Source organism: Dietzia cercidiphylli (assembly GCF_039531545.1).
Lineage (GTDB): Bacteria > Actinomycetota > Actinomycetes > Mycobacteriales > Mycobacteriaceae > Dietzia > Dietzia natronolimnaea.
On the sequence record NZ_BAAAQG010000015.1, the window covers coordinates 121058 to 236400 of the forward strand.

Annotated in this window: 103 protein-coding genes, 1 tRNA gene and 1 pseudogene (2 of these 105 running past the window's edge); 59 read left to right on the top strand and 46 right to left on the bottom strand. The window is 71.1% G+C overall.

Annotation, left to right across the window (positions count from 1 at the left end; translation table 11 throughout):
* Positions 1 to 444, bottom strand: the 5' portion of a protein-coding gene (locus tag ABD250_RS14615; RefSeq protein ID WP_182659072.1) for a malonic semialdehyde reductase. The gene continues 171 nt to the left of window position 1, outside the view; the window shows 444 of its 615 coding nt (coding positions 1–444); the start codon lies at positions 442 to 444; the stop codon falls past the left edge of the window.
* Positions 445 to 568: 124 nt separating this feature from the next.
* On the opposite strand from ABD250_RS14615, the gene ABD250_RS14620 reads away from it, so the two are divergent.
* Both ABD250_RS14620 and ABD250_RS14625 read left to right on the top strand, forming a co-directional pair.
* Entirely contained in the window at positions 569 to 868 is a 300-nt protein-coding gene (locus tag ABD250_RS14620) for a hypothetical protein (protein ID WP_182659070.1), read from the top strand.
* Between the two features lie 92 nt (positions 869 to 960).
* Positions 961 to 1752 carry an ROK family protein gene (locus tag ABD250_RS14625; protein WP_182609706.1) on the top strand — a complete coding sequence of 264 codons (792 nt, stop codon included), beginning with the start codon at positions 961 to 963 and terminating at the stop codon, positions 1750 to 1752.
* Between the two features lie 12 nt (positions 1753 to 1764).
* Here ABD250_RS14625 and ABD250_RS14630 read toward each other — a convergent pair whose 3' ends face one another.
* On the bottom strand, positions 1765 to 5142 hold the full coding sequence (locus ABD250_RS14630) for a DEAD/DEAH box helicase (protein WP_344392974.1): 3378 nt from the start codon (positions 5140 to 5142) through the stop codon (positions 1765 to 1767).
* Positions 5143 to 5234: 92 nt separating this feature from the next.
* Here ABD250_RS14630 and ABD250_RS14635 point away from each other — a divergent pair, with 92 nt between their 5' ends.
* The 3 genes from ABD250_RS14635 to ABD250_RS14645 are packed head-to-tail and all read left to right on the top strand — an operon-like array spanning position 5235 to position 7257.
* Positions 5235 to 5582: an ArsR/SmtB family transcription factor gene (locus ABD250_RS14635; RefSeq protein WP_179523520.1), complete on the top strand. Its 348-nt coding sequence runs from the start codon at positions 5235 to 5237 to the stop codon at positions 5580 to 5582.
* 46 nt (positions 5583 to 5628) lie between these two features.
* Complete coding sequence (locus ABD250_RS14640) at positions 5629 to 6612, top strand: SRPBCC family protein (protein WP_179523521.1); 984 nt, start codon at positions 5629 to 5631, stop codon at positions 6610 to 6612.
* A gap of 57 nt (positions 6613 to 6669) precedes the next feature.
* Positions 6670 to 7257 carry a dihydrofolate reductase family protein gene (locus tag ABD250_RS14645; RefSeq protein ID WP_182657678.1) on the top strand — a complete coding sequence of 196 codons (588 nt, stop codon included), beginning with the start codon at positions 6670 to 6672 and terminating at the stop codon, positions 7255 to 7257.
* Positions 7258 to 7276: 19 nt separating this feature from the next.
* Here ABD250_RS14645 and ABD250_RS14650 read toward each other — a convergent pair whose 3' ends face one another.
* Positions 7277 to 8263 (bottom strand): DUF368 domain-containing protein, encoded by a 987-nt coding sequence (locus ABD250_RS14650; protein WP_338404111.1) that lies wholly within the window; start codon positions 8261 to 8263, stop codon positions 7277 to 7279.
* Between the two features lie 305 nt (positions 8264 to 8568).
* On the opposite strand from ABD250_RS14650, the gene ABD250_RS14655 reads away from it, so the two are divergent.
* The 3 genes from ABD250_RS14655 to ABD250_RS14665 all read left to right on the top strand — a co-directional run bounded on the left by ABD250_RS14655 (position 8569) and on the right by ABD250_RS14665 (position 11107).
* Positions 8569 to 9270 carry a hypothetical protein gene (locus ABD250_RS14655; protein WP_344392978.1) on the top strand — a complete coding sequence of 234 codons (702 nt, stop codon included), beginning with the start codon at positions 8569 to 8571 and terminating at the stop codon, positions 9268 to 9270.
* On the top strand, positions 9267 to 9731 hold the full coding sequence (locus tag ABD250_RS14660; RefSeq protein ID WP_182659459.1) for a YncE family protein: 465 nt from the start codon (positions 9267 to 9269) through the stop codon (positions 9729 to 9731). The genes ABD250_RS14655 and ABD250_RS14660 overlap by 4 nt, the downstream gene beginning before the upstream one ends.
* A gap of 77 nt (positions 9732 to 9808) precedes the next feature.
* Complete coding sequence (locus ABD250_RS14665; protein WP_344392980.1) at positions 9809 to 11107, top strand: FAD-binding oxidoreductase; 1299 nt, start codon at positions 9809 to 9811, stop codon at positions 11105 to 11107.
* Positions 11108 to 11130: 23 nt separating this feature from the next.
* Here the strand turns inward: ABD250_RS14665 and ABD250_RS14670 are convergent, their stop codons facing one another.
* The 9 genes from ABD250_RS14670 to gdhA form a co-directional block, all read right to left on the bottom strand.
* Positions 11131 to 12204, bottom strand: a complete 1074-nt coding sequence (locus ABD250_RS14670; RefSeq protein WP_344392982.1) for a hypothetical protein — start codon at positions 12202 to 12204, stop codon at positions 11131 to 11133.
* Positions 12201 to 13073: a carbon-nitrogen hydrolase family protein gene (locus ABD250_RS14675; protein WP_344392985.1), complete on the bottom strand. Its 873-nt coding sequence runs from the start codon at positions 13071 to 13073 to the stop codon at positions 12201 to 12203. The genes ABD250_RS14670 and ABD250_RS14675 overlap by 4 nt, the downstream gene beginning before the upstream one ends.
* Positions 13074 to 13165: 92 nt before the next feature.
* The gene (locus tag ABD250_RS14680) at positions 13166 to 15793 is read right to left on the bottom strand and encodes an AMP-binding protein (RefSeq protein WP_344392987.1); all 2628 of its coding nucleotides are present in this window, start codon (positions 15791 to 15793) and stop codon (positions 13166 to 13168) included.
* 64 nt (positions 15794 to 15857) lie between these two features.
* The gene (locus tag ABD250_RS14685; protein ID WP_304815726.1) at positions 15858 to 16280 is read right to left on the bottom strand and encodes a heat shock protein transcriptional repressor HspR; all 423 of its coding nucleotides are present in this window, start codon (positions 16278 to 16280) and stop codon (positions 15858 to 15860) included.
* Positions 16277 to 17473, bottom strand: a complete 1197-nt coding sequence (dnaJ, locus tag ABD250_RS14690) for a molecular chaperone DnaJ (RefSeq protein ID WP_304815728.1) — start codon at positions 17471 to 17473, stop codon at positions 16277 to 16279. Before dnaJ ends, ABD250_RS14685 begins: the two co-directional genes overlap by 4 nt.
* A 120-nt stretch (positions 17474 to 17593) precedes the next feature.
* On the bottom strand, positions 17594 to 18211 hold the full coding sequence (gene grpE, locus ABD250_RS14695) for a nucleotide exchange factor GrpE (RefSeq protein ID WP_179523531.1): 618 nt from the start codon (positions 18209 to 18211) through the stop codon (positions 17594 to 17596).
* Positions 18208 to 18405, bottom strand: coding sequence for a hypothetical protein (locus tag ABD250_RS14700; protein ID WP_182659266.1), 198 nt, complete (start codon positions 18403 to 18405; stop codon positions 18208 to 18210). The genes grpE and ABD250_RS14700 overlap by 4 nt, the downstream gene beginning before the upstream one ends.
* Positions 18402 to 20255 carry a molecular chaperone DnaK gene (gene dnaK / locus ABD250_RS14705; RefSeq protein ID WP_182659267.1) on the bottom strand — a complete coding sequence of 618 codons (1854 nt, stop codon included), beginning with the start codon at positions 20253 to 20255 and terminating at the stop codon, positions 18402 to 18404. The genes ABD250_RS14700 and dnaK overlap by 4 nt, the downstream gene beginning before the upstream one ends.
* 377 nt (positions 20256 to 20632) lie before the next feature.
* The gene (gene gdhA / locus ABD250_RS14710; RefSeq protein WP_179523534.1) at positions 20633 to 21979 is read right to left on the bottom strand and encodes an NADP-specific glutamate dehydrogenase; all 1347 of its coding nucleotides are present in this window, start codon (positions 21977 to 21979) and stop codon (positions 20633 to 20635) included.
* Between the two features lie 319 nt (positions 21980 to 22298).
* Between gdhA and ABD250_RS14715 the strand changes: the two genes are divergently transcribed.
* The 3 genes from ABD250_RS14715 to ABD250_RS14725 all read left to right on the top strand — a co-directional run bounded on the left by ABD250_RS14715 (position 22299) and on the right by ABD250_RS14725 (position 28759).
* Complete coding sequence (locus ABD250_RS14715; RefSeq protein ID WP_182659268.1) at positions 22299 to 23663, top strand: S1 family peptidase; 1365 nt, start codon at positions 22299 to 22301, stop codon at positions 23661 to 23663.
* A 114-nt stretch (positions 23664 to 23777) separates the two neighbouring features.
* Positions 23778 to 25373 carry a S1 family peptidase gene (locus tag ABD250_RS14720; protein ID WP_182659269.1) on the top strand — a complete coding sequence of 532 codons (1596 nt, stop codon included), beginning with the start codon at positions 23778 to 23780 and terminating at the stop codon, positions 25371 to 25373.
* Positions 25374 to 25546: 173 nt separating this feature from the next.
* Positions 25547 to 28759, top strand: a complete 3213-nt coding sequence (locus ABD250_RS14725; RefSeq protein ID WP_344392995.1) for a (Fe-S)-binding protein — start codon at positions 25547 to 25549, stop codon at positions 28757 to 28759.
* 77 nt (positions 28760 to 28836) lie between these two features.
* Here the strand turns inward: ABD250_RS14725 and ABD250_RS14730 are convergent, their stop codons facing one another.
* A complete protein-coding gene (locus tag ABD250_RS14730; protein ID WP_182658747.1) occupies positions 28837 to 30675 on the bottom strand; it encodes an NAD(P)/FAD-dependent oxidoreductase in 1839 nt (612 codons plus the stop codon).
* Between the two features lie 68 nt (positions 30676 to 30743).
* Between ABD250_RS14730 and ABD250_RS14735 the strand changes: the two genes are divergently transcribed.
* Entirely contained in the window at positions 30744 to 31835 is a 1092-nt protein-coding gene (locus ABD250_RS14735; RefSeq protein WP_182658748.1) for a helix-turn-helix domain-containing protein, read from the top strand.
* A gap of 72 nt (positions 31836 to 31907) precedes the next feature.
* Positions 31908 to 33161, top strand: coding sequence for a pyridoxal phosphate-dependent aminotransferase (locus ABD250_RS14740; protein WP_179523539.1), 1254 nt, complete (start codon positions 31908 to 31910; stop codon positions 33159 to 33161).
* Positions 33162 to 33170: 9 nt separating this feature from the next.
* Here the strand turns inward: ABD250_RS14740 and ABD250_RS14745 are convergent, their stop codons facing one another.
* The 5 genes from ABD250_RS14745 to ABD250_RS14765 form a co-directional block, all read right to left on the bottom strand.
* Complete coding sequence (locus tag ABD250_RS14745) at positions 33171 to 34460, bottom strand: YibE/F family protein (protein ID WP_179523540.1); 1290 nt, start codon at positions 34458 to 34460, stop codon at positions 33171 to 33173.
* A gap of 103 nt (positions 34461 to 34563) precedes the next feature.
* Positions 34564 to 35898 (bottom strand): UDP-glucose dehydrogenase family protein, encoded by a 1335-nt coding sequence (locus ABD250_RS14750; protein ID WP_344392999.1) that lies wholly within the window; start codon positions 35896 to 35898, stop codon positions 34564 to 34566.
* Positions 35899 to 36029: 131 nt separating this feature from the next.
* The gene (dcd, locus tag ABD250_RS14755; protein ID WP_017838407.1) at positions 36030 to 36593 is read right to left on the bottom strand and encodes a dCTP deaminase; all 564 of its coding nucleotides are present in this window, start codon (positions 36591 to 36593) and stop codon (positions 36030 to 36032) included.
* Entirely contained in the window at positions 36574 to 37353 is a 780-nt protein-coding gene (locus tag ABD250_RS14760; protein WP_017838406.1) for a hypothetical protein, read from the bottom strand. The genes dcd and ABD250_RS14760 overlap by 20 nt, the downstream gene beginning before the upstream one ends.
* 176 nt (positions 37354 to 37529) lie before the next feature.
* On the bottom strand, positions 37530 to 38363 hold the full coding sequence (locus tag ABD250_RS14765; RefSeq protein ID WP_259847889.1) for a DUF2470 domain-containing protein: 834 nt from the start codon (positions 38361 to 38363) through the stop codon (positions 37530 to 37532).
* 209 nt (positions 38364 to 38572) lie between these two features.
* On the opposite strand from ABD250_RS14765, the gene ABD250_RS14770 reads away from it, so the two are divergent.
* Both ABD250_RS14770 and ABD250_RS14775 read left to right on the top strand, forming a co-directional pair.
* Positions 38573 to 38842 carry a hypothetical protein gene (locus tag ABD250_RS14770; protein WP_017838404.1) on the top strand — a complete coding sequence of 90 codons (270 nt, stop codon included), beginning with the start codon at positions 38573 to 38575 and terminating at the stop codon, positions 38840 to 38842.
* A 46-nt stretch (positions 38843 to 38888) separates the two neighbouring features.
* A tRNA-Gly gene (locus ABD250_RS14775) sits at positions 38889 to 38959 on the top strand.
* A gap of 63 nt (positions 38960 to 39022) precedes the next feature.
* On the opposite strand, the gene ABD250_RS14780 is transcribed toward ABD250_RS14775, so the two are convergent.
* On the bottom strand, positions 39023 to 40114 hold the full coding sequence (locus ABD250_RS14780) for a methyl-accepting chemotaxis protein (protein ID WP_344393004.1): 1092 nt from the start codon (positions 40112 to 40114) through the stop codon (positions 39023 to 39025).
* Positions 40115 to 40218: 104 nt separating this feature from the next.
* Here ABD250_RS14780 and ppsA point away from each other — a divergent pair, with 104 nt between their 5' ends.
* Together ppsA and ABD250_RS14790 are read left to right on the top strand one after the other, a co-directional pair.
* Positions 40219 to 42546 carry a phosphoenolpyruvate synthase gene (ppsA, locus tag ABD250_RS14785; protein WP_344393006.1) on the top strand — a complete coding sequence of 776 codons (2328 nt, stop codon included), beginning with the start codon at positions 40219 to 40221 and terminating at the stop codon, positions 42544 to 42546.
* A 153-nt stretch (positions 42547 to 42699) separates the two neighbouring features.
* Positions 42700 to 44535, top strand: coding sequence for an acyl-CoA dehydrogenase (locus ABD250_RS14790; RefSeq protein ID WP_182617337.1), 1836 nt, complete (start codon positions 42700 to 42702; stop codon positions 44533 to 44535).
* A gap of 140 nt (positions 44536 to 44675) precedes the next feature.
* Here the strand turns inward: ABD250_RS14790 and ABD250_RS14795 are convergent, their stop codons facing one another.
* Both ABD250_RS14795 and ABD250_RS14800 read right to left on the bottom strand, forming a co-directional pair.
* Positions 44676 to 46613: a VanW family protein gene (locus ABD250_RS14795; RefSeq protein WP_344393009.1), complete on the bottom strand. Its 1938-nt coding sequence runs from the start codon at positions 46611 to 46613 to the stop codon at positions 44676 to 44678.
* A 194-nt stretch (positions 46614 to 46807) separates the two neighbouring features.
* A complete protein-coding gene (locus ABD250_RS14800) occupies positions 46808 to 48121 on the bottom strand; it encodes an acetyl-CoA C-acetyltransferase (RefSeq protein ID WP_344393011.1) in 1314 nt (437 codons plus the stop codon).
* A gap of 122 nt (positions 48122 to 48243) precedes the next feature.
* On the opposite strand from ABD250_RS14800, the gene ABD250_RS14805 reads away from it, so the two are divergent.
* The 3 genes and pseudogenes from ABD250_RS14805 to ABD250_RS14815 all read left to right on the top strand — a co-directional run bounded on the left by ABD250_RS14805 (position 48244) and on the right by ABD250_RS14815 (position 51953).
* On the top strand, positions 48244 to 49593 hold the full coding sequence (locus ABD250_RS14805; protein ID WP_187701339.1) for a 3-oxoacyl-ACP reductase: 1350 nt from the start codon (positions 48244 to 48246) through the stop codon (positions 49591 to 49593).
* A gap of 47 nt (positions 49594 to 49640) precedes the next feature.
* The gene (locus ABD250_RS14810) at positions 49641 to 50591 is read left to right on the top strand and encodes a MaoC family dehydratase (protein ID WP_425551923.1); all 951 of its coding nucleotides are present in this window, start codon (positions 49641 to 49643) and stop codon (positions 50589 to 50591) included.
* 324 nt (positions 50592 to 50915) lie between these two features.
* Positions 50916 to 51953, top strand: a pseudogene (locus tag ABD250_RS14815) (PQQ-dependent sugar dehydrogenase).
* 7 nt (positions 51954 to 51960) lie between these two features.
* On the opposite strand, the gene ABD250_RS14820 reads toward ABD250_RS14815, so the two are convergent.
* Entirely contained in the window at positions 51961 to 52770 is an 810-nt protein-coding gene (locus ABD250_RS14820) for a fructosamine kinase family protein (RefSeq protein ID WP_344393017.1), read from the bottom strand.
* Positions 52767 to 54050, bottom strand: coding sequence for an MFS transporter (locus ABD250_RS14825; protein WP_344393019.1), 1284 nt, complete (start codon positions 54048 to 54050; stop codon positions 52767 to 52769). The genes ABD250_RS14820 and ABD250_RS14825 overlap by 4 nt, the downstream gene beginning before the upstream one ends.
* A 78-nt stretch (positions 54051 to 54128) precedes the next feature.
* Between ABD250_RS14825 and ABD250_RS14830 the strand changes: the two genes are divergently transcribed.
* From ABD250_RS14830 to ABD250_RS14845, 4 genes are all read left to right on the top strand, one after another.
* Positions 54129 to 55088 (top strand): SRPBCC family protein, encoded by a 960-nt coding sequence (locus tag ABD250_RS14830; protein WP_182658248.1) that lies wholly within the window; start codon positions 54129 to 54131, stop codon positions 55086 to 55088.
* 146 nt (positions 55089 to 55234) lie between these two features.
* Complete coding sequence (locus ABD250_RS14835) at positions 55235 to 56302, top strand: beta-ketoacyl-ACP synthase III (protein ID WP_182611095.1); 1068 nt, start codon at positions 55235 to 55237, stop codon at positions 56300 to 56302.
* A gap of 102 nt (positions 56303 to 56404) precedes the next feature.
* The gene (locus ABD250_RS14840; RefSeq protein WP_182658249.1) at positions 56405 to 57493 is read left to right on the top strand and encodes an SGNH/GDSL hydrolase family protein; all 1089 of its coding nucleotides are present in this window, start codon (positions 56405 to 56407) and stop codon (positions 57491 to 57493) included.
* Positions 57494 to 57577: 84 nt separating this feature from the next.
* Positions 57578 to 58564: an SGNH/GDSL hydrolase family protein gene (locus tag ABD250_RS14845; protein ID WP_182658250.1), complete on the top strand. Its 987-nt coding sequence runs from the start codon at positions 57578 to 57580 to the stop codon at positions 58562 to 58564.
* A 106-nt stretch (positions 58565 to 58670) separates the two neighbouring features.
* Here ABD250_RS14845 and ABD250_RS14850 read toward each other — a convergent pair whose 3' ends face one another.
* From ABD250_RS14850 to ABD250_RS14870, 5 genes are all read right to left on the bottom strand, one after another.
* Positions 58671 to 59969, bottom strand: coding sequence for a Dyp-type peroxidase (locus tag ABD250_RS14850; RefSeq protein WP_344393024.1), 1299 nt, complete (start codon positions 59967 to 59969; stop codon positions 58671 to 58673).
* Positions 59962 to 60603 (bottom strand): copper chaperone PCu(A)C, encoded by a 642-nt coding sequence (locus tag ABD250_RS14855; protein WP_344393027.1) that lies wholly within the window; start codon positions 60601 to 60603, stop codon positions 59962 to 59964. Before ABD250_RS14855 ends, ABD250_RS14850 begins: the two co-directional genes overlap by 8 nt.
* A 73-nt stretch (positions 60604 to 60676) precedes the next feature.
* Positions 60677 to 61318 (bottom strand): hypothetical protein, encoded by a 642-nt coding sequence (locus ABD250_RS14860; RefSeq protein WP_344393029.1) that lies wholly within the window; start codon positions 61316 to 61318, stop codon positions 60677 to 60679.
* Positions 61319 to 61350: 32 nt separating this feature from the next.
* A complete protein-coding gene (locus ABD250_RS14865) occupies positions 61351 to 61863 on the bottom strand; it encodes an NUDIX hydrolase (RefSeq protein WP_182658221.1) in 513 nt (170 codons plus the stop codon).
* Between the two features lie 118 nt (positions 61864 to 61981).
* A complete protein-coding gene (locus ABD250_RS14870; protein ID WP_344393032.1) occupies positions 61982 to 63031 on the bottom strand; it encodes a hypothetical protein in 1050 nt (349 codons plus the stop codon).
* 429 nt (positions 63032 to 63460) lie between these two features.
* Here ABD250_RS14870 and ABD250_RS14875 point away from each other — a divergent pair, with 429 nt between their 5' ends.
* The 5 genes from ABD250_RS14875 to ABD250_RS14895 all read left to right on the top strand — a co-directional run bounded on the left by ABD250_RS14875 (position 63461) and on the right by ABD250_RS14895 (position 69636).
* Positions 63461 to 64912 (top strand): hypothetical protein, encoded by a 1452-nt coding sequence (locus ABD250_RS14875; protein ID WP_182659527.1) that lies wholly within the window; start codon positions 63461 to 63463, stop codon positions 64910 to 64912.
* 65 nt (positions 64913 to 64977) lie between these two features.
* Positions 64978 to 65910 carry a PspA/IM30 family protein gene (locus tag ABD250_RS14880; RefSeq protein ID WP_344393035.1) on the top strand — a complete coding sequence of 311 codons (933 nt, stop codon included), beginning with the start codon at positions 64978 to 64980 and terminating at the stop codon, positions 65908 to 65910.
* 99 nt (positions 65911 to 66009) lie between these two features.
* A complete protein-coding gene (locus ABD250_RS14885) occupies positions 66010 to 67287 on the top strand; it encodes an alpha/beta hydrolase (RefSeq protein WP_344393038.1) in 1278 nt (425 codons plus the stop codon).
* Positions 67288 to 67325: 38 nt separating this feature from the next.
* On the top strand, positions 67326 to 67820 hold the full coding sequence (locus ABD250_RS14890; RefSeq protein ID WP_182658494.1) for an SRPBCC domain-containing protein: 495 nt from the start codon (positions 67326 to 67328) through the stop codon (positions 67818 to 67820).
* Positions 67821 to 68058: 238 nt separating this feature from the next.
* Complete coding sequence (locus ABD250_RS14895) at positions 68059 to 69636, top strand: HNH endonuclease (protein WP_344393040.1); 1578 nt, start codon at positions 68059 to 68061, stop codon at positions 69634 to 69636.
* Between the two features lie 18 nt (positions 69637 to 69654).
* Here the strand turns inward: ABD250_RS14895 and ABD250_RS14900 are convergent, their stop codons facing one another.
* Positions 69655 to 71070 (bottom strand): NYN domain-containing protein, encoded by a 1416-nt coding sequence (locus ABD250_RS14900; RefSeq protein WP_182658079.1) that lies wholly within the window; start codon positions 71068 to 71070, stop codon positions 69655 to 69657.
* A gap of 100 nt (positions 71071 to 71170) precedes the next feature.
* On the opposite strand from ABD250_RS14900, the gene ABD250_RS14905 reads away from it, so the two are divergent.
* Positions 71171 to 72031 (top strand): mycofactocin-coupled SDR family oxidoreductase, encoded by an 861-nt coding sequence (locus ABD250_RS14905; protein WP_182658071.1) that lies wholly within the window; start codon positions 71171 to 71173, stop codon positions 72029 to 72031.
* A gap of 129 nt (positions 72032 to 72160) precedes the next feature.
* Here the strand turns inward: ABD250_RS14905 and ABD250_RS14910 are convergent, their stop codons facing one another.
* Positions 72161 to 72292, bottom strand: a complete 132-nt coding sequence (locus tag ABD250_RS14910) for a hypothetical protein (RefSeq protein WP_259846053.1) — start codon at positions 72290 to 72292, stop codon at positions 72161 to 72163.
* A 332-nt stretch (positions 72293 to 72624) separates the two neighbouring features.
* Between ABD250_RS14910 and ABD250_RS14915 the strand changes: the two genes are divergently transcribed.
* The 11 genes from ABD250_RS14915 (at position 72625) to ABD250_RS14965 (ending at position 82778) form a co-directional block, all read left to right on the top strand.
* Positions 72625 to 73866, top strand: coding sequence for a fatty acid desaturase family protein (locus tag ABD250_RS14915; protein ID WP_182640486.1), 1242 nt, complete (start codon positions 72625 to 72627; stop codon positions 73864 to 73866).
* 183 nt (positions 73867 to 74049) lie between these two features.
* Positions 74050 to 74631, top strand: coding sequence for a TetR/AcrR family transcriptional regulator (locus ABD250_RS14920; protein WP_344393046.1), 582 nt, complete (start codon positions 74050 to 74052; stop codon positions 74629 to 74631).
* A gap of 501 nt (positions 74632 to 75132) precedes the next feature.
* On the top strand, positions 75133 to 75345 hold the full coding sequence (locus tag ABD250_RS14925; RefSeq protein ID WP_182658073.1) for a Flp family type IVb pilin: 213 nt from the start codon (positions 75133 to 75135) through the stop codon (positions 75343 to 75345).
* A gap of 95 nt (positions 75346 to 75440) precedes the next feature.
* A complete protein-coding gene (locus tag ABD250_RS14930; RefSeq protein ID WP_182658074.1) occupies positions 75441 to 75827 on the top strand; it encodes a TadE family protein in 387 nt (128 codons plus the stop codon).
* A 32-nt stretch (positions 75828 to 75859) separates the two neighbouring features.
* On the top strand, positions 75860 to 76759 hold the full coding sequence (locus ABD250_RS14935; RefSeq protein ID WP_338404140.1) for a pilus assembly protein TadG-related protein: 900 nt from the start codon (positions 75860 to 75862) through the stop codon (positions 76757 to 76759).
* 25 nt (positions 76760 to 76784) lie between these two features.
* Complete coding sequence (cpaB, locus tag ABD250_RS14940; protein ID WP_182658076.1) at positions 76785 to 77495, top strand: Flp pilus assembly protein CpaB; 711 nt, start codon at positions 76785 to 76787, stop codon at positions 77493 to 77495.
* Positions 77492 to 78733, top strand: coding sequence for a CpaE/TadZ family protein (locus ABD250_RS14945; protein WP_182658077.1), 1242 nt, complete (start codon positions 77492 to 77494; stop codon positions 78731 to 78733). Before cpaB ends, ABD250_RS14945 begins: the two co-directional genes overlap by 4 nt.
* Positions 78730 to 80247 carry an ATPase, T2SS/T4P/T4SS family gene (locus ABD250_RS14950; RefSeq protein ID WP_182658078.1) on the top strand — a complete coding sequence of 506 codons (1518 nt, stop codon included), beginning with the start codon at positions 78730 to 78732 and terminating at the stop codon, positions 80245 to 80247. Before ABD250_RS14945 ends, ABD250_RS14950 begins: the two co-directional genes overlap by 4 nt.
* Positions 80244 to 81200 (top strand): type II secretion system F family protein, encoded by a 957-nt coding sequence (locus tag ABD250_RS14955; protein WP_241730513.1) that lies wholly within the window; start codon positions 80244 to 80246, stop codon positions 81198 to 81200. The genes ABD250_RS14950 and ABD250_RS14955 overlap by 4 nt, the downstream gene beginning before the upstream one ends.
* 40 nt (positions 81201 to 81240) lie before the next feature.
* The gene (locus ABD250_RS14960) at positions 81241 to 82131 is read left to right on the top strand and encodes a type II secretion system F family protein (RefSeq protein WP_182658080.1); all 891 of its coding nucleotides are present in this window, start codon (positions 81241 to 81243) and stop codon (positions 82129 to 82131) included.
* 20 nt (positions 82132 to 82151) lie between these two features.
* Complete coding sequence (locus tag ABD250_RS14965; RefSeq protein WP_344393053.1) at positions 82152 to 82778, top strand: prepilin peptidase; 627 nt, start codon at positions 82152 to 82154, stop codon at positions 82776 to 82778.
* Here the strand turns inward: ABD250_RS14965 and ABD250_RS14970 are convergent.
* Genes ABD250_RS14970 through ABD250_RS14980 form a run of 3 tightly spaced genes read right to left on the bottom strand, consistent with a single transcriptional unit; the run spans position 82775 to position 87150 of the window.
* Positions 82775 to 85345 (bottom strand): ABC transporter permease, encoded by a 2571-nt coding sequence (locus ABD250_RS14970; protein ID WP_344393055.1) that lies wholly within the window; start codon positions 85343 to 85345, stop codon positions 82775 to 82777. The genes ABD250_RS14965 and ABD250_RS14970 overlap by 4 nt on opposite strands.
* Positions 85345 to 86112, bottom strand: a complete 768-nt coding sequence (locus tag ABD250_RS14975; RefSeq protein WP_179523574.1) for an ABC transporter ATP-binding protein — start codon at positions 86110 to 86112, stop codon at positions 85345 to 85347. Before ABD250_RS14975 ends, ABD250_RS14970 begins: the two co-directional genes overlap by 1 nt.
* 27 nt (positions 86113 to 86139) lie before the next feature.
* Positions 86140 to 87150, bottom strand: a complete 1011-nt coding sequence (locus ABD250_RS14980; protein ID WP_182658121.1) for a pseudouridine synthase — start codon at positions 87148 to 87150, stop codon at positions 86140 to 86142.
* A gap of 257 nt (positions 87151 to 87407) precedes the next feature.
* Between ABD250_RS14980 and ABD250_RS14985 the strand changes: the two genes are divergently transcribed.
* From ABD250_RS14985 to ABD250_RS15015, 7 genes are all read left to right on the top strand, one after another.
* Positions 87408 to 88304, top strand: coding sequence for a universal stress protein (locus ABD250_RS14985; protein WP_182658120.1), 897 nt, complete (start codon positions 87408 to 87410; stop codon positions 88302 to 88304).
* A 20-nt stretch (positions 88305 to 88324) separates the two neighbouring features.
* Positions 88325 to 88588: a GNAT family N-acetyltransferase gene (locus tag ABD250_RS14990; protein WP_344393058.1), complete on the top strand. Its 264-nt coding sequence runs from the start codon at positions 88325 to 88327 to the stop codon at positions 88586 to 88588.
* Between the two features lie 161 nt (positions 88589 to 88749).
* On the top strand, positions 88750 to 89031 hold the full coding sequence (locus ABD250_RS14995; RefSeq protein WP_182658118.1) for a GlsB/YeaQ/YmgE family stress response membrane protein: 282 nt from the start codon (positions 88750 to 88752) through the stop codon (positions 89029 to 89031).
* A gap of 103 nt (positions 89032 to 89134) precedes the next feature.
* Positions 89135 to 89368, top strand: coding sequence for a hypothetical protein (locus ABD250_RS15000; RefSeq protein ID WP_182658117.1), 234 nt, complete (start codon positions 89135 to 89137; stop codon positions 89366 to 89368).
* Positions 89369 to 89448: 80 nt separating this feature from the next.
* Positions 89449 to 90051 carry a TetR/AcrR family transcriptional regulator gene (locus ABD250_RS15005; RefSeq protein ID WP_182610642.1) on the top strand — a complete coding sequence of 201 codons (603 nt, stop codon included), beginning with the start codon at positions 89449 to 89451 and terminating at the stop codon, positions 90049 to 90051.
* Positions 90048 to 90848, top strand: a complete 801-nt coding sequence (locus ABD250_RS15010; RefSeq protein ID WP_338404141.1) for a class E sortase — start codon at positions 90048 to 90050, stop codon at positions 90846 to 90848. Before ABD250_RS15005 ends, ABD250_RS15010 begins: the two co-directional genes overlap by 4 nt.
* Positions 90848 to 91030, top strand: a complete 183-nt coding sequence (locus ABD250_RS15015; protein WP_182658122.1) for a hypothetical protein — start codon at positions 90848 to 90850, stop codon at positions 91028 to 91030. Before ABD250_RS15010 ends, ABD250_RS15015 begins: the two co-directional genes overlap by 1 nt.
* An 18-nt stretch (positions 91031 to 91048) precedes the next feature.
* Here ABD250_RS15015 and ABD250_RS15020 read toward each other — a convergent pair whose 3' ends face one another.
* Positions 91049 to 91597 (bottom strand): DUF2020 domain-containing protein, encoded by a 549-nt coding sequence (locus tag ABD250_RS15020; RefSeq protein ID WP_182617062.1) that lies wholly within the window; start codon positions 91595 to 91597, stop codon positions 91049 to 91051.
* 93 nt (positions 91598 to 91690) lie between these two features.
* Between ABD250_RS15020 and ABD250_RS15025 the strand changes: the two genes are divergently transcribed.
* The 4 genes from ABD250_RS15025 to ABD250_RS15040 all read left to right on the top strand — a co-directional run bounded on the left by ABD250_RS15025 (position 91691) and on the right by ABD250_RS15040 (position 95840).
* Positions 91691 to 92314 (top strand): TetR family transcriptional regulator, encoded by a 624-nt coding sequence (locus ABD250_RS15025; protein ID WP_179523581.1) that lies wholly within the window; start codon positions 91691 to 91693, stop codon positions 92312 to 92314.
* Positions 92315 to 92383: 69 nt separating this feature from the next.
* Positions 92384 to 93340 carry a hypothetical protein gene (locus ABD250_RS15030; protein ID WP_182658116.1) on the top strand — a complete coding sequence of 319 codons (957 nt, stop codon included), beginning with the start codon at positions 92384 to 92386 and terminating at the stop codon, positions 93338 to 93340.
* Positions 93341 to 93902: 562 nt separating this feature from the next.
* Positions 93903 to 94790 (top strand): L,D-transpeptidase, encoded by an 888-nt coding sequence (locus tag ABD250_RS15035; protein WP_182658115.1) that lies wholly within the window; start codon positions 93903 to 93905, stop codon positions 94788 to 94790.
* Between the two features lie 126 nt (positions 94791 to 94916).
* Positions 94917 to 95840: a L,D-transpeptidase gene (locus ABD250_RS15040; RefSeq protein WP_182658114.1), complete on the top strand. Its 924-nt coding sequence runs from the start codon at positions 94917 to 94919 to the stop codon at positions 95838 to 95840.
* Positions 95841 to 95855: 15 nt separating this feature from the next.
* On the opposite strand, the gene ABD250_RS15045 is transcribed toward ABD250_RS15040, so the two are convergent.
* From ABD250_RS15045 to ABD250_RS15070, 6 genes are read right to left on the bottom strand one after another with little or no spacing between them, the layout of a single operon-like run.
* Complete coding sequence (locus ABD250_RS15045; RefSeq protein WP_344393066.1) at positions 95856 to 96836, bottom strand: alpha/beta fold hydrolase; 981 nt, start codon at positions 96834 to 96836, stop codon at positions 95856 to 95858.
* Complete coding sequence (locus ABD250_RS15050) at positions 96833 to 97840, bottom strand: esterase/lipase family protein (protein ID WP_344393068.1); 1008 nt, start codon at positions 97838 to 97840, stop codon at positions 96833 to 96835. Before ABD250_RS15050 ends, ABD250_RS15045 begins: the two co-directional genes overlap by 4 nt.
* Positions 97837 to 98928, bottom strand: coding sequence for an NAD(P)H-dependent amine dehydrogenase family protein (locus ABD250_RS15055; RefSeq protein ID WP_182658279.1), 1092 nt, complete (start codon positions 98926 to 98928; stop codon positions 97837 to 97839). Before ABD250_RS15055 ends, ABD250_RS15050 begins: the two co-directional genes overlap by 4 nt.
* A gap of 41 nt (positions 98929 to 98969) precedes the next feature.
* Positions 98970 to 100991 (bottom strand): M13 family metallopeptidase, encoded by a 2022-nt coding sequence (locus tag ABD250_RS15060; RefSeq protein WP_182658280.1) that lies wholly within the window; start codon positions 100989 to 100991, stop codon positions 98970 to 98972.
* 35 nt (positions 100992 to 101026) lie between these two features.
* Positions 101027 to 101626 (bottom strand): hypothetical protein, encoded by a 600-nt coding sequence (locus tag ABD250_RS15065; RefSeq protein ID WP_206685733.1) that lies wholly within the window; start codon positions 101624 to 101626, stop codon positions 101027 to 101029.
* A 48-nt stretch (positions 101627 to 101674) separates the two neighbouring features.
* Complete coding sequence (locus tag ABD250_RS15070; protein ID WP_179523589.1) at positions 101675 to 102187, bottom strand: DUF4395 domain-containing protein; 513 nt, start codon at positions 102185 to 102187, stop codon at positions 101675 to 101677.
* A 123-nt stretch (positions 102188 to 102310) separates the two neighbouring features.
* Here ABD250_RS15070 and ABD250_RS15075 point away from each other — a divergent pair, with 123 nt between their 5' ends.
* Both ABD250_RS15075 and ABD250_RS15080 read left to right on the top strand, forming a co-directional pair.
* Positions 102311 to 102736: a hypothetical protein gene (locus ABD250_RS15075; protein WP_344393072.1), complete on the top strand. Its 426-nt coding sequence runs from the start codon at positions 102311 to 102313 to the stop codon at positions 102734 to 102736.
* 26 nt (positions 102737 to 102762) lie between these two features.
* Positions 102763 to 103452, top strand: a complete 690-nt coding sequence (locus ABD250_RS15080) for a pentapeptide repeat-containing protein (protein ID WP_182659337.1) — start codon at positions 102763 to 102765, stop codon at positions 103450 to 103452.
* A gap of 18 nt (positions 103453 to 103470) precedes the next feature.
* Here the strand turns inward: ABD250_RS15080 and ABD250_RS15085 are convergent, their stop codons facing one another.
* Positions 103471 to 103743: a hypothetical protein gene (locus ABD250_RS15085; protein WP_179523592.1), complete on the bottom strand. Its 273-nt coding sequence runs from the start codon at positions 103741 to 103743 to the stop codon at positions 103471 to 103473.
* Between the two features lie 204 nt (positions 103744 to 103947).
* Here ABD250_RS15085 and ABD250_RS15090 point away from each other — a divergent pair, with 204 nt between their 5' ends.
* On the top strand, positions 103948 to 105006 hold the full coding sequence (locus ABD250_RS15090) for a glycoside hydrolase family 25 protein (protein ID WP_344393075.1): 1059 nt from the start codon (positions 103948 to 103950) through the stop codon (positions 105004 to 105006).
* A 13-nt stretch (positions 105007 to 105019) separates the two neighbouring features.
* On the opposite strand, the gene ABD250_RS15095 is transcribed toward ABD250_RS15090, so the two are convergent.
* The 5 genes from ABD250_RS15095 to trmB form a co-directional block, all read right to left on the bottom strand.
* The gene (locus ABD250_RS15095; protein WP_375544356.1) at positions 105020 to 105391 is read right to left on the bottom strand and encodes a DUF3054 domain-containing protein; all 372 of its coding nucleotides are present in this window, start codon (positions 105389 to 105391) and stop codon (positions 105020 to 105022) included.
* Positions 105388 to 106698: a lysylphosphatidylglycerol synthase transmembrane domain-containing protein gene (locus tag ABD250_RS15100; RefSeq protein ID WP_182658948.1), complete on the bottom strand. Its 1311-nt coding sequence runs from the start codon at positions 106696 to 106698 to the stop codon at positions 105388 to 105390. The genes ABD250_RS15095 and ABD250_RS15100 overlap by 4 nt, the downstream gene beginning before the upstream one ends.
* A gap of 64 nt (positions 106699 to 106762) precedes the next feature.
* Positions 106763 to 109354 (bottom strand): MMPL family transporter, encoded by a 2592-nt coding sequence (locus ABD250_RS15105; protein ID WP_344393077.1) that lies wholly within the window; start codon positions 109352 to 109354, stop codon positions 106763 to 106765.
* Positions 109355 to 109366: 12 nt separating this feature from the next.
* Entirely contained in the window at positions 109367 to 110041 is a 675-nt protein-coding gene (locus tag ABD250_RS15110; RefSeq protein WP_179523595.1) for an NYN domain-containing protein, read from the bottom strand.
* A 37-nt stretch (positions 110042 to 110078) separates the two neighbouring features.
* Entirely contained in the window at positions 110079 to 110864 is a 786-nt protein-coding gene (trmB, locus tag ABD250_RS15115; protein ID WP_182658952.1) for a tRNA (guanosine(46)-N7)-methyltransferase TrmB, read from the bottom strand.
* Positions 110865 to 111010: 146 nt separating this feature from the next.
* On the opposite strand from trmB, the gene ABD250_RS15120 reads away from it, so the two are divergent.
* The 4 genes from ABD250_RS15120 to ABD250_RS15135 form a co-directional block, all read left to right on the top strand.
* A complete protein-coding gene (locus ABD250_RS15120) occupies positions 111011 to 111661 on the top strand; it encodes a hypothetical protein (protein ID WP_179523597.1) in 651 nt (216 codons plus the stop codon).
* Positions 111658 to 113001, top strand: coding sequence for a hypothetical protein (locus tag ABD250_RS15125; RefSeq protein WP_344393081.1), 1344 nt, complete (start codon positions 111658 to 111660; stop codon positions 112999 to 113001). Before ABD250_RS15120 ends, ABD250_RS15125 begins: the two co-directional genes overlap by 4 nt.
* Positions 112998 to 113411 carry a DUF6802 family protein gene (locus ABD250_RS15130; RefSeq protein ID WP_182609868.1) on the top strand — a complete coding sequence of 138 codons (414 nt, stop codon included), beginning with the start codon at positions 112998 to 113000 and terminating at the stop codon, positions 113409 to 113411. Before ABD250_RS15125 ends, ABD250_RS15130 begins: the two co-directional genes overlap by 4 nt.
* Before the next feature lie 113 nt (positions 113412 to 113524).
* Positions 113525 to 115343, top strand: partial view of a phosphoenolpyruvate carboxykinase (GTP) gene (locus ABD250_RS15135; protein ID WP_179523600.1) — the 5' portion only. The gene runs 8 nt beyond the window's last position; the window shows 1819 of its 1827 coding nt (coding positions 1–1819); it begins with the start codon at positions 113525 to 113527; its stop codon lies beyond the right edge, outside the window.

A 115343-nucleotide genomic window follows, 5' to 3' on the forward strand; every position in this document is an offset into this window, starting at 1 on the left:
ACCCGCGGCGCGGATGCCCAGGATGGTGTAGCCGACCTGCAGGCTCGCGTTGAGCTCGGCCGCGCCGACCCGCGCGGCCTCGTCCGCGAACAGATCACGGGCGCCGGGGAAGTGGGGGAAGAGCCGGGGCAGTTCGTCGTGGAAGTCCACGTCGGCGGCGAGCAACGCGACGGCCGGCGCGGCGGCGGTCTTGGCCCGGTTGCCCTCGGCCAGGTGCGGCAACAGTCGGGCCTTGGCCTCCCCGGACCGCACCACGACGATCCTCAGCGGCTGGTTGTTCATCGACGTCGGGGCCCACTTGACCAGGTCATAGATCGCGCGGAGTTGGCCGTCGGTCACCGGCTCGTCCGTGAATGCGTTGGCGGAGCGGGCCTCCCGGAAGAGCAGGTTCTGCGCAGCGGAGTCCAGTTGCAGGGCGGTCGAGGCCTCAAAAGATGTTGTTATATCTACTATAACCGCGACGGTGCTCCGCTGAATCCCGGCCGAATAGTGATGTCCGTCACCTCGCGCGCCTACGCTCACCTCATCGACCGCTCACCTCGTCGTCGTCATCCCCCGGAGGTCTCCCATGCCCACCCGCACCCGACCCGCCAAGCTGGTCGCTCCGGTCGCCACCGCCGCCCTCGTCCTGGCGTCACTGACCGGCTGCAACGCGATGGACCCCAACCAGGGCGGTGACACCACCTGCGGCGACTACATGGAGATGCCGCCCGAGGACCAGCGCGAGGTGATCACCACCTTCCTCGACGAGAAGGGGCAGTCCGATCCCGCCGGCATGGAGGTGACCTTGACCCAGGAGTCGGCCAAGCTCTACTGCGGAACCGTGGGCCAGGCGAGCGACCCGATCCGCAACATCGATACGGGGTAGCACCGATACCGGGTAGCACCCCACCACACCCAATGGCCCGCCCGCTACGAACTATTGGTGACAATGGTCGGTGTGGAACGGGAGGCGATCTGATGAGGAACGGCGTCGTCGTCGACATCGGCGGCAGCGGAACGCGGATCGGTGCCGTGGTCGACGGCCGCGTGGTGGGAGTCCACGGGGCCGAGGTGGCCACCGCCGAGGATCTGGCCGCGGTGATCCGGGCCGTCGATCCCCTCCCCAGCGGCGTCGGCGTGTCTGTCAGCGGGCACGTCGACGCCGACCGTGGGGTCATCGAGGCCTCCCGCGCCGCCGCCTGGGCCGAGGGGCCGATGCGCTCCCAGTTGGTAGCCCTCCTGGACGCCCCGGTGTCCGTGATCGGTCACGGCGACGCCCACGCCCTGGCCCTGACCCAGCTGCCGGACGTCGAGTTCGGCGGCATCGCCATCTCCCTGGGCACCACCCTGTCGTTCGGGGCGCTCAACCGCCACGGTGCGCTCATCCACCCGTGCGGGCCCACCGGGTGGGACCTCGGGCACTGGCGGCTGGTCGTGGACGGCGGCACCACCGAGGCGTGGTGGGGTCTGGGCGGGCACGGGCTCTACGACCTCGAGCGGGAACACGGCGACGGTGCCGCCGAGATCTACGCCCACCGGGTGGGCTCCTTCGTGGTGGACGCCGTCCAGTTGTTCCGGCCGCGCACGGTCCTGCTCACCGGCGGGATCGTGGTGGGCCTGGGCGAGGCGCTGCACGGGCCGGTCGCCGAGCAGTTGCACACGCTGCCGCACACCATCCCGACGCCGCGGGTCGTGTTCTCCCCGTCCCGGGACACGGCACTCTTCGGGGCCGCGGTGGCCGCGGGGTTGGCGATGCCGGCGGTGCGGTGATCACCCGCGCCGCTACTCGATCAACCCCCGCAGGTCGTCGGCCGTGAGCGCCGCCGAGAAGTGCTCCCCGCTGTCCAGCACGGAGGCGAAGAGCTCGGCCTTGCGCCGCTGCAACTCCACCACGCGCTCCTCGATGGTGTCTCGCGCGACCATCCGGTAGACCAGCACCGGTCTGGTCTGGCCGATGCGGTGGGCCCGGTCCACGGCCTGGGCTTCGGTCGCCGGGTTCCACCAGGGGTCCAGCAGGAAGACGTAGTCGGCGCCCACTAGGTTGAGGCCCACTCCCCCGGCCTTGAGGCTCAGGCAGAACACCTGCGCGCCGCCCTCCGTGAACCTGCCGACGGCACCTGCCCGGTCGGTGGTCCTGCCGTCGAGGTGAGCGACCGTGATGCCCTCGGCGAGCAGCCTGTCGACCACCGTGTCGAGGTAGCTGGTGAACTGGCTGAACACGAGCGCTCGGTGCCCCTCGGCCACGACCTCACGCAGCGACGCGATGAGCTCATCGGTCTTGGCGGAGGGGATCGATACGTGGTCGGGGTCCACCAGCGAGGGGTCCAGGCACAGTCGGCGCAGCACGGTGAGGCCGGCGAGGATGCTGATGCGGTTGGAGTCGAAGTCGTCGAGCAGCGCCAACAGCGACGCCCGCTGACGGGCGAGCTCGCGCTCGTAGACCCGGCGGTGCGCGACCGAGAGTTCTACCTCCATCACCGCATCGGTGCGTGGCGGCAGCTCGCCGGCCACCAACTCCTTGCGGCGCCGCAGCAGGAACGGTCGCAGTCGGCGACGGAGACGGCGCAGTGCCTCGGCGTCGCCGTCCTTCTCGATCGGGGTCCGGAACAGCGCGCGGAACTCCTTGGCGTCGGGCAGCACCCCCCGACAGGACAGGGCCGCGATCGCCCACAGTTCGGTGAGGTTGTTCTCCATGGGCGTGCCGGTGACCGCGAGCAGGAAGTCGGCCCGCAACCCGGCGAGAGCGGCGAACAGCTTGGACGAGGGGTTCTTGGCCTGCTGGGCCTCGTCCAGGATCACCCCGGCCCACTCGATCCCCGCGTACGCCTCGGCGTTCAGACGCAGGACGGTCGCGGAGGTGACCACGATGTCGTGGACGGCCGCGTCCTCGGCCACGGTCGTGGGCGACTTGCTCTCCGTGGCCGAGCGTCGGGCCACGCGCAGCGAGGGCACGAACCTCCGGGCCTCGGCCTCCCAGTTGGGCACGACCGACGAGGGCGCCACCACGAGGAACGGCCCCGGCGAACCAGCGACCGCCTCGGCGCCGGAGGCGGGGGCGCCCGCCGTCTCGTGCGCGTGCGCGATCAGCGCCAGCGCCTGGACCGTCTTGCCGAGCCCCATGTCGTCGGCCAGGATCCCGCCGATCCGGTGACGCCACAGCATGGCCAACCAATCCAGCCCCTGCTGCTGATACGGCCGCAGCTCGGCCTCCAGCGCGGCGGGCACCGGGACCGGTTCGGGGGCGTCCGAGGCCAGCTCGAGCAGGGCCTGCGCCCGACCGGTCGGTGGCGCGAGATCGTCGGCCAGCTCGGCCAGGTCCGCCCACAGTCCCGCCTGGCCGAGCCCGATCCGGATGTCACCCGCCTCTCCGGTCTCGCCGGACCGGGCGGCCGAGGCCGCGAGCGCCTCCTCGAGAAGCGTGCGCAGCTCGCCGAAGCGCTCGAGGTCCACCGGGACCAGCACGCCGTCGTCGGTGACGAACTCCGACTGCCCGCTCACCACCGCCCGGAACACCGTGGCGAACGGCACCGGCCGCCCCTCGACCGTCACGCCCACCGACAGCCCCAGCCAGTCGATGCCGGACCGGTCGTCCTCGGCCGCCACACTGATCCGCGGCCCCTCCGCGGCCCGGCGGATCTCCGGGACCCCGTCGCGCACGGTCACCCGGACGCCGTCGAGAGTGCGCAACGCGGGCACCCCGTCCGCCAGCAGCACAGCCGCGTCGTGCCCGGTGACCCGCCAGGGCCCGGGCGTGACGACCCACCCCCACCCGGCCTCCTCGACTCTCACCGCGAGCTCGAGCGATTCGCGGTCGGCCAGGATCGGTCCGGCGGCACCGAGGTCCCCACCTGTCAGCGGACGACAGCGCGTCGTCTCGGTGCCGTCGCTCATCCGCAACACGTCGAGCCGGGACCACTCCGCGACGAGGTCCGGCCCGTCCGCGGAGTCGGGCCCGGCATAGCGCCGGATCACCAGTTCGAACTCGACGCGGTCTGGTTCCGGCAGCTCCAGGCGACCGGCTCGGTCGACCACCGGGAACGCGTCGACGAGACCGGGGAGGAACTCTCCGCAGAACTCGGCGACGGACTCATCCGGGATCGTCAGCTCACGCCATCGGCGCAGATCGCGGGCCACCCCGTGGTCGAGCCGCCCGACCGGGCAGAGCTCCAACACCCTGTCGCGGACCACCGCGACCAGGTCCCCGCGCTCCCCCACGAGGGCGCCGGGCAGGGGGCGGTCGGGTTCCTCGTCGTCGTCGGGCATCGCCTTGGCGCCGTCGGCGTCGGCGTCGGCGTCGGGCAGTATCTCCGCCGCGGCGGTGACCACCACCTGCAGGCCATCGGGTGACCAGGCCGTGAGCCCGACGCGCCGGCGTGGCCCGGGCCGGACGTCGTGCAGGCCGTCATCGGGAACGATCTCGACCTCGGCCTCGGCGGCGGTGGAGATGAGCGGCCACAGCGCGGGGACCTCGGCATCGCACAGGTCCAACCACACCCTGGCCTGACGACGACTACGGGCCAGCGCGTCCACCGCGCGGAACCAGCTGGTCTGCGCGGCGCTCATGTCCGCGGTCCACCCGTACCGCAGCCGGTCCCATTCCACCCCCGCCGACTTCCACCGCCCGCCCCTGCCCGGGACCACGATGCGCGCACGGAGTCGGTTGCCCAACCCGGGCCGCAACCCACCGGTCCAGCCGTCGTCCACGGTCTCGTCCGCCACCACCGACAACTGCAGTCCGTAGACCTCGGACTCCCGCGGTCGGGCCTGCTGCGCCGTGCCGTGCATCATCTCTTCGACCCGCCGCCGCCATTCAGGTACCGGTTCCCCGCCGCCTACCCCGCTGTGTGCGCCGCCGTCCGGATCCGCGCCGGCGAACAACATGAGCGCCGCGGCGTGCTTGCACCGCATCGCCACCGGGCACGTGCACGTGCTGAGCTTCGGCCGGGACCAACCGCTCGCATCGGGATGCCCGAAGGCGACCTCGGTCCGATACCGGCGCCCGCCGCTGCCCGTGACCAGTGCGGACAGCGTCCGCGAACCGGGGTTGTAGCTCACGTCGCCGATTGCGTCCGGGTTCACATAAGGGCGCGCACGTGCCAGGGCCGCCGTCCCGACGAACCGCTCGACCTCGGACTCGGGGACCCTCACGCTTGACCGCACGCACCCAGAGTAGGGGCGACCCACGACATCGCGGCGGGCGAGTTGGGCCACACCATTGACCCGGTCCCCGCCGCGACCTAACATGAAACCAAATGGTTTCATATCACACGCGCGGGGTGGATCTCAGTGACGACGACGTGGATCGGTTGTTCCGGGCGCTGGCCGACGCCACACGCCGGGACATCGTCCGTCGCACGCTCACCGACGAGTGCTCCATCTCCGACCTCGCCCACCACTACGACATGTCGTTCGCGGCGGTCCGCAAGCACGTCAACGTCCTCGAGGAGGCCGGACTCGTGACCGACGACCGCCACGGACGCGAACGCCGGATCCGGGGCAACCCCGAGGCGATCCGCAGGGCCCAGACCCTGTTGGACGGCTTCGAGCGCCTCTGGCGGGGGCGCATCGACAGGCTCGACGCCCTGCTCGCCGACGACTGACCACAAGCACAATTCACGACCACCACCGAGGGAGAAGGATCCGATCATGCCAGTGACATCCGTGGACAAGGACCTCGAGGAGCTGACGATGACCATCGTCGCCGACTTCCCCGTGACGGTCCGCCGGCTCTGGGACGCGTACGTGGACCCGCGCCAGCTCGAGAGGTTCTGGGGACCGCCGGAGTGGCCGGCGACCTTCACCCGTCACGACATCTACCCGGGCGGCCGGTCCGAGTACTACATGACCGGGCCGGACGGAGCCCGCAGCGGCGGCTACTGGGAGTACCTGTCCGTGATCGAGGGGGGCTCGTTCGAGATCCTGGACGGTTTCACCGACGAGGACGGCCGCCCCAACCCCGAGATGCCGACGATGCGCGCGGTGTTCTCCTTCGAGGAGACCGATAGCGGCGCCCGCCTGACCACCACCACGTACTTCACCAGCCTCGACCAACTCGAGCAGCTGCTCGAGATGGGCATGGAGGAGGGCACCCGCTCCGCGATGGCACAGATCGACGACGTCCTGGCAGACCTGCGCTCCTTCGCCGCCGACCGCGCGACCGCAGCGCAGCTCCTCAGCGATACGCAGGTCCGGATCAGCCGGGTCCTGCGCGGCACACCCCAACAGATCTGGGACGCCCACCACGACCCCGCACTCCTCCGACTCTGGAGCTTCGGACCGGACGGGTGGTCGATGACAGTCTGCGAGCCGGCCGCGGCACCGGGCGAGCGGCACCGCTACGAGTTCTCGCCCGCACAGGGAGTGGAGGGAGAGACCTTCGCGCTCACCGGCGAACTCCTGGAGTCCGACCCCCCGCACCGGGAGGTCTTCACCGAGACCATGGAAGGAGTCGATGGCCCTCCCACGCACAACGAGCAGACCCTCACCCCGGTCGAGGGCGGGACCCTGGTCTCCCTCGTCGTCACGTATGCCAACAAGGAGATGCGCGACATGATCCTGGGCACGGGCATGACGGACGGCATGGAAGCGGGTTACCGGCGGCTCGAATCGGAGGTCCTGTCCCGCGCCTGAGCGGGCACCGGATCTCATCCCCCCACCGCATCGACAACGCGCACCGGAAGGACCCACATGCGCACGCTCATCATCACGGCCTTCATGTCCCTCGATGGGGTCATGGAGGCACCCGGCGGCGAGGAGGGCTATCGCAACGCCGGTTGGACGTACAAGGATGTGGCCTTTGACGAGGCCGCGTACGAGATCAAGGGACGCGAGCAGGACCAGGCCACCGCCCTCCTGCTCGGTCGCCGCAGCTACGAGGCGTTCTCGCCGGTCTGGCCGGAGATGACCGAGGAGTTCGCCGGGTACAACGCACTACCGAAGTACGTGGTGTCCACCACCCTGACCGCCGACGACCTCGTGGACAACTGGGGACCGACGACCATCCTGGGCTCGGTCGAGGACGTAGCGCGGCTCAAGGAGACCGACGGCGGCCCGATCCTCGTGCGCGGCAGCGGAACCCTCGGACACTCCCTGGCCGAGGCGGGCCTGGTCGACCGGTACCACCTCCTGGTCTTCCCGCTCCTGCTCGGCGCGGGACGGCGCCTCTTCGGCGCGGCCGACGTCGACGCCACCTCGCTGGTCCTCACCGAGCACGAGGCCTACGGCAACGGCGTCCAGAAGATGATCTTCGACGTCACCCGGACCGGGAGCACCTGACGGTCGGCGCCGGCATGCGCTACACGCGGTCTTCGAGCGCCGAGACCTCCGGGTGCGGATCCGTGGTCGCGGCCTTGCGGGCGACCACCCGCTCGATCACCAGGACGACCATCACCACCAGTACACCGGCCACCGCGGCGGCCACCACCATCGGCAAGGTGTCGTCGGGCGCGAGCATCCCGCCCTGATCGTCCTGCCACGGCCACAGCGCCCGCAGCGATCCGAGCATCAGGCCCACCATGACGATCAGCGTGGGCTTGCGGAAGTCCTCGAGCAGTCGGTCCAGCACCTTGACGAACAGTGCGATCCCCACGAAGGCCCCGGCGGCGAACACCGCGATATACCCCAGGTCGCGGTTCTCCACCGCGGCGAGGGTCGGGGCGTACAGCCCCATGGCCATCAGCAGGAACGAGCCGGACATCCCCGGCAGGACCAGTGCACAGATGGCCACGGCCGCAGCCATGAACACCAGCAGGTAGGACGGTTCCGAGATGGTGCCCCCCGGCAGACCCGACAGGACATAGGCCAGCACTGCGCCCGCCAGGAACAGCAACCCGAGCACCCAGTTCCGCCCACCGGGCGTCTGACGCGCCATCCCCAGGGGTACCGCGATACTCGCGGCGACCATGCCCAGGAACAGCCCCCGCGAGATCTCGGGGCTGCCCTCGACGAAGCCCCTCATCACGCCGGCCATGGTGAACACCATCGCCAGCATGCCGACCGCGAGTGTGCCCAGCAGCCAGAGGTCGGCGTGCCGGAACGCCGCGCGGGTGCGCTCCCTGCGTTCAGGACCGAGCACCGCGGAGCGCATGCCGTCGACGATGTGGGCGCCCGTGTCCAACAACCGCGGGTAGACGCCCACCACGAGTGCGACCGTGCCCCCGGATATCCCGGGGACCAGTTCGGCCATGCCGATCAGGCTGCCACGGGCGACATTGACCACCGCCTCGATCGGGCCCGGACGGGCCGGGACCGGGGTGGCGGGGTCGAGATCGGCATCCGACACGGGGTCGTGATGGACCGATTCCGCGCTCGCGACGGGCACGGCACCGCCCGGCATGGCCGTACCCGACGTCTGTGCATCCGGGGTGGTGTTACCGGGATCAGGGTCGGACGCGGGACGTGGTGACTCGGCAGACATAACCACCACTATCACCGACAACCCGCCCCGGTGCCCAGTCACCACCCCGCCGACGGGCCATCACTGTGACCAACCCGTCACCGCCCGGCCGACTACGATGCGGGGGAAGTGGCGCACCGCGGTCAGGTCGCGCACGGTGGTCACGGCCAGGGCGAGAAAGGGAGCGCGTCATGCCGATGCACTATCCCCCTCTCGCCGACGGCACCTACCGCTACGGCGATCCGCCCCGTCCACTGCCCTCCCCCGTCCCGGGGCCCGAGGCGACCGGGCCCGAGGCGACCGGGCAGCACCTCCAGCACGAGCCGACCCCGCCGGACGGCCGCCCCGGCTACGGCGCCCCACCGGCGGACTACCCACCGAGCGAGCGCACGAGCGGCAGGACGGCGGCCGCGGTGATCGTCGCGGGGCTGGCCCTCGTCGTCGTCGTGGTCCTGGGATTCGCGCTGTCCGGCCCCGGATCCGACTCCGGCAACGGCCCCACCGACCAGGTGCGCGGCCCGTTGCCGCCCCAGGCCTGGCAGGCCCCCGAGCGCGCGCCGGGCGAGTTGTTCGACGTCGAGGGGCGGTTCACCGTGATGGCCTCCCCGGGCGAGCCGGTCTCCGGCGACGGATCCGGCTGCGACCTGCCCGTCACGCTCTCGGACATCGGCGAGGGCACGCGGATCACGTTGACCGAGGGCGTGTCGACCACCCTCGGCAGCACCATGCTCGCCTACGCCGGGGGCGATCTCTCCTCCTGCACCTTCACCTTCGATTTCGGCGCGGTCCCCTCCGGCGCGCCCTTCTACCTGATCGAGATCCCCGGGCGTGGGCAGCTCACCTATACCGAGGACGAACTGCGCGCGGGCGTGGACATCACGCTCGGCCGGTGATGACCGGATCCGCCACGCCGGGACCCGTCGGCCCGGTCCCGTCCGCGATCGTGGACCTGCCCGTCACGCCCGCCGGCGACGTCCCCCGGGAGGCCCACCTGCTGGACTCCGGCCACCACGGCATCTCCATGAACCCCCAGGGCACCAAGATCTGCGTCGCGGGCACCATGAGCGACTACGCCACCGTGGTCGACCGGGAGACCCTGCAACACGGGCCGCTGGTCTCGACCGGCCTCAAGTCCTACTGGGTGACCACCGACCTCACCGGGGAGAACTGCTTCGTGTCCTGGGCCAAGAGCAACACGGTCAGCGTGCTGTCCTTCGAGACCGGCGAGGAGGTGGCCCGGATCCCCGTCGGGTACCACCCCCAGCGCATGCGGATCGGTGTGGCGCCGCAGGACTGGGGCGGCAACCCGGTGCCGCTCCCCGCTCCGGGAAACCCCCTGCCCGTGTTCTCCTGACCGCCGGGTCCGGCGCCGGCGGCTATCCTGGGGCACCGGCGGACGCCGACGGCAGGTAGTGAGGAGGCGCGGAGGTGGTGAGGATCCCAGGGGAGGACGACGACGCCTTCTCCCGCGCCACGGACGTCGAGCGCCTCGTGTCGGACATCGACCTCTCGCCGTATCTCGGCAGGGCCGCCGACCCCACGACCACGCCGCTGGCGGACCCCGTCCCGGTCTCCACGGCCACTCCCCCGCTGTTGGCCCTCCGCGATCTCCTCGCCGACCCGCGCTTCATCGGGTTGTTCGCCCGTGCCCTGCGCGAGGCCGACCCGGATTTCCGCGAACTGTTCCCCCGCGACGCCTCCGGGGTGCTCGGCGAGTTCGTCCGCGCGATGACGTGGGCGCTCGAGACCGTCGAGGACGCCCGGGGGGACGAGGCCGAGGTCGCCCAGGTGGTGGAGTTCGCCCGCCACCTGGGCGCCGACCACCGCAAACTCGAACTCTCCGCCCGCCACCACCAGCGCTTCGGCGAGGCCCTCGCCAGCACTCTCCGCCACCTGGCCGGTGGCGGCTGGGATGACCGGTTGTCCACCACGCTGGGCACCGCGTACCGGGCACTGTCGACCGCGCTCCAGGAGGGCGCGGCCGCCGGGCAGGGGCCCGCGAGGGTCGGCGCGACCGTCGTCGAGGCCCTCCGGCCGACCCGCGACGTGGCGGTGGTCAGGCTGATCACCGACGTGATGGTGGACTACCACCCGGGCCAGTACCTCAGCGTCCTGACGCCGTACACGCCGGGCGTGTGGCGCCGGTTCAGCCCGTCGATCCCGGCCAACCCGGCCGGCCAGATCGAGTTCCACGTCCGCGACGTCCCCGGTGGCGCGCTCAGCGGATCGCTGGTCCGGGGTGTCGGGGTGGGCGACCGGTGGGTCCTGGCGAGGCCCCTCGGGCTGCTCGAGGTGGACCGCACCGAACCCGTCCGCGACGTGCTGATGGTGGCCGGCGGCACCGGCATCGCCCCGCTGCGCTGCCTGCTGCTGGACATGATGCGCCACGGTTTCAACCCCCGCGTGCACCTGTTCTACGGCGCGCGGCACCCCGGCGACCTCTACGATCTGCCGACACTCGTCGACCTGGCCGCCACCGCGCCGTGGCTCACCATCCAGCCGGTCTCCGAGGAGGACACCGACCCGTGGTGGGCCGGCGCGCGTCAGGACCTGCCCCGCACACTGCACCGGCGTCAGACGGGGACGCTGGTGGACGTGGTGACCGGCTGGGGTTCGTGGGCGGATCGCCAGGTACTGCTGTCCGGGTCACCGGAGATGCTGCGCGCCACCGTCCGCGGGATGGTCGCGGTCGGCACCCCCCGCGAGAACATCAGGTTCGACCGGCCCTGACCCGCGGCCGGGTCGGCCCGGGGTCAGGACTCCTCGACGTCCGCCCCGGCGCGGTCGCCGCCGTCCTCCGCGGCGTCCTCACCCGCGGCCGCGCCCTCCTCGACCCCTCCGGCGCCCGGGTCCCCCGGTGGCGCGGGGGGCGTGGTCACGGTCGTGGGAGCCGTGGGCGGGGTCGGGCTGGTCGGGCTCGCGGGGGTGGTCGGGCTCGGGGTGGTCGGGCTGGGGGTCGGTGCCTCGCAGGGCTGGAAGACGCGGCGGAACCGATCCGGCACGCCCAGCTGCTCGAGTTGCTCGCGGCACACCTCGGACGTCGGCTCCGCCAGGAACTCCCACGTGTCCTCTCGCCACGAGAACAGCTCGAGATCACCGTCCTCGCCGCTGACCAGCAGGAAGCGACCGTCGCACTCGCGCACGGTCGTGTCGTCCCCCAGCTCCTCGGCCACGAACTCCGGCGAACAGCGCTCGGCGACCCCGGGCGGGCCGGTCGTGGTGGGCGTGGTCGGCCTCGGGGTGGTGCGCGGCGTCGAGGTGGTCGTCTCCGTGGTGGTCGTGGGAGTGGCCACGGGGTCGCGGTCACCCCGGCCCGCACTGACCAGCCACACGATCAACCCGGCCACCAGCACCACGGCCAGCAGCAGCGCCACGATGACCCAGGGGGTCTGACCCCCACCGGGCTCCCCACCCTGACCGCCGTCGTCCCAGCCGTCACCACCGTCGACCGGGGGCGGGACGTCCCCGGGCGGAGGCACGTGGGGCTCCGGGGGCATGTCACTGATCGGAGGAGCACCGGTCGGGTGGGCGCCGAGGGGCGCCGCGGCGGGGCCGGCGGGGTACTGCGACCAGGCGGTGCCGGTCCCGTCGCCCTCCACCGGCGGGAGGTGCTCGGTCGGCGGATCGGCCGGCGGCATCTGCTGCGTGGGCGGGTCCGCGGGCGGCATCTGCTGCGTGGGCGGGTCCGCGGGCGGCATCTGCTGCGTCGGCGGATCCGCGGTCGGGTTCGGCACGGTGGGCGGGTCGACCTCGCCCCCGCCGCCGGCGCCTTCTGTGCCGCCGGCGCCGCCCGTGCCACCCTCGTCGCCGTCCCGTGGCCCGGTCACCGCACGACCTCCGGGGCCGACTCCCCGGTGGCCGACTCCTCGGTGATCCTGCCGTTCGCGAGCACGGGGATCTTCTTCCGGATGTCGGTCACCTCGTCGTCGTCGATCTCGAACAACACCAGCCCCGCCTCGGGGCCCGCCTCGTCGCGCACGGTCCCGTCCGGCCCCACGAGCACGGAGTGCCCGACGCCGGTCGGCACGCCGCGCGTGACCTCCACCCCCTCGAACCCGGGGTCGGCCTGGCCCACGGCCACCAGGAACGTGGTGGCGTCCAGCGCGCGGGCGCGGGCCAGCAGCCGCCACTGGTCGACCTTGCCGGGGCCCGACCCCCAGGACGCGGCGCAGATCGTGATGCGTGCCCCGGCCGCCGCGAGCTGCCGGTACTGGCCAGGGAAGCGGATGTCGTAGCAGACGCTCAGCCCGATCCCCACGCCGTCGACGGTCACCACGCGGGTCGCGTCCCCGGGCTCGACGGTGTCGGACTCGGCGAACCCGAACGCGTCGAACAGGTGGATCTTGTCGTAGCCCAGGTGCAGCTCGCGGTCGGGTCCGCCCGCCGCGTCGCCCCCGGCCGGTCCGGTCACCAGGAGGGTGTTGCGGACGCGGCCGCCCTGACCGGGCGTGAACATGCCGACGACGACGACGACCCCGTTCTCCCGAGCGATCTCGGCCACCTCGGTCGCCCACGGGCCGTCGAGGGGCTCCGCGACCTCGTCGAGCCGGCCCGCCCCGAAGGCACGCATGGTGGCCTCGGGCAGCGCCACGATCCGGGCCCCCCGGGCAGCGGCCTCGGTCACGGACTCGCGGACCAGCCGGAGGTTGTCGGCGGGGTCGCGTCCGGACAGGATCTGGGCGGCGGCGATGCGCACGGCGGTCCTCCTGGGGCTCTCGGGGTCGGGCGGTCTCCGGCCAGGCTGTCTCCGGCCGGGCTGTCTCTCCGGCCGGGCGGCCGTCCCCGACGCTACCCGCGCCGCAACGCCCGGGTCGCCCGTGGCGCGGACCGCCGGAGCGCCCGGGCACCCCGCTCCCACATCGCCCACACGAGCAGCCCCACGACCACCGACGCGGCGAAGGAGAGCCACACGTGGCCGGCGTCGCGGATCGGCGGGTAGACGAGGAAGTGGGTGAGGTAGATGAACAGCGAGGCAGCGGCGAGCGGGGTGATCACCCGCACCACCGGGCGCGGCAACCGGATCGACGGGACCCAGATCAGGGCGAGCAGTCCGGCCACGATGACGACCTCGCGCCCCGGGTCACCGAACCACCCCGGCACGCACAGCAGCGCGACCGCCGAACACGCGACGCGGAACCACACCGCGCGACCGGGCGAGACGGTACGACCGGGAGCGGCACAGCGTGCGATCGCCCAGCCCAGGCCGAAGAGCCACAGCACCGCCGGCGCCGAGTACCAGACCTGCGGGCCGCCACCGAGGTCGATCACACCGAACCGCACGGTGAGCCCCGCGGCGACGAACGCGGCCGGGAGCGCGAGCGGCCACCGGCGGTCGAGGCGACTCACCGCCGGAACGGCCATGAGCGCCGCCACGAGCAGGAGCCCGTAGACCACCGCCTCGATGAACCACATCTGCCACGGATTCCACCAGCGGTCCTCCCACCACGAGCGCGGCCCGAACACGTTGGTGGCCAACAGCGGCGAGTACCAGTGGTAACGGCTGGTCAACGGGGTGACGATCAGCAGCCACAGCACCGCCGGCACCGCGATCCGGCCGGCCGTGCGCAGGACCCCACGGGCGCGGTCGCGGGCGTCCGCGGCGTGGAGCCGGAACCTCGCCAACGAGTACCCGGCGAGCGCGACCAGGACGTGGGCGCCGCCGATGATCGCGATGGCCCGCGTGTGGGAACCGACGATCGCGAGGATGAACAGCGCGCGCAACACGATCGAGGTGTCCACGCGGGACCACGCCCGCCACGGCGCCCACCACCGCGCCACCGCCGGCACGGAGACGCGGGCCAGGTCGTCGAGCTCCCCGATCGGCCACAGGTGCCAGTCGCGGGGCAGGCCCGGCACCCGGTCCTCGAGCCTCGTCGACAACACGACGTAGGTCAGCGAGTCACCGCCGAGGTCCACGAACGAGGCCTCGGGGTCGAGCTCGAGGACGTCCAGCCCGAGGGCGTGCGCGATGAGCTCGCCGGGGGACCCCGCCGCCTCCGCGGGGGCGCCGCGGTCCCGGGCGGCGACGAGCTCGCGCAGCGCCATCTGATCGATCTTCCCCGCCGGGGTCCTCGGCGGCTCGTCCACGACGAGGACCTCGACCGCCGAGGCGGGCAACCCCGACGAGGCGACCGCGCCCGAGGACGCGTCCCGGACCCGATCGGCCTGCCTGGTCACCACCACCAGTCGGTCCGGCTCGCCCACACACCACGCGTCCAGGCCGCGCTCGGCCAGCGCGGCCTCGACGCGCCCGAGATCGATCCGGTGGCCGAAGATCTTGGCCTCGCGACCCATGCGGCCCACGATCTCCACCAGCCCGTCCGGGGCGATCCGCGCCAGGTCGCCGGTCCGCAGCTCGGTCAACTCGGGGCCGCGGGCCAGATCGTCCGACTCGCGGGCATACCCCATCATCACGTTGGGGCCGGTGTAGACCAGTTCACCCGGGGCCTCGGGATCGGAGTCGTGCGGCCGGTCCACGCGGAAGGCGCCGCCGGGGATCGCGACGCCGATCGCCCCCGCCCGGCTCCGCGCGAGGTGCGGCGGGAGGTAGCCCATGCGGGCGGTGGCCTCGGTCTGGCCGTACATCACCACGAGCTCGGCGCCCCTGGACTCGAGCCGCTCCGCCAGTGTGCGCACCTTCTCCGGGGCCAGCCGGCCGCCGGCCTGCGTGAGGTAGCGCAGGCGGGTGAGGTGGTCCAGCCGGTCCAGACCCACCCGCTCGAGCAGCTCCACGGTGTGGGGGACGGCGGCGAAGGTCGTCACGCCGTGGGCGCCCGCGCGCTCCCAGAACGCGGGGCTCGCCACGGAGTCCTCGTTGAGCACGACCGAGGCGCCCACGAGCAGGTGGCTGTGGATCACCGACAGGCCGTAGCAGTAGTGCGGCGGGAGGGTGGTGATGGCGCGGTCCCCGGGCTCGATGCGCAGGTACTCGGCGATCGCCGCGGCGTTGGACAGCACGGCCCGGCGCGACTGGCGGACGAGCTTGGGCGACCCGGTGGACCCCGAGGTGCTGAGCAGCAGGGCCAGGTCGGGGTGGAGCTCGTGGCGCGGCGGGGTGTGGTGCGCGGAGGCCGCGATCGGTTCGCCCGCGCCCGCCACCACGTCCGGGGTCCACGAGTCGACGAGGCTTCGTGTGGCCGCGCTCTCCGGAGGCAGGAGCAGGATCGCGTGACCCGCCTCGTGCGCGGCGAGGTAGTCCACCAGGAAGTCGCAGGTGTTGCCCGCGACCAGGCCGATCATCCGACGCCCGGACGCCACCGCCGGGTACTCGGCCGCCCGGGCGGAGACCCGGAGGGCGAGATCGGTGTAGGTGAGGGTGGTGTCGTCGCTGATCACGGCCACGGCCCGCCCGCGGGCGGCGAGGGGCCCCGCGAGTCCGCCCACCCGCTCGGTATGGTCCACCTGCTGGATCGTCACCGGACCACTGTAGAAGGTAAGGCTACCCTAGGACAATTCCTTCACCATGCGGGCGGCTCGGGGTTCAGCGGTCCTCGCGCTGGTGACGGGGCCGCCAGACCACGACCGAGGTGGAGCGCGGCACGTGGACCAGCTCCCCGCCGGCCCGGCCCCGCGCCGACCCCGCGCGGAGCTCCGCCAGCTCGTCGACCAGCTCGCGGACCCTGGACTGCAGCGCGTCGACCTGGTTGGTCAGCTCGATGATGCGCTTGATCCCGGCGAGGTTGACGCCCTCGTCCTGACTAAGCCGCTGCACCTCGCGGAGCAGGGCCACGTCGCGGAGCGAGTACCTGCGACCGCCGCCGCTGGTGCGTTCGGGGGTGACGATCCCCAGCCGGTCGTAGGTGCGCAGGGTCTGGGCGTGCAGTCCGGACAACTCCGCGGCCACGGAGATCACCAGGACGCTGTCGTCGGGGCCCAGGTCCCCCACGTCCCCCCGGGGGCTCATGCCGACCCGGCCCAGCCCGACCGTGGATCGAAGCCGGCCGCCCGCAGCGCCTCGTCGTACGCGGCGAGCTCGGCCTCGGCCATCCCGGCGGGGGGCGTGGCCACCCGGAGGGTGACCTTGAGGTCACCGGTGCCGGACTTGCGTGCGATGCCGCGCCCACGGACCCGCAGGATCTGTCCGTCACGCGACCCGGCCGGGATCTTGACGGTCACCCGGCCGGTCAGGGTGGGTACCGACACCTGCCCGCCGCGCACCAGCTCGGGGTAGGACACGGGCAGATCCACGAGGAGATCGGCGCCGTCGCGGTCGAACACGGCGTCCTTCTGCACGGTGACGGTCACGTACAGGTCGCCCGACGGTGCACCGCGGAAGCCGGCCTCGCCCTGGCCGGAGAGCCGGATGCGTTGGCCGTCCTGGACCCCGGCGGGCACCTTGACGTTGATGGTGCGGGCACGGTCGGTGACGCCGCTGCCCGCGCAGTCCGGGCACGGATCGTCGATCTTGGACCCGGTGCCGCCGCAGTCGGTGCAGGGTTCGGCGAAGCCGAACGCCCCCTGGGTGCGCTGGGTGACCCCGGCGCCGTGACAGGTGCCGCACACCTTGGGGCTGGTGCCCGGGCGGGCACCGCTCCCGTGACAGGTCAGGCACGGCGAGGCGGACGAGAGCCTGATCTGCACCGTCTCGCCCAGAGCGGCCTCGCGGAACGACAGGGTGAGAGCGGTCTCCACATCCTGGCCGCCCTGAGGACGCTGTGCCCGGCCGCGGCCCGCGCCGGCCCCGCCGCCGCGGCCGCCGCCCTGGTTGAACAGGCCGCCGAAGAGATCGGAGAAGCCCCCGGCCCCACCGGCTCCGCCCGCACCCGCGGCCCCTCCGAAGAGGTCGCCGATGTCGAAGTCACCGCCGGTGGTGGTGTATCGGCCCCCACCGGGAGGCGCGAATCCGCCGAACCCGCCGGAGGACACCTGCGCCCGGAACTCGTCGTACTCCTTGCGCTTGGCGGGGTCGCCGATGACGCTGTTGGCCTCGCCGACCCGCTTGAACTTCTCCTCGGCGGCTTTGTTCCCCGGGTTCTTGTCCGGGTGGTTGTCGCTCGCGAGCTTGCGGTACGCCTTGCGGATCTCGTCCGCCGTGGCGGACTTGGAGACGCCCAGTTCGGCGTAGTAGTCCTTCTCGACCCATTCGCGCTGACTCACCAGACGCCTCCTTTCCCTATCGGTTCCTGATCAGTTCCTACTTACCCGAAATCTCACTTTTCCACCTCGACCGCCGGTGTGCGGGTGACCGCACACCGGCGGCGGTGGAGGACGAGCGGATCAGCGGACGGTGACCATCGCCGACCGCAGGGTCCGCTCGCCGTGGCGATAGCCCTTGCGCAGGATCGTGCCCAGCACGGGCTCGGAGCCCTCCGACTCGTCCTGCACGGCCTCGTGGACGGACGGGTCGAACGCGTCGCCCTCCTCGCCGAAGGACTCGACCCCCTGGGAGGCCAGGACCGCGTGGACCCGGTCGGCGAAGGCCTTGAGCGGCCCCTCCTCCAGGTCCCCGTGCGCCCGTGCCCGCTCCAGGTCGTCGACGATCGTCAGGAGCTCGGTGAGGACCGAGCCCTTGGCGGTGTCGATGATGGCCTGTCGGTCCCGCTCGACGCGGCGGCGGTAGTTGGCGAACTCCGCCGACACGCGCTGCAGGTCCGCCGTCCGCTCGTCGAGCTGCGCCTGCAGCGCCGACGTGGCGTCGTCGTCGGACGACCGGTCGCCGGCGGCGCCGTCGGTGGTGGGGGCGGGGTCGTCCTCGACGATCTCGCCCTCCACCGCCTCCGACGGAGCGGCGCCGGTCTTGTCGTCCACCGCCTGCGCGGCGGCCACGTCCTGCGCGTCACCGCCCGCCCAGGCGGCCTTGTCCGTCTCCGGACCGTCAGCGTGTGGTGTGGTCACTGGAACTCACCCCTGGCTGTCTCGTCGTCCTCTGCGGCCGCCTCGACCTCGTCGGGCTCGACGCCGGCCGCACCTTCGGCCACGATCTCGGCCTCGGGGGCGACGGGGGCGTCCTGGACAAACTTCTCGTCCACGGCCTCCTCGTCGGTGGCCTCCGGGTCGCCGGGATCGGGGATTCCGGTCGCGTCGGTCACTTGTCGTCCCCCTTGGGCTCGTCCTCGTCCACGACCTCGGCGTCGACGACGTCGTCGTCAGCGGAACCCTCGGAGGTGGGGTCGCCGGCCTCGGCACCCTCTGCCGCGGCGGCCTCGTAAATGGCCTGGCCGACGGCCTGGGCCTCGGTGTTGACCTTCTCCACGGCGGCCTTGATCGCGTCGACGTCCGAGCCCTCGAGTGCGGTCTTGGCCTCGGCGATCGCGGCCTGGAGGGACTCCTTCTTGTCCGCGGGGACCTTGTCCTCGTTCTCCGAGACGAACTTCTCCGTCTGGTAGATCGTGGACTCGGCCTGGTTGCGGGCGTCGGCCTCCTCGCGGCGCTTGTGGTCCTCCTCCGCGTGGGCCTCGGCGTCCTTGATCATCTGGTCGATCTCCTCCTTGGACAGGCCCGAGCCGTCCTGGATGATGATCGTGTTCTCCTTGCCGGTGCCCTTGTCCTTGGCCGTCACGTGGACGATGCCGTTGGCGTCGATGTCGAAGGTGACCTCGATCTGCGGCACGCCGCGCGGCGCGGGGGCGATTCCGGCGAGCTCGAACGAGCCCAGCAGCTTGTTCTGCGCCGCCATCTCGCGCTCACCCTGGAACACCTGGATCTGCACCGACGGCTGGTTGTCGTCGGCCGTGGTGAAGGTCTCGGACCGCTTGGTGGGGATGGTCGTGTTGCGCTCGATGAGCTTGGTCATCACGCCACCCTTGGTCTCGATGCCCAGCGACAGCGGGGTCACGTCGAGCAGGAGCACGTCCTTGACCTCGCCGCGGAGCACGCCGGCCTGCAGCGCGGCGCCCACGGCGACGACCTCGTCCGGGTTGACGCCCTTGTTGGGCTCCTTGCCGCCGGTCAGCTCCTTGACCAGGTCGGACACGGCCGGCATGCGGGTCGAGCCACCGACGAGCACCACGTGGTCGATGGTGGACACGGCGATCCCGGCGTCCTTGATGACGGCCTGGAACGGCTTGCGGCACCGGTCGAGCAGGTCCTGCGTGATCTTCTGGAACTCCGAGCGCGACAGCGTCTCGTCGAGGAAGAGCGGGTTCTTGTCCGCGTCGACCGTGATGTACGGCAGGTTGATCGAGGTGGACTGACCGCTCGACAGCTCGATCTTCGCCTTCTCGGCGGCCTCACGCAGACGCTGGAGCGCCATCTTGTCCTTGGTGAGGTCGATGCCGTTCTGCGCCTTGAACTTGTCCACGAGCCAGTCGACGATCCGCTGGTCCCAGTCGTCACCACCGAGGTGGTTGTCACCGGAGGTCGCCCGGACCTCGACGACGCCGTCGCCGATGTCGAGCAGGGAGACGTCGAAGGTACCGCCACCGAGGTCGAAGACCAGGATGGTCTGCTCCTTGTCGCCCTTGTCCAGCCCGTACGCCAGTGCGGCCGCGGTGGGCTCGTTGACGATGCGCAGGACGTTCATGCCGGCGATCTGGCCGGCGTCCTTGGTGGCCTGACGCTGGGCGTCGTTGAAGTAGGCGGGGACGGTGATGACGGCGTCCGTCACCTCCTCACCGAGGTAGGACTCGGCGTCGCGCTTGAGCTTCTGGAGCGTGCGCGCGCTGATCTCCTGCGGGGTGTAGTTCTTGCCGTCGATCGAGTCCGACTTCCAGTCCGTGCCGATGTGGCGCTTGACCGAGCGGATGGTGCGGTCGACGTTGGTGACCGCCTGGTTCTTGGCCGGCTGGCCCACGAGGACCTCGCCGTTCTTGGCGAACGCGACCACCGACGGGGTCGTGCGCGACCCCTCGGCGTTGGCGATCACGTTGGCCTCGCCGCCCTCGAGGACGGCGACGCAGGAATTGGTGGTGCCGAGGTCGATACCGACTGCACGTCCCATGATGTTCTCCTTCTCTCCGCGCCGTTACCGCGCGGACGGGGGGTGGTCCGAAACTCTGTTGTTCAGCAGACCCGGCTCAAGGCTCGGATCAGTGACTCCACCCTGCCTCTCGGCGGTGGCGCCGTCAACCCAAGTTGAGTCCGGATCGCTGAGGTTTGACGCCCTGTACAACTGGGGACCGGCCCGATCCATTCCCGGGGTGATCCAGATCACGCGGAAACCTGCGCCCACCCGACTCAATCCGACGTGGCGCCCATCCACGCGCCCGCACGCCCGCACGCCCGCACGCATCCTCAACGACAAGACCGTTCCGCACACCCGCCTCCCGGGCGATGCGTGCGGAACGCTCTTCCCGACTGGGGAACGGACGACCTGAGCTAGATGACGCCCTGCGCGAGCATCGCGTCCGCGACGCGGCGGAAGCCGGCGATGTTGGCCCCGGCCGCCAGGTCGCCGGGCATCCCGTACTCCTCGGCGGTCGCGGCCGTGGTGGCATAGATGTTGGTCATGATGCGGTCGAGCTCGGAGTCGACGCGCTCGAAGTCCCACTGCAGCCGACCGGCGTTCTGGCGCATCTCCAACCCGCTGGTGGCCACACCGCCCGCGTTCGCGGCCTTGGCGGGCCCGAACAGGATGCCCTTCTCGCGGATCACCTCGACGGCCTCCTCGGTGCACGGCATGTTGGCCCCCTCGGCCACCAGGCGGCACCCGTTGCCCGCCAGGGTCCGCGCGGCGTCGCCGTCGAGCTCGTTCTGCGTCGCGCAGGGCAGTGCGATGTCGCACTTCACCTCCCACACCGAACGCCCCTCGACGAACTCGCAGTCACCCCGCTCCTCGGCGTAGACCGAGAGCCGCTCGCGTCGGACGTCCTTGACGTCGGCGAGAAGGTCCAGGTCGAGGCCCCTCTCGTCGACCACGTATCCGGAGCTGTCGGAGCAGGCCACGACGGTGGCTCCGAGTTGCGTGGCCTTCCTGGCCGCGTAGAGGGCCACGTTCCCGGACCCGGAGACGACAACGCGGGAGCCGTCGAGGCTGAAGTCGGTCTCGCGGAGCATCTCGCGGACGTAGTAGACGAGCCCGTAGCCCGTGGCCTCGGTCCTCGCCCAGGACCCGCCGTAGCCGATCCCCTTGCCGGTGATCACCCCCGCCTCGTTCCGGCCCGTGATCTTCCGATACTGGCCGTACAGGTAGCCGATCTCGCGGCCGCCCACGCCGATGTCCCCGGCGGGCACGTCCAGGTCCGCCCCGATGTGATGGGCGAGTTCGGCCATGAACGACTGGCAGAAGCGCATCACCTCGCCGTCGGTCCTACCGTGGGGGTCGAAGTCGGAGCCGCCCTTGCCACCTCCCAGCCCCAGGCCCGTGAGCGCGTTCTTGAAGACCTGCTCGAAGCCGAGGAACTTGAGGGTGTCCTCGTCGACGGACCGGTGGAACCGCAGACCACCCTTGTACGGACCCAGGTCGGAGCTGAACTGGACCCGGAAGCCGCGCTGGACCTGGATCACTCCCGAGTCGTCGACCCACGGCACGCGGAAGGACACCACTCGTTCGGGTTCGACGATCCGTTTGAGGATCCCGCCCTCGACGTACTCGGGATGCTGCGCGACCACGGGGGCGAGCGACTCGAGCACCTCGTGCACGGCCTGTCGGAATAGCTTCTGCCCGGGGTTGCGGGCCACCACGGACTCGAGCGCATCGTGCAGTGCGGCGTCGGCGTCGGACATGGGACCTCCGGTCAGGGGCTGCGGTCTTGGGGGCGATCTGAGGGCTGCGGCGTGAGGGCTGGGGACTACGTGTACGCGGACCACCCGCCTCGGGCGACACCTCGGACCGAGGTTCCGCAGGCCGGTGTCACGGCCGGAACCGCGTCGCCGCCGTGCCGCAGCCTAGCGTCTGTCCGCTTCCACCACCGATCCAGGCCGCGCCCGGACCCGCGGCGGACCACCCCGGGCGAAATTCCCCGCGGACGTGGATCCGGCCATACGATCTACGGTCACGGACCCGGCCGGTTCCCTTCCCGTCCCGATAGGAACAGTGACCCCCATGCGCCACCTCCCCCGCCGCCGCACCTGGAGTATCGGCGCCCTCGTCGCCGTGGTCGTGGTCGCGGCTCCGATCGCCGCCCAGGCCCAGCCACGCGACGGCGCCCCGGCGGTGGACGACTCCCGCGCGACACCCGCGATCGTGCACGAGTCCCTCGAGGACGCGCTCGCGGAGGTCGGCACCACCCCGGCCGGCTTCCGGACCCAGTCCGTCCTGGCCGACCGCCTGGCCGATGCCTCGGACGACTACACCGTCCGGTTCCCCGAGGCCTTCGCCGGCGTCAGGATCGTCGGAGCCGCCGGCCAGGTCGCGGTGGTCCGGGGCGCCGACCAGGCGGAGCCGTTGATCGCCGACGCCCGGTCCCGCGGGTTCACGGTGTACTCCGCACCCACGCCGGCCCGGCAACTCGACCAGACGGCTGAGCGGGCACAGGCCTGGGCGGATTCCCTGCCCCCGGCCGAGCGGGACGGGGTCACCGCGATCGACGTGGACCCCTCCACCGGCGACGTCACCGTGGTGGTGGAGGACTCGGGGGCCGCGCCGACTCCCCCCGCCGACCTCGGGGCGGGCGTGCGCCTCGCAGGCTTCCGCCCCGCCCAGGGTTCGCTCGGGTCGGGGACGGCGACGTTGCCCGACACCCAGAGCCCCACGATCCCGGACCCCGGCACCCTGCTGCCGAACTCCATGGTGGGCGGAACCCGCATGTACGTCCTGTCCCCCTCCCGCACCGTCGCCAACTGGTGCTCCCTCGGGTTCAACGGAATCCGCGACGGACGGGTCGTCAACATCACCGCAGCCCACTGCAGCTCCTTCACGGACCCCGCGACGGGACGACCCGTGTTCCGGCCCGGCACGATGTCGGAGGACAGCACCTCGCCGAGGCTCGGGACGTTCACGTCCGCAGAGGCCGACGAGGCCCTCGACGCGGCCCTGATCACCGTCGACCCCGAGGACGATCCACGTTTCCGGAACTCCCACGTCCTGGCCGACGGTCCGCAACCCCTCCCCCTGTCGGGCACGCAGTCCCCGGTCAGGGGGCAGACCCTCTGCAAGTTTGGTCAGAAGACCGGTTACACGTGCGGGAAGGTGTCCGGGATCGACTCGGCGACCCCGGGTGGGGTCAGGAACGTCACGATCGAGCTGTGCGCGATCGCCGGCGACAGTGGCGGTGTGGTGTTCTCCGAGACCCGCGCGGTGGCCGTGACGAGCCTCTCCAACGCCTTCGACCGTTATGACCAGCCCTACCCGAGCTGCGGGGTGGCCCGGACCGATCTCGCCGCGCGCGGGGCGGTCCCCCTGATGGTCGGGGTGACCGTCGGTGCGATCTCGGCCCGCTTCCCGGGACTCCAGGTCGGCGCGTCATGACACATCAATCCCACTAATCACACGTGTCACACTGGACTCAGTAATCACATCTCCGTAATCTTGGCCGCAACTGGTCGACCTGAAGTCGTCCACCGTGCATCACGGAAGGCCACCATGCGCACCACCTCGAAGTTCGCCGTCCTCACCGCCGCCGCGGCCCTGGTCGTCACCGCGACTCCCGCCGGCGCGGCCCCCGCCCCTGCTCCCGCCCCCACGGCGCCCTCGACGACGCAGGCGCTCCCCGCCCTCGACGCGGCCCTCGGATCGCAGTTGACCTCGCTGGTCGAGGCCCTGCGCCGGGATCTCGGACTGACCCCCGAGCAGTTCCTGGACCAGGCCGGGATCGGTGAGCGACTGGCCGAGTCCCGCCCACGGTGGGAGAAGGCGTTCCGCGACTCCTTCGGCGGCGTGTGGCTGGACGAGGAGGGCACGGGCCTGGTGGGCGTGGTCGCCGGGGAGGCCGGCGACCTGCTGCGTGCCGAGGCCACCGACGCCGGGTTCACCGTGCAGGACGTGGCCCTGACCACCGAGGAGCTCACCGCTCGCGAGCGACAGGTGGGCAAGATCGTCGACGACCTCCCGGAGGACCTTCGATCGCTCGTCACCGGGGTGCGGGTCGACCCCACCCGCAACACCGTGGTCGTGGCCACCCGCGGCGGGGAGGCCGCCCAGCTGGGCAACCTCACCGCCCGGCTGAAGGACCTCGCCGAGATCGACATGACCGAGGCCCCCGACCCCGCGTGGGACACCGCACCGTTCGGCAGTGAGGCGGGCGGGACCCAGTCCGACGGCGAACCGACCACCCAGGGGCTCGAACCCGCCACGACCCGCGCCGGCGCACCGGGCCCGACCGCCACCGGTGGCAACTCCGGATCGCTCGGCAGCCTGGCCCTGCTCAACCAGACCGGCGTCATCCCCGAGGGCCCGATGCGGACGATCGTCGAGCTCCTGTCCGGTCTCACTCCCGGCACCGGCTCGATCATCGACGGGATGAGCCAGACGATGGCGGACCCCGTCACCCCGGTCCCCGAGAACCAGACACGCGCCGACGGCCCCGCGCCGACCGGCCCCATCGCCGGGGGCACCGCCTACTCCGTCGCGGTCCCGGGCGGGATCCTCGAGTGCTCCACCGGGTTCAACGGCGAGCTCGACGGCACGCCCGTCGTCGTCACCGCCGCGCACTGTGCGGGCGCCGACGGCACCCGCGCCGCGTTCGCCGACGGCGAGGAGTTCGGCACCATGACGCGGACCCAGCGCGACGGCATCGACACGGCGCTCGTGGCCGTCGACCCGGAGCTCGCCGACCGCTTCCGCACCAACCTGGTCGGCGCCGGCCCCGACACCACCCAGGCGATCACCGGCACAGCCGACCCGGTCGTCGGACAGAAGGCCTGCAAGACAGGGTTCCGGACCGGTTTCTCCTGTGGCACCGTCTCCGAGGTCGGCGCGATGATCGACGTCGCCGGCTCCCGCACCATCGCCAACGCGTTCACGGTGGATCTCTGCGCCCTCCCCGGGGACAGCGGCGGCGTCGTGTTCTCGGGCGACAAGGCCCTGGGGATCTCCAGCGCCTCCAACGTCGCCGAGACCGGGACCTGCGCCAACGCCGACGCCGTGGCCAGGGAGAACGGGTACGTCCCGCGCCTGTCGGCGGTCCCGATCTCCGACGTCCTGGCCGCGCATCCCGGTCTGACGCTGCGCACCAACTGATCCAGAACGACCCGCGGGCCCCGTCCCACGAATCGAGTGCACTCCGCTAAGGGGAACCTCAACTCGTGGGACGGGGCCCGCGTGGCTTACCTTTAACGACAAGACCGTCGACGGGCACCCCTGGGGTCGTCAGGTGCTCGTGCGTCGAGAAGTGCGACGAAAGGCCGCGAACCATGTCAGGCGTGACCATCACTCTCGGGACGATCGGTGTCCTGCTCAGTTTATTTGCTTGGGCCTCATTCATCGGCGGCGTATCGCGGATGGTCCGGAGCATCCTGCTGGGCCAGAAGGACGGCTTCAACCGGTTCGGCTCCCCGTTCTTACGGATGAAGAACACGTTCGTCGAGGTGGCCGCCCACACCCGGATGGCCAGGAAGCGGTCGGTCGGCTTCTTCCACTGGTTCGTCATGATCGGCTTCATGCTCGGCTCGATCGTCTGGTTCGAGGCCTACATCCAGACGTTCAACCCGCGCGGCGGCTGGCCGTGGCTGTCGGATCAGACGTGGTACCACGGGCTCGACGAATTCCTCGGCCTGGGCACCGTCATCGGCATCACCGTGCTCATCATCATCCGCCAGGTCAACCAGCGTCGGGGCCTCAACCGCTTCAACGGTTCCGACCGCAGGGCCGCGTACTTCGTGGAGACCGTCGTCCTCCTCGAGGGCCTGGGCATGATCTTCGTCAAGGCCGGCAAGCTCTCGCTGTACCGCGCCGAAGGCCAGGACTTCCACTGGTCGACCGACTGGGTCTCCGGCCCCATCTCCACGGTCCTGCCGGCCAACGAGCTCATGGTCTCCATCTTCGCGCTGATCAAGCTGCTCACCGGCATGATCTGGCTGTACGTCGTCGGCCGCAACATCACCTGGGGCGTCGCCTGGCACCGCTTCTCCGCGTTCTTCAACATCTACTTCAAGCGCGAGGCCGACGGCCGCACCGCGCTGGGCGCCCTCAAGCCGATGACCATGGACGGCGAGGCGCTGACCATGGAGAAGATCGAGGAGCGCACCGAGGCGGACGAGGACTTCGAGCCCGTCCTGGGTGCGGGCGCGATCGAGGACTTCTCGTGGAAGGGCTGGCTGGACTTCTCCACCTGTACCGAGTGTGGCCGTTGCCAGGAGCAGTGCCCCGCCTGGAACACCGGCAAGCCGCTGAGCCCCAAGCTCATGATCATGGCCCTGCGTGACCACGCCCACGCCAAGGCTCCGTACCTGCTCGCCGGCGGTAAGACCACGATGGGCGAGGAGACGGGACTCGTCGACGCCGAGGGCAACCCGGACGAGAAGAAGCTGGCCAGGATCCCCGAGGCCGCCCGCCTCGAGGCCCAGCGCCCGCTGGTCGGCCACACCACCGCCGACGTGTCCGACGACCCGATGGCCGCCGGCATCATCGACCCGGAGGCCCTGTGGTCCTGCACCACCTGTGGCGCCTGCGTCGAGCAGTGCCCGGTGGACATCGAGCACGTCGATCACTTCATCGACATGCGTCGCTACCAGGTGCTCATCGAGTCGGAGTTCCCCACCGAGCTCGCCGGCCTGTTCAAGAACCTCGAGAACAAGGGCAACCCCTGGGGCCAAAACAACTCGGGCCGCGATGACTGGATGAAGACCCTCGACTTCGACATCCCGGTCATCGGCTCGGACATCGAGGACTTCTCGAACACCGAGTACCTCTTCTGGGTCGGCTGTGCCGGTGCCTTCGAGGACCGCGCCAAGAAGACCACCCAGGCCGTCGCCACGCTGCTTCACACGGCCGGCGTGAAGTTCGCCGTCCTGGGCCAGGGTGAGACCTGTACCGGTGACTCCGCCCGCCGCGCGGGCAACGAGTTCCTGTTCCAGATGCTCGCCGAGCAGAACATCGAGACCATGAACAACGCCTTCGACGGCGTGCCCACCGGCCAGCGCAAGGTCGTCGTGACCTGTGCCCACTGCCTCAACGCGCTGAAGAACGAGTACGGCGACTTCGGCGGCGACTACCAGGTGGTCCACCACACGCAGCTGCTCAACCGTCTCGTGCGGGAGAAGCGACTCGTGCCGGTCGCCCCGATCGACGGCGGCGTGACCTATCACGACCCGTGCTACCTCGGCCGGCACAACAAGGTCTACGAGGCCCCGCGTGAGCTCATGGACGGTTCCGGAGTGACCCTCACGGAGATGCCCCGCCACGGCCAGCGCTCCATGTGCTGTGGCGCCGGCGGCGCGCGCATGTGGATGGAGGAGACGGTCGGCAAGCGAATCAACATCGACCGCGTCGACGAGGCACTGTCGACCAAGGCGACCAAGATCGCCACCGGCTGCCCGTTCTGTCGGGTGATGCTCTCCGACGGCGCCACCGCGCAGACCGACGGCACCGAACTGGAGGGTCAGGTCGAGGTCGTGGACGTGGCCCAGCTCCTGCTGGAGTCCGTCACCCGCGACGGCGGTCTGCCGGGGCCCCGCGAGGCCGCATGGCTGGAGCAGCCGAAGCGCGAGAAGACGTCCGCGGAGAAGGAGGCCGCCGAGGCCGAGGCCGCGACGCCTGCCGAGGCCAGGACCGCGGTCGCCGAACCCGCCGGAACACCGGACAACCCGGTGATCGACGAGGGCGAGGGCGCCGAGGTGGCCGCCGCCGGCACCGCGGGCACCGTCAGCGCCGCCGAGTCCGGCCCGTCGGCCGCCGACTCGAAGGGCACGCCCAAGTCGGGCGGTCTCTCGCTCGGCGGTGGCGGAAAGGCCCCCGGCGGGCCCAAGGCGCCGGGCGGAGCCAAGGCACCGGGCGGAGCCAAGGCGACCGGTGAGTCCACGACCGAGGCGCAGTCCGCGGTCAAGGATGCCGAGCGCACGGAGGAGACCAGGGAGGCCGCCGCGGGTTCCGCACCGGCCACCACCGGCGCTCCGAAGTCCGGCGGTCTGACCCTCGGCGGCGGCGCCAAGGCCCCGGGAGCACCCAAGGCGCCCGGCGCACCCAAGGCTCCGGGCGGAGCCAAGGCGCCCGGCGCCCCGAAGGCTGCGGCGCCCACCGCAACCGAGACCGCTGCGGCGGAGCCCGCCGGTGACGCCGAGCCCGCCACGCCGGCCAAGCCCGTCGTCGGCCTCGGGCTGAAGGGTGGGGGCAAGGCGCCCGGCGCACCCAAGGCGCCCGGCGCACCCAAGGCACCGGGCGCGCCGGCGGAAGAGGCTCCGGCTCAGCCCGCCTCGGGGTCCGGGTCAGAGCCCGCCGTGGACGCGGACACCGCGTCACAGCCCGACTCCGCGTCACAGTCCGACTCCGCGTCGCCGTCGGACACCTCGGCCGAGGAATCGGAGTCCGCCGCCGCGACCACCGAGGCAGCTGCCCCGGCCGCACCCGGGAAGGGGAACTCGATCCCCCGCTCGACCAAGCCCGGCGGCTACGGCCTGTCCCTGGGCTGAGCACCCCCCAGGCACCTCTGCGGGCCGTGATCGGACACCCCGATCACGGGCCGCAGGTGCATTGACGGGTCCCGCCGTCAGCAGGGGTGGTGCGCCTGCTGGACCTGGTACACGGGGGTGGGCACGCCCTCCATCCTCGCCTTGAGCTGCAGGGCCAGGTACTTGGAGTAGTGGCGGGACTGGTGCAGGTTGCCTCCGTGGATCCAGAGCTGCTCGACGTTCGTCGGCTTCCACATGTTGCGGAGTTCCCCCTCCCAGGGCCCGGGGTCCCGCGTGGTGTCGGAACCGTATCCCCAGACCTTGCCCACCCGGTCGGCGACGTCCTGCGACACGAGATCGGTCAACCACTGGTTCATCGAGCCGTACCCGGTGGCGTAGACGATGAGGTCGGCGGGCAGGATCGTCCCGTCGTCCAGCTCCACCCCGTCGGCCCGGATCCGCGTCACCTGCCCGCGTGCCAGCGCGACCTCGCCGTCGATCACCAGTTGGCTGGCACCGACGTCGATGTAGTACCCCGAGCCGCGCCGGAGGTACTTGAGGAAGAGGCCGGACCCGTCCTCCCCGAAGTCCAGCTCGAATCCGGCCTCGCGGAGTCGGCCGTAGAACTCCGAGTCCTTCTCCGCCATCTGCTCGTAGACGGGGATCTGCACCTCGGGGAGCAGGCGGTAGGGCCAGGAGGCGAAGAGCATGTCGGCCTTCTCGGTCGTCACCCCCGCCTCCAGTGCGTCCTCGGAGTACAGGGGTCCGAGCGCCAGCGACATGAGCGACTCGCTCCGCGCGATGTGGGTGGAGGACCGCTGGACCATGGTGACGTCCGCTCCGTGGTCCCAGAGCGCGGCGCAGATGTCATGGGCCGAGTTGTTCGAGCCGATCACCACGGCCCGCTTGCCCTCCACGTCCCCCTCACCGGTGAACTCCGAGGAGTGCCACTGCTCGCCGGTGAACGAGTCCGCGCCCTCGACGTGCGGGATGTTCGGGTAGCCCGAGACCCCGAGGGCGAACACCAGCTGGGTCGGGCGGAGCTCCACCTTCTCGCCTCTCCGGTCCACCTCGACCCGCCACGTCCCGGACTCCTCGTCGAAGTCGGCGGTCAGACACTGCGTACCGGACCAGTAGTCGAGCTCCATGATCGCGGTGTAGTGCTCGAGCCAGTCCCCCACCTTGTCCTTGGACGGGAAGACCGGCCAGTCATCGGGGAAGGGGATGTACGGGAGATGGTCGTACCAGACCGGGTCGTGGAGGTGGAGTGACTTGTAGCGCTTGCGCCACGAGTCGCCGGCCCGCTCGTTCTTCTCGATCACGATGGTCGGCACGCCCAACCGCTTGAGCCGGGCGGCGAGCCCGATCCCGCCCTGGCCTCCGCCGATGATCACCGTGTACGGCTGCTCGGTGTACCCGAGGGTCTCCTGGCGCTCCTGCTTCTTCTCGAGCCACGTCGTGCGCCCCCGGCGGATGACGTGCTCGACGCCCTGGTCCCGGGTCCGGCGCCTCTTCTCCTCGTGGCCCTTGAGTTCCTGCATCGTGGTCAGGAGGGTCCAGGCCTTGCCGTCGCGCAACCGGAGGTGGGCCCATCCGCGGCCGACCGCGGTCTCGAAGGTCACCCACGCCTCGGTCACGTCACCCGACGCGCTCGCGGGGTCGTCGAGCCTCCAGGCGGAGGGCGAGACCGCGGCCAGCTGGGATTCGAGCATCTCGCGGATCTCCTCCCGCCCCTCGAGCGTCTTGAGGTTCCATGTGAAGGCGACGAAGTCGCGCCAGTAGCCCTCGGGGTCGAACAACTGCGCCGCCCGCTCCGCGTCCCCCGCCCGGAGGGCCTCGTCGAACTCCCCGAGCCACCTCTCGACCGTGGCGTCGGCGCCTGAACCGGCGCCGCCCGCCCCACCCCGGTCGGCCGGTGCATCTGTCGTCTGGGTCATGTCCGCTCCTTCGTCTCGTGTAGCTTCGGCAATGACGTAGATCACACTTTCTTCCCCAGGGGGTGGCAATGTCGTTGCACCCGGCCCTGCGGTTCTCCGACCCCCGGGCCTTCGCCGAGCGCTCCATCAGGGCCCACGGAATCGCGCTCTCCGGGGGCGCGACCTCCGACCTCGATTCGCGGGTTCTACGGGCGTGGAGGCGCAGTGGCGCGGCCGGGATCTCGCCGGATCAGGAGCTGCCGGCCCGGGTGCTCACCCGTGAACAGGTCGCGGACGCGCGCCAGCGCACACCCCTGCGTCACATCGCCGCGGACGTGGTGGCCTCGGTGTCCGACACGTCCGCCGCGGGCCGCCACCTGGTGGTCCTCACCGATTCGCGGGGGTGTCTGCTCTGGCGGTCGGGAAGTCCGCACGTACTCCGCCGCGCCGACTCGATCGCGTTCGCCGAGGGCGCGGACTGGTCCGAACGGGGGATCGGCACGAACGGCATCTCCCTCGCGTTGGAGACCGGGACGTTGACCCACGCCACCGCGGGCGAGCACTACGTCCGGGCCCATCACGGCTGGACCTGCACGGCCAGTCCCGTCCGGGACGCCCGCGGCAGGATCCTCGGGGTCCTCGACGTCTCCCATCCGGTCCGCTTCTCGAGCTCCGAGACGGCCGCGCTGGTCCGTTGCGGTACCCGGTTGGCCGAGACGCTGCTCGCGAACGGAGTGGGTGGGCCGTCCCCGGACGACCCCCGCCCGCCGGACGCGGGCTCGCGCCCCGGACCCGGCCCCGACGAGAGCACGGATCGGGGCGACAACCCGGTGACGGAGATCCGTCTGCTCGGGTGGAGGCCGTCGGTGATCCGGGCCGACGGGTCGACGGTCGACCTCACCCCGCGAAGGGCGGAACTGCTCGCGCTCCTGGCGTCCCGGGAGGCGTGGACCGCGCGCTCCCTGTCCGAGGCGCTCTACGGGGACAGGGACGCCACGGCGACCGTCAGGGGCGAGGTCCGCAGGCTCCGTCAGCTCACCGGCCTGTCGATCGACTCCCAGCCGTACGCCCTGGCCTCCCACGAGCGAGGCTGCGTGGACTTCCTCTCGGTGGAGCATCCCGACGATCTCCTGCCCCTCTCGGAGATCCCGGCCATCATCGACCTGCGGTACGGGATCTGAGGCCACGGGATCTGACACCGCGGTTCGGCGCGGCCGGAACCACGTCCGACCGAGGTGGCACAATCAGCAGTCATGACGCCGGAGAACACGGGACGCACGCTCCACCAGCCGCGCACGCTCGACCAGTCGTCCAAGCTCAAGGACGTCCTCTACGAGATCCGCGGCCCGGTGCTGGCGCGGGCGAACCAGCTCGAGGCGGAGGGTCACCGGATCCTCAAGCTGAACATCGGCAACCCCGCCCCCTTCGGGTTCGAGGCGCCGGACGTGATCATGCGCGACATGATCGCTGCACTGCCCCACGCGCAGGGCTACTCGGAGTCCAAGGGCATCCTGTCGGCCCGTCGAGCGATCTTCACGCGGTACGAGCTGGTCCCCGACTTCCCGCAGCTGGACGTGGAGGACATCTACCTCGGCAACGGCGTGTCCGAGCTGATCACCATGACGATGCAGGCGCTGCTGGACGACGGCGACGAGGTCCTCATCCCCGCCCCGGACTACCCGCTGTGGACCGCCATGACCTCACTCGCCGGGGGCAGGCCCGTCCACTACCTCGCAGACGAGCAGGACGACTGGAACCCGTCGCTCGAGGACATCGCCTCGAAGATCACGCCCAAGACCAAGGCCATCGTCGTGATCAACCCCAACAACCCCACCGGGGCGGTCTACTCCCGGGAGGTCCTGCAGGGGATCGTGGACCTGGCCCGCGAGCACAGTCTGCTCATCCTGGCGGACGAGATCTACGACCGGATCGTCTACGACGAGGCGCAGCACACCTCCATCGCCTCGCTCGCGCACGATCTGCTGGTCCTGACCTTCAACGGCCTGTCCAAGACGTACCGCGTGGCGGGCTACCGGGCGGGCTGGATGGCGATCACCGGCCCCAAGGCGCACGCGGCCGGGTTCCTCGAGGGCCTGGAGCTGTTGGCCTCGACGAGGTTGTGCCCCAACGTGCCCGCGCAGCACGCCATCCAGGTGGCACTCGGCGGGTACCAGTCGATCAACGAGCTGATCGAGCCCGGGGGCAGGCTCCACGAGCAGCGCGGCATCGCGTGGGAGAAGCTCAACTCGATCCCCGGGGTGAGCTGCGTCAAGCCGATGGGCGCCCTCTACGTGTTCCCCAGGCTCGACCCGGAGGTCCACGAGATCCACGACGACCGCCTGTTCGCGCTGGACCTGCTCGAGCGCGAACGCATCCTGGTCACCCAGGGCACGGGGTTCAACTGGCCCGACCCGGATCACTTCCGGGTGGTCACGCTGCCCGCCGGCCGCGACCTGGCCGTGGCGATCGAGCGGATCGGCAACTTCCTGGCCTCGTACCGCCAGTAGTCCGGGCGCTCAGTGCCGCGCGCCCACGGTCGCCCGGTCCAGTTCCTCCGGGGTCACGTCGCGGGAGAGCCACACCGCTGCCGCGGTGGTGAGCGGGACACACAGGGCGAGGGCGATCGCGCCGACGAGCGACCGCATCAGCTCCACGGCCACGACGTCGGAGGTGAGGATCGACAGCGGCGAGCGGGTCCCCAGCGAGAACAGCAGCAGCAGCGGCAGCGCCGACCCGGTGTACGCCAACACCAGGGTGTAGACCATCGAGGCGACGTGGTCGCGTCCGACCCCCATCGCCGACCGGAACACCTGGACGGGTCCGGCGTGCGGGTCGAGGTGGCGCATCTCGAACACGGTCGCGGACTGGCTCACGGTGACGTCGTTGAGCACGCCCAGGGCGCCGATGATGAAGCCGGCGAGCAGCAGTCCCGTCAGCGAGACGTGCTGCACGAACACCTGGACCTGGGTCGTGGAGTCGCCGCTGAGCCCGGTGATCCTGGTGGTCTCGATGACCACCCAGCTCAGCAACGCCGCCGCCAGCATCGCCGACAGGGTGCCGAGCAGCGCGGCGTGCGTCTTGAGGTTGATCCCGTGGACCACGTAGATCACCAGGTAGAGCACGGCGGAGCCGCCGACCACGGCCACCAGGATGGCCGGGTTGCCGTCGAGGATGGAGGGGAGGACGAACCCCACGACGACGACGAGGGCCACCGCGATCCCGATCAGGGCCCGCAGTCCCTTCCACCGCCCGACGGCGACCATCACCACGGCGCCCACGAGGAGCCACAACGCCATGGGCACGGTGCGGGTGAAGTCCTCGAAGGCATAGGTGTCGGTGGCCCCCTGGGGGGAGCGGCCCAGCTGGATCTGGTCGCCCTCACCGAGGTCCGGGGATCCGGGCCCGGGTGGTATCTCCAGCAGGACCTGTCGGCCGGCGTCCGGGCCGGTGTCGAGTCGCACGATCGAGCGCGGACACTCCGGGCCGGGGAACCGGGGCTCGAGCGGTGGACCGGGCAGCACCCGACCGTTGTCCGGGGAGCCGCAGGGTGCCACCTCGGTGGACACGACCTCGCCCCGCTCGGTCACCACCGAGGACCCGGACGACTGGGCGAAGTACGGGTCCAGCTCGGGGTCCTGGAAGGTCGGCCACAGCAGCGCCACCCCGATCATCGTCGCGACCGCGCCCAGGATCAGTCCGACCACCGTGATCCGGCCGGCGCCGCCGGACGGAACGAGGCGGGACCCGTGTCGGGGGCGCTCGACCCGGTGCCGGTGCCGGGGAGGGGTCGCTGGCCGGTCGCTCACGCGGGTAACCCTAACCCGCGCCGGGCCCGGTCGGAGTCGGAGGACGGTCGGAGCCGGAGGACGGTCGGAGTCGGAGGACGGCCACCCGGGCGCGGTCGACCGGTCAGCTGGCGCTCACCCCGCGGCCGAGGGCGCGGTAGGTCCAGCCGGCGGCGCGCCAGTCGTCGGCGGGCATGCAGTTGCGGCCGTCCAGCATGATCCGCCCGCGCGCCACCGCCGTCACGGCCGCCGGGTCCAACTCGAGGAACTCGGCCCACTCGGTGGCCACCAGCACCACGTCCGCACCCTCACACGCCTCGATCGCCGAGTCGGCGTACGCGAGCGTCGGGAACAGGGCCCGCGCGTTGTCCAGCGCCTGCGGGTCGTACACCACCGCCTGCGCCCCCTTGAGGGACAGCATCCCGGCCACGTTCAACGCCGGGGAGTCGCGCACGTCATCGGAGTCCGGCTTGAACGCCGCCCCCAGCACCGCGATCGTCTTGCCGATCAGCATCCCCCCACACGCCTCGGTCGCCAGATCGACCATCCGCTCCCGGCGCCGCATGTTGATCGAGTCCACCTCCCGCAGGAACGACATCGCCTGATCGGCACCCAACTCCCCGGCGCGGGCCATGAACGCCCGGATGTCCTTGGGCAGGCACCCCCCACCGAAGCCCAGACCGGCACCCAGGAAGCGCCGACCGATCCGCGGATCCATCCCGATCGCGTCCGCCAACACCGTCACATCCGCGCCCGCCGCCTCACACACCTCCGACACCGCGTTGATGAAGCTGATCTTGGTCGCCAGGAACGCGTTCGCGCTGACCTTGACCAACTCGGCGGTCGCCAGGTCCGTCACGATCACCGGACACGGGTCCGAGTCCAGGATCGGCGCGTACGCCCCGCGCACCGTCTCCTCGACCGGCCCACCCGGCTCACGCACCCCGATCACGATCCGATCCGGCGTGAGCGTGTCGGCCACCGCGAAACCCTCCCGCAGGAACTCCGGGTTCCACGCCACCTCGACGTGCACCCCGGCGGGGGCGTGCCAGTCGGCGATCTCCTGCAACCGCGCCGCCGTCCCCACCGGCACCGTCGACTTGCCCACCAGCACCGCATCCGCGGTCAACAGCGGCGCCAACCGGGCCACCACGTCCTCCACATACGAGGTGTCGGCCGCGAACTCCCCCTTGCGCTGCGGGGTACCCACCCCGATGAAGTGCAGGTCCGCGAACTCCGCGGCCTCGGCATAATCCGTGGTGAACCGCACCCGACCGGCCTCCACCTGCCGCCTCAGGATCTCCGGCAACCCCGGCTCGTAGAACGGCACCTCACCGGCCCGCAGGCGCTCGATCTTCGCCTCGTCCACATCCACACCCAGCACCTCGTGACCCAACTCGGCCATACAGGCGGCATGGGTGGTCCCCAGATACCCGGTCCCGAACACGGTCATACGCATAGCGCAGTTCTACCGTCCCCGGACGACCTCCCGGGAACACCGGGGTGAACGCGGGACGAGCGTACTGTGGCCGGGCCCGGGTCGCCGACGGGCCCGGGTCGCCGACGGGCCCGGTTCGGCAACAGTCCCGGTCAGCGGAAGTTGAGGTACGCCTTGGAGGCGGTCGGGCCGCGCTGTCCCTGGTACTTCGAGCCCGTCGCGGCGGTGCCGTACGGGACCTCGGCGGGGCTGGACAGCCGGAACAGGCACAGCTGGCCGATCTTCATCCCCGGCCACAGCGTAATGGGCAGGTTGGCCACGTTGGACAGCTCGAGGGTGATGTGCCCCTCGAACCCCGGGTCGATGAACCCGGCGGTCGAGTGCGTGAGCAGACCGAGTCGACCGAGTGAGGACTTTCCCTCGAGCCGGCCCGCCAGGTCGTCGGGAAGGGCCAGGCGCTCGAGGGTCGCCCCCAGGACGAACTCGCCCGGGTGCAGCACGAACGGGTCCCCTGACGCGGGTTCGACGAGTTCGGTGAGGTCGTCCTGCTGCTGCGCCGGGTCGATGTGGGTGTAGCGCGAGTTGTTGAACACGCGGAACAGGCTGTCCAGTCGGACGTCGATGCTCGACGGTTGGATTAGCGAGGAGTCGAGAGGGTCGATCGTGAGCCGCCCGTCGGCGAGCTCGGAGCGGAGGTCACGGTCGGAGAGCAGCACGGTCTAGAGGGTATCGCGACCCCCCGGCGAGCAGGCGGAGCTGGGTGCCCAACTCGGTGACGCTCACGCACGCCTCGGCGAAGGGCAACCGCTCCCGGTGGATGCGCCCGTCGCGCCCGACGAGCTCGATGTCCACCCCGGCGCGGTCGATGCCGACCAGCAGTGGCCGCTCGGCCGGGAGGCAGCGGCACACGCGCAGCGCCATCCGCGGCACCACCTGGCAGCGCGGGTCGTTGAGATGGTCAAGCCAGTGCCCCTCGAGGTCGGCGAAGGGGTCGGGCCCGGAGGTCGCCAGGTCCTCGGGGTCGATGTCGGTCACCCCGTCGTCGTCGGTCAGCACGATCCGCTCCGCGCGGAGCCGGACCAACGCGACACCGGTCCCCACGTCCAACAGGACGGGGTCCGGGAGGTCGCGGGCGATCTCGCCCGCGGTGCGGCGCTGGGCGCGCACGCCCGGCAGCTCCACACGACCCTCGACGACGACGATGCGGCGACAGCGCCCCTCGGCCGCTCCCCCGATGATCTCGTCCAGGACCTCGAGCCTCGCCCGCACCCCGCCCACGCCGATCGTGACCGCGTAGGCCGTCGGTAGCGCGACCCAGAGGTCGGCGGTCCCGGGCACCTGGTGCACCAGGCCCACCCCGGGAGGGGTCACGGCGCCCGGGCCGGAGGGTAGACCCAGGGTGGCCCGGGGGCACCGGCGCAGCGCCGAGCTCACTCGTTCCGCGGGCTCCGGGACAGGCCCCACCAGTGATCGCATGCCATCTCCTCGTCGACAGTTCCCGCACCGCTCCGACGCCTCCAGGGAAAGGCGCCGGAACGGTCCGGGGGCGGGGACGTGACTACCCGCAGCGACTAACTTAGGTAAGGCTTACCTCTAGCGCAAGGGTTTTGTGCACACCGGCGGGAAAATGTTGGAGAAGACCCGAGCCGGACTCACCCGGCGAGGCGGTCCAGCTCGCTCTGCACGTCCTCGGAATCGCCGCAGACCAGCGCGAACGGGATTCTCACGACCTCCCTGGGCCCGGTCGCGGAGCCGACCGAGAGATCCAGGCCGAACCTGTCGATGCCCACGATCCACGGGCGTGTGCCGGCGATCTGGCGGCCGGCGCGGAGAGCCAGTCGCGCCGCGAGTCCGCTGTCGGCTCCGAGGCGGCGCAACCACGCCTGCTCGTCGATGCCGATCGGGTCGACCGCCGCCGCTGCGAGGTCACCCCGGGGGATCGCGTACGCGCCGTCAGCACACAAATAGGAGACCCCGAGCGGCTGCAGTTCGCTCAGCCTCAACGATCCGGCCTCCCCGTTCGGGCCGGGCCCGCCGTCGGCGGCGACCAGCCTGCGTCGCCGCGGTGCCGAGGACGCCGTGACGATCCCGGAGATGGTGACCACACCCCGCGCCACGGCGCACTCGTCGTCACACGGCGTGGCCCGGACCCCCGCGGCCGGCTCCCCACCGCGCCGGTCCCGGGCCGAGGGTCGACCGTCGACCGCGAAGGACGGTCCCGCCCCGGGCCGCCGACAGCGGCCCGTGCACACCGTGTCGACGATCTCGACCGCGGCCGAGCCTCCCACCGACGCCACGCCGGCCGACTCCCCCACTTCACGGGACATACCGCCGACGTCCACCACCAGTACGATCACGCCGTCGTCGCGGACCCTGGCGGACCTCAGCGGCCGGGTCAGGAGGCCCGAACCGACGGTGCCTGCGGCGCCGCGCGCCAGGACGGTCCGCACACGCTCGGCGATCGGCCGCTCCGTCACGTCGTCCATGCTCGTCCTCCTGGCAGGGTCGCCCGCCCGGCCGGGCACCCGGCCACTGAAACGGACTCTCATCCATTTCAGCGTCGTTCACCGCCGGTTCCATACCCGTGTCCGCGCCGGATCCTCGTGAGACCGGCCACACCACCGCCCGCGTCCAGGCACCCCTGGCGGGACCGCGGATATGCGCCGCACCCCGCTCACGTGGTGGAATCGGGGGCATGGACGAGTTCAGGGAAGAGCCTTCGAAGTACATCTGGCGATGGACCGTCTGGTCCTGGGTGTGCGTGGGCATCGCCGCCCTCATCGTGATGATGGGCCTGACCGGCGGCGGTTCGCTCACCCCGTGGATCATCGGCGCGCTCGCCGTCGCGGTCGTCGGCGGCGTCGGGTTCGGGTTCGTGCCCCGGGCCTCGCTCGGCCAGACCAGGCGGCCCATGACCACCGGGGCCAAGCGGAAGGCCGCCCGAAAGGGACCCCGGAACAGCTGACGGCCGGAGGCTTCGTGCTAATCTGAACCCGCCTTCGGGCAGCATCGCCGATGTAGTTCAATGGTAGAACTTCTGCTTCCCAAGCAGACAGCGCGGGTTCGATTCCCGTCATCGGCTCAGAGATCGAGGCCCTCCCGTCACGGGAGGGCCTCGAGTCGTCTCACCGGGTGCTCAACGCGGTCAGGAGTCCGGCCCGGGCCGCCCCGGCTCGGTGCGTCCCGGCTCGGTCCGTCCCGACCCCGCCCCTGACGACCCGCCCCTGCCGTTGCCGTTGTCGCCACCGCGGCGACGCAGGAGCTGGAATCCGGGGATGCCCTGGACGGCCTCGAGACACTGCTGCGCCACCTCGAGGATCTGGTGGACCTCGGGAGCCACGGTGTCCAACGAGGCGAGCACCGGCATCACGTCGTTCTCGAGACTGTCTCCCAACGCGGGCAGATGGTCGATGAACTGCACGACCGCCTTGATCTCCTCGGAATCGACCGATTCGAGGATCTCGTCGGCGATCGGTTCCAGCAGCGCGATGGTCTTGTCCGTCCACACCAGCACCTCTGTGAGGCGGGTCGCCACCCTCCTGGCGGTCTCCGGCGAGAGTTCGGCGTCGACCAACAGTGCCTCGACGACGGGCTTGACGGGCGCCAGCGCGGACTCGGCGAAGTCGACCATCGGCACGATCCGGTCCATGAGCCCGCCCGCCGAGGTCACGAGCCCGTCCGCGGTGTCGACCGTCGAGCCGACGCGCACCACGACCGCGTCCGCCGAGTCCACCGTCGAGTCGACCCTGAGCACCACGCTGTCCGCGACGTCCACGGTCGCACCGATACGAGCCACGATCCCGTCCGCCGAGTCCACGGTCGACCCCACCCTGCCGACGATCCCGTCAGCCGAGTCCACGGTCGACCCCACCCTGCCGACGATCCCGTCAGCCGAGTCCACGGTCGACCCCACCCGGGCGACGATCGAGTCGGCGGAGGAGACCGTGCGCTCGACGTCGTCGACCACCCGGTCGGCCCGCGAGACCGTGGTCCGTACCCCGTCGACGGTCTCCGCGGCCGTCACCACGATCCCGTCGATCGACGACACGGTCCGCTCGACCTCGTCCAACAGTCGCTGGACGCGCCGCACGATGGACTCCACGTCCTCCAGGAGCGCCATCACCCGCGCGGGCAGGAGGAGGAACTCCCGCGCCATCGAGAGCTCCCACTCGACCACCCGGAACGCGCTCTGGACGAGGGACGACGGGGACGGGACCCGCACCTGCATGTCAGCCATGGATCGATTCTGCCCGAACATCCCACCCGGGACCTCCCGATCAGCGCACCATGGAGGAAGCGGCGGGCGGACAGACCGGACAGCGTTCCCGGAAGGGGCACGAGATGAACGCACAGCGGGTCACGACCTTCGATGATCTACGGCTCGACGACGCACCCGAGTACGGAGGGAAGTCGGCCAATCTCGGGGAGATGACGGGCGCCGGGCTCGCCGTGCCGCCCGGGTTCGCGATCGGCCAGTCGGCGTATCTGGAGGCGATGGACGCCGGCGGCGTCCGCGCGCGCCTCCACACCGAGCGGGTGCCGGAGGAGGGACTCACCGAGGCCGAGCTCATCGCCAGGTCACAGGACCTGACGCGGACCGTCGCGCAGGTGGAGCTGCCGGCCCGGCTGCGCGAGTCGATCCTCGAGCACTACCGCGCGCTGGGCACCGACGTCCCGGTCGCGGTCCGTAGCTCCGCCCCCGCCGAGGACGCCGGCGACACGTCATTCGCCGGGATCCACGAGTCCTACACCGACGTCGTCGGCGGGGACGCCCTGCTCGACGCGGTCCGCAGGTGCTGGTGCTCGCTGTGGTCCCCGCGGGCGATGACCTACCGGGCGGTGTCGGGGTACGACGAGGAGCCCTCCATCGCCGTGGTCGTCCAACGGATGGTCCGCTCCGACACCTCCGGGGTGGCCTTCACCGCGGACCCCCGCACCTCCCAGACCGACCGGGTGGTGATTGAGGCGGCCTTCGGACTCGGGGAGGTCGTCGTGGGCGGGAAGGTCGAACCCGACACCTACGTCGTCGCCAAGTCCGACCTGCGCATCCTCACCGCCCACGTGGGCCGGAAGGTCGCGCGGATCGTCGCCGGCCGCACCGGGGACGGGCTGGTGCCCGTCCCCGAGGAGATGCAGACCGCCCGCGTCCTCGACGACGAGCAGGTCCGTGCCGTCGCCCGGCTGGCGATGGCGTCCGAGGCGCACTACGGCACACCGCAGGACACCGAGTTCGCGATCGAGGACGGCGAGCTCTACCTCGTCCAGGCCCGGCCGATCACCACCCTCGCGGGTCGGGCGACGGCCGGGGATCCGGCGGGCGGGGCGGGCGACGCCGGGACCGCGACCGACACCGACGTCGACCCGATCGTCGAGGGACTGGGCGCGGGCCCGGGCACGGCCACGGGACGGGCGCGGGTCCTGCGCGAGCTCGCGGACGGGGCCGACCTCGCGCCCGGCGAGATCCTCGTCGCCACGATGACCGACCCGGACTGGCTGCCGATCCTCAAGCGGGCCGCGGCGATCGTCACCGACGAGGGCGGGGTCACCTGTCACGCGGCGATCGTCGGCCGTGAGCTGGGCCGCCCCGTCATCGTCGGCACCCGGTCGGCGACCACGGACATCCGCGACGGCCAGACGATCACCGTCGACGGCACCGCCGGTGCGGTCTACCCGGGCACCGTGCGTCCGGCCGCCGCCGAACACGCCCCCGCCGACGCAGGTCGGGCGCCCGAGGTGAGGACCCGCGAGGTCACCGCGACCGCGGTGTACGTCAACCTCGCGACCCCCGACGCCGCGGCCAGGGTCGCCGCGATGGACGTGGACGGGGTGGGCCTGCTGCGCGCGGAGTTCCTCATCACCAGCGCGCTGGACGGCGTCCACCCGCGCACGCTCATCGCCGAGGGGAGGCAGGAGGAGTACGTCGACCGGATGGTCTCGGGGATCAGCACGATCGCCGCGGCCTTCGAGCCCCGGCCGGTGGTCTACCGCGCCACCGACCTGCGTTCCAACGAGTTCCGCGGACTGCTCGGCGGGGAGGTCGAGGCCGAGGAGCGCAATCCGATGATCGGCTACCGCGGGTGCTTCCGCTACACGCAGGAACCGGACCTGTTCCGACTGGAGCTGGACGCGTTGGCCCGGGTTCGGCAGAAGCACGGCAACCTGCACCTGATGATCCCGTTCGTCCGCACCGGGTGGGAGCTCCGCGCCTGTCTGGACATCATCGACGCCCACCCCCTCGGGCGCGACCCGGGCCTCAAGCGGTGGATCATGGCCGAGGTCCCGTCGGTCGTCCACTGGATCCCCGAGTACGCCGCGATGGGCATCGACGGGGTCTCGATCGGGTCCAACGACCTCACCCAGTTGACGCTCGGGGTGGACCGCGACTCCGAGGTGTGCGCGGAGCTCTTCGACTCGATGGACCCGGCGGTCCTGGCGTTCATCGACCAGATCATCGACCGCTGCCACGAATCGGGACTCACGGTCTCGCTGTGCGGGCAGGCCGCCTCGACCGACCCGTCGATGGCCGAGCATCTCGTCCGCAGGGGCGTGACGTCGGTGTCGGTGACCCCGGACTACGCCGAGATCACCCGGCGGACCGTGGCGCGGGCCGAGAAATCGATCCTGCTCGATGCGGCCCGATCGGCCGCGCGCCGCCCACCAGGCAAATAAGAGTCTTTCCTCACCTTGGACGGATCGCTGACGACGCACTAACATCTGTCTTGTTACCGACGGGTAGGTTCCGGTGCGCCCATGGACACCAGTGCCGACCCGCGCGGCCACCTCCATTGCCACGACACCGCACTCCGATCGGAGAAGACCGTAATGGGTCACTACAAGAGCAACGTCCGCGATCTCGAGTTCAACATGTTCGAGGTCCTGCGCATGAACGAGGCACTCGACGCCGGCGAGTTCGGCGACATGGACACCGACACCGCCCGGGGCATCCTCTCCGAGGTCGCGACCCTCACCGAGGGCCCGGTCGCCGAGTCCTTCTCCTCGGCCGACCGCAACCCGCCGGTCTTCGACCCCGAGACCCACTCGGTCTCCCTGCCGGAGGACTTCAAGAAGTCGTTCCGCGCCTGGTACGACGCCGGCTACTGGTCGATGGGTCTGCCGGAGGACCTCGGCGGCATGCCCGCCCCCCGCGCGATGGTGTGGGCCACCGGCGAGATGATGCTCGGCGCCAACCCCCCCGCGTTCATGTACGGAGCCGGCCCCGCCTTCGCGGCCGTGCTGTACGAGAACGGCACCGAGGAGCAGAAGAAGTGGGCCGCCACCTGCGTCGAGCGCGGGTGGGGCGCGACCATGGTGCTCACCGAGCCCGACGCCGGATCCGACGTCGGGGCCGGCCGCACCAAGGCCGTCAAGCAGGACGACGGCAGCTGGCACATCGAGGGCGTCAAGCGGTTCATCACCTCGGCCGACTCGGACGACATGTTCGAGAACATCTTCCACCTGGTCCTGGCCCGCCCCGAGGGCGCGGGCCCGGGCACCAAGGGACTGTCGCTGTTCTTCGTCCCCAAGATCCACTTCGACTTCGAGACCGGCGAGCTGGGCGAGCGCAACGGCGTGTTCGTCACCGGCGTCGAGCACAAGATGGGCATCAAGGTCTCCACCACGTGCGAGCTGACCTTCGGCGGCCACGGGGTCCCGGCCAAGGGCTGGATCGTCGGTGACGGCGAGCTCAACCTGGGCATCCGGCAGATGTTCGACGTGATCGAGCACGCCCGGATGATGGTCGGCACCAAGGCCATCTCCACCCTGTCGACCGGTTACCTCAACGCCCTGGAGTTCGCCAAGGAGCGCGTCCAGGGTGGCGACATGGCCGAGATGGCGGACAAGAACGCCCCCCGCGTGACCATCACCCACCACCCGGACGTGCGCCGGGCGCTCATCCGCCAGAAGGCGTTCGCCGAGGGCCTGCGCGCGGTGTACATGTACACCGCCGCCCATCAGGACGTCGAGATCGCCCAGCGCGTCTCCGGTGCCGACGGCGAGCTCGCCCACCGCGTCAACGACCTGCTCCTGCCGATCGTCAAGGGCGTCGGGTCCGAGCGGGCGTACGAGCTGCTCACCGAGTCGCTGCAGACCTTCGGCGGATCGGGCTTCCTGCAGGACTACCCGATCGAGCAGTACATCCGCGACGCCAAGATCGACTCCCTCTACGAGGGCACCACCGCGATCCAGGCACAGGACTTCTTCTTCCGCAAGATCGCCCGCGACCGCGGCACCGCCATCGGTCACGTCTCGGCGCAGATCAAGAAGTTCCTCGAGGCCGACGGTCCGGCGGAGCTGACCGCCGAGCGCGAGGTCCTGGCCACCGCGCTCGCCGACGTCGAGGCGATGGTCGGCACCTGCTTCGACCACCTCCTCGCCTCGCAGGAGGATCCCAAGCACCTCTACACCATCGGTCTGGCCTCGGTCCGTCTGCTCATGGCGTTCGGCGACCTCATGATGGGCTGGCGACTGCTCGTCGGCGCAGAGGTCGCCCTCGGGGCACTGGACGGCGCGTCGGACGCCGACAAGGGCTTCTACAACGGCAAGATCGCCGCCGCCAAGTGGTTCGCGAACAACGAGCTCCCGCTGATCACCGCCACCCGCGGGATCGTCGCCGGCCTCGGCAGCGAGCTCATGGAGCTGGACGAGGCCGCGTTCTGATCCACCGCTGACCACGCCCCGCGTTCCCCGGGGGTTGTGCATCGTGTTCGGTCCCGACACGCCGCACGACCCCCGGGGATCCGTGCATTTCGGGTGCATCACCGGATCCGCGGCGGTGCTGTGCGGTGCGGCGGGACTGGTCAGTTGCCGGGCAGGACCGGTATCCGGAACTCCGGCAGACCCGGGATCCGTATCGCGTCGTCCGGCACCGGCGGCGGCGCGACCGGGCCGGGCGGCTCGTCCGCGGGTGCCGGACTCTCCACCCTGCACTCGATCCGGACCCGGGGCGCATAGGTGGACGACACGGTGTCGGTGCTGACCGTCTCCTCGCCCCGCTGGACCACGCGGGTGACCCGGGCCGTGTACCCGTCGGCACCCGGGTCCGGGGTGCACCCGCCGCTGGTGACGACGCGGGTCTCGGCGCGCCGGAGGTCGGCCCGGGGCGCGGTCGAGACCCGGACCGTGTACTCGCGGGTCCCCCACAGTCTGACGGTGACCGAACCGCCACCACCGGAGGCGTCGATCACGAGACCGGTCCCCTGATCGTTGCGGAAGCCCACGTCCGCGGACGCGGTGGCGTCGCGGCCGGCGGGGAACTGCGCCCCGTCGACGCCTCGACCCGTCCGGACCAGCCCCTGCGCCCCGGACTCGAACGCCGCGTTGAACAGGGCGGTGGCCACCGCGTCGGCGGAGACGTCCCCGGAGACGGTGCCGGCGACATCGGCCATCGAGAAGGACTCGCCGGGGGGGACGAACTGCCCGGCGAGCGAGGCGATCATCGACTGCGCCCGGCCGCTGGCGCCCACCGCGACGGTGAACTCCCCGACCGGCTCGCGGATCCCGGCCCGCTCTGCCTCCTCGGTGGTGAGCTCAGGATCCCGGCCCACGTAGCCGACGGGGAGCACGCGCGGACCCTGGACGTCGGTGAGCTGTCCCGGGAGTGCGCCGAGCAGCGGACCCCACGAGACCGTGCGACCCTGGACCGCGGGCACCACGGAGGCGGACGACCCGCTGAAGGAGAACGAGGCGTCCCGGCCCTCCTGCTCGGTCTCCTCCATCAGCGGCTCCAGGATCCCCTTGGCCGCGTCTGCGTCGAACCGGGGTTGCAGCTCGGACCCCTCGCGCACGAAGGTCAGATACTCGCCGATCCGGTCCCGGGGGAACAGCACGGGCACGGCATCGGGGCCGTCGGCGTCGACCATCTCCAGCTCGCGCTCGGCGGGGACCGCCCGCTCCCTGCCCGGGGGAGGAGGCGGGGCCGGCAACCTGGTCGTGACGGTGGTGACGGGCGGCTCCGTGCCGTCCTCACGCATCCGCGAGGCCAGCAACGTCACGTCGCGCCCGGCGGCGGGTTCGGCCACGTCGCGGATGAGCGCGCGGACCTGGTCGGCCTGCGTCTCGGTGGGGGTGTAGTCGACCACGAGGTCGACGCCGTCGTCGTCGAGCCAGTGGGCGAGCACCGCGTCGCGCGAGCTCTCGATCCGCAGACGCTGGCCGTCCAACGGGATGGCGGAGCGGACCTCGTCACGGTCGAACCAGATGGCGCCCTCACGCGGGTCGAAGTCCGCCTGCAGGGCGAGTTTCTCCAGGAACTCGGTCAGCCGCGCGTCGGGGATCACGCTGGCGATGCCCACCTCGGTGGACCACACCAGGCTGATCAGCCGGGTGAACGGGTTGAGCGGCTGCTCCCCCGCCCGGTCGAGGGTGCCCTGCCAGTCCACGGACAGCCCGACCGATCGGGGATCGAGGGTGGTGGACACGACGCCGGCCCGCAGGTCGACCTCCTCGTCGACCCGTGGCCCCAGCTCGCGGATCAGGAGCTGCTCGGCGTCGGCCGTGCGCATCCCACCGACCTGGATCCCGGCCACCTCGGCCCCGCGGGGGACCCGTCCGATGCTGTGGACCAGATCGAAGCCGTAGAGCACCGCCAGCCCCATGAACACGCCGACACCCGTGTGGATCCACCGCGACCGCACGCGGTAGCGCCGCCGGTCGGCGGCCGCGGGATGGGGGCCCTCGCCCTCGACCACGACGGGCCGGGCGGGTCCGGCGTCGCCGGTGGTGGTGGAATCGTCCACGGGTTCTCACGCCTCCTCACGAGCGGGGGACTCTCGACCCGGCGGGGCGTCGACCGGGGTTATCCCACCCGAACCACTGTGGCGTCCACTATGACGGACCGGTACCGATGAGTGCAGCCCCCGCGCCGTACGCGGGGGCTGCACTCATGAAACGACCACCCGGCGGGGACGCCGGCGGGGTCAGCGCGTCGGGCTCACCGTTCGACGATGGCCGTGACGCCCTGACCACCGGCGGCGCAGATGGAGATGAGCGCGCGGCCCGAGCCCTTCTCCTCCAGCAGCTTGGCGGTCGCGGCCAGGATGCGGGCCCCGGTGGCGGCGAACGGGTGCCCGGCCGCCAGCGAGGAACCGTGGACGTTGAGCTTGCTGCGGTCGATCGATCCGAGCGCGGAGTCCAGACCGAGTCGCTCGGTGCAGTACTCCTCGGACTCCCAGGCCGCGAGCGTGGCCAGGACCTGCGAGGCGAACGCCTCGTGGATCTCGTAGTAGTCGAAGTCCTGCAGTGTCAGGCCGTTGCGCTCCAGAAGCCGCGGGACCGCGTAGGTGGGCGCCATGAGGAGCCCGTCCGGGGTGCGGCCGTCGTGGCCGTGGATGAAGTCCACCGCCGCGGTCTCGGAGTCCACCAGGTAGGCGCGGACGGGGAGCTTGTTCTCCTCCGCCCAGGCCTCGCTCGCCAGCAGGACCGCGGAGGCGCCGTCGGTGAGCGGGGTGGAGTTCCCGGCCGTCATGGTGGCCTCGGTGCCGTGGGCCTCGGCGTCGCGCTTGCCGAAGACCGGCTTGAGCTTGCCGAGCTTCTCCTCGGACGAGTCGGGACGCATGTTGTCGTCCCGCGGCACGCCGAGGAACGGGGTGACCAGGTCGTCCTGGAAGCCGGACTCGTAGGAGGCGGCGAGGTTGTGGTGGCTGGCCGCGGCGAGCGCGTCCTGGGCCTCGCGGGTCACGCCGAGCTCGCGGGCGGTGATGGCGGCGTGCTCACCCATGGACAGTCCGGTGCGGGGCTCCGCGTTCTGCGGCTGCTCGGGGACCAGCGACTGCGGACGGATGTCGCCGAGGAGCCTGAGCCGGTCGACCGTGCTCTTGGCCGAGGTGACCTTGATGAGGATCTTGCGCAGGTCGTCGTTGACGGCCAGCGGGGCGTCGGAGGTGGTGTCGGTGCCGCCCGCGATCCCGGCGTCGATGCGGCCGACCGCGATGGCGTCGGCGACCTGGATGGCCGTGGCCAGGCCGGTGCCGCACGCCTGCTGCACGTCGTAGGCCGGGCTCGAGGAGTCGAGGACGGAGCCGACGACGGATTCGCGAGTGAGGTTGAAATCGCGGGCATGCTTGAGGACGGCGCCGGCGGCGACCATGCCCATGCGCTTGCCCTGCAGGTTGTAGCGGCTGGCGAGACCGTCGATGGCGGCCGTCAGCATGTCCTGGTTGGAGGCGTCCGCGTACTTGCCGTTCGATCGCGCGAAGGGGATTCGGTTGCCGCCGACGATGGCGACCTTGCGGGGGCTTGTGGTCACGTGTGTCACTCCCGTTTGTTCTCGGTGTCCGGTGGCCCGTAGCGCGGCCCGACTAGTATTGTTACTCAGCAGTAAGTTACTTGTCGACCCGTAAGACCGCACCTCTCCAGGAGATGATCGCCATGGCACAGGGCAACCTCGACCTCTATTCGCAGTTCGTGACCTCGGCCCCCGGGTCGTTCATCGCCGGCAAGGTCGGCCTCCCGCAGCCCGAGCAGCTCCGCCGGCACGAGGCCGGGCAGCCCGCTCTCCACGGCCCGGTCCTGGTCGGCGGCGAGGGCCGCCTGGTCGAGCCCGTCCGCGCGATCCTCGAGTCGGACTACGAGCTGGCCGGCGCGGACGCCGAGGGCAAGTTCGCCGGCCTGGTCTTCGACGCCACCGGCATCCGCCGCACCGAGGACCTCAAGGCCCTGTTCGACTTCTTCAACCCCGTCGTCCGCCGCGTCGCCGCCAGCGGCCGCGTCGTGGTCCTGGGCACCACCCCGGAGGAGACCGGGTCGGTGGAGGAGCGCATCGCCCAGCGCGCGCTCGAGGGCTTCACCCGCTCGCTCGGCAAGGAGATGAAGCGGGGCACCACCGTCCAGCTGGTCTACGTCTCCGCCGACGCCGACACCGGCGCGTCGGGCCTCGAGTCCACCCTGCGCTTCATCCTCTCCGGCAAGTCCGCCTACGTCGACGCCCAGGTGTTCCGCGTGGGTGCCGGCGCCGCGACCGCCCCCGGGTCCTGGGACCGCCCCCTCGAGGGCAAGGTCGCCGTGGTCACGGGCGCGGCCCGGGGCATCGGTGCGGAGATCGCCGCCGTGCTCTCCCGCGACGGGGCGCACGTGATCTGCTGTGACGTCCCCGCCGCCGGCGAGTCCCTCTCCGCGACCGCCAACAAGGTGGGCGGCACCTCGCTGCCGCTCGACGTGACCGCCGCCGACGCCGCCGAGGTGTTGGCCAAGCACGTGCAGGAGCGCCACGAGGGCGTCATCGACATCCTCGTGCACAACGCGGGCATCACCCGCGACAAGACCCTGGCCGGCATGGACTCGGCGCGCTGGGACTCGGTCATGGCCGTCAACCTCGTCGCGCCGGAGCGGATCACCGCCGAGCTCGCGGAGAAGGGCGTCCTCACCGAGGGCGGCCGCGTCGTGGGCGTCTCCTCGATGGCCGGGATCGCCGGCAACCGCGGCCAGACCAACTACGCCGCCTCCAAGGCCGGCGTGATCGGGTTCGTCGACGGCGCCTCCGCCGAGCTGGCGTCCAAGAAGATCACCGTCAACGCCGTGGCCCCCGGCTTCATCGAGACCCAGATGACCGCGGCCATCCCGTTCGCCACCCGCGAGGCCGGACGCCGCATGAACTCCATGCAGCAGGGCGGTCTGCCCGTCGACGTGGCCGAGACGATCGCCTACTTCGCCAGCCCCGCCTCCTCCGCGGTCACCGACAACGTGATCCGCGTGTGTGGCCAGTCCCTCCTGGGCGCGTGATCGAGGTGGATCGCTCGTCGTCGGAGAACACCAGGTCGGAGAACACCGTGGAGTACACCCGCCTGCCCGCCATCCCCAACCTCCTGGCCCAGTACGGCAAGGCGGCCGTCGGCTCTGTCCCCGTGGTGGGCGGCAAGCGCGACGGCACGTCGATGCCCGACAAGGGCGTCGAGGTGGCCGGCGTGCGCGTGGACGTGGCCAATCTGGCCGCCTACGCCCGCGTCTGCGACCTGCGGTTCGGTGACGCCCTGCCGCTGACCTACCCGTTCACGCTGGCCTTCCCCCTGAGCATGCAGCTCATGTTGGACCCGGCCTACCCGGTCCCGGCCATGGGCTCGGTGCACCTGACCAACGAGATCGAGTCCCACCGCCCCTTGCGGGTGGGCGACGAGCTCTCGATCCGCGCGCGGGCCGAGAACCTGCGGGAGCACCCCGCCGGGTTGCTGCTCGACATCGTCACGGAGATCCGTACCGGCGACGACGACCAGCCGTCCTGGGTCCAGCGGTCGGGCCTGCTCTCCAAGCGCCGGACGTCACTGACCCCTCCCAAGGACGCACCGCGCCCGCCGAGGCCCGAGCCGCCCACGGCCGCGGAGATCGGTGACCCCACCGTGGTCAGGTCGGTGTCCGAGTCGCTGATCTCCGAGTACGCGTCGGTGTCCGGGGACCGCAACCCCATCCACGTCTCCAAGGTGGGCGCCAAGGCGTTCGGGTTCCCCAACGTCATCGCGCACGGGATGTGGACGGCCGCCACCATGCTCGGTGTGGTCGAGGGCGCCATCCCCGAGCGGGCGCGCTACTCGGTGGAGTTCGGCAAACCCGTCGTGCTGCCCGCGAAGCTCGCGATCTACGCCCGGCGCGGGGCTGTTGCGGGCGCCCGGCCCGACGCGGGCGCCGGCACCGGCACCGGCACCGGCGATCCGGCCTGGTCGCTGCGGGTGCGCAACCCGCGCAAGCTCGGCACAGTGCACGCCACGGCCACCATCGAGGAGCTTTAACCCCTCCGGTCGCGCATCGCCCCCCGACCCCGGTCACCCGCTCCCACCAGGGCAGGTGACCGGGGTTTTGTGGTCGGTGCGGTACCGCACCTGAGAGTTTGTGCATATGGTCTGTGTCACACCGCAAGTCGTCCGCACATCGCAGAGGAGCCGCAGATCGTAGTGGCCGGGGTGGCCGTGGCGGCCGCCGTCGCCCTCGCGTTCCCTGCCGTGGCACATGCCCAGTTCGGTTCCCTCGGCGGCGGCTCGGTGGACACCGGTTCCATTCCGCCGGACCTGCTCTTCCCGCCGGAGGTGGGCGTCGGTGCAGGCGAGGGCGTACGGGTGGTCGAGGGCCCCGCCGTCACCACGACGACCGTCATCGACCAGCTCAACATCCCGTGGGACGTGGTCCGCACCCCGGACGGCACCCTCCTGACCGGCGAGCGCGGCGGCCGTATGGTCGCGCAGCTCGCCGGCGGCGAACGGCGGGATGTCGCGATCGACCTGCCCGGCCTGGTACGCCAGTCGGAGAGCGGCCTGATAGGCATGGCCGTCGATGCCGGATTCGCGCAGAATCGCGAGATCCACGTGTGCTACTCCCAGAACGCCGGGGGGACCCGCGACAACCGGGTCACCACGTTCCGGGCGGCCGAGGACTGGTCCGCGCTCACCAGGGTCCGCGACGTCGTCACCGGTATCCCGCTGGGCGCCGAGGGCATCCACAGCGGCTGCCGTCTGCTGGTCGACGACGACGGGTCGATCTACATCGGCACCGGCGACATCTACAGCGCCACCGACCCGCAGGATCCCACCTCACTCGCCGGAAAGACCTTGCACGTCAACCCCGACGGGACTGCCGCTTCGGGCGACTCGGTGATCCACACGATCGGCCACCGCAACGTCCAGGGACTGGCTGTCCAGCCCGGCACCGGCCGTGTCTACTCCGCCGAGCACGGACCGGACCGCGACGACGAGGTGAACCTCCTCGAGCCCGGCGCCAACTACGGCTGGAACCCGAACGTGAACGGTCAGTACAACCAGAACGTCCCGATGACCGACACCGAGCGGTTCCCGGACGCGGTGGAGGCCGTATGGTCCTCGGGTCGCCCGCCTCTGGCCCCGGCGGACATCGAGTTCCAGCAGGGCGAGGCGTGGGGCGAGTGAAAAGGCAGCCTCGCCATGGCCAACCTCAGGGAACAGAAGCTGGTCCTGTTCCGCCTCTCCTCCGATGGCCGGTCGATCGTCGACGCCTCCGTGCTCCTCGAGGGTGGCTTCGGCCGCCTGCGTTCGCTGACGCCCGAGCCGGACGGCTCACTGCTTGTCACCACCTCCAACGCGAACAACCGGGACGAGGTCTTCCGCGTGAGCCCGGCACAGTGACCCGGGGTCAGAGCAGCAGGACCTGACGGGCGGCGTCGACCAACGCGACCGCGTAGCCGGCGCCGTGGCCGGCCGAGTGGGTGGCCAGCGGGTGCAGCTGATGGAGCGGCACCCGCTGCTGCCACCCCTCGCGCAGCGGGTGGCGCTCCTGATAGCCGCGCAGGATCTCGTTCAGGTACGGCGCCCCGAACAGCGCGAGCATGGCCAGGTCGGTCTCACGGTGCCCGCCGTGCGCGGCGGGGTCGATGAGCACGGCCTCGACGGCGTCGGCCCCGGCCGCTGCGCGCGCCGGCGCCCACAGCACGTTCCCCGTCCACAGGTCGCCGTGGAGGCGGGCGGGGTGGTCGTGGGGGTGGTCCACCTCCCCGGCCGCGATCCGGTCGCAGGCGCGCTCGACGACGGCGAGGTCGGCTCCGCCGAGCATCCCCATGTCCACGGCGATCGCCACGAACGGGCGCACCCTCTGCTCGGCGTAGAACTCGCCCCACGACCGGGTGGGCCGGCATTCCTGGGGACGGTCGCCGATGAAGCACCGGCCCGCCCAGCCGTCGGCGGGTGCGCCCCAGTCGGCGGCCCCGGCATCGTGCATCACCGCCAGCGACCGCCCGAACCGCCGGGCCGCCTGCGCCGTGGCGCGACCGGCGGGAAGGGGTTCGAGGGCGATCTCGTCGTCGTCGACCCCCAGGACCTCCACCACCCGGGGCCCGCCGGGCGCCGCGGCGAGCCAGGCCAGTCCGGCGGCCTCGTGGCGGTAGAAGTCGGGGCCGTGACGGGAGCCCCTCTTGACGAACGGCCGGTCCCCTCGTGTCCCGTTCATGCGCGCGCCGCTTGCCGCTGGTCGGACCGACCGAGCAGCCGACCGGCCAGCAGGGTCATCAACACGCCGCCCGCGAGCACCGGCAGGACGGTCCACCGCATCCCGGCGTGTTCGGCGATCAGGCCGACCAGTGGCGGGGAGGCCAGGAACCCCAGGCGCATGACCCAGTTGAGCACCGCCAGCCCCGTGCCCGGGGTCAGGCCGGGGACGGAGTCGGCACCCACCATCGCGCCCGGGATGACGGTGGCGATGCCCCACCCGGCCAGCGCGAAGCCGGCGAGTAGCACCACCAGGAGTGCGGGGCCGTCCAGGACGAACGACGCGGTCATCGCCGCACCCGACCCCGCCACCACACACGCCCCACCCATGCGGCCGACGTGCGCGGCGCCGACTCCGTCGACCAGCCGGTCGCCGGTGAGGCGGCCGATCAGTTGTGCACCCTGGACCGCGATGAAGCCGAGGCCCGCCAGCCCGGCACCGGCCGCCGCGACCTCGCGGAGATAGAGCGCCGACCAGGTCTGCGCGAAGTCCTCCACGACCGCCGCGCACGAGGCGAGCAGGCCGAACGCCACCAGCAGGAGCATTGTCCGGCCCCCCGGGATCCGGCGGTGCGAGGCGGGGGAACCGGGTGGCGTCGCCGGCCCCGGGGCGCGATCCAGGTCCCGGCCAAACCGGTCCTCTGCCCCCGCAGCGCCCAGCCGCAGGGGGTACGCGGCCAGCACGGCGACCGCGCAGACGACGCCGGCCGCGCTCATCTGACCCACCACCGTCACCCCGGCCCCGGCGGCGACCGAACCCCCCGCGGCGCCGAGCACCGCCCCGAGAGACCAGACGGCGTGGAATCGATTGATCAGGGACCGACCGTGCAGGAGTTGCACGCGGATGCCGTGGGCGTTCATGGCCACGTCGGTGACGGCGTCGCACACGCCGAACAGCAGGAGCAGCCCGGCGAACACCCCCACGGCCGGGGACAGCCCGAGGACCGCGGCGACGAGCGAGGCCACGACCATCGTGGCCACCGCCACCGCCCCGTCCGAGCGTCTGCGCATGAGGACCGGGGCGACGAGCCCTCCCACGAGTGCGCCCGCGGGGTAACACGCCATCGCGAGGCCGAACGCGGCCGGACCCAGGTCGAGGGCGTCCTTGAGGTCCGGGAGACGGGGGACGATGGCGCCGAAGATCGCCCCGTTCGCGGCGAAGAGCAGGGCGGTGGCGACCACCGGGCCCCGCAGAGCGGTCCCGCGTCCGCCCGGGTCCACCACCTCCCTCGTCGCGATCACGACCGTCAGACTACGTCGTGCACCCACGCCGGTAGCGTTGACGACGGTAACGGTCGGACGGGCGGGCGGGAGCACGACATGTACGGGGTGACGGCAGGGATCGAGGCCACGGACGACGGCCGCCACGTGGTGTGCAGCGTGCCGCTCCCGGTGGCGCCGGGCGTGGTGTGGGACGCGGTCTCGACCGGCGAGGGAATCTCCTCGTGGTTCGTGCCGTGCGCTCTGGAGCCGCAGGTGGGAGGCCGGATCGTGCAGTTCGCCGACCCCGGCGCCCCGGATCCCACGACCGGTCCGGAGGCCGCCGCCGAGGCGATGCTCACCGCCACCGTCGGCGAGATCACGGTCTTCTCGCCCCCCGCCGGCACCGCGCCGGGGGAGTTCACCTTCGAGGAACGTGACTGGATGGGGGAGGGGATCCCGGTGCCCCCGTGGACGACCTCCTGTGAGGTCGCCGACGACGGCGAGGGCGGCACGGTGCTGACCCTGCGGTCCGGGTTCGCCTCCGGCGGGCAACTCGCGGAGGAGTCGGTCGACGGCAGCGTGAGCGGCTGGGCCCAGTCCCTCACCGTGCTCGCGCACCGGCTCACCCACCGACCCGCCGACGGGGTGGTGACCGTCCACGCGGCCACCGACCCCGTGCGGTCTTCGGTGCCCGACCTGTGGTCGCGGGTGCTCGGACGACTCGTGGCCCCCGCGGCCGGGGTCGGCGGTGCGCACGGGAACGGAGAAGCCACCCGGTCCGCAGAGGTCGCCCGGTCCGGTGAGGTCGGGGGCATCGTCGCGACGGAGTCGGAGGCCTCCGCGTTGATCGTCCTCTCCGCGCCCGTCGACGGTGTGATCGAGCTCTACGTCTTCCCCGCCGGGGACACGCCCGAGGACGCGACGAGCAGCGCCGCCGTCGCCGTCCGCGCGTACGAGTACGTGGACGTCCCGGGCGGGTCGGGCGCACCGCTCGGTGCCGCCGCGGTCGACGGCGTGGAGCCCACCTGGGACTCCGAGCGCTGGCGCGGATGGCTCGAGGGCCTGGTCACGGACTGACCCGAGGGTGGCGCCCGATCGTCGACGAAACATCGACGTCTGGTGCGACGATGTCCACCGAGACAGCAGTACTGTGTCGGGGAGCACCAGCCGTGCGCCGACCACGAACCGCACGAACAGCACACCGACGAGGAGCACCATCTGCAATGGCGGATTCCAACGACACCGTGACCATCGCGACCAGCGAGGGCGCGCCCGGCACGACCCTCCTGGGCATCGGCGCCTACCGTCCACGTCGCGTGGTGAGCAACGAGGAGATCTGCGAGACGATTGACTCGAGCTCCGAGTGGATCTACGAGCGCTCTGGGATCCTCAACCGCCGCGTGGCGGAGCCGGACGAGACGATCGTCTCCATGTCGAGCGAGGCCGCCAAGAAGGCCGTGGCCTCCGCCGGCATCGATCCGGAGCTCATCGACGCGGTGATCGTGTGCACCTCCACCAACTGGACGCAGGTGCCGCACGCGGCTCCGCAGGTGGCCACCGATCTCGGCCGCAACGGCATCGCCGCGTTCGACCTGACCGCCGGCTGCGCGGGGTTCGGCTACGGCCTGGCCGTGGCCACCACCATGATCCGCGGCGGCGGCGCCCGGTACGTCGTGGTGGTGGGCGTGGAGAAGATGACTGACGGCATCGACTTCTCCGACCGCAACACCGCCTTCATCTTCGGCGACGGCGCGGGCGCCGTGGTGGTGGGCCCGTCGGAGACCAACGACGTCAGCCCGGTGGTGTGGGGGTCCGACGGCGAGAAGGGCGACGCCATCCGCCAGACCAAGGACTTCAAGCAGTACGTGGACGAGGTCGATGCCTCCGCGGCCGCCGCGCGCGAGGAGGCCGTGCTCCAGCCCTACCTGGTCATGGACGGCTCCAAGGTGTTCCGCTGGGCCGCCGTGCAGGTGTCCAAGGTGTGCGCGCAGACGCTGGAGACCGCGGGCGTGACCGCCGAGCAGATCCAGGCGTTCATCCCCCACCAGGCCAACGGGCGCATCAACTCGGCCATGGCCAAGCACCTCGGACTCCCCGACTCGGTGGCTATCGCCAACGACATCGAGCAGACCGGCAACACCTCGGCGGCCTCGATCCCGCTGGCCATGGAGGCCATGCTGCGCGACGGCGAGGCCCAGCCGGGTCAGGTCGCCCTGTGCATCGGCTTCGGCGCGGGACTGTCCTACGCCGGCCAGGTCGTGCGCCTGCCCGCCGCACCGCCCGTCGACTGACGGCTCCTCGGCCTCAGGTCCGGTGCGTCCCGCGGCCCCGGTTCACCAGAACCGGGGCCGCGGACCTGCCTGATGGACGAGCGTTCATGAGAGAGTGATCTCATGCACACCTCACGTCTCCGTCGCGGCGCGGGCCCGGCGACCACCGGCGCCGTGGCGGCCGCCGCAACAGTCCTGTTGAGCTCCCTCGTCGCCCCTGTCGTGGCCGGATCGACCCCGGCGATCCCCGCCGCTCCCCCGTCGACCGGCTCCACGATCGAGCAGGCGGGCGGCTCCACGCAGACGCTGGGGCAGAACATCGCAGGTCAGATCAGTGGCGAGGGTCTCGGCCCGTCCGTCTACGCCGGCACCGGAACCGGTCCGGCGCGCTACGTGGCGCTGGGCGATTCGTACGCCGCCGTCGGCCGGGTGGCACCGGGATCCTGGGGCGCCGGGCCCGTCGCGTGTGTGCGGACCGACGACGCCTATCCCACGGTCGTGGCCCGCGAGCTCGGTGTGGGGACGTTCATCAACGCCAGCTGCGGGGGAGCCACCGCCGACGACTTCCTCGAGCCGGCGCGCAACGGGGCGCCGCCCCAGCTCGATGCCCTGGATGCGCGGACCGACCTCGTCACCATGACCATCGGCGGCAATGACGTGGGGTTCGCCGCGGTGATCGTGGCCTGCGCCGTCCGGCCCAACACCGCCCCGGAGTTCCTGCCGATGGTGGACTCGGTGACCTCGCGACTCGCCGAGGGCTTCGATGCCACCACCGGGTGCTCCGACGTGATCGACCGCCAGGCCGCGCGGGCTCTCGAGGAGCTCGACGGGCGTATGGACTCGGTGTACGCCGAGATCGCCCGGCGCTCCCCCGACGCCCGCGTGGTGACCGTCGGATACCTCTCCGCGATCCCGGACGACCGCACCCTGCTCGCCTCGCCCGACTGCGCACCGTTCATCGCGATCCCCGAGGCCGAACGGGACAAGGTCCGCGGATTCCAGGAGAGCATCAACCGGGTGGTCCGCGACGCGGCTCAGCGCAACGGGGCGACCGTCGTGATCCCCGACGAGCCCGGACACTCGATGTGCACGCCCCCGGAGACCCGGTGGGTCGACTTCACCGGCCTGCAGACCTCCTCGGTGCCCGTTCATCCCACGTCCGCCGGGCACGCCCACGTGGCCGGTCGGGTGCTGTCCGCGCTGTCGGGGTAGCGCCGACGCCGGCCCACAGGAATAGAATTTGCTTAGTTGCCACAACTACCAACGGTGGGGCACCCGGGATAGCAGACTGCGGTCATGTTCACTCCCCTACCCCGCCGCTCCGCCGGCGCACGCACCCTCACCACGACCCTCGCGCTGGCGGCCTCCCTCGCGCTCGCTGCCGCGCCCGTCGCGGCCGCACAGTCGACCACGCAGACGGACGGCACGATCGCCGTCGGCGCCCTCGGATCCACGGCCGGGACGCCCCTCCCCGCGAGCGGCTCGCTCGGTTCCCTGGCCCAGCCCGCCTACGCGGACTACGTGGCCCTGGGCGATTCGTATGCGGCGCTAGGCGACAGCCGCGAGTCGGCGGGCGGGCCCGCGGCATGCGGTCGGAGTCTCGCGAACTACCCGAATCTCCTCGACCCCAACCCGGCGGTCGGCGACCTCACCGACGCCACGTGCGGTGGGGCCCAGATCCCCGACCTCAACGGTTCGCAGTCCACGGGCGTCCCGCCGCAGTTCGACGCCCTGAACTCGACCACCGACCTGGTCACGCTGTCGATCGGCGGCAACGACGTCGGCTTCGGCACGATCGTCGGCTGCATCACGCAGGGTGCTCTCCCCACCGATCCCCGCGCGCCACGCGACTGCCGCACCGAGCTCGGCGGGACCGTCGCCTCGGACATGGCCGAGGTCTTCGGCGACGGCGGGGAGATCGACGAGGTCTATGCGGCTATCGGCGAGGCCGCACCGGGCGCGACCGTCGTCGCCACGCAGTACATGCCGTTGATGCCCGAGTCGGACGAGGACGGTTGCGCGTTCACCGATGCTCTCACCGAGGACAACCTCCAGTGGGCCCGTGAGGTGGCGGAGTCGATCAACGACGCCGTCGACGACGCCGCCCAGCGCAACGGCCACATCTCGGTCCTGCCGACCGACGAGGTCGACCGCAGCGCCTGCGCCCCGGCCGACCAGCGCTGGACCGACTTCCTCGGGGGCGCACCGACCAACGCGGCCGCGTTCCACCCCACCGCCCTCGGCCAGCAGGCCATGGCCGACGCCATCGCCGCGGCGATCTGACCCCGCCGACCCCACCGCTCCCGACTACCGCCGCCCCCGGCGACGAACACCAGCGTGAGCCGATGCTCGCGCGGGGGCTCATCGCCGGGGGCGGCTGCGTGTCAGCTCATCCCTCGAACAACCCCTGTCCGACGTACCCACCCTCCGGCGCACCCGGCGGGAGCGCGAACACCGCCGACCCGATCGGGACGGTCCACGTGTTGAGCGCGTCCTGCTCGGCGAGCCGCCGCTGGACCGGGATGTAGGTGCGCACCGGATCGGCCTGGTAGGCGGTGAAGATCAGGCCGCTGTTGCTGATCCGGCCCGGCTCCGGCGGGTCGTCGTAGGTGTACGGCCGCCGGAGCATGGCCTCACCGCGATCGCGCTGCCGGGCCCGGGCCATGTGCGACTCCGGCGGGATCACCGGCAGACCGACCTCGTCGACGGCCTCGAAGTCGGCCGGATCGTGCTCGTGGACCCCGGTCAGCGGCGCACCGGACTCGATCCGCCGGCCCATGCTCAGCTCGCGGGAGGTGCGGTCGATCTCCTCCCACGTGTCCATGGTCATGCGGATGCGGCGCAGCACCAGCGAGGACCCGCCCCGCATCCACCGCTGGGTCTGCCCGTCGGCGGACCTGCCGTCGGAGAACAGGACCCGGTCGAAGTCCACGTCGTCGGGCCCGGGGTTCACGGTTCCGTCGATCTGACCGAACAGGTTCCGCTGCGTGCGACCGGTCGGGTCGGTGCCCACGGCCTTGCGGAACCCCCGCTGCGCCCACTTCTGCTCGGCCACGCCTCGCACACCGGACGCGAGGATCCGGGCGGCGTGCGAGACGACGAGCGGGTCGTCGGCGCAGATCTGGAGCAGCAGATCGCCTCCCGACCACCGGTCCTCGAGCTGGTCGATCTGCGGGAACGCCGGCAACTGCCGCAACCACGACGGCCGCTTCTCCGGCATGCGCACCGCGTCGAACAGCCCCGGACCCAACCCGATGGTGACCGTCAGCCGCGCCGGGTCCCGGGCGAGTTCGGGTTCGAGGTCGGCCAGGCCGCCGCGGCCGGAGGTGAGCCGGGCGGCGTCCTGGGACCACGCCCGCAGGACACCCTGGACCTCGGCGCGGGTGGCCCCCGCCGCGAGGTCGAACCCGAGGAAGGCGGCGTGCGCCTGCGGCGGCGTGGTGATGCCGGCCTGGTGTGGGCCGTGGAAGGGCTCGGTCGCGGCCCCCACGACTCGCGAGTCGGCGACGGTCTCCCAGTCGGGGACGGCCTCGTCGTCGTCGAGGAGCCCCCGCCCCGCGTACCCGGCGGCACCCCCCACCGCGCCGCCGACCAGTCCACTGCCGATCACGGCGCCCCCCACCACGGCTCCGGCACCCCGGGTGAGCACCGACCGTCGCGACAGACCGCGCGAGGCCCGGTCAGCCATCGTGATTCATGGCGCCGTGGTCCATGGCTCCGTGGTCCATTCCCCCGTGGTCGCCACCGACGTACTCCTCCTCGCCGCCACGGAAGTCGCGGGCGGAGACGGTGACGTCCTGCTCGGTGCCCCCGCCCCGGACGCCGCCGGAGAACTCCAGGGTCAGGGTGATCTGCTGGCCGGTGGTGATGGGCTGGTCCAGGTCCATGAGCATGATGTGGTTGCCGCCGGGCTCCAGGATCAGCTCGCCGCCGGCGGGGACGAGGAAGCCGTCCTCCTTCTCCTGCATCATCATGCCGCTGCCGCCGGGGACGGTCTCGTGCAGCTCGGTGCGGCCGCCGAGGTCGCCGGAGACGCCGGTCAGGTGGAGGTCGTCCTCGCCGGGGTTACGGATGGTGCCGAAGACCCCGGCCATGTCGGTGCCGGTGGCCTTGGCCCAGCCGTCGTCGAGGATCACGACTCCCGCGGCCTCGGCGCTGGTCGTCTGGTCGGTGGCGCCGGTGGTCCCGGGCGAGTCGTCGGAGGCGCAGGCCGCCGTGGACAGGGCGAGGGTCAGTGCGGTGGCCGCGGCGAAGGCGGCACGTTTGTTGAAGGCACGGGTGTGGGAGGCACGGGTGTGGGAGGCACGGGTGTGGGAACGCATGGGTGTGTCAGTCCTTGGTGTGGTGTGTGAGGTCGCCCGCCGGCGCGTGGCGCGGGCGGTGCAGGAGGTGGGATCACACAGCCACGGGCGGCGCGCGGGTGCCTCCGCGGGCCAGGAGGAACCGGCCGCGCGGGGCGCCGGCGTCGTAGGAGGAGACGAGCGGGGCGACGACGACGAGGTGGGCCGTCGCCAGAAGCGGCATCACCCGCGCCGCCACCCAGGCCAGGGTCACGGACAGGACCGCCACCAGGCCGAGGGTCACGGCGATGGCGGCAAGGTGTGCACCGAGCATCCCGGGGGTCAGCAGCGTCGCCGGGGAGGCGACCACCTCGGACCCGGCGCCGTCCATGGCGGCGCGGACGAGGGCGGGATCGGTCACGTGGTGGCCGAACGCGGCGTGGGAGGAGCCCGGGGTGGCCGAGTGCGTGTGCCCGGGTGCCAGCAGGAGGTGGACGACTCCCTGGCCCGCGATCAGGCCGGCCCCCGCCACCGGGATCGGGGACCGCTGCCGGGCGATGGCAGCGGTGGCCGCCCCCACGCCCGCGCTCGCCGCCGCGATCAGCAGGATCTGACCGGGGCTCGGGGCCACCGCGACCGTTCCGGCGGCCAGGCCGTGGGCGGCGATGCCGAACACCGCGCTGACCACCGCGACGACGACGCCGACGACCGCGGTCACCACGGGGGGCACCTCGGCTCGGAAGCGGTCGGCGGGCATGCCCCGATTCTAGTGCTGCGCCGAGCGGGGGCCTATCCGCAGTGGCCGGTCCCACTCTCGGCGGACTCGGTGGTCAGCTCGATCCGGGTGCGCTCCTCGTCCGCCAGTCCCGCCTCCAGCCTCGCGAGCATGTGGGGGCGCATCTCGGGCAGGTCATCGACCGCGAACCAGCGGACGTCGGTGTTCTCGCCGTCGGCGGGGTGCGGGTCGCCGTCGAGGTAGGTACAGGCGAAGGTGTGGTCGAGGTACTGCGCGCGGTCACCGTTGTCATAGGTGACCATCCGCGAGACGCCGATGGAGGCGACGCGGTCCACCCGGATGCGCACGGCGGCTTCCTCCCGTGCCTCGCGGACCGCGGCCTCGGCGGGATGCTCCCCCGGGTCGACGATGCCGGTGACCGGGGTCCACCAGCCGTTGTCGGCCCGGCGGACCAGCAGGACGCGCGCGCCGTGGGGGTCGCGGATGACGGCGGTGGCACCCGCCAACCAGAGGGGCGCGGTGCCCACGTGACGGCGGAGCTCGAGGACGAAGTCGGGGACGGACATGACCCAGAGCGTATCCAGACCCCGGGAAATGCAGCGATCCCCGCCGACCGTGTGGTCGACGGGGATCGCCGGAGAACTATCCGATCGCTGACTCAGTCAGCGTCGATGAGGACGAACCTCAGTTCTGCTCCTCGACGGGCTCGCACTCATCCCGCTCCATGGAGCCGTTGTCCTTGAGGAACTCGATGGCCTCCGGCGGGAGGTTGCAGACGAGCCCCACGTTGATCTGCGGGAGCGGCGGGAGGTTGACGCCACCGGAGACGGCGAGGCCGATGCCGATGCCGGCAGCGGCGAGCGAACCGACTGCGAGCAGAGTCGCGGGGTCGGAGGAGCCGCCGTTGGCGGAACCGGTGATGATTACCTCTGAACCCTCGAAGGTGGAACCGAGGTCACTCGAACCCGGGAACTCCGAGGACAATCCGGTCAGCGAACCGAACAGGTTCTCGAGCGAACCCGGAGCCTCCGGATCATCCGAGCTACCCGGCAGATCCGACGACAGACCCGTCAACGAACCCGTCAGAACCTCAACCGAACCCGGAGCCTCCGGATCATCCGAGCTACCCGGCAGATCCGACGACAGACCCGTCAACGAACCCGTCAGAACCTCAACCGAACCCGGAGCCTCCGGATCATCCGAGCTACCCGGCAAATCCGACGACAGACCCGTCAGGTTCTCAAGCGAACCCGGAGCCTCCGGATCATCCGAGCTACCCGGCAGATCCGACGACAGGGTCGCGAGCGAACCCATCGCGACCTCAACCGAGCCCGGAGCCTCCGGATCATCCGAGCTACCCGGCAGATCCGACGACAGACCCGTCAGGTTCTCGAGCGAACCCGGAGCCTCCGGATCATCCGAGCTACCCGGCAGATCCGACGACAGACCCGTCAGGTTCTCGAGCGAACCCGGAGCCTCCGGATCATCCGAGCTACCCGGCAGATCCGACGACAGACCCTGCAGAGCAGCAGAACCCGTTCCCGGGGTCGGCAGAGGTTCCGGCATGGTGGAACCGAGAGCCGCACCGAGGTCGAGGGCGAGCTCGCCGGAGCCGAGGGCCGCACCGAGGCCGAGGCCGAGCTCGACACTCTGAGCGTTGGCGACGCCCGGCATCGTGCCGAGCGCGAGTCCGGAGGCGGCGATGACGGCCATCATCCGCTTGGAGTTCTTCATAGGAATTGCCTTCCTGTTGTTGGTGACGACCCAGCGACCCGGGTTACCCCCTAGTCGCCCGGTCCGGCGTGCCACCCTGGGGCGCTCACCGTCGGATCGTGTCATCACCCTATCGAGCAATTTTCTGGACTTGTTACAAGAAGTCTCGTTTAGGCACAGGTAATACCCAGCCGCGCGATTACACCCAGACTCCGTGGTCCGGACGATGATTGCTGCTGAAGGGCGCCGCCCCTGCGACTACCTCGACTTATGTGAACCTTAATAAGTGAGCTTTTGATTATAGATTGTTCGGCGGGGCCTCTATTAGTGACATTGATCACTTCTCACCAGAATTCTGCGGACTCGCCGTCGGCAAGGCACCCGACAGGGTCCCACGTGGCCGAATGTGAGGCTAACCTCGGATAAATCTGTCCCCGATCCAGGAGCGCCATGACACCGAACAGCAGCGGGGTTCAGTTCCCCACCGATTCCGCCGGGAACCGCTCGTCCGGGCGGCTGGCCAAGCAGGTCGTCGCCGACGCACTCGCCACCGTGGACCCGGCAGCGGGAGACCGGGTCCACAAGATCAAGGACTGGCGCAAGGGATACATCCAGCCCTTCACCGAACTGGTCAGTGCGGGCGTCGCCGATGCCGCCGCGTGGGACGGGGTGGCCCGCGCGGCTCTCGACTCGCTGCAGTCCAGGATGGTCGGCGTCCACGAGGTCGACGGCCAGATGGTCGAGACCCCGATGACGGACTACCTCGCCGTCGTCCCCTCCCGATCCACCCCGGGGACCGAGACGGTCCACGGCACGGCGGCCCCCGCCACGGAACTGTCCATCCCCTACCGCGGCGAGGAACTGTCCGGTGCGATGCTGCGCGCCCGGCTGGACACGTGGGTCGACGCGGGGGTGATCGAGCCGAGCTGCGCGGACGCTCTCAGGTTGGTGCAGGACAACCCTGAGTGGCTCTCACTGCCGGGCCGCGCGATGCTCGTGCTCGGCCTTGGTTCCGAGATGGGGCCCGCCGCCCGGTTGTTGCGCTGGGGCGCCGACGTCCTGGGCGTCGACCTGCCCTCGAGCCCGGTGTGGGACCGGTTCCGCGAGCAGGCAGCAGGATTCGCGGGCAGGCTCCACTTCCCCACGGACGCGGACGGCCGGCCGGGCATCGACCTGCTCACCCAGCTCCCCGAGCTTGCCGCCTGGGCCCGGTCAGCGGCCCCGGCCCCGCTCACGGTGGGCAGCTACTTCTACGCGGATGGCGGAACCCACGTCCAGCTCTCGTCTGCGGCCGACGCCCTCGTCGTCGACCTGTTGAAGGACGGAACCGCCGACGCCCTGGCCTACCTCGCCACCCCCATGGACACGTTCGTGGTCCCCGCCGACGTCCGCCGGGCTTCGGACGCGGCACTCGCGGCGCGCAAGGCCACCGACGTCAAGAAGATCGTCGGCGCTCTGACCGGACAGAAGGTCTTCCACCGCAACTACGAGAAGGGGCACGGTCCGGCCGTACACGATGCGCTGGTCCCCCAGCAGGGTCCCAACTACACGCTCGCCAAGCGGGTCCAGCGCTGGCGCGCCACCACCGCGTTCGCGGACGGCCACACCGTCTCCGTCAACGTCGCCCCCGCCACCGACACCCGCTCGGTCACCAAGAACAAGATCCTCGCCGCCACCTACAAGGGGGCGCACGCGTTCGGCATCGAGATCTTCGAACCCGCCACCTCGTCGGCTCTGCTCGCCGCGCTGTTGGTCCACGACCTCAACGTGGGACGGCCGGACGTCGGGGTGCAGTGGGAGCACGAGTCCCACGGGGCGGCCTCGGGAGGGTTGTGGCGCCAGCCCTACCTGCCGCGGACCGCGCTGCCCGTGGCCGCACTGCTCGGTACCGTCAAGAGGTAGGAACACGCCCCGGACCGATCTGCCGGTCCGGGGCCCGCCGGTGCCGACAGAGTAAGGACCCCGCCATGCCGAACCCGTTCTCCAAGAGCTGGAACTACCTCAAGGCCTCGCTCGACAAGAAGGTCGACGACAACGCGGACCCCAAGATCCTCGTCCGCCAGGCCATGGACAACGCCCGCCAGCAGCACAAGTCGGTGACGGACCAGGCAGCCGCCGTGATCGGCAACGCCAAGCAGCTCGAGATCGCCATGGGCACCAAGTCCCGGCAGCTCGACGAGGTGCAGGGCCAGATCCGGCAGACCCTCCAGGTGGCCGAGTCGGCGCGTGCCGAGGGGGACACCGCCCGCGCCGCCCAGTTCGACGCGCAGGCCGAGCAGCTGGCCGGCCGGATGGTCACCCTGGAGCAGGACCTCGAGAACACCAAGCAGCTACACGGCCAGGCGGTGCAGGCCGCCGAGCAGGCCAAGCAGGCGGTCAGGGAGTCCGACCAGCGACTGCGCGAGACTCTCGCCCAGGAGGACCAGCTCCTGCTCCAGGCCACCCAGGCGGAGATGCAGCACCGGACCGTCGATTCCATGTCCTCGCTGGAGGGGGTCGGCGGCGGCAACTCGCCCACGTTCGACGAGATCCGCGCCAAGATCGAGGGCCGCTACACCACGGCGCTCGGCAAGCAGGAGCTCGCGGAGGCCACGGGGTCCCCGTCCAGCGCGCAGCTCGACGCCGCCGCGTTCACCCGCGAGTCGGAGGGCAGGAGCAAGCTCGAGCAGATCCGGGCGTCCATGGGGCTGAGCGGTGGCGGCACCGCCGTCGAGGGCGCCGGGGCGGGTGGCGCCACCGACCGGCAGCTGACCGAGGGCGCCGGAGCCGACGGTTCCGCGGACGCCGCGACGCCCACCGAGCAGACGGGGACGAGCCCCACCCCGCAGGACGCCGGGACCCCGGAGCCGGGCCCCTCCGACCTCTCCGGGCCGACGCTCCCCCGCGACACGAGGGAGTAGAGGGTCGCGCGCGGCGGGGGCGGCGCACTATTGTCGTCAGGTCACCGTCTCGAGCCTGTTCGACGGTCGAATCCCCGTTCCGCTCGACCTAGGAGCCCCGTGTCCGACCGCCGCTCGTCCGCCGTCCCCCGTTCTCTCTCGACCCGCCGGTCCGCCCCGGGGCTCGCCCGGCTGCTCGCCCCGACACTGGCGCCCGTCCTGGCCCTCGGGTTGATCGGCGGCGTGGCGGTGCCGGTCTCCGCGCAGTCGCTGCCGAGCTCGTCGGGCTCGTCGGGCTCGTCGGGCAATATCGGTTCGATCAATGAGCTCGGGGGCAGCGTCGACCCGTCCAGCGCCGGCGCCGGCTCGGCGACCATCGGCTCGACCGGGTCCACCGGGACGCAGTCGTTGGCGGGCCTGGGGACGCTCCCGCCACTCGGCACCGGTTCACAGAACACACTGGCCACCCCGCCCATCGGGATGGAGGCGGAGCCGGTCACCGTCTCCGAGGTCCGCCACAAGGAGATCGGCGACCCACGCGTGGCCGGCGGCGACACCCGCTTCGAGCGGTGGTGGATCGCGTCCGAGTCCATGAACCGGGTGCTGCCGGTGGAGATCTGGCGGTCGGCGTCCGACGCCCCTGCCCCGATGCTCTACCTCCTCGACGGCGTCGACTCGCCGTCGCCCAGCGGGTGGCTCCTGCCGGGGGGCGTCCAGGACGCCTTCGCCGGCGAGCACGTCACCCTGGTCATGCCGGCGCGCGCCGACGGCTCCCTGCACGCGGACTGGCAGAACGACGACCCGGTCCTGAGCCGCAACGCCTGGCAGACCTTCCTCACCGAGGAGCTGCCCCCGCTGCTCGAGTCGGGCGAACTGCCCTTCACTGGCAAGCGGGGTGTCGCCGGGTTGTCGATGGGGGCCGCCAGCGCGGTCACCCTGGCCGAGCGTCGCCCAGACCTGTTCACCGCCGTCGGCGCGATCGCCGGCTGCTACACCGCGCGCGACGATCTCGGATTCGTCCTGGCCAAGATCGTCACCGAGACCCGCGGCGGGAACATCGCGAACCTGTGGGGTCCGCGGACCGACCCGGCCTACGCGGAGAACGACGGGCTGCTCCACGCCGAGAAGCTCCGCGGCAAGACCCTGTACCTCGCCACCGCGACCGGTATGCCCGACGCCACCGAATGGGACCGCAACGGCCGTGACCTGCTCCGGTTCTCCCAGGGCACCGGTCTGGAGATCGCCACCCACGCGTGCACCGTCACCATGGACCGGCGCCTCGACGAATTGGGCATCCCCGCCCGGGTCGACTACCTGCCCACAGGCCTGCACAACTGGGACAACTTCGGCCGTTTCATCGCGCCGATGCGCGATACGCTGATGCCTGCGCTGCGCTGACACCACTCTCGGCGCCCCTCTGATCGCGAGGAGACGCCATGTCCACCACGCCCACGGCCTCCGGATACCTCGACGACTCGGGGGCCGTCGTGTTCCCCCGCCGCCTGCCCATGTCCCGCGAGCAGGCGTGGGCCGCCGTCACCGATCCGGCCCGCACCGCCAGGTGGATCGGCCCGTGGTCGGGCGACCCGGCGTCCGGCACCGTCCAACTGACCATGACCGCCGAGGACGGCGATCCCGTCGACGGTGTCGAGGTGGTGACCTGCGAGGCGCCGGGCCTCCTGGTCGTGCGGACCGGTCCGGGCGGGTGGCTCCTCACCGTGAGGATCGAGGGCGACGACGACGAGGCCGTCATCTCCCTGGAACAGGACATCGCGGACGCCGAGTCCGCCTCCTCGATCGGTCCCGGGTGGGAGTACTACCTGGACCGGTTGGTCGAGGCCGAGGCGGGACGGGATCCGGAGGCGCTGAGCTTCGAACCCGACTACTACCCCGGCCTCGCCGAGCACTACCGGGCCCTGTTGGGCGGCTGAGCGGTCCGGAGCGGCTCTCTCCGCTCCCTCCACGTCATCCTCATCCCCATCCCAGACGCCATCGATGACACCGCACGTCCCGCCGCGCCGCCGCCCCGCCGCCCCGGCGCCCGGCGCCCGGCGCCCCGGCGCGTCATTCGCATCGGTCGTGGTCGAACCACCATGTCGTACCCCGTTGCTAGTGTTTCCCTATCGAACACACGAGCGATCGCCTCGCTATCGCAGAAGGGGGAGCCGGATGTCGGCAGAACACGGTTCGGGGATCGCGGCGGCCGGCCTGGCCGCCCTCGACGCCCTCCGCACGGAGAACCGCGCCGCTGCCGCCCGTCTGCAGGCCTGCCACGATCTCCTGGCACTGTGCGAGGAGCAGCAGTTCGCCCGAGACGTCGAGGCCGGGTACTACGACCCCGACGGGCCAGAGCGCCCGCGCGACCACGCGGTGCTCGACCCGTTCGACGTCGCCTGTGCGGAACTGGTCGCCACCTACGGTGTTCATCACCACCGCGCGTCAGCGATGCTCACGCTGGCCCGGGATCTCGTCATCAGCTTCCCGAGGATCGTCGAGGCGATGGGGTCCGGCCTGCTGGACGAGCGCACGGCGGGGATGCTCGTCCGGCAGATGCGGACAGTCGATCCCTCCGTCCTGGACGCTGTGCACCGACTGGTCGTGGACTGGCTGCTGGACTCCGTCGACGCCGGCGAGCGACCCGGCCGCAACGCGATCCTGGCCAAGACCGACAGCATCATCGCGGACTTCGACCCGGAAGGGGTCCTGGCCCGGCGTGCTGCCGCGGCGTGTGAGCGTCGGGTCAGCGTCCGGCGCGGGGTGGACGGCATGGCCGAGCTCCGTGCGCACCTCACCTCGACCGAGGCGTCCGCGATCCACGAGGCGCTCGGGCACACCGCCGGGGAGCGGTTCGATCGCGAGAAGCGGGCCCGGATCGAGGCCGTCCGCACCGGCACCGGGCCGGCGTACGACCCGCATCCCCGTACCCGCCAGCAGCACCGGGCGGATGCCCTCGTCGATGCGATCCTCGGTACCGGCGATCAGGGCGACGGAGACGGCGACGGAGCCGGAGCCGGTGGCCGGCACGCGGGCAGCGGTCCGGCCGGACTCGCGCCCGGGCCGCAGATCAGACCGATCATCACCATCCTGGCCCCTCGCGGGCCCGGCGAGGAGCCCGAGGTGTACCTCCCGCGAGGCGGCCCCGCGTCGATCGACGCCCTCATCGCCCTGCTCGCCCGCAGTGTCGGCGCCCACATCTTCCTGCCCGACCCCGAGGCCGGGTCCGCGGACTCGGTCGGCGGTGCGCGCCGCTACCGGATCAGCGCCGAGCTCGCCCGCCGGATCCGGCTACGCGACGGCACCTGCCGTCACCCCGGATGTTCGGTCTCCGCCGAGGACTGCGACGTGGATCATGTCGTGCCGTTCGACCATTCCGAACCGGACCGGGGCGGCCAGACCGTCGAGGCCAATCTCATGTGCCTCTGCCGGCGGCACCACAGGTTCAAGACCTTCCACACCTGGTATTACCGACTCCTGCGGGACGGAACGCTGACCGTCGTCACGGAGAGTGGTCACACCATCACCACCCTCCCCGACGGCCCCCTGGCTAAGTGGCGGGACCGCACGTGCAACGGGTCCGAGGCGCCTCCCGGACCCGGCTCCCCCGACCGCCCCTGGCTCCGCTCCCGGCCCCTCAGCACCCACTGGTACAGGCGGGCGTGCCGGATCGCCGCGCAGCGACGCGAGAACGCGGCCGCGGCTCGGGACGACGGGCTGGTCGGTGACGACCACGACCCCCCGCCCTTCTGATGCCTCGACCCGCCCGGGTCAGCGGTGCTTGAGCAGAACCGCGCGGATCCCCTCGTGGAATCCGTCGCGCAGCCGCACCCGCTGCGCCTCGGTCAGGGTGAACTCGTTGAGCATCTGACAGGCGAACTGCAGTAGAGGGCGGTCCACCGCCGGTGGGAGCACGCCCCCGGAGAGCAGGTGGGCCTGGTCGCGCTGCTCCTCGGTCGCGGCCTGCTCGTACCACCAGGTCGCGTACTGCTGGCCCACGTCGAACGGGGTCTGCTCGCCGGACGAGGTCCACACCTCCTCCGAGAGGGGCACGAACTTGGAGCGGAGCGGGCGGCGGTGAGGGGCCATCATCGACGGGCTCGGGCGCGACGCCCCGTTGGGCGGAGGGCCCGGCGTCGACGTCCTGGCCTGCGCACGAGTCGGGGACGGCGGCTGTGACTGGGGCTCGGATTCCTGGGGCTCGTCTTCCCGCACCTCGCTGTCCCGGGGCCCGCCCTCCGAGCGCCGGGGCTGGTGCGGCGACTGCGGCTGGGGCTGGGGCTCCGGTTGTGACCCACGGACCTTCCCCGCCGGCCCCGCTCCGGCGCCCGGCTTCGCACCGCGCCCGTTCGCGGGCGTCGATCCCGCGGCGGTCTCGGCGCCATCGATGTCAGCAGCATGGGTCTCGGAGATCGCCGCGCAGTCCTGTTCATCTGCCGCCCGCTCCTCGGCGTCGGCGGCCCACTCCTCATCGGCGATCGTCAGGCTGGCCTCGTCGGCCACCGAGGTGGCGGCCGCGCGATCGGACCGCAGATCCACCTCGACCATCCCCACCGACTCCTCGCCGACCGGCTCGCTGGCATCGTCGCCGGGCGCGGTGGGCCGCTCGGCGGACGATCGCACCTTGGGCGGGATCGGCCCCTCCAGAACCCTGATCTGCATGGCGTCGTGGAAATCGGTGCGCGGATCCAGCACCAAGGTTGTGTCGCACGCGTGGCGCAACGCGGAGGAGATGGAATCCCAACCGAACCCCACCAGGTGCATCCGCACACCTGCGTCCACCGCCACCCGGACCCCCGGGATCATGTCGGCGTCCCCGGTGACCAGCACCATGTCGGAACACTGTCCCTTGTAGGCGGCCTGGATCATGTCCGCGACCAGAAGTGTGTCGACGGCTTTCTGGGTTCGGCGCTCGCCCCATTCGATCAACTGACCCGCGCGCAGTTGAACGCCCTCGATCACGCGCAGCGTGCGCTGGTACCGGTGCGGGCCGGAATCCGGGATCCCGTCGTACCAGTTCTGTCGCTGGACCGGTTGGTCCACGAGACCGTGGGCGACCTGATCTAAACGGTGCACGACCGTGGCCAGGGATATCTCCAACTGACCGCGCGCACCCTCCTCCCAAGAGTTGTAGAAGCTAGCTAGTAGATATGAGGTATCCACCAGGACAAGTGTCCGTTCGAGCATGATGATCACTACCTATCACTTTGTCTACGTTGGACTTCCAGCATGCCGCAGGGCGGGCGACCCCGCAGGGCCCGCCACCGATCACCGAAGGACACCCACCATGTCGAGCCCCACCGCCACCCCTCCCGAGCTGACCGGAAAGGTCGTGCTGGTCACCGGGGCCGCCCGCGGGCAGGGCCGGGCCCACTGCGAGGCCTTCGCGGCCGCCGGGTGCGACGTGATCGCCCTGGACCTGTGCCGCGACATCGAGACGGTCCCCTATCCGATGGCCAACCCGGAGGACCTCCAGGCCACCGCGGAGGCCGTGCGGGCGCTGGGGCGGAGGTGCGTGACCGCGGAGGTCGACGTCCGCGACCTACCCGGGATGCGGGAGTCCGTTGATGCCGGGGTCGCCGAACTGGGCGGACTCGACTTCGTGGTGGCCAACGCCGGGGTCTCGCCCGAGCCCACCGCCTCCTGGGAGCGCTCCGAGGAGGAATGGGACACCACGTTGGACATCAACCTCAAGGGCACCTGGGTCACCACGACGGCCGCGATCCCCCACATCCTGGCCACCGGCCGGGGCGGGTGCGTCGTGATCATCAGCTCGATGGTCGGCCTCCGCGGCGCGCCGTTCACCGCCAGTTACACGACCTCCAAGTGGGCGGTCCGCGGACTGGCCAAGTCGCTGGCCGGCGAGCTCGGCTTCTCGGGGGTGCGGTGCAATTCCATCCACCCCGGCAACGTCCGCACGCCCATGATCGAGAACCCGTCGATGATCGCCATGATGACCGGGGGCCAGGGCACGACGCTCGAGGACGCGGCCGAAACCTTCAGCGGGATGAACCAGCTGCCCGAGCCGTGGGTCGAGGCGTCGGCGATCTCGTCGATGGCCGTCTACCTGTGCAGCGCCGCTGGCGCGGGGATCACCGGCGCTTCCATCCCGATCGACCTGGGCGGAAGCGAGAAGTTCGGGTTGTGACGGCTCGGGCTCGGGGCGCGGACCTGTGCCTAGGGCAGGAAATGCACTCCGGCCCGCCTCTCGGATGAGAGGCGGGCCGGGGTAGCGAGCCGGTTCAGGGGGCCAGGTTTCCCACCTGGCCGCGCCTGATCAGGTGGACGGCGTGGGCGCCACCGGGCGGGGAACGCTGACGGTCGAGCCGGTGGCGGTCCACACCAGAGTCCAGAAGATGTCGACGATGGGCTGGATGGCCTGCAGGAAGATGTCGTTGGCGCTGCTCATGATGTGTCCCCTTGTGATCCGTACTGAAAGCGTACTTGCGTATCTGGCGGTCTGGTGGTCCCCGTTGCCGCCGGGCTCCAGCAATTCCCTCGAGCCCCCGCGGCGCGTGACAACCCCTATGTCGCCGCGAACCCGGTCGACGTTACACAACCGTGACAAACGATGTGGCATCGACAGGCTCCGCCGCTGGCCAGAGCGCCGTAGCCTCGACCCGAGCGGGGTTCCCACTCCCCGAATCGAGGCGTCCCGCCACGGGCCGAGGTCGAGCCTCGAGTGTGACCCAACCAACTAAACCCTACCTACGCGACCGTAACCTACGGTACCGTAGGTTCATGGCTATCACGGACATCCCGGAATTCGCGCACCTCTCCGAGGCCGACATCGAAGCGCTCGGTGACGAACTCGAGCAGATCCGCCAGGACATCATCGGCTCCCTCGGCGAGCGGGACGCGACCTACATCCGCAACACGATCCGCTTCCAGCGCGCCCTCGAGGTGGGGTCCCGCGCGCTGCTGATGGTCGGTTCGCGCAACCGCACCGCGTGGGCCATCGGCGCCGGCGCGCTCGGGCTCTCCAAGATCGTCGAGAACATGGAGCTCGGGCACAACATCATGCACGGGCAGTGGGACTGGATGAACGACCCCGAGGTCCACTCCACCACGTGGGAGTGGGACATCGTGGGCACCGCCGAGCACTGGAAGCAGACCCACAACTACATCCATCACAAGTACACCAACATCGTCGGCCTTGACGACGACGTCGGGTACGGCGTGCTCCGCGTGACGCGTGACCAGCGCTGGCACCCGTTCTTCTATGGGAACCTCGTCTACAACGCGGCCCTCGCACTGCTGTTCCAGTGGGGCGTCGGTATCCAGCATCTCGAGCTGGGCAAGGTCGCGAAGGGGCGGGACGACCGCCGCGAGACCATGAACAAGCTCGGCCTCTTCGCCAAGAAGGCCGGACGCCAGCTCGCGAAGGACTACGTCTTCTACCCGGCACTCTCCCGCAAGGGCTGGAAGTCCACCCTGACGGCGAACCTCGCCGCCAACGGCATCCGCAACGTGTGGACCAACGCGGTGATCTTCTGCGGGCACTTCCCCGACGGCGCCGAGAAGTTCACCAAGAAGGACGTCGAGAACGAGACGCGTGCCGAGTGGTACCTCCGGCAGATGCTCGGTTCCGCCAACCTCACCGGCGGGCCCGTCATCGACTTCCTCTCGGGCAACCTGTCGTACCAGATCGAGCACCACATCTACCCCGACATGTCGTCCAACCGTCTGGCCGAGGCGTCGGTCCGGGTTCGCGAGGTGTGCCGCAAGTACGATCTGCCGTACGTGGCGGGCCCGCTGCCCGTGCAGTACTTCAAGGCGTGGAGGACCATCGCCAAGATGTCGCTGCCCGACCACATGCTGCGACGCACGGCGGACGACGCCCCGGAGACGCACTCCGAGCGCATGTTCGCGGACCTGCCCAAGCCCCTCCCCGCGCAGGAGGAAGGACAGCGGGCAGGCCTGCAGACGGCACTCACGTACTCGGCGAAGCGGCGCGCCCGCAAGGTCGCCCCGGCGGCCTGACCCACCCGGCCTCCCTCCGGACGCCCCGACACCGAAACCGGTGTCGGGGCGTGGAGTTGTTTCGATCCAGGAACGGGATCCCGGCGATAGGCTGATCCTCTAGTCGGCAGCGGCCCGCGCTACAGCGGTCGAGCCGAAGGCCTGTGAACCACGACGACGGGAGCCACCATGGAGGACCGGCGCATGCTCATCGCCGATTCGGCGATCGAGGTGGTTGCCAGGGACGGTGTCCGTGCGCTGACCCACCGCGCCGTGGACTCCGAGGCCGGACTGCCCTCCGGTTCGACCTCCTACTATTGCCGGACCCGTGCACAACTCCTCGCCCTCACCGTCGACAGGCTCACCTCGCTCCTGCGCGGGTTCGTCGAGGTGTCCGGGATCCAGGAACTGGCGTCCTCCGATGCCGACGACGTCCTGGCGATGCTCACGCGGATGATCGAGGGCCTCCTCGCCGACTACCGCGGCGAGCTGGCAGCCCGCTCCGCGCTCATCATGGAGCTCACCGGCAAGGACGACACCACCGATCTCGTGGCCGCCCTGCTCGACCCGAGCGACCTCGCCGGCGCCCTCGACGCCGCCGGGCTGCGTGACCCCGCCGCCGCCGCCCTGGATCTCCTCGCCGTGTACGAGGGACTGCTCTGGGAGCGCACCGTGGGCCGCCTGGCCGGCGCCGAGGTCGACCACGAGCACGACACCGACCTCCTCGGGTCCGCGCTCTCGCGCCACGAGCATCGCGGCGGACGCCTCTTCGGCCTCCTGCGCTGAGCTCTGGCCCCCGAAGGGCGACAACCCTTACATCTCCCACGCGTGCCCGTGGCGCGCTCTCTGACACTCGTCCAGACCCTGCCGCAATGCCACTTAGGCTCACCTGGCTTGATCTTTAAGGTTCTCACAGTCTAGAGTTCCGGCCCAGAAGCACCGTGACACGTCAGACAGTGGTCAAGACTGCCTGATTCGTGCCTCTGCCACCCCTCCGTTCACGCATCCTCCCAAGCGGCGATATCCGCTGCGCGGGTGCACGTATGTGGCGTTTAGTTGCGAATCCGGACCGCCCTCGCGCAGCCGGGCTTGCCCTGACGGCCTGACGCGAGCCGGGCCGGCCGCCGTCAGACCGGACGCCGGGGTGAGCTGAGCCCACAAATTAATCAGATTGTTTTGACAATCGGAATTGATGTGTCATAGTGATTCTCGTCACTGATTCATAACGAATCGGACGCACCCCTCCCCTTGGGTCGACCGACCCCCGCACCAGAAGGACGGTTCATCATGAGCCAGGTTGCTACTTACTTCTTCACCCTCTTCGCCCTCGCCGGTGAGCGGCTTGACGACCGCAAGGACCGCGGTGCTACGGCCGTGGAGTACGGCCTGATGGTCGGGCTGATTGCGGTCGTGATCATCGGGACCGTGCTTCTCCTGGGCGGCGAACTCAACGAGTTGTTCGAGCGAGTCCGGACCGGCATCGCGGGGATTCCCGAGTAGTCCCTCATTCTGACTTTCGGCGCAGCGCCCAGCCCCGGGCGCTGCGCCGGAGTCGGTTTAATCCCTCACGCCCCCTCTCCCCTCGAGGACCCGCCATGACCAAACCCCTCAGCGACCGCGGAGCCGCGGCCCTGGAGTTCGCCCTGGTCGTCCCGATCCTGTTGACGCTCGTGATCGGGATCATCGAGTTCGGCCGGGCGTACAACATCCAGACCACGCTCTCCAACGCCGCCCGTGACGGCGTGCGCGTGATGGCGCTGCAGAACGACGTTGACGCCGCCAAGTCGGCCGCGACAGCATCCGCGATCGGATTGGGCATTCCCGAGTCCGACGTCGAAGTGACGCCTGCGAACTGCGCACCCGAGGACTCGACCCCCACCGCGACTGTCACCGTCACTTATCCGTTCGAGATGCTCAGCGGGTTCCTCCCGATGGGCGACTTCACCCTCACCGGCACCGGGAGCATGCGATGCAACGGGTAGACGCGACTCGGGCACACAGCGACCGAGGGGCCGTGAGCGTCCTCGTCGCCCTGCTGATGGTTCCCCTTATCGGGTTCGCCGCCATCTCGATCGACATCGCCGCCGTCCACTCCGACAAGCAGAAGTTGCAGATGGGAGCAGACGCCGCCGCTCTGGCGATCGCCCAGGATTGTGCCAGGAGCGACTGCGGGACCACACGGGCCAGAACAACCGCCCGGCAGCTCGTCGACATGAACGCCTCCGCGGCCGAGAACTCGGTGTCCGTGGACCTCGTGGCAGCAGCCGGCAAGGTCACCGTCGACACGTCCGGTACCCGAGAGCACTGGTTCGCACCTGTTCTGGGAATTAACGAGTCCGAGGTCGGAGCCGTAAGTACCGCGGGGTGGGGTTCGCCGATCAGCGGTACGTCTGCCCTTCCGCTCGCCTTCTACGTGTGTGAGTTCTGGGCGCAGACCGGCGGAGGGATTCCGTCGGACAAGATCGAGCGGACCATCGAGTTCACCAAGACCTCCAACACGGACTGCCCCGTGCCCTCGGGGAACCTGGTTCCGGGTGGGTTCGGCTGGTTGGCACCGAATGCGGGAACCTGTCAGGCATTCACCCGGATCGGTCAGGAAGTTCAGGGAGCCCCCGGCAACAAGGGAGGGACGAGTTGCATGTCGTCACTCCACAACAAGACGATTCTCCTGCCGCTGTTCGACCAGTACCGCGGGCGAGGGAATAACGCCTACTACCGCGTCTACGGGTACGCGGCATTCACGATCACCGGCTACCACTTGTCCGGCGCGAACTGGAACAGCCCGTGCAGAGGTAACGAACGTTGTATCAGCGGCTACTTCACCGAGTTCCTCGATCGCTCAGGCGATTTCGAGTACGGGCCAACCACGCAGAACCTCGGCGCCACTGCCGTCTACCTCCTCCCAGATCAGTAAGCGAGCTGAAGTGAACCGTCGTGTCGTGGCAGTAGCCGTCGCCGTCCTCCTGGCGCTCCTGGGCGCCGCCCTCCTCCTGCGCTACGTCAGCGCAGCCGACGAACGGGCCATGGCAGACCTCCAGCCGGTGAGCGTCCTGATCGCGACCGCCCCGATCAGCGAGGGAACCCCTGCTTCTGCGTTAGGCGAACTGGTGGAGACGCGAGAGCTTCCCGCCACGGCTGTGGGACCGAATTCGGTGACTGACCTCCGGGAGCTCGGAAACATGGTCGCGGCCACCGATCTCGCTGCCGGGGAACAGCTTCTGGCCGGGCGTTTCGCGTCACTGCAGTCCCTCCAGCAGTTCGGCGGGATCCCCGCGCCCGAGGGCTTCCATCAGGTCACGGTTCCGCTCAACTCTCCCGGGGTCGTGGGCGGCACTGTGACCCCGGGCGACACGGTGGGCGTGTTCATCTCAATGGACACAGCCGAGACCCATCTCGTGCTGCACAAGGTTCTTGTCCTCCGTGTCCAGGGCGGACTGTCCCCCTCCGCGTCCGAAGAGGCCGATTCGACCGATCCTGCGGATGCCCCCATCCATGACGGCGGCGTGATGGTGACCCTGGCTCTCACAGCGCCGGACGCGGAGAAGGTCGTGTTCGGAGCGGAACACGGCTCAATCTGGCTGTCACTCGAGGACGCCGCCACGCCGGAGGACGGAACCCGCATCGTCAACCCGGGGAACGTGTACCGATGAACAACATCCTGCTGGCCACCGACTTCGTCGACCTCCGCGACCGGTTCCGGGCGGCCACCGGCCAACCGATACCGGCACTGCCTCCAGGTCCGCTTCCGGAGAGCCCGGCGCAGCTTTTCCAGCAACTCGGCGGCGGGGATATCCCCGAGATCGTCGTGATCGACGAGCGCTCCGGGACCGAAGCCGCTCTCGCACTGGCCTCGCGGCTCGACATCGAGTGCCCCGGTATCGCGGTGGTCCTGGTCAGCGACCGGGTCGCCGAACTCGGACTCTCTGCCATGCGGGCGGGGGTGAGCGACATCGTCCCCACCGAATCGGAGGAGGACGAGATCCGAGCGGCCCTTGACCGAGCCATCAGGGTCACCCGCCAGCGCGCTCCGGCCGGACTCGGGGACGGCACCGACCTCGGCGCGGGCACGCAGTCACGGCGAGGACAGGTGATCAGCGTTGTCTCGCCCAAGGGCGGTGTGGGCAAGACGACCATCGCCGCCAACCTGGCCGTCGGGCTTGCCCGGTCCGCACCACATTCCACCGTGCTGGTCGACCTGGATCTGCAGTTCGGAGATGTCGCCAACGCCCTCAACCTCACACCCGAACACACCATCGTCGACGTGGTGCAGGGAGCGGCCGCGCGCGACTCGATGGTGCTCAAGACGTTCCTCACCCAGCACGACACCGGCCTGACCGTGGTGTGCGGACCGAACTCCCCGGCCGAGGCCGATCTGGTGGGCGTATCGGAACTCACCCATCTCCTCCAGACGCTGGCGGCGGAGTTCCGTTTCGTCATCATTGACACCGCCCCGGCACTGACAGACCACACCCTCGCGGCCCTCGATATGACCGACGACCTGATCCTGGTCACGAGCATGGACGTCCCCGGAGTGCGGGGACTGCGCAAAGAACTGGACATTCTCCGTGACCTCGGAATGGGCTTCGATCGCCGCCACGTCGTGGTGAACTTCGCCGACACTCACAGCGGGCTCACCCGAGCAGATGTAGAGGCGACGATCGGCACCGGCGTGGACCTGGTCCTGCCACGCTCGCGGGCGACTGCGGTCTCCATCAATCAGGGGGTCCCGTTGATGCAAAACGAGATCCGCGACCCCATGACCAAGAAGCTGCGGCGCCTGGTGGACCGCTTTGCCCCTGCGCCCTTGAAGGAGCCCGGGCCCGCGGCGACCAAGCTCGGTTCCCGACTCGGAGGCCGTCACCGCCTGCGCCGAGGAGGCACACGATGAGCCTGAGCGACCGCCTGCGCGCCGCCCGAGGCGAGAGCGCCGCGCCCGAACTCGCCCCGGGCGACCCGGCCACAACACCGGCCATCACGCCTGCGCGGGAGACCTCGATCGCTCCTGGTCAGAGCGGTGCCACCGTACCTCCGCGAGCCATCCCGGCTACCGCGCCACCGCAGACCATCAGGGTCACCCAGCCGGCTTCCCCGGTTCCCTCGGCGCTACCCGAGCCCGACGCGTTGATCGCCCTCAAGGAGCGCGCGTCCGCCGCGCTGTTCGAACGGGTCGGGGCCAGGCTCAACAACCCGTCGCTCACCGAGGATCAGCTCCACGCCCTGGTGCGCACCGAGCTCAACAAGGTCGTGGAAGACGAGACGGTCCCGTTGACCGCTGAACAGCGGCTGCGGCTCATCAGCGATATCCAGGACGACGTCCTGGGGCACGGTCCGCTGGAGCGACTACTGGCCGACCCCACGGTCACCGAGATCATGGTCAACGGCCCGGACATGATCTACGTCGAGCAGAGGGGGCGGCTCACCCGGAGTTCCGCCCGTTTCACCTCCGAGGAGCACCTGCGTCAGGTCATCGAGCGGATCGTCTCCCGGATCGGGCGACGAATCGACGAGTCCTCCCCTCTGGTCGACGCCCGCCTGGCGGACGGCTCCCGCGTCAACGCCGTGATCCCCCCGCTGGCGGTCAACGGCTCCTCGCTGACCATCCGTAAGTTCTCCAAGGATCCCTTCAAGGTCAACGACCTGATCGGGTTCGGCACCCTCACCCCGGAAATGGCCGAACTCCTGCGGGCCTGCGTCCAGGCCCGGCTCAACATCATCGTCTCCGGCGGCACCGGCAGTGGAAAGACCACGCTGCTCAACGTCCTGTCCTCGTTCATCCCCGAGTCCGAACGCATCGTCACCATCGAGGACGCGGTCGAACTGCAGATGCAGCAGGACCACGTGGTGCGGCTGGAGGCCAGGCCCGCGAACATCGAGGGCAAGGGCGAGATCAGCATCCGCGATCTCGTGCGCAACTCCCTGCGTATGCGCCCCGACAGGATCGTGGTGGGCGAGGTTCGCGGCGGAGAGACCCTGGACATGCTGCAGGCCATGAACACCGGTCACGACGGGTCACTGTCGACCGTCCACGCCAACTCCCCGCGCGATGCGGTGGCCCGCCTGGAGACCCTGGTTCTGATGGCCGGGATGGACCTTCCGTTGCGGGCCATCCGGGAGCAGATCGCCTCCGCCGTGGACGTGATCATCCAGCTGACCCGATTGCGCGACGGCACCCGGCGGGTCACCGCGGTGACCGAGGTCCAGGGGATGGAGGGCCAGACGGTCACCCTGCAGGACGCGTTCCTCTTCGACTATTCCGCCGGCGTCGGGACCGACGGGAAATTCCTCGGCAAGCCGATCTCCACCGGGGTGCGCCCTCGCTTCACCGACCAATTCAAAGAAATGGGCATCACGCTCTCGCCGCGGGTGTTCGATATTCCCTCACCCCCCGGGAAAAGCCGATGAACGAGTCCATGGGCCAGGTCCTGGCCTCCCCGGCCGGGCTCGGGGTGGCAGCACTCTCCCTGGCACTACTCATCGGCGCGTTCCTCGTCCTCTCCCCGCGTCCGGGAAGTGTCCCCCGTGCCCGGCGTCGGCCAGGGGTTCACGAGGGGCCCGGGATCATCTCGCGGACGGCGACGGCGGCCACCACGGCCATCGACACCACCCTGAGCCGCCGCGGCGCACCCGGGGCCGGCGCGCTCGAACGTGCCGGGGTCAAGATGAGCCTGCAGGACTTCGTGTTCCTGGTGGGCGTCGCCGCCGTGGTGACCTTCGCTCTGGGGCTGGTCGCGGTCGGACCGGTGACGGGCCTGTTCCTGGCCGCGCTCACGCCGATCGGGGCAAAGCTCGCGCTGGACATCCGCGCCTCCCGTCGCCGGGCCGCCTTCGCCGACCAGCTGGACGACTCGTTGCAGCTCATGGCCAGTAGCCTGCGGGCCGGCCACAGCCTCCTCCAGGCCCTGGCCTCCGTTGCCAGAGAGGCCGAGGAGCCCACCTCGGAGGAGTTCGCCCGCATCATCAACGAAACCCGGGTCGGCCGTGATCTCGCCCCCGCGCTGGAGGAGACCGCCCGCCGCATGGGGAGCGAGGACTTCGAGTGGGTCACACAGGCCATCGCGATCAACCGCGAGGTCGGCGGCAACCTCGCCGAGGTGCTCGACGGGGTCGGTCACACCATCCGGGAGCGGAACCAGATCCGCCGACAGGTGAAGGCGCTGGCCGCCGAGGGCAAACTCTCGGCGTACGTCCTCATGGCGCTGCCGTTCGGCATCTCCGGGTTCTTGTTCATGAGCAACCCCGAGTACATCTCCAAGTTCACCGAGGGCCTGCTGGGCTACACCCTGATCGGCGTCAGCGTGGTGCTGCTCGTGGTGGGTGCGCTCTGGCTCCGCAAGGTCGTCAACATCACGTTCTGAACGCTCCTAGCGTTCTGGAAGGAGGCACGCCGTGGAACCGATGGCCCTGTTCGCCGTCTCGGTCCTGGCCGTGTCGGTGTTCCTGCTGAGCTGGGCGGTGTTCGCCGGCCCCGGCCGGGCGCGCCAGCGCACGGTCCTCAACCTCAGCCGGGGGATGTACCCCGAACACCACGCGGTGGAGGCAGTGGTCCCCGAGGACGAGGAGACCGGTGGCACCCTGGCCACGATCGCGCGGAAGTTCACCCCGGCGCCGTCGATCCGGATGCTCGAGAAGCTGCAGATCAAAGCCGGCAGACCCCAGGGGTGGCCCCTCGAGAAGCTGCTGGTGGCCAAACTCGTGCTGGGCATCGGGGCGGCGCTGTCGAGCCTGCTGTTCGTCTCCAGCACCACCGGTGCTCTACCTGTGTTCCTGGCCGCGGCGGTCACCCTGGTCTGCTACTTCGTCCCGGAACTGCTCCTCCACAGCCGCGGACAGGAGCGCAGCCAGGCAATCCAGCTGGAGCTGGCCGACACCCTGGACCAGATGACCATCGCCGTGGAGGCCGGGTTGGGCTTCGACTCGGCTATGGCGCGAGCCGCGAAGAACGGCAAGGGCCCACTCGCCGATGAGTTCACCCGCACCCTGCAGGAGATCCAGGTGGGCCAGCTGCGCCGCCACGCCTACGAGTCGTTGGCCCGCCGCACCGACGTCGCCGACCTGCGCCGCTTCGTCCGCGCCATCATCCAGGCCGACGCCTACGGCATCTCGATCGCGGACGTGTTGCGCACGCAGGCATCGGAGCTGCGGAGCAAGCGACGCCAGCGCGCGGAGGAGAAGGCCATGCAGATCCCGGTCAAGGTGATCTTCCCCCTGATGGTGTGCATCCTGCCGGTACTGTTCATCGTGCTCCTGGGCCCGACAGCGATGAACATGATGGAGGCCTTCTCCTAGTGGCCGTCACCCTCACGCCAGTGACCGTGCTCCTCACCGCGGTGGTGTGCGGGGCACTCGCCGCGGCGCTGACCGGGTGGATCCGATCCATCGCAGACTCCGACTCCCGCTGGCTGCGCTCCGGTCTCCACGTGGGCCTGGCCGCCGCCGGTGGGGCGGGAGCCGCCGGGCTGGCCGGCACCGTTCCCGAGCTGGTCGCGTTCGCGGCGCTCGCGGTGGCCTGTGGGGTGCTCGTGGCGATCGACCTGGCCGTGCACCGGCTGCCCGACGTCGTCGTCGTCCCCATGTACCCGGTCCTCCTGGCGACGTTGGGCGTGGCGTCCGCGGTGACCGGGGACTGGGGCGCCCTGGGGCGCGCCGCCGCCGCGGCGCTCGCCCTGCTGGCCTTCTACTTCACCCTGGCGTTCATCAACCCCTCGGGACTCGGGCTGGGCGACGTCAAACTCGCCGGCGTGCTCGGCCTCTTCCTGGGCTGGCTCGGGTGGTACTACGTCCTGGTCGGGACTCTGGCCGCGTTCGCGCTCAACGCCGTGGTGGCGTTGGTGCTACTCCTCAGCCGTAGAGCCGACCGTCACACCGGCATCGCATTCGGGCCCGCGATGATCGCCGGAGCGGCGGCGGCCGCGTGGCTCTCGGTCGGCGGCTAGTCCGCGATCGCCTCCAGCGGGTCGGTCTTGGCGGCCCGGTGCGCCGGCCACAGCGAGGCCAACACCCCCACGAACGCCGAGGCCACCAGGACGATCCCGATGGTCTCCCACGGGATGGTGGTCTCGCTCAGCCCACTGTCCGCCAGCACGGAGACGAACGCCCAGCCCAGATAGACTCCGACCGCCGCGCCGACCAGCGCCCCGAACACGGCGATCTGTGTGGACTCGAGGTTGATCGTCCGCCGGATCTGGGACCGCTGCATGCCCACGGCCCGCAGCATGCCGATCTCCGTGCGCCGCTCGATCACCGACAACGCCAGGGTGTTGACGATCCCCAGCACCGCGATCACCAGAGCCAGGCCGAGCAGGGCGTAGATGATCGTCAGCAGCTGGTCGATCCCGCCCGACTGGACGTCGATGTACTGCTGCTTGCTCTGCACGGTGGCGATCGGGATGTCGGAGAGCTCCTCGGTGACGGCGGCCAGCACCTGGTCGGGCGAGGTGCCCTCGGCGGCCCTGGCCAGCACGATCGCGGTCGAGCGGAGGTTCTCCGGAACCAGCCGTTCGTAGACGTCGATACCGGTGTAGAAGGGTCCGAGGATCTGGGCGTCGTCGTAGACACCGGTCACCCGGAGGGTGGACTCACTGCCGTCCGGGCCGACGAGCGGGACCCGGGTGCCCATGGTCCAGCCGTTGTCCCGCGAGACCTCCCGGGACACCACGAGGGAGTCGGCCTCCGGCTCGAGAGAACCGTCGAGGACGGTGGCCTCGAGCAGCTCCCCGACCGGCCCGCCGGCGGCCGCGAGCGCCTGGGGCTCGCCGCCGAGTTGGCCGAAGCCGAACGCGAGCCACGCCACGTCCCCGACGCCGTCGACGCCCGCGATCTGGTCCTCGATCCCGCCGGCCAGCGGGGTCGGCGGCCCCTGGGAGGCCACTCCCTGGACGATGACGTCGGCGGTGATCCCCTGGTCGATGAGGCCGCTCACGCTCTCCTTGGTGGTGGCGCCGAGCGTGCCGAACGCCGCCACCAGGGTGAGCCCCAACGTGAGGGCGAACGCGGTCGCCGCGGTGCGTCGGGTGTTGCGGCCGGCGTTGGTGGCCGCCAGCTTCCCGACGGCACCGAAGGGCGCGCCGATGACCCGCCCGATCCCGCCGGCGATGGGCCTGGCGAGGGCGGGCATCACCAGGAAGCTGCCGACGATCAGGGCCGCGGCGCCGACGCCCACGGTGATCGCGCCGCTCCTCGTGGTGTCCTGCCAGGTGCCGATGAGGGCCAGCATGATGCCGCTGACCACCGCCAGCAGCCCGACGGACGTGCGCCAGCCGCCGCCGGCCTCCGAGGAGGCGGCCCCGACCCGCATGCCCTGCACCGGGGCGACGCGACCGGCGCGGCGGGCGGGCGCCCACGCGGAGAACACGGTGACGACGAAGCCCAGCACCAGCGGGGTGATGACGGACATCGGGGTGAGTGCCAGGGTCCCGGAGGGGATCCCCAGGTCGAAGGCGTCGAGTACGGCAAAGATGACCCTCGCCAGTCCGAACCCGGCCAGCACGCCGATCGCGGACCCGACCAGACCGGTCAGCGCGGCCTCGGCCAGCACGGACCGGGTGAGCTGCCCGCGGGTCGCGCCGATCGCCCGCAAGAGGGCGAGTTCGCGGAGCCGCTGCGCCACCAGCATGGAGAAGGTGTTGTAGATGATGAACGTGCCCACGAGCAGCGCGATCAGGCCGAAGGCCACGAAGAAGTAGTTGACGAAGTCCAGGATGGTCGACAGCTGCGCGGAGAGCCTCTCCTTGACCTCCTCGCCCGTGCTCACCTCGTACTCGGGGAACTCGGCGGCGAGCGTGTCGCGCATCTCCTCCTGGCTCACGCCGGGGACCGCGCGGACGGCGACGTTGGTGGCGTTCTCCCCGTCGGTGAACAGGGCGCGGGCCTGTGCGGAGGTGAAGCCGACCCCGACGTAGCCGCCGACGTCGGTCTCCGAGGAGTACGAGCCCACGACCGTGACGTCGATCATCCCCTGGGAGGTGGTGTACACCCGCGCGGAGTCGCCGATCGAGAGTCCCGCGTTGTCCAGCACCGACTCGGGGAGGACGACCTCGCCGTCCGCGGCCGGAGCGCGCCCGTCCGAGATCCAGCTGCTGCTCCCGACGGCCTGGTCGGGCTCGACCCACTCCAGCCCCTCCGACGGGGCGCCGCCCGACTGGTAGGGCGTGCCGTCGGCGTTGAACATCACCACGGTGCCGGTCACCCCGGGGGTGACGGCCTCGACGCCCGGCAGTCCGAGGGCGCGGTCGGCGACCTCGAACGGCACCCCGGCGCCCCGGGGGTCCTCGGGTTCGATCATCGCGGACAGGTCCTGCGTGCCCTGGTCGAGCAGGCCGTCGAACGTGCTCTTGAGGGTCGAGGTGAACACCAGCGAACCGGTGACGAACGCGGTGCCGAGCACCACGGCGAGGACGGACAGGACCAGTCGCAGCTTGTGCGCCGCGATGTTGCGCAGGGACACCCGGAGCATGGGCCGGGAATGGCTGGGGGCGTGACCAGCGGCGTGGCGGGCGGCCATCACCGCTCCTCGAGCGCGCCCATGGCCGCCAGGATCTCGTCGGACGTGGGATGGGAGAGCTCACGCACGACCCGGCCGTCGGCGAGCAGCAGGACGCGGTCGGCGTAGGTCGCGGCACGCGGGTCGTGGGTGACGATGACGACGGTCTGCTGGAAATCGTCCGCCGCACTGCGCAGGATCGACAGCACCTCCGCCGACGAGGTGGAGTCGAGGTTGCCCGTGGGCTCGTCGCCGAACAGGATGTCCGGGCGCCCCACCAGCGCACGCGCGCAGGCGACGCGCTGCTGCTGTCCGCCGGACAGCTCCGAGGGGCGGTGGGACAGGCGGTCGGCGATCCCCAGCCGCCCGATCACCTCGTCGAACCACGCGCGGTCGATGGCGTGGCCCGCGATGTCCTGCGGGAGCGTGATGTTCTCCTCGGCGGTCAGGGTGGGGACGAGGTTGAAGGACTGGAACACGAACCCGATCCGGTCGCGGCGCAGCGCGGTGAGTTCCTTGTCCGCCAGGCCCACGATCTCCGTGTCACCCACGCGCACCGAACCCGAGGTCGGTCGGTCCAGACCGGCCATGCAGTGCATGAGCGTGGACTTGCCCGAGCCGGACGGGCCCATGATCGCGGTGAACCGTCCGCGCTCGAACGAGGCGCTGACGTGGTCCAGCGCGCGGACCTCGGTCTCGCCCTCGCCGTAGGTCATGACGAGGTCGGTGGCGACGGCTGCGAGCTCCGCGCCCTCCGCCCGGTGCTGGGTCTCGGCCTGCGTGGTCATCTGCTCCCCTGGATCGTGGTGGTCGACCTAAAGCATGCAGGAGTTCGGAGCGGGTGCCGATGGGGGATGGCCCGGATCTTGCGCCCGGGCCTTCCCGGACGGCCACGCCTCGAGCGACCTGCGGGTCCTGAATCGTCGTTCGGCACCGGAGACGGGGTCGGTGAACCCGATCGACTCCGCGAGTAACTGCAGTGGGTGGGAGAAGTCACCAGGGGTGATCGTCCGCACCCGCGGGTACAGGTCGTCACCGAGGATCGGCGTCCCGAGCGCGTTCATGTGGACGCGGAGCTGGTGGGTGCGCCCGGTGGAGGGCTCGAGGCGGTACAGGCCGAGCGGCGTGGCCGACCCGCCCGGGTCGGGCTCACGCACCTCGAGCAGGGTGATCCGGGTGTGGGCGTCCGGTGGGCCGTCCACCTCGGCGGCCTGCAGCACCCCGCGGGTCTTGACGATCCGGCTGGACCGCTCACGGACGTGCGGCGTCCCCTCCGGCGCGGGGGCCACGGCCAGATAGGACTTGGCGACCCGCCGGGCGGCGAAGAGGTCCTGGTAGGCGGCGCGGTGGGCGGGGTCGGCGGTGAACACCAGGACGCCCGCGGTGAGTCGATCGAGGCGGTGGGCCGGAGCGAGGTCCGCCAGCCCGAGGTCGCGGCGGAGCCGCACCAACGCGGTCTGGGTGACGTGTCCGGCGCGGGGGGTGGTGGCCAGGAAGTGCGGCTTGTCGACGACGACGAGGCGGTCGTCGGCGTGCAGGACCTCGATCCAGAAGGGCACCTCGACCTCCGGCTCGGGGGTCCGGTACGTCCACACGTCCATCCCCCGGTGCCGCCGGGTGGAGTCGGTGACGGCCACCCCGTCGGCGGTGACCACCTGACCGGAGGCGAGGGCCGCCTCGAGCTCGGCGAGCCGGTCGGGGAACCGCCGGCGCAGCTCCTCGGGGATGCTGCGGGGCCCCCGACCGGGGTCGGCCAGCCGGATTCGGACCGGGTCCACGCCGTCACGCAACGGCAGGGGCCTTCGCGGACGTCCGGACTTCGGCATATGCAGAGTCTAGTCGTTGGGCTACACTCACTTTTCGCCCCAGGCACCTCATGCGTCACTTGCATTCCAGCTGCCCCCTTCACCCCAGGAGCACCCATGATCGACGCCGTTGTCGACTTCTTCCTCTTCGGACCCGGCCGCGCCTTCCTCCCGGCGTTCCAGGGCAGCTTCAACATGGCGTACCCGCCCAACGCCCCCTTCCCCGACGAGTTCTGAGAACGCCTCCACGAACCACCCGCGGCGGTATCCTCGGGCGTATGGCTTCACTCGAGAATTCCGTGGTCGTCGGCATCGACGGTTCAGCAGCCTCGACCGGCGCCGTCGCGTACGCCGCCAACACCGCCGCGACCCGGCGGATCCCGCTCGTGCTGGTGACCAGTTACACGATGCCGGCCGCCATGTTCGCCGAGGGCATGGTCCCGCCCCAACCCGTCTACGACGAGTTGGAGAAGGAGTGCCAGCCGATCGTGGAGCACGCCAGGGCCACCGCCCTCAAGGTCGCCCCGGACATCGAGGTCTCGCACGCGATCGTCGAGGGCAACCCCTCGCAGGTCCTGATCGACTACTCCCGCAAGGCCAAGATGATCGTCCTGGGCTCGCGCGGACTGGGCGGGATCAAGGGGATGGTCCTCGGGTCGGTCTCGGCCTCGGTGGCCAGCCACGCGTTCTGCCCGGTCGTGGTGACCCGTGAGGACACCGACGACCTCGACCGCTCGGGCCCCGTCGTGGTGGGCGTCGACGGTTCCGAGGTCAGCGCCAAGGCCACCGCGTGGGCCTTCGCCGAGGCCTCTGCCCGCGACGCCACCCTGATCGCGGTGCACACCTGGATGGACCCGCAGGTCCAGGCCGCCGCCGCGGGGATCGCGCTGACCGACGAGGACTGGCGGCAGCTCGAGGAACAGCAGCTCGAGATCCTGTCCGAGCGGCTCGCCGGCTTCTCCGACCGCTACCCCGACGTGCGGATCGAGCGGTTCGTCACCCGCGATCGCGCGGTCCCGGCACTCGTGGAACAGGCGGAGAAGGCCCAGCTCGTCGTCGTCGGGTCCCACGGGCGGGGCGGATTCACCGGCATGGTCCTCGGTTCGACCAGCCGGGCGCTCCTGCAGGCGTCGCCCTGCCCGGTGATGGTCGTGCGCCCGGAGTCGCACTCGTGAGCGCCGGGGAGGACGTCCAGGTGAGGCGCAACCTCGCCGCCGACCGGTTCGAGATCGTGGTCGACGACGTGGTGGCGGGTTTCGCCGACTACAGCGATGCCGACGGCGTCAGGACCTTCCCGCACACCGTGGTGGACCCGGAATTCGGCGGCCGCGGCCTCGCCGGGCGGATGATCGGCGAGGCCCTAGAGGTCACCCGCGACGAGGGCCTGCGGGTGCGGCCCGCCTGCGAGTTCGTCGAGCGCTACGTCCAGAAGAACCCGGACTCGGCGGACCTCGCCTGACGGGTCCTGCTCACATGACACCTGAGGTGCAGGTGAGTAACGAATAAGCGACGATTAACCCCACAGAGGGTCCGACCGGAGGCGTTCGGGGCGCAAGCGTGTTCTGCTGTGGGTGCGGCTCGCACTCGGGCCGAGTACCTCTCGGGAAAGGACACACCACCATGTTGTGGAGCATCATCTCCTGGATCATCGTCGGTGGCCTCGCAGGCTGGATCGCGTCCATGATCATGGGCAAGAACGCCCAGATGGGCCTCGTCGCCAACGTGCTAGCCGGTGTCATCGGCGCATTCATCGTCGGCCTCTTGGTGTCGCTCTTCACCAGCGAAGGCGGCGGGATGCCCGAGGCCTTCTCTATCTGGGGCTTCGTCGCCGCCATCATCGGCGCGATCATCGTCATCTTCATCGTCTCGGCCATCAAGGGCCGCGGACGTTCGAGGGTCTGACCCCCGACACCAGTCGAAGCAACATCCGAACGGCCCGGCCCCGCACAGCAGGGGCCGGGCCGTTCGTCTCACGACCGGAGAGAACGAGAAGAAGGGACCGGACATGGGCCTCATAGACAAGATCAAGAACATCGGGAAGAACCCCGCCACGCTGAACTCGGCCGTCGCGAAGACCGGGGACTTCCTCAATGACAAAGCCGCAGGCAGGAACAAGGCACAGCGCAACACCGGGGCCGCCGGGCCGGACAGCAGCCCGGCCCACGACCCGGCCGACGTGCAGACCGACGACACCGTGACCGGCGACCGCCCTCCCGCTGGCGGACAGCCCACGGCCTGAGCCGGGCGATCGGTCCCGGTGTGGCCTGACACGGCACCGGTCCCGCCGAGTCCGTGGTGCCAGCCGATAGTCTGTCCCCTGTGACGAGCGCACGGTCGACCAAACCCGGACCGCGGGAGCGGCTCCTGGCCACGTCGACCCGCCTGTTCTCCACGGACGGGATCCGCGCGGTGGGGATCGACCGGATCCTCAGGGAATCCAAGGTCGCCAAGGCCAGCCTCTACAACACCTACGGTTCCAAGGACGAGCTCGTCGTGGCGTACCTGCGGGCCATGGCCGAACGCGACCGCGCCCTGTGGCAGCGACGCGCCGACGCCGCGCCGGACTCGCGCGGACGCATCCTCGCCCTGTTCGACATCGTCCGTGAGCGCGTGGAGCCCGCGACCCCCGGTTCGTGCCACCTCGCCGCCGCCATCGAGTTCCCCCGCCCCTGCACGGACGGCGAGCACGCCATCCGGGCGGCGGTGTCCGACCAGCGGGCCTGGGTCGCCTCGACCCTCCGCTCCGAGCTCGCCGGCATGGGGCTCGAGGACCCCGACAACATCGCCGACCTGGCGGACCGGTTGGCGATCCTCCACGACGGTTCCGTCACCGCCGCCATGCTCGGTGAGGTCGAGACCTCGGCGATGACGGCACGGAGCATGGCCGAGCTCATCCTGGGGATGGTCACGGAACCCTCGTGACGCGCGCGGCGGGTGTGGTGGGCGAGGTGCTGGTGACCCTCGGCGTCGTGCTGGCCCTCTTCGTCGTCTACCAGGTGTGGTGGACCGACCTGGGCGCGGCGCGCGCCCAGTCCGCCGCCGACGCCGAACTGGACCAGCGGTGGGGTGGACAAGACAACCCGCGGGGTCGCGGTACGGGCGTCGACGACGGGGACCCGGGGCTCTCCGGACTCGCCGACGGCACCGCGTTCGCCCGCCTGTACATCCCTGCGTTCGGCTCGGACTACCGGTTCGCCGTGGTCTCCGGCACCAGCGACGCGGCCCTGGAGACCGGGCCCGGGCACTACACGGAGACCCAGGACCCGGGCGAACCGGGCAACTTCGCCGTCGCCGGGCACCGGGTGGGCCGGGGATCGCCGTTCAACGACCTGGACGCCCTGCGCTCGTGCGACGCCCTGGTGTACGCCACGGCGGACCGGTGGCTGGTCTACCGCGTACTGCCCGTGGACGCCCCCGACCGCGCCTCGGCCCGCGCCCGGGCCGCCGAATGCCTACCCACGGACCTCGCCGACCGCGCGACGTCCGGCATGTACGAGGGACTGTCCGGTGTCTCGGTGGTCCGCCCGGAGGACGTGTGGGTGATCGACGCGGTACCCGGACGCGCCGAGCCCGCCTCCCCCGACCTGCTGCCCCTGGCCACGCTCACCACGTGCCATCCGCAGTATTCGGCGGCGGAACGGCTCGTGGTGCACGCGGTACTCGAACGAAGCGAGGCGCGGGTACCCGGCGAGGTCCCCGCGGAGCTGGGGGGCCGGTGATGTACGCCTGGCTCTACCGGAGGCTCCCCGGGCCCACGCCGGTGCGGATCGTGCTGGTGGTCGTCCTGGTGGCGGCGGTGTTCCTGCTGCTCATGGAGGTGGTGTTCCCCGCGGTCGAGGCGCTCATGCCGTACTCCGACGTGGCTGTCGACCCGGTCGCGGCCTCCCCGCCCGCCCCCTGAGCACGTCGGCCCCCTGACTCAGTCGGCCACCCGGGGTGCGACGAGCTCGGCCACCCGCTGGACCTTGACCGACTGTTCCTGCGTGGACTGCACCGCCAGGACCTGTGTCCCGCGGGCCAGGACCACCAGGGCGCCCCCCGGGCCGCCGGTGCGGCCACCGGTCCACCCGCCCTCGACGTGCGAGCGCTCCGACTCGCCGACCGGCGCCGAGCCGTCCACCAACTCGGTGGCCCGCTCCTCCGACTCGACCGAGTACACGGTGGTCGTGAGCTGGACGGCCCCGTCGGCGCTGTAGAAGAAGCAGGCGGCGGGGTCGACGCGGTCGTCGATCCGCACGTCGGTGGCCAGCTCGCCGTTGAGCCTCGACGCCTCGTCGACCGACAGGTACGGGCACTCCGCACTGGTCACCGGCTCGACCTGCGGGATCTCCGGCTCGCTGGTCTCCGGCGGCGCGGTCCGGATCGTCCCCATCTCCGGCGCCGGCTCGGTGTCCCCGCCGCACCCCGCCATCACGCCGAGCAGGACGACGGACAGGGGTGCGAGAAGGGTCGTGGCGGCGATACGCATGATGACCAGGATAGGACCCGACCCGCTGGGTAAGGTCATCACCACCGAACTGAGAGACCGACACTCATCGACCACCGACGGGGAGGCGCCCACATGACCGGCCCACCCACGCAGGCGCAGGGCGCCGACCGCACCGAGCATCGCCGGCGCGAGCTGCGCGAGACCATCTCCTCGGTCGCGTTGGACCTGGCCCTCGAGCGGGGGCTCGACGCCGTGACGGTGGACCAGATCGCCAAGGCCGCCAACGTGTCCCGTCGGACGTTCTTCAACTACTTCCCCTCCAAGGCCGCCGCGTGCATCCCGGACGCCTTCCCCCCGGACCGCGACGCGGTGCACCTGTTCCTCACCGACCGGTCCGTGTCCACGCTGACCGCGCTCACCCGCCTGCTGTGGCTGCAGGTCGCGATGGCCCGGCAGGAGACCCCTCTGTTCAACCGGTTCCACGACATGTGGCGGCGGGAACCGGGGATCCGGACCGAGGTGTACGCGATCCTGTCCCGGACAGAGGAGGAACTGGCCGCCCTGGTGGCCCGCCGGGAGGGCAGGGATCCCGGGTCCGTGGAGGCCGCGACGGTGGCGGCGGCGTCCATCGCGATCGTGCGGGTGGCGGTCGAGCAGTGGCGCACCGACGAGTCGCCGACCCTCCTGGAGGACCGGATCCGCGAGTCGTTCGACGCCGTCATCAGGGCGACCGAGATCCTCCCCGGCGACGCCTGACCCGTCCGGGCGGGCGTCCGCGGAACGGTCGGGATCAGGGATCGGACGCCGACGTCGTAGGATCGGCCCATGCGATCGCAGCGACCCCGTCCCGGAACCGGGGGACGAATCGCCCGGGGGTTCGTGGCGTCGGCGGCGATGGTGGCCGTGTCGGGGTGCTCCGCGCTCGGCTTCTCCGACGCCGGCGAGACGGGTCCACCCCGGATCTCGCCGGAACCCCGGCCCGACATCGCCGCGGCGATGGTCGAGGGACGACCCGCCCCCGATGCTCGGCTGAACGCGTGTGAACTCCTCGACCTGACGCCCGCCGAACTGATCGAGCTCACCGACGCCGACATGCCCGAGGTCGAGCCCATCGGCTCCGGCGATCTGGGCCTGATGTGCACCTACGGCGGTCCGGGATCGCCCGAGTTGTACGAGATGCAGCAGGCGGAGGCGGAGGCCGAGGCAGAGGCGGAGGCGGAGGCGGAAGACGGGTCGGAGACGGGAACAGGCACGGCGACAGGGACGACGGCGACCGGGACTGCCGACCCCGGGGACGGGACGGGCGAGGAGCCGGAGTCCGTGGCGGGGGCCGACACCACCACGGAGGTCAAGCCCATGCCCACGACCTCGCCCACGACCACCCGGACCACCACCGGTGAGCGGGACGAGATCCCGGACACCTTCGCGGCCGGGGTGGTCAAGCCACGTGGGGGCCCCCAGGCCGCTCTGCGCGGCCAGCCCGCGATGTTGGGGGTGCGGTACGCGTGTTCGGAGATCCGCGGAGCCGACGGGGCGTCGATCGAGGATGCACCCCCGGCCGCTCCCGAGGCGCCCGCCCCGGTCCGACCCGAACTCGATACCGCGTACATCGACTGCGTGGCGGCCCCGACCGGCGGGGGCGTCGAGGTCCACACGATCCTCATCGCGGACAACGACCTGTGGCACATCACGTTGATCAGCCCGGAGACGCCGCGTTCGCCCGATGCCGAGGCACGGGCACTGGAGGGCCTGCGCAGGGTCGCCGAGCACATCCTCGACTGAACCCGGGCCGCCCGGCGCGGAAATGGGGAACGACGCCGGAGCCCCTCAGCATCCGACGCCGTTCCCTCCTGCGGACTGCGCATCGCGCCTTCCGGAATCCACGCTCGCCTCGGAAGGCGGCGGGCCGACACCCCCCCAGGTGCCCCGGTATTCATACCGGCCCCTCGTCGTGAAGTAACAGCCCCTCGTCCGCACTTCACCTCGCCACCGCACCCCCCGGCCGGTGACTGGAAGAACTCTATGTTGCACCCGTGGCGCAGGCAAGGCCATGATCTGCGGTTCTTCTGTTGACTTTGGGTCAATAAACGGAGTCGGAGTATCTACCAGCGGTTCTGCGAGCGCCGTTACCAATGAACATTGGAACTGTCGCCCGGCGCCCCGGGGGCCGCACGGATCGGACCCGTGGAGCCCGCCCGGCGCAACGGGTACCCAGCCGCCCGCGGTCCGAGGTACTGTTACTGATGTTGCCTGTGTGGCGCATGTGATTTGAGTGAGTCGTGGCCCGACTCCACCCGCCCGAACCATCACCGCCGCCCGCCTGCCCGCGGCCGAAGGAGAAACGATGTCCCGCCGATCCCGCTTCCTCGCGACCCTCCTGGTCACGACCGGCCTCGTCGTCGGCCTGGCCCCCGCCGCGTCAGCGCAGTCCGTCGCCTTCCCCGGCCTGGAGTCGGCGCCCCTCCCCCAGCTGCCCGGGCTGGCCTCTCAACCGGTCCTCACGATCCCCGTGCCGGCTCCGCCGCGCCCCGCCGTGGAGCCGGTGGCGTCGGTCTACCCCACCCGCGACGAGACCGTGGGAGTGGCGCAGCCCGTCATGATCCGCTTCGACCGCCCCGTCGCCGACCGCGCCCGGGCGGAGGCCTCCGTGGGGATCCGCACGGCGCCGGCCGTCCCGGGCAGGTTCTACTGGGTCGGCGATTCGGAACTGCGCTGGCGGCCGCACGAGTTCTGGCCCGCGGGCACCTCGGTCACCGTGTGGGCCGGCGGGCGGGAGAACGTCTTCCGCACCGGCGACGCCGTCGTCTCGACCTACGACGACGCCACCCACCTGGTCACCGTCACCCGCAACGGCCAGGTCGTCCGGACTATGCGGGCCTCCGCGGGACGGGACGCCTACCCCACCCACAACGGGATCTACTACAACGGCTGGCGCGCCCGCGAGGTCCGGATGGACTCCTCCACCTGGGGGCTGTCCAGGACGGCGGGCGGATACGACACGACCGTCGAGAACGGGGTGCGCCTGAGCTACGACGGCATCTTCATCCACTCCGCCCCGTGGTCGGTCGCCGACCAGGGCGTCCGCAACGTCTCCCACGGCTGCATCAACCTCAGCCCCGAGGACGCGGCCTGGTACTACGACAACACCCGCAACGGCGATCCGTTCATCGTGGTGGGCGGCCCGGGACGGCAGTTCGGCGAGTTCGACGGCCAGGGGGACTGGAACTACTGAGCCGGCTGCCGGGCCGACCCCCGCGGGTCGGGGTGAAACACAATCGATATGGCGCACGACACCCTAAGAGAGTCCTCCGCCTAGTCTGAGAGGTACCCCTCGTCTCCGTCGTCCCCAGGAGTAGCAATGACCCGTTCGCCCCGGATCACGGTCCTCGCCTCGATCTTCGCCGCGGCCGCCCTCGTCCTGGGGCTCGCCCCGGCGGCGAACGCGCAGTCCGTGATGCCCCCGAGCCCGCCCGGCATCCCCCAGTTGGAGAACGCGCCGCTGCCCACCCCGCTCATCCCGGGTGTCGGGGCGATGCCGGTCCTCACCTACCCGGTGATCGGTCCCGACCGACCCGCGCCCGAGTACGGAGACGTCAACGTCTTCCCCACGCAGAACGAGATCGTCGGCGTGGCGCAGCCGGTCATGTTCTTCTTCGACCGGCCCATCGCGGACCGGGCCCGCGCGGAGGCCACGCTCGGCATCCGTACCGAGCCCCCGGTGGCGGGCAAGTTCTACTGGGTCAACAACTCCGAGGTGCGGTGGCGCCCGCACTCCTTCTGGCCGGTCAACACCTCGGTCACCGTCTGGGCCGGCGGCAAGCGGCAGCAGGCCTTCCGCACGGGTGACGCGCTGATCGCGGAATACGACGACCGCACCAAGCACATCACCGTGACGCGAAACGGCCAGCACGTGCGCACCATGCGGGCGTCGGCGGGGATGCGCGGCTGGGAGACCTACAACGGCGTCTACTACACGGGTCAGCGCGGCCGGAACGTGCGGATGAACTCCGAGGCCTTCGGGCTGCGGATCGAGGACGGCGGGTACGACTCAATCATCAACGACGCCGTCCGCCTGAGCTACGACGGCATCTACATCCACTCCGCCCCGTGGTCGATCGCCGACCAGGGCGTCCGCAACGTCTCCCACGGCTGCATCAACGTCAGCCCCGAGGACGCGCGCTGGTACTACGAGAACTCGCGCAACGGCGACCCGTTCATCGTCAAGAACGGCCCCGGGCGTCCGTTCGGCGCCTTCGACGGCCAGGGCGACTGGAACTACTGACGCGGGACGCCCGGCCTACCTCGGTGGCACGGGCGCGAGCACGCCGACGATGCCGTCCGCGGGCACGCACCGCGGCGGAGCGGACGCGGCGCCGCCCGCGACCGCGTGCGTCCCACCCAGGGCGTCCGTGACGAGGTCCACGGCCCGCGGGGAGGCCAGGACGGTCAGGTGCCCCGAGCGGTCGACCTCACAACCGTCCTGGAGCCGGACGACCCGCAGGTCGACGAAGTCGGGCACCACGGGCGCGGTGACGGGGCCGGTGAGTTCGTCGTAATCCGAGACCACGGCGACGTACCGGACCCCGCGCGCGAACGGCACGCCCTCGTCCCCGAGCCACGCGAGGGTGGCCTCGGCGTCACGCTGCGCGGTCTCGGCGGACAGCACCCCGAACGCCTCGGTGACGAACTCCGGCGGCCCCTCTCCCGAGCGGGCGGGATCCACACCCAGAGTGACGACGGTGCGTACCGCGTCCCGCCGCGTGGTGGCGGTGACGTAGGACGCGATGATCGCGCCCTGCGAGTGCCCCACCAGGTCGACCTTCTCCGCCCCGGTGAGTGCGCGGACCCGGTCGATCTCGGCGGCGAGCTGGGGAGCCGAGGCGCCGGTGAGCGAGTCGAACCCTCCGGTGGAGCCGAGCCCCGGCGGGGCCCCGACCGTCGGCGCCCACACGCAGTAGCCCTCGGCGGCCAGGGCGGCCCCGAAGGTGGCCCACGAGTTGCCGCCGTTGAGCCCGGTGCCGTGGACGAGGATGACCGGCACGGGATGGTGGGCACTCGGCCGGCAGTCGTCACGGTTGATCCCGGGCGGGTCCGCGAGCCCGTTGGTGAGCTGGTGCGCCGCTCCGTCCCACCAGCGCCACGGGACCTGCGCGGTGGTCGGAATCGCGTCGGGAGACACCGTGGTCGGAGTCGCCGTGACCGATCCGGGCGCGACGACGACGAGGAGCGCGGCCGCCATGAGTCCCGCGATCCCCGGGGCCACCCGACGTGCGGTCATGAGCCCGGCAGGGCCGGGATCGGACCCAGGTACGGCGCGATCGCCTCGCAGCGCGGCACACGGGGGGTGGCCGGATCGAGCGCGTTCAGCACGAAGTCGGCCGTGCGCGGGTCGGAGGCGATCGCCAGGTGCTCGGCGTGGTTCTGCTCGCAGCCGTCCTGGATCACCACGTTGGTCGTCATCGGTCCGGGCACCAGGCCCGAGGTGTAGGGCGTGACCAACTGGTCGTAGCGGGTCACCGCGTTGAGGTACCGCACCCCGGGGGCGTAGGGCGATCCTCCGCTCCACAACAGCTGGAGCACCTCGGAGCCCGGGGACATCTGGGACAGGGCGGGGATCTGACCCAGCTGGTCCGAGACTCCTGGAAGGTCGTCCAGAGACCTGCGCATACCCCCACCGGAGCCCTCCCACAGCGGGGCGATCGAGGCGACGGTGTTCACCTTGCCCGGGCGCCCGACCTTCGCCACCAGACCCGAGACGATGGTGCCCTGCGAGTGGCCGACCAGGTCCACCTGCCGGGCCCCGGTGGCCGCCAGCACACGGTCGACGAACTCCCCGACCTGCGGCACCGAGACCCCCGAGATGTCGGACAACCCGCCCAGCTCGTTGACCGGCCACGGGGTACCCGGCAGCGCGCCGTAGGTCAGCGTGAACACGCAGTAGCCCTCGTTGTGCAGCAGCGGGCCGAAGGTCGCCCAGTTGGTCACGGCGCCGCCGGAGGTGCCGTGGACCAGGACCACCGGACGCTGCTTGGCGGGCGAGGGCCGACAGTTCCAGTCGTTCGCGCCCGGCAGCGTGGCCCCCGGCTGCGTGATCGCCATGGCGGCGCCGGTGAGGAAGCTGTACGGCACGGGGATCGGGGCCCGGGCGGTCGGGTCCGTGGCGTGGGCGGCGCCCGCGCCCGTCGTGACGAGGGCTGCCGCGGCCAGCGAGGCCGCTGCGGCGCGGGCGGCACGGGCGGCACGGGCGGCACGGGCGGCACGGGCGGCACCGATTATGTTCATCTTCTCATTAAGCCACGCCCGGTGATCATCGGCAGGTCCTTTGCGTATACCAGACCGGGCTCCGCCGCGACCACGGCCTCGACGGCGTTGACCAGCCTCATCGCGGTGACGAGCATGCCGGACTCGTTGTGGTCGCCGTGCTCGGCGTGGTGGGTGAACTCCACGCGCATGGCCGGCTCACCGAGGATGTCGATGCGGTAGCACCCGTCCCCGTGGTCGGGGCGGGGCCAGTCCGGTGCCTGGTCGACGGCGGTGCGGGTGACGTGCTCCAGGACGATGCGGTCCTCGCCGTCGACCTGTCCCACCACCTCGAACCGCAGCGCCGCCTGGGTCCCGGCCGGGACCTCGCACGCCAGCAGCGACAGGTCCCGATCCGCGGGAAGCCGCTCGTGGCGCTCGACCAGCGGTTCGTCGAGCGTCACCTCCAACGCGGCGGCGAGCTGACGGACCACCGACCCCCAGCCCGCGGCGAGCATCCCCGGTCGGAGCAGTGGCGGCAGGGTGTCCATGGACCGACCGAAGCCGAACAGCCGCCGCATGGTCTCGCCCTGGTGGTACACCGAGTAGTCGGCGATCTCGCCCACCCGGATCAGGTCGATGCGCCGGGACAGGCTCGTCATGACCAGCGGCAGGACGTCGTTGGCGAATCCCGGGTCGATGCCGTTGACGTGCAGCGTGGCGCCACCCTCGCGGGCGGCGTCCACGAGTTGGGCGATCATCTCCTCCGGGAGGGTCCCGTGCGGGTACTGGAGCAGGACGGGGCCGGAGGCCACCACGTCGATACCCGCGCGCAGGAAGCCGCGGAAGTCCTCGATCGCCGGCATGAAGCGGGTCTCGGTCTCGGCGGTGTACACGATCGCGTCCGGGTCGAGAGCGAGCAGTGTCGCCCGGTCGTCGGTCGCGATCACCCCCAGATCCCGGCCCAGACCGGCGAGCCGGCCCGCGTCGACGCCGACCTTCGCGGGATCGGAGACGAAGACGCCCACCAGCTCCAGCTCGGGCCGGGCGTCGACGGCCTCGACCGCCATCCTGCCCAGATAGCCCGTCGACCATTCCACGACCCTGATCGGTACATCCCGGCTCGTCATGGGTGAACCCCAACGACCGGGCCGGAGCCGGCGGGGCCCCTTCACCAGATGCTCACGCGCTCCTCGGGGGCGAGCCACAGCCCGTCCCCCTCGGTCACCCCGAACGCGGCGTGGAAGTCGTCGAGGTTCCGCACCACCTGGTTGCAGCGGAACTCCGGCGGGGAGTGCGGGTCCACGGCCAACCGGCGGGCGGCCTCCTCCGCGCGGGTCTTGGTGCGCCACACGATGGCCCAGGAGGTGATGAGCCGCTGGATGCCGGTCATCCCGTCGATCTCGGGGCCCACCTCCGTCCCCTCCGCCGGCTGCACGTCGGAGCCCTCCCCGGTCGACCCCTGCGCCAGCCGGTAGGCCAGCAGCGCGATGGTCAGCCCGCCGAGGTCGCCGATGTTCTCCCCCACCGTGAAGGCTCCGTTGACGTGGTCCTTCGCGGGGTCCAGACCGTCCGGGGTCAGGCCCTGGTACTGGTCGATCAGCGCGTCCACGCGGGTGGAGAACGCGGAGCGGTCGTCGTCGGTCCACCAGTCCACCAGGTTGCCGTCGCCGTCGTACTTCGACCCCTGGTCGTCGAACCCGTGGCCGATCTCGTGACCGATCACCGCGCCGATCGCCCCGTAGTTGGCGGCGTCGTCGGAGTCGGCGTCGAAGAACGGGGGCTGGAGGATGGCGGCCGGGAACACGATCTCGTTCATCACCGGGTTGTAGTAGGCGTTGACCGTCTGCGGGGTCATGTGCCACTCGCCGCGATCGACCGGGCCGCCGAGCTTGCCCAGTTCGTAGCGGTGCTCGAACTCGGCCGACCGCCGCACGTTGCCCAGCAGGTCGTCCGGGCGCACCTCGAGCGCCGAGTAGTCGCGCCACTTCTCCGGGTAGCCGATCTTGGGCACGAACGCCTCGAGCTTCTCCTGCGCCCGCTCGCGGGTCTCCGGCGTCATCCACGGCAACCGCGCGATGGAGTAGCGGTAGGCGGCGGTGAGGTTCTCCACCAGCTCGACCATCCGGGCCTTGTGGCCGGGTGGGAAGTGGCGGGCCACGTACTCCTTACCCACCTCCTCGCCGAGGGCCGCCTCGACCGCGGCGACGCCGCGCTTCCACCGGGCCTTGATCTCCTCCGTGCCGGACATCGCGGTGCCGTAGAAGCGGAAGTCCTCCTCCACCAGGTCGCTGGTCAGGTAGGGCGCGCGCGAACCGAGGACCCGCCACCGCAGCCATTCCTTCCACGTCTCCAGTGGTTCGGTCGACCACAGTCCGGCGACAGCGGTGAGGAAGTCGGGCTGCATGGCCACGACGCGGCCGAAGGTCTCCTCCGAGCCGCCCACCTCACGGGCCCAGTCGTGCCAGGGGAATCCGGGCGCCAGGCCGGGGAGCTCGTCCCAGGTGACGGGGTTGTAGGTCTTGTCGGCGTCGCGGCGGGCCACCACATCCCAGTGCGCGGAGGCGATGCGGGTCTCCAGCGCGACGATCCGTTCGGCGCGGGCGCGGGCGTCCTCGTCTCCCGACAGCTCCGCGAGCACGAGCATCCGCGCGATGTGATCCGTGTACTGGTCGCGCAGCTCCGCGTACTGATCCTCGCGGTAGAAGGACTCGTCCGGCAGTCCGATGCCGTACTGCACCAGGTAGAGGATGTACTCGGTGGAGTTCTTGGCGTCGTTGTTGACGTAGGCGCCGATCAGACCGCCGACGCCCACCTTCTCCAGCCGCGCCATGGCCAGGGCCAGCGAGTCGGCGTCGGTCGCGCCGTCGATCTCGGCCAGATCGGGCGCGAGCGCGGCGACGCCCGCGGCCTCGACCGCGTCGGTGTCCATGAAGGAGGCGTAGAACGCCCCGATCCGCGAGTCCACGGGGGCGTCGGTGATGATGTCCCGCACCCGCTCCTCGGACAGGTCGCGCAGCGCGAGGAAGGCACCGTCGATGGGCCGGTCCGCGGGGATCACGTGATCGCGGATCCAGGTGCCGTTGACGTGTTGGTAGAGGTCGTCCTGGGGACGGACGTCCCGGTCGACGTACTGGAGGTCGAGGCCCGAGGGGCGCGAGTCGTCGGTCGTGGTGATCTCGGTCGCTGTCATGCGACCAGGTTACGGAAGGTCCGGCGACCGGTCTCTCAGTAGAAGCCGTTCCGGGCGTTGTACTCCTTGGCACCCGAATAGGCGTCGACCATCCCCCAGACCCAGAACCCGAGCATGATCGGGATCCCGATCAGGACCACGGACAGCAGGATGCCGAGGAAGTAGCCGGCCATGATGCCGATCCCCTTGCCTGCCTGGCCGTTGATCAGCGTGCCCAGCCCGGGCAGGAAGAAGGACAACACCAGCGAGAGCGCCGGCTCCTTGCGCGACGCCCCGTAGGCCGGCGCGTACGGGTGCATCGCGCCGTAGCCCGGTGAGCCGTAGGGCTGCACGCCGTAAGGCTCCACGCCGTAGGGCTGCGCGCCGTAGGGCTGCGTGCCGTAGGGCTCCGTCCCATAAGGCTGAGTCCCGAACGGCTGGGCCCCGTAGAAATGGGCGCCGTAGGGCTGCTGCTCGAACGGCTGCTGCTCGAACTGCTGCTGGTCGAACTGCTGGTGCCCGAACGAGGGGCTCTCGTAGGACTGCGTCCCGTAGGGAGATAACCGGTCGCCGGAGTCCGACGGGGTGCCGTACGCCGAGCCGTGGCCCCGGGGGTCGTCGCCGTACGACTCGTGGTTCTCGGACGGGGAAGTCATGTCCTCCACAGTAACGCGGAGTGACGGTGTCCCGGTTGCGAGCAGGTCTCAGTTGCGCGCGGTCATCCCGGGCCGGGCCCAGATGTCGGCGCAGTCGACGCAGGCGTCCTCCGACACGACACCGACCCGCTGCAGTTGGCCGTACATCCAGCACCCCAGGCAGAACCCCAGGGCCGCCTCGGCGAGGGCGGCGGCCACCAGCACGCCCAGGACCACGACCCCCGCCCCCGTCAACCCGCCCAGGAACAACCCGAGCGCGACCGAGGACATGACCAGGCCGATCGTCTGGGCGAACCGCTTGGGTGCACCCGCGACCAGCTTGGGCTCGGAGCTGACCCTGGGGGCCAGTACGTGCACCGAGAGCCTGCCGAACGGTGAGTACCGCGGCCCCCCGGCCACCCGGAGGGCGAAGCCGACGACCAGTGCCGCGGCGAGCCAGGTCTGCGCCGGCGGCGGCGCGAGCATCGTCACCACCGCGAGCGTCACGACGAGCCCGGCGGTGCACCGGGCGGCATAGTCGTTGACGACCTCAGGGAACGCGAACACCTCTCGCAGGCTCATGACCGACCTCCTCGACCTCTCGGTACCGTCCGTACCGCCACTCTGCATAGACAGATCTGTCTACCCATGCCCCGAGAGTACGCCTGAACCCGCGAAAGTCCCAGCCCGGTTATCCTGCGGAGCATGGCGCACCGGAGAGCAGCGGCACTTCAGCCCGGCCGTGCGATCGTCGCGGGTCTCGGCCTCGCCCTGGCCGTCGGCGCCTGCGGGCAGGTGACGCCGGGTGAATCACCCACGACCACCACCGGACCGGGCACTGCCCCCACCACGACACCGAGCGTCGCCGCCGGGACTCCCGCCCCCTCCCCCGGCCCGGACGCCACACCGGGGTGTGAGGTCCTGGCCGGGCCGGTCCACAGGCTGGTCACCGGTCAGGTCGACCCGGGAGTCGGCTCCGAGGAGGTGCGGCGCCTGGCCGACGGAGTCGAGGACAACGCCCTGTCCGCCGTGGCGAGCCGGATCTCGGGCCTGGTCGTCCAACCCGCCCCCGACCCCTCGGCCGTCGACGCCCAGTGGGGGCAGTTCGCCCGCCTCTGCGACCTGGACTGACGGACCCCGCACCTAGGCTGGCGCCCGTGCCCCCACCGCTCAGACGCCGATCCGGCTCACCCCGACCGCCCGCCGCCCCGTCACTGCCGCGGCGGGAGCAGCTCCAGCCGCCGCGGTCCGAACTCGAACCGGACGGACTGTGGGACGGCGTGTGGGCCACCGCCTCCGACGCCCCCTCCCCCGACGAGGGCGCGGCGCTGATCGGCGGCGCGGAGATCCGTGAGTCGACACTGGAGGGCATCAGACTGAGCAGCGCCAGGGCCGACTCGCTCCGACTCACCGACGTCGTGGTCAGCGGCTGCGACCTGTCCGGGATGGTCGCCGACGGGGCCACGTTCACCCGGGTCAGATTCACCGGGTGCCGGCTCACCGGCCTGGTCCTGTCCGACGCCAGACTGACCGACGTGTCCTTCGAGGACTGCCACGCCGACATGATCAACCTGCGGATGGCCCGGCTCCAGAGGGTGCGCCTGTCCGCCACCCGCTGCAGGCAGGCGGACCTGCTGGAGGCGCGGGTGGCGGACCTGTCGACGGACGGCGCCGACCTGCGGGGCGCGAGCCTCGACCGGGCCACGTTCACCGCGGTGGACCTGAGGGGTGCCGAGTTGGAGGACGTGCGGGGGGCGTCCGCGCTCCGGGGGGCGATCATCTCGCCGGAGCAGGTCGTCGGGGTCGGACTGGCACTGATCGGCGAAGCGGGGATCAGGGTCGAGTAGGCGGGATCGAGCGAGCGCTCAGGGCAGGTGCGAGGCGGCGTCGCGCCACTGGTTGACGGCCCGGTTGATCACTGCCTGGAGACGGAGAACCTGGTCGCGATCCGTGAGCGCGATGCCGTCGACACCCGTCCGCAGGACGAGCTCGGGCACCCCGCGCCCGGCACCGTTCTCGTCGAGCACCGCCTTCTCGACCACGGACACCTCGAGAACCGCGTCATCGGCCGGACCGTCGACTTCGGCGACGAGGTCGTGACGGTAGCGAGGGGTCGAACAATCTACTGCATCGGACACGAGGGGACTCCCGACTGGAACGGTGGGGCGACTCCAACAATAGAGGTGGGAAAAGACCTGATCGCACCAGTGGGACAGCGTGTTACCGGTTGTGACGGATCCGTGACCCACGCCACCCCCGTCGCGCCGGTGCTGGACGAAGAAATCCCCGCGAAGTTGCGCGAGTTGCTTGTGTGACAGGTGTTACTAATTGATACTCACCCCATGACACCAGCCGGTCAGCCAGCCCGCCGTGCCCTTCTCCCCCGCCTTCTCGTGGCCCTCGCCTCCGCGGCGGCCCTGGCTCTCGGACTCCTCGTCGTCGTCATATCCCCCCGGGCCGACGCCGTCATCCCCCTCTCCCCCGTCTTCGACGGCCTGGCCCGCGGCGTCGACTCCTCGAGCTGGCAACACCCGCACGGCGCGCCGGTCGACTGGCACGCGGCCGCCGCGTCCGGCCAGTCCTTCGCCTTTATCAAGGCCACCGAGGGCACCGGCCCCGCGAACCGCTACTACGAGGCCGACGTCGAGCAGGCCCGGGCATCCGGCATGGCCGTGGGCAGCTACCACAAGGCCCGCCCCGCGATGGATCCCGCGGTCCAGGCCCGCGCCTTCGCCACCCGCCTGCAGTCCGTGGGAGGCGCCCAGCTGCCGCCGGTGCTCGACATCGAGACCGACGAGGGCAAGAACCCGGAGGAGCTGATCGAGTGGACGCACGTCTTCCTCACCGAACTCCAGCACCTCACCGGGCGGACCCCGATCATCTACACGTACCGCTTCTTCTGGATCGACCGGATGGCCAACACCACCCGGTTCTCCGAGTACCCGCTGTGGCTGGCCGAATACGGGGTGCCGGAGCCCACGCTCCCCGTGATCGGTGGCTGGAGCGAGTGGCTGTTCTGGCAGAACTCGGAGACCGGCGAGGTGCCGGGCTTCGCCGGCCCCGTGGACCTCAACGTCTTCGCCGGGACGCGCGAGGAGCTCGGGGCGTGGATGGGACCCGTCACGCCGGGTGAGGCGCCGGCACCCCCGCCGGCACCCGAGCCGGCACCCGAGCCGGCCCCCGCTCCGGAGGCCGCCCCCGCGCCCGCACCCGTCGCCGCCCCCGCGCCGGATGCCGCACCCGTCCTCGATCCCGCCCCCGCCCCCGTCGCCGGAGGACGCGCGGAACCGGTCACCATCGTGGTCCCGGAGGGACTGCCCGCCCCGGACGGCGTCCGACTGCCCGAGACCGTCACCGTCCCGGCCCACATGCTCGACCAGATCCCGCCCGAGTTCCGCTAGGGGTTCTGACGAGCTAGGCCGACCGGCGCCGGGACACCGCCGCGCGCAGCGCCCGCCAGCCCAGGAGGAACACCCCGGTGGCGATCGCGGCCACCACCATGAAGCTCCAGTGCGGCACCCGTCCGTCACCGATCCCGCGGATCAGCATCCCGCCGACGAGGGTGGCGACCCACACCAGGACACCCGACCGGATGGTCCCGGGGTCGCGGCGCGTGGCGAGCACCACGACCCACCCCACCACCAGACCCACCAGGAACGGCCACGCCGTCCCCCACACCTGCCCGATCCCGAGGCCCTCGGAATGGGCGCCGCGCCCGAAGGTCGCGAACACCCCCACGAGCACGGCGTCCAACAGGAACATCAGCGGCAGGGCCACTCGGCTCACCGATCCCTCTCGTCACGGTGCTCGCCGCCGCCCAGCGAGCAGGAGGCCTCACCCTCCCCGGCGTCCCGGGTCCCGTCCTCCCGGACGCGCAAGAGGGGGATCGGCCCGGAGTCGTGGGGGACGGTGGCGCGCCACGGCGTGCCCCTCATCGGCCACATCGCGGCGAGACCGGCGGGCGGGGCGGCGATCACGGCTGGTTGGTCGGGGTGGAGGCGGGGCGACGACGACGAGGCGTCCTCGCGCGGGGTGTCGTCCTCCGCGGGTTCGGCATCCGGATCGATCTCCACCGCACCGCGGTAGAAGAGGAAGAAGACCACCCACCCCGCCAGCGCCACGAGGACGAAGCTGACGATGCGGTAGAGGAACACCGCCGCGAACGCCTGGTGCGCACCGAGCCCGCCCGCGGTGAGCGCGGTGATGAGCGCGAACTCGACCGTTCCCAGACCACCGGGGGTGATCGGCGCGGAGGCCACGATCTTGCCGGTGACGTAGGCGATACACAGACCGCCGATGCTGGGCTGGGCGCCGACCGCGTGGGCGGCCGCCCACAGGCAGCCGATGTCGGCGACCCAGTTGAGGAGTGAGAACGCGAAGGCCTTGGAGAACTGGGTCTTGGTCATCTCGACCGCCTCGGCCTGCTCCACGATCTTGCGGACCCCGGTCGCACCGTGGTCTGCGGGCCGGCGGCGCCGGGCGTTGACCCACGCCAACAACGACAGCAGGGCCTCCTCGATCCTGTCGGGGTTCCTGGCGGCCCAATGCACCACCACCACGATCGCCACGAGGCCGATCGCGGACAGCATCAGCAGGAACGGGTTGGATACACGGCCCACCAGGAAGAAGCCCATCAACGCGAGCAGCACGATCCCCACCGTGGACAGCACTCCGGAGACCACCAGTTGCCACGACGCCACCACCCGGGTCGCGCCCCACTGGCGAGTCTTCCGGTAGGTCAGGGTGGTTCCGAAGACCTGCCCGCCGGGGATACAGGTCGAGAACGCGTTGGCGGAGAAGACCAGACCGACGCTCGCCCAGTACCCCACCCTGACGCCCGCCGACTGCAGCAGCACCTTCTGCACCGAGCCGTAGCTGGACATGGAGAGGTAGGAGAACACCAGCGCCACCGCGACCCAACCCCAGTGCGGGCTGGTGACCGCCGAGAACCCCTCGGCGAAGAACGGCATCTGCCCGCGGAGCCAGTAGAGGACGAAGCCCAGGACGGCCAGGGTCGCCAAGGCCTTGAACCAGGGGTTGACCAGGACCACCCGGACACGACGGCGCAGGACGGCGCCCCGGGTCCCCTTCATCCCGCCACTATAACCCGCGGACCGGCCTCGGCCCAGGTTCACACTCCGGAGGTCGGGCGGGGCCTCACGCGTCGCGATCCCGTTCCCTCTCCCGCTCCCGCTCCTGCCGGAGCCGGGCGATCAGCTCCGCGGCGGGGATCTTCTCCCCGCCGCCCCCGTCCCGACGACGGTGCTCGGGCCGGGGTGCGGTCCGGAGGTCGGGTTCGGGCTCGCGCACAGGTTCGGGCGCGGGTTCGCGCACAGGTTCCGACTCGCGCACAGGTTCCGACTCGCGCACAGGTTCCGGCTCGCGCACAGGTTCCGGCTCGCGCACAGGTTCCGCTTCGGGCTCGCGCTCGAGGAGCCCCACCGCCGATCCCGGCACCTGCGTCCCCTCCGCCACGGAGGGTCCGTCAGCGGGGCTCCCCGCGACAGGTCCTGCGGGTGCGGTGTCAGGGACGCCCGTCTCCGTGACCCTGACCGGTCCCGCCGACCCGACCCGGGCAGGGCCGCCCTGCAGGTGTTCGGGCTCGTCGCCGATCTCGGCCTCGCCCAGGCCGATCCGCTCCTGGACCCGCTTCATCCACCGGGGGGCCCACCAGTTGTCGGTGCCCAGCATCTGCATGACCGCGGGCACCAGCAGCATGCGGATCACCGTGGCGTCGATGATCAGGGCGGCGATCATGCCGAACGCGATGTACTTCATCATCACGATGTCCGAGAACGCGAACGCACCGGTCACCACGATGAGGATCAGCGCGGCCGAGGTGATGATCCGACCGGTGTTGGCCACACCGCTGCGGATGGCCTCGGCGGTCCTGGCGCCCCGGGATCGCGCCTCGACCATCCGGGACACCAGGAACACCTCGTAGTCCGTGGACAACCCGTAGATGATCGCCATGAGCAGCACCACCACGGGCGAGGTGAGCGGCCCCGGTGTGAAGCCGAGCAGGTCGGCGAGGTGCCCGTCGACGAAGATCCACGTGAGGATCCCGAGCGTGGCGCCCAGGCCCAGCAGGTTCATGATCGCCGCCTTGATGGGCAGCACCAGCGAGCCGAACGCCAGGAACATCAGGATCGTGGTGGCGACCAGCACGTACAACACGAACCACGGGAGTCCGTCGACCAGCGCGTCGACCGAGTCGGACTCCATGGCCGGGTTCCCGCCCACGTGGACCTCGGTGCCGGCGGGGATCGGGAACTGCTGCAGGTACTCGACGGTCTCGGCCGGTGAGTTGCGGTCGACCAGACCGGACTGCAGGACCACCACGTCGCGGCCCTGGTCGTCCTGCTGTCCGGACCGGGCGAACTGGAACGGACCGGTGAGCCCGGGCGCGTTGTTGGCCTCGGCGCGGATCTGCGAGAGCGTGGTGCCGTCCGACCCGATCACGACGAGCTTGACCGGGTCGGTGCGGGTGCCGGGGAAGTTCTGGTCGTACTGCTCCTGCGCCACGCGCGTGGTGTTGTCCGGCGGGAGGTAGGTCTCGTTGATGCCGCCGAACTTGACCCCGGAGAACGGGATGATGAGCGCCACGAGGACAACCACGACGGGCACCGCCACCGCCACCGGGTGCTTCATCGAGAAGTCGGCGACCCGGCCGAACAGCCCGTTCTCCACCTGCTCGCGGGTGCGGTGCCGCTGCAGGCGCGTGATGCCGAGCATGTCGACGCGGTGCCCCAACATCACCAGCACCGCCGGGAGCAGCGTCACCGACAGCAGCGCGGCCAGGATGACGGCGGCGATCGCCCCATAGGCCACCGACTTGAGGAAGTCCTGCGGGAAGATCAGCAGCCCGGACAGGGTCACGCCCACCATGACGGCCGAGAACACCACGGTGCGGCCGGCGGTGGCCACGGCTCTGCGTACGGCGACGACCGGTGGGTACCCCTCGGCCATCTCCTCCCGGAACCGGCTCACCACGAACAGCCCGTAGTCGATCGCCAGCCCCAGGCCGATCAGCGTGACCACGTTCTGGGCGAACGAGTTGACCGGCACCACCAACGACAGCAGGTGCAGGGCGCCGATCGACCCGAGGATCGTCAGGATGCCCACGGCCACCGGCAGGAACGCGGCCACCACGCCGCCGAACACCACGATGAGCAGGACGAACACCAGGGGCAGCGCGATGAGCTCCGCCCGGACGAGGTCGGCGTCCATGCCGTCCTGCAGCGCTCCCGCGACCGCCTGGACGCCGGCGACGTCGGTCTCGATGCCGTCGACGTCGATCCGGTTCTCGATCACCCGGAAGTTCTCGAGGATCTCCTCCTCCTCGCCCGCCAGCTGGATCGAGGCCACCGCGATGCCCTCGTCACGGTTGACCAGGGCGGGGGACTGGTTGTAGACGAAGCTGGTCACGCCGGTGACCTCGTCGGGGAACTCGTCGCGGATCGCGTCGAGCGAGGCCCGGACGGGGTCCTGGAACGCGGGATCGTCGACCGTGGTGCCCTCGGGGGCGTGATAGGTGACGACGACGTCGCCGAGCGCGTCGCGGCCGTACGCTTCCTGCTCGAGCCGCTCGGCGGTCGCCCACCCGCTCTTCGGGTCCTCGAAGCCCCCCTGACCGAAGGCGTTGCCGAACATGCTGCCGGCGACGCTGAGGGCGGCCATGACCAGGACCATGAAGAGCAGGACGGGGACGCGGCGGCGGGCGACGAACCCTCCGAGTGAGTTGAACACGGCTGCGCGCTCCTAACGCGAGTTGAGCAGGGCGGTGAGCGGCCGGAGCGGCTGCAGCCAGGCACCCTCGTCGGGCAGGTTCTCCAGGCTGACCCGGGGCAGGGGCTCCCGGAACACGCCTGGGATGTCCTCGAGGTCGAGGAATCGGATCGTGTCGTGTTGGACGGCCCAGGTGGCGTGCTCCCGGAACCCGATGACGGTGACGGGGACCTCGTCGGCGAGCTCCTCCAACGGCTCGCGGAACGCCTGGCCGTCGGCGGAGGCCACCACGACACCGGCGAGCCTGCCGGACTCGGCGCGCCGGTCGATGTGCTCGAGCATGTCGTCGTCGACATCGGAGTCTTCGCTGGTCTTGGGCTTGGCGAAGACGGCGAAGCCGACGTTGCGCAGGGCCTCGACCCAGGGGCGGACGTTGTCCGAGGTGCCCGGGACGATGTTGGTGAAGACGGTTGCCTCGGCCTCGAGGGTGTCGTTGGTGGTCACCGACAACTCGGCCGCGTACCCGAGCAGCCACCGCCCGAGCGCGTCGAAACGGGGACGGTACACGGCCGTGGGACGGCCGCCGAGGATCGAGCCCAGGCCCATGTCCACGTTGGGGGCGTCCCAGACGAGCAGCACCAGGCCCGGGGCGTCGGGCGGCACCACGTCGGAGAGGTCGTGGGCGTCCGGTCCGTCAGGTGGGGTCATCGTCTGCTGCCTCGGTCTTCTTGTAGATACGGGGTTGTCAGTCTCTACGACGCCAGAGGAGCTCGTTGATCACTCGCTCCTCCTGCAGACCCTTGCCCTCGAACTTCGTCACGGGTCTTTTCAGACTGAACGGTACGTGTCCGGCCCCGGTCGTGGCGTCGAGCCGCTCGAGTGAGGGTTCCGCGTCGCCGGTCTCGGCGATCCAGTCGGCATAGTCCGCGTGGTCGGTGGCCACGTGGAGCACACCGCCGGGACGGAGGCGCGAGGAGATCAGTTCGAACGTGCCCGACTGCAGGAGCCGCCGCTTGTGGTGGCGGGCCTTGGGCCACGGATCCGGGAAGAACACGCGCACGCCGGTCAGGCTCGACGGCGCGATCATGTTGGTCAGCACGTCCACCCCGTCGCCGCGGATCATCCGGACGTTCTCGAGCCCCTCGCGCAGGATCATCCCCAGGAGCTGGGCCAGACCCGGCTGGTAGACCTCCACCGCGATCACGTCCACGTCGGGCTCGTCGGCCGCCATCGCCGCGGTCGACGTCCCGGTCCCGGAGCCGATCTCCACGATCAGCGGCGCGACGCGACCGAACAGGGCCTGCGGGTCGACGAGGTCGTCCGCCACGTTGCGGCCGTAGGTCGGCCAGTGTTCCTCCCAGTTCCGCTGCTGCCCCGGACGCAGGGTGCCGCGCCGGAACCGGTAGGCCGTGACCCTGGGGAACAGACGCGGGTCGTGGTCGGGGGTCGCACCGCCCCGGGTGTCGCCGTCCGGGGTGTCGCCGTCCGGGGTGTCGCCGTCCGCCGGTCGGGGGCTCTCGCTCTGGTTCACCCGGTCATCATCCCGTAGTCGGCGGCCCGGGTCCGAATCCGGTGGCCGGGCGGGGCGTGCGCCGGGACGACGGGCACCGCCCGGGATACCCGCCGGACCCGGGGGAAGGTCTTGCCGCCGCAGCCCGGCCGGGACACCATGAGCCCGTGCCGATCGTGACCCACGACACCGCTCCCCGTCCCACGGCGCGGCCGCCGATCGCCGACCCCGTCTCCCGGGTCCGGCGGATGGTCGGCTCCGCGCGGGAGCACGGCGGCGACCGCATCGTGGGAGACGGACTCGGCGAGCTGGAACTCGCGCTCGCCCGCGTCGACGCGCCGGCGGACATCCGTGTGCGGGGCGGACTCGGGTCGGGCCGACGCACCCTCGCCGCGGCGCTGCGCACCCGCAGAGGGTGGCGTCCCGCGATCGACGACCTGGACGTGCTGGCCGCACACGACGGCGCGGCGCGCACGCCACCCGACGTGGAGATCATCTGTCTGCGTACGGCGCCGTGTCGGCACGAGGAGGCCTGGGTGCGGCGTCCCCGGGCACACCCGCTCCTGGTGGTGGCCACCGGCGTCGACGAGGCGGCTCCTCCCCGGTGGGCCCGCGGGCTCCCCGCGGTGGACGCCCGACGGGCGTCCGACGGGTCTCTCGACGTCGTGGTGTCCTTCCTCGACCGGGCCCTCGAGGGACTCCCCGCGGTCCGTCTCGCCCGACTCGAGGCGGAGCTGGAGAGGCTCTCGGTCCACGACCGGGTCGGCGACCTCGCCGAGGCCGCGTTGTGCGCGCTCGGCCCGCAGGGCCGCACATGAGCGCGATCCCGCCGACACCGGTCGGGCGGGTCGTGCGGACCGTGGCCGTCCTCGGCGCGCGGGACTCCGCCGTGCCGGCCGTGGCCGAGGCGCTCACCGCGGCCGCCGGGCCGACCGTCGCCGACAGCGGGCGCGACATCCGCGTCGTCGTCGACGCCGGACCCGACGACCGGCCGGACGCCGCGGTGCTCGTCGTCGACGCCGTCTGCCCCATCCGGCCCGACGACCTGGAGGTCGCCCGCGGCGTGGCCTCCCGGGTCCCGCTGGCGGTGGCCCTCGCCGGGGGCGTCGACACGTGCGACCCCGAGGCGTTGTCGGAGACCCTCGACGTCACCTCCCGACGACTCGCCGAGGCGGGGGTGACGGCGCCGCTGCGGGTGGTGGACTCCGATCCCGCCGCCCCGGCGGCCCTGCTCGCGGCAGTGCTCGACTCCCCGGGCGATCGAGCGACGGACCGCCGCGAGGGCGGGGGCGCGCGCGGAGACGGAACGGACCGGGCGGCCGCGCAGGGTCCCGCGACGGACACCGTCGACTGGCTCCTCGCGCGTCGCACCGAGGCCATCACCTCGCGTTCCCAGTCGCTCCGGCAGGACGTGCAGGCACTGCGCATGGAGGTGGTGCAGGACCTCCACCGTTCGATGCGTGACCTCGGCTCCCGCGCGCGGGAGGAGCTCGCGGCCGCGCCCCGATCCCGGGTCGACGGGATCGTCCGGGCCCTGGCCACCGACGCGGACACCGCGGTCGCGGGGACCATCGCGCGTGCGGACCGTCGCGCGGACGCGCTCGTGGCCCGCCACCTCGGGGCCGCCGCGCCCACCACACCGCGGATCCCCGCACCGTCCGGCGGGATCGCCCCGGGTCGTCCGCCCCGCAACCACGGCGAGGAGGCACTCGTGATGATCATGGGTGCGGCCGGCGGGACCGGGGTGGGGCGCATGCTCCTGTCCCCACTCGCCGAGATCCCCGGGCTGGCGGCGGTGGTGATCCCCCTGGCGTTGCTCTGTGGCGTCGCGCTCGGGTGGACCACGGTCACGGTCAGGCGGACCCAGACGCTGCGGTCCCACACGTCCGCCGTCGTGACCGAACGTCTGGGCGCCCTGCGCGCGGAGGTCGAACAGTCCCTCGGCGCCAGGATCCTGGCCGCGGAGGCCACCATCACCGACGGCTTCGCCCATGACCCGGGCCCCCGGGTCGGCGACCTCGAACGCCGTATCCGCCGGTCACGGCTCACGGGGAGGGCACCCGCGCCCACCCCGACCACCGCTTCCGCGGCTACTGTTGCGGGGCCCGCAGGCACTCCCCCGCCCGCCCTCGCCACCCCAGGGAGCCCCTCGACATGACCGACCCCTTCCCCGGTTCCGAACCGTCCGACTTCAGTGCCAGGCCCGACGTGTGCGGCCTCGACGGCGCCCCGCTCGCCGAGGCCTCGTCCCTGGGTCTGCACGTCCCGGTCGGTGACGGCGTCCTCGATCTCGGCTCACCCGAGGCGGATCTCGACGGCGACGGCTTCATGGAGGCCGTCACCCGGGGGGACGGCCGGGGGCTCACCGTCTATACGGACGTCGACGGCGACGGGACGGTCGACCACGTCTCGACGGTCCGGTTCGACGGCAGCTACGACTCCTGGCGCCTGGCCAATCCCGCGGAGGGGGTCCCGTTCGGGGGCTTCACCAACGAGGCCCGTGCCGGGTCCCCCGAATCGTCGCCGGCCCCGGCCCGGTGGGAACGCATCGACCACGGCCACATCTGAAAAGTTGAGGCATTGCTCACGTCGGGGCCACGATCGGGGCCCGGAAGGCGGCGGGACCATCGGGTTGACGATAGTGTGTGATCGATACCATGCACCGTGTACGAGGAGCTGTGATGACCACCACCACCATTCCCGGCCTCGAGGGTCAGGCGCCAACCGATCACGCGGAGATGCTCGCGTGGATCGCCGAGGTCGCCGAACTGACCCAGCCGGACCGGGTCGTCTTCGCCGACGGCTCCGACGAGGAGTGGGACCGCCTCACGACGGAACTGGTGGAGCACGGCACCTTCGTGAAACTCGACGAGTCCAAGAAGCCCAACTCGTTCCTCGCCCAGTCCGACCCCAAGGACGTCGCGCGGGTCGAGTCGCGGACGTTCATCTGCTCGGAGACCGCGGAGGGCGCCGGCCCCACCAACAACTGGCGGGACCCGGCCGAGATGCGCGGCCACATGACCGAGCTGTTCCGCGGCAGCATGCGTGGTCGCACGATGTACGTCGTGCCCTACTGCATGGGCCCCCTGGAGGCCGAGGACCCCAAGCTCGGCATCGAGCTCTCCGACTCCGCCTACGTCGTGGTGTCCATGAAGATCATGACCCGCATGGGCACCGCCGCGCTGGAGAAGATCGGCTCCGACGGCGCGTACGTCAAGGGCCTGCACACCGTGGGCGCCCCGCTCGAGCCCGGCCAGGAGGACGTCTCGTGGCCGTGTAACGAGGAGAAGTACATCACCCACTTCCCGGAGAGCCGGGAGATCTGGTCCTTCGGATCCGGGTACGGCGGCAACGCGCTGCTGGGCAAGAAGTGCTTCGCGCTGCGGATCGCCTCCGCCATGGCCCGCGACGAGGGCTGGATGGCCGAGCACATGCTCATCCTCAAGCTCATCTCCCCGGAGGACAAGGTCTACTTCATCGCCGCGGCCTTCCCGTCCGCGTGCGGCAAGACCAACCTCGCAATGCTGCAGCCGACCATCGAGGGCTGGCGCGCGGAGGTCGTGGGAGACGACATCGCCTGGATGCGCTTCGGCGAGGACGGCCGGCTCTACGCCGTCAACCCGGAGTACGGCTTCTTCGGCGTCGCGCCCGGCACCAACTACTCGTCCAACCCCAACGCCATGAAGACGCTGGAGGCGGGCAACTCCATCTACACCAACGTCGCCCTCACGGATGACGGCGACGTGTGGTGGGAGGACCTGGAGGGGACCCCGGACCACCTGATCGACTGGCTGGGCAACGACTGGACGCCCGTGGGCGACGGCGGGGCCGGCAACGCCGCCCACCCCAACTCCCGCTACTGCGTGCCGATCGACCAGTGCCCGGTCACGGCCGCGGAGTTCAACTCCCCCGAGGGCGTGCCGATCTCGGCCATCCTGTTCGGCGGTCGCCGCGCGGACACCGTGCCGCTGGTGAGCGAGGCCCACTCGTGGAACCACGGCGTCTACATCGGTGCCACCCTCTCCTCCGGCCAGACCGCGGCCGCGGAGGGCCAGGTCGGCGCGGTCCGCCGCGACCCGATGGCCATGCTGCCCTTCATCGGCTACAACGTCGGTGACTACTTCCAGCACTGGGTGGACATGGGCGCCCGCGGTGGCGACAAGATGCCCAAGGTCTTCCTGGTCAACTGGTTCCGCAAGGGCGCGGACGGTCGCTTCCTCTGGCCCGGGTTCGGCGAGAACAGCCGGGTCCTCAAGTGGGTCGTGGACCGCATCGAGGGCCGGGTCGAGGCGGACGAGACCGTCGCGGGCTTCACCGCCCGAGCCTCGGACATCGACCTCACCGGCCTCGACACCCCCCTCAAGGACGTCGAGGAGGCACTGGCCATCGACCCCGAGGAGTGGCGCCGCGAGCTCCCGCTCATCACCGAGTGGCTGGAGTTCTGCGGACCCAAGGTCCCGGCCGAGGTGCACGAGCAGTTCGCCGCCCTCAAGGAGCGCC

Bases quoted from the DNA above. Each gene is read 5' to 3' on its own strand.
- ABD250_RS15070 (WP_179523589.1), bottom strand. From the start codon at position 102,187: ATGAGCCTGCGAGAGGTGTTCGCGTTCCCTGAGGTCGTCAACGACTAT.
- ABD250_RS14925 (WP_182658073.1), top strand. From the start codon at position 75,133: ATGAGCCAGGTTGCTACTTACTTCTTCACCCTCTTCGCCCTCGCCGGT.
- ppsA (WP_344393006.1), top strand. From the start codon at position 40,219: ATGAACGCACAGCGGGTCACGACCTTCGATGATCTACGGCTCGACGAC.
- ABD250_RS15035 (WP_182658115.1), top strand. From the start codon at position 93,903: ATGTCCCGCCGATCCCGCTTCCTCGCGACCCTCCTGGTCACGACCGGC.
- ABD250_RS15075 (WP_344393072.1), top strand. From the start codon at position 102,311: ATGGCGCACCGGAGAGCAGCGGCACTTCAGCCCGGCCGTGCGATCGTC.
- ABD250_RS14995 (WP_182658118.1), top strand. From the start codon at position 88,750: ATGTTGTGGAGCATCATCTCCTGGATCATCGTCGGTGGCCTCGCAGGC.
- ABD250_RS14875 (WP_182659527.1), top strand. From the start codon at position 63,461: ATGACACCGAACAGCAGCGGGGTTCAGTTCCCCACCGATTCCGCCGGG.
- ABD250_RS14975 (WP_179523574.1), bottom strand. From the start codon at position 86,112: ATGACCACGCAGGCCGAGACCCAGCACCGGGCGGAGGGCGCGGAGCTC.
- ABD250_RS15110 (WP_179523595.1), bottom strand. From the start codon at position 110,041: ATGACCCCACCTGACGGACCGGACGCCCACGACCTCTCCGACGTGGTG.
- ABD250_RS14845 (WP_182658250.1), top strand. From the start codon at position 57,578: ATGTTCACTCCCCTACCCCGCCGCTCCGCCGGCGCACGCACCCTCACC.
- ABD250_RS14945 (WP_182658077.1), top strand. From the start codon at position 77,492: ATGAACAACATCCTGCTGGCCACCGACTTCGTCGACCTCCGCGACCGG.
- ABD250_RS14900 (WP_182658079.1), bottom strand. From the start codon at position 71,070: ATGCTCGAACGGACACTTGTCCTGGTGGATACCTCATATCTACTAGCT.
- ABD250_RS14830 (WP_182658248.1), top strand. From the start codon at position 54,129: ATGTACGGGGTGACGGCAGGGATCGAGGCCACGGACGACGGCCGCCAC.
- ABD250_RS14715 (WP_182659268.1), top strand. From the start codon at position 22,299: ATGCGCCACCTCCCCCGCCGCCGCACCTGGAGTATCGGCGCCCTCGTC.
- ABD250_RS15015 (WP_182658122.1), top strand. From the start codon at position 90,848: ATGTACGCCTGGCTCTACCGGAGGCTCCCCGGGCCCACGCCGGTGCGG.
- ABD250_RS14860 (WP_344393029.1), bottom strand. From the start codon at position 61,318: ATGCCCGCCGACCGCTTCCGAGCCGAGGTGCCCCCCGTGGTGACCGCG.
- dnaK (WP_182659267.1), bottom strand. From the start codon at position 20,255: ATGGGACGTGCAGTCGGTATCGACCTCGGCACCACCAATTCCTGCGTC.
- ABD250_RS15020 (WP_182617062.1), bottom strand. From the start codon at position 91,597: ATGCGTATCGCCGCCACGACCCTTCTCGCACCCCTGTCCGTCGTCCTG.
- ABD250_RS14865 (WP_182658221.1), bottom strand. From the start codon at position 61,863: ATGTCCGTCCCCGACTTCGTCCTCGAGCTCCGCCGTCACGTGGGCACC.
- ABD250_RS14870 (WP_344393032.1), bottom strand. From the start codon at position 63,031: ATGAAGAACTCCAAGCGGATGATGGCCGTCATCGCCGCCTCCGGACTC.
- ABD250_RS14920 (WP_344393046.1), top strand. From the start codon at position 74,050: ATGCTCATCGCCGATTCGGCGATCGAGGTGGTTGCCAGGGACGGTGTC.
- ABD250_RS14645 (WP_182657678.1), top strand. From the start codon at position 6,670: ATGCGCACGCTCATCATCACGGCCTTCATGTCCCTCGATGGGGTCATG.
- ABD250_RS15130 (WP_182609868.1), top strand. From the start codon at position 112,998: ATGACCGACCCCTTCCCCGGTTCCGAACCGTCCGACTTCAGTGCCAGG.
- ABD250_RS15000 (WP_182658117.1), top strand. From the start codon at position 89,135: ATGGGCCTCATAGACAAGATCAAGAACATCGGGAAGAACCCCGCCACG.
- ABD250_RS14835 (WP_182611095.1), top strand. From the start codon at position 55,235: ATGGCGGATTCCAACGACACCGTGACCATCGCGACCAGCGAGGGCGCG.
- ABD250_RS15050 (WP_344393068.1), bottom strand. From the start codon at position 97,840: ATGAACATAATCGGTGCCGCCCGTGCCGCCCGTGCCGCCCGTGCCGCC.
- ABD250_RS14735 (WP_182658748.1), top strand. From the start codon at position 30,744: ATGTCGTTGCACCCGGCCCTGCGGTTCTCCGACCCCCGGGCCTTCGCC.
- ABD250_RS15055 (WP_182658279.1), bottom strand. From the start codon at position 98,928: ATGACGAGCCGGGATGTACCGATCAGGGTCGTGGAATGGTCGACGGGC.
- ABD250_RS15125 (WP_344393081.1), top strand. From the start codon at position 111,658: ATGAGCGCGATCCCGCCGACACCGGTCGGGCGGGTCGTGCGGACCGTG.
- ABD250_RS15060 (WP_182658280.1), bottom strand. From the start codon at position 100,991: ATGACAGCGACCGAGATCACCACGACCGACGACTCGCGCCCCTCGGGC.
- ABD250_RS14740 (WP_179523539.1), top strand. From the start codon at position 31,908: ATGACGCCGGAGAACACGGGACGCACGCTCCACCAGCCGCGCACGCTC.
- ABD250_RS14770 (WP_017838404.1), top strand. From the start codon at position 38,573: ATGGACGAGTTCAGGGAAGAGCCTTCGAAGTACATCTGGCGATGGACC.
- ABD250_RS14730 (WP_182658747.1), bottom strand. From the start codon at position 30,675: ATGACCCAGACGACAGATGCACCGGCCGACCGGGGTGGGGCGGGCGGC.
- ABD250_RS14820 (WP_344393017.1), bottom strand. From the start codon at position 52,770: ATGAACGGGACACGAGGGGACCGGCCGTTCGTCAAGAGGGGCTCCCGT.
- ABD250_RS14910 (WP_259846053.1), bottom strand. From the start codon at position 72,292: ATGAGCAGCGCCAACGACATCTTCCTGCAGGCCATCCAGCCCATCGTC.
- ABD250_RS15030 (WP_182658116.1), top strand. From the start codon at position 92,384: ATGCGATCGCAGCGACCCCGTCCCGGAACCGGGGGACGAATCGCCCGG.
- ABD250_RS14655 (WP_344392978.1), top strand. From the start codon at position 8,569: ATGCCGATGCACTATCCCCCTCTCGCCGACGGCACCTACCGCTACGGC.
- ABD250_RS14720 (WP_182659269.1), top strand. From the start codon at position 23,778: ATGCGCACCACCTCGAAGTTCGCCGTCCTCACCGCCGCCGCGGCCCTG.
- ABD250_RS14915 (WP_182640486.1), top strand. From the start codon at position 72,625: ATGGCTATCACGGACATCCCGGAATTCGCGCACCTCTCCGAGGCCGAC.
- ABD250_RS14850 (WP_344393024.1), bottom strand. From the start codon at position 59,969: ATGGCTGACCGGGCCTCGCGCGGTCTGTCGCGACGGTCGGTGCTCACC.
- ABD250_RS14685 (WP_304815726.1), bottom strand. From the start codon at position 16,280: ATGAGCCCCCGGGGGGACGTGGGGGACCTGGGCCCCGACGACAGCGTC.
- ABD250_RS14640 (WP_179523521.1), top strand. From the start codon at position 5,629: ATGCCAGTGACATCCGTGGACAAGGACCTCGAGGAGCTGACGATGACC.
- ABD250_RS14960 (WP_182658080.1), top strand. From the start codon at position 81,241: ATGGCCCTGTTCGCCGTCTCGGTCCTGGCCGTGTCGGTGTTCCTGCTG.
- ABD250_RS14880 (WP_344393035.1), top strand. From the start codon at position 64,978: ATGCCGAACCCGTTCTCCAAGAGCTGGAACTACCTCAAGGCCTCGCTC.
- ABD250_RS14750 (WP_344392999.1), bottom strand. From the start codon at position 35,898: ATGCGTATGACCGTGTTCGGGACCGGGTATCTGGGGACCACCCATGCC.
- ABD250_RS15025 (WP_179523581.1), top strand. From the start codon at position 91,691: ATGACCGGCCCACCCACGCAGGCGCAGGGCGCCGACCGCACCGAGCAT.
- ABD250_RS15100 (WP_182658948.1), bottom strand. From the start codon at position 106,698: ATGAAGGGGACCCGGGGCGCCGTCCTGCGCCGTCGTGTCCGGGTGGTC.
- ABD250_RS14980 (WP_182658121.1), bottom strand. From the start codon at position 87,150: ATGCCGAAGTCCGGACGTCCGCGAAGGCCCCTGCCGTTGCGTGACGGC.
- gdhA (WP_179523534.1), bottom strand. From the start codon at position 21,979: ATGTCCGACGCCGACGCCGCACTGCACGATGCGCTCGAGTCCGTGGTG.
- ABD250_RS14805 (WP_187701339.1), top strand. From the start codon at position 48,244: ATGGCACAGGGCAACCTCGACCTCTATTCGCAGTTCGTGACCTCGGCC.
- ABD250_RS14985 (WP_182658120.1), top strand. From the start codon at position 87,408: ATGGCTTCACTCGAGAATTCCGTGGTCGTCGGCATCGACGGTTCAGCA.
- ABD250_RS14855 (WP_344393027.1), bottom strand. From the start codon at position 60,603: ATGCGTTCCCACACCCGTGCCTCCCACACCCGTGCCTCCCACACCCGT.
- ABD250_RS14955 (WP_241730513.1), top strand. From the start codon at position 80,244: ATGAACGAGTCCATGGGCCAGGTCCTGGCCTCCCCGGCCGGGCTCGGG.
- ABD250_RS14725 (WP_344392995.1), top strand. From the start codon at position 25,547: ATGTCAGGCGTGACCATCACTCTCGGGACGATCGGTGTCCTGCTCAGT.
- ABD250_RS14635 (WP_179523520.1), top strand. From the start codon at position 5,235: ATGGTTTCATATCACACGCGCGGGGTGGATCTCAGTGACGACGACGTG.
- ABD250_RS14970 (WP_344393055.1), bottom strand. From the start codon at position 85,345: ATGGCCGCCCGCCACGCCGCTGGTCACGCCCCCAGCCATTCCCGGCCC.
- ABD250_RS15045 (WP_344393066.1), bottom strand. From the start codon at position 96,836: ATGACCGCACGTCGGGTGGCCCCGGGGATCGCGGGACTCATGGCGGCC.
- ABD250_RS14950 (WP_182658078.1), top strand. From the start codon at position 78,730: ATGAGCCTGAGCGACCGCCTGCGCGCCGCCCGAGGCGAGAGCGCCGCG.
- ABD250_RS14890 (WP_182658494.1), top strand. From the start codon at position 67,326: ATGTCCACCACGCCCACGGCCTCCGGATACCTCGACGACTCGGGGGCC.
- ABD250_RS14625 (WP_182609706.1), top strand. From the start codon at position 961: ATGAGGAACGGCGTCGTCGTCGACATCGGCGGCAGCGGAACGCGGATC.
- ABD250_RS14790 (WP_182617337.1), top strand. From the start codon at position 42,700: ATGGGTCACTACAAGAGCAACGTCCGCGATCTCGAGTTCAACATGTTC.
- ABD250_RS14930 (WP_182658074.1), top strand. From the start codon at position 75,441: ATGACCAAACCCCTCAGCGACCGCGGAGCCGCGGCCCTGGAGTTCGCC.
- ABD250_RS14905 (WP_182658071.1), top strand. From the start codon at position 71,171: ATGTCGAGCCCCACCGCCACCCCTCCCGAGCTGACCGGAAAGGTCGTG.
- ABD250_RS14760 (WP_017838406.1), bottom strand. From the start codon at position 37,353: ATGCGATCACTGGTGGGGCCTGTCCCGGAGCCCGCGGAACGAGTGAGC.
- ABD250_RS15040 (WP_182658114.1), top strand. From the start codon at position 94,917: ATGACCCGTTCGCCCCGGATCACGGTCCTCGCCTCGATCTTCGCCGCG.
- ABD250_RS14780 (WP_344393004.1), bottom strand. From the start codon at position 40,114: ATGGCTGACATGCAGGTGCGGGTCCCGTCCCCGTCGTCCCTCGTCCAG.
- ABD250_RS14765 (WP_259847889.1), bottom strand. From the start codon at position 38,363: ATGGACGACGTGACGGAGCGGCCGATCGCCGAGCGTGTGCGGACCGTC.
- ABD250_RS15090 (WP_344393075.1), top strand. From the start codon at position 103,948: ATGACACCAGCCGGTCAGCCAGCCCGCCGTGCCCTTCTCCCCCGCCTT.
- ABD250_RS14840 (WP_182658249.1), top strand. From the start codon at position 56,405: ATGCACACCTCACGTCTCCGTCGCGGCGCGGGCCCGGCGACCACCGGC.
- ABD250_RS15065 (WP_206685733.1), bottom strand. From the start codon at position 101,626: ATGACTTCCCCGTCCGAGAACCACGAGTCGTACGGCGACGACCCCCGG.
- ABD250_RS14620 (WP_182659070.1), top strand. From the start codon at position 569: ATGCCCACCCGCACCCGACCCGCCAAGCTGGTCGCTCCGGTCGCCACC.
- ABD250_RS14895 (WP_344393040.1), top strand. From the start codon at position 68,059: ATGTCGGCAGAACACGGTTCGGGGATCGCGGCGGCCGGCCTGGCCGCC.